This window comes from Paeniglutamicibacter sp. GQ140, assembly GCF_059759235.1.
Genome location: NZ_JCAXDW010000013.1, coordinates 57672 through 140150, shown reverse-complemented (window position 1 = coordinate 140150; position 82479 = coordinate 57672). Strand labels below are relative to the sequence as shown.

The 82479-nt window shown below is 66.9% G+C and carries 73 protein-coding genes and 1 tRNA gene (1 of these 74 cut by a window edge); 50 read left to right on the top strand and 24 right to left on the bottom strand.

The annotated features are described in order from the left end of the window. The first annotated feature begins 432 nt into the window (after nucleotides 1-432). Complete coding sequence (locus AC6CHY_RS16730) at nucleotides 433-789, top strand: VOC family protein (RefSeq protein ID WP_498227438.1); 357 nt, start codon at nucleotides 433-435, stop codon at nucleotides 787-789. Nucleotides 790-1279: 490 nt separating this feature from the next. Further along, nucleotides 1280-2317 (top strand): NYN domain-containing protein, encoded by a 1038-nt coding sequence (locus AC6CHY_RS16725; RefSeq protein WP_498227437.1) that lies wholly within the window; start codon nucleotides 1280-1282, stop codon nucleotides 2315-2317. Nucleotides 2318-2673: 356 nt separating this feature from the next. Here AC6CHY_RS16725 and AC6CHY_RS16720 read toward each other — a convergent pair whose 3' ends face one another. Beyond that, a complete protein-coding gene (locus tag AC6CHY_RS16720; protein WP_498227436.1) occupies nucleotides 2674-3036 on the bottom strand; it encodes a hypothetical protein in 363 nt (120 codons plus the stop codon). A gap of 10 nt (nucleotides 3037-3046) precedes the next feature. Between AC6CHY_RS16720 and AC6CHY_RS16715 the strand changes: the two genes are divergently transcribed. Then, nucleotides 3047-3436 carry a hypothetical protein gene (locus AC6CHY_RS16715; protein WP_498227435.1) on the top strand — a complete coding sequence of 130 codons (390 nt, stop codon included), beginning with the start codon at nucleotides 3047-3049 and terminating at the stop codon, nucleotides 3434-3436. Nucleotides 3437-3440: 4 nt separating this feature from the next. After that, on the top strand, nucleotides 3441-4457 hold the full coding sequence (locus AC6CHY_RS16710; RefSeq protein ID WP_498227434.1) for a TolB-like translocation protein: 1017 nt from the start codon (nucleotides 3441-3443) through the stop codon (nucleotides 4455-4457). A 459-nt stretch (nucleotides 4458-4916) separates the two neighbouring features. Here the strand turns inward: AC6CHY_RS16710 and AC6CHY_RS16705 are convergent, their stop codons facing one another. Further along, on the bottom strand, nucleotides 4917-9596 hold the full coding sequence (locus tag AC6CHY_RS16705; protein WP_498227433.1) for a DUF4082 domain-containing protein: 4680 nt from the start codon (nucleotides 9594-9596) through the stop codon (nucleotides 4917-4919). Between the two features lie 154 nt (nucleotides 9597-9750). Here AC6CHY_RS16705 and AC6CHY_RS16700 point away from each other — a divergent pair, with 154 nt between their 5' ends. The 5 genes from AC6CHY_RS16700 (at nucleotide 9751) to AC6CHY_RS16680 (ending at nucleotide 13952) form a co-directional block, all read left to right on the top strand. Further along, nucleotides 9751-10275, top strand: coding sequence for a hypothetical protein (locus AC6CHY_RS16700; RefSeq protein ID WP_217388608.1), 525 nt, complete (start codon nucleotides 9751-9753; stop codon nucleotides 10273-10275). Nucleotides 10276-10357: 82 nt separating this feature from the next. Further along, nucleotides 10358-11203, top strand: coding sequence for an exodeoxyribonuclease III (locus AC6CHY_RS16695; RefSeq protein ID WP_217388609.1), 846 nt, complete (start codon nucleotides 10358-10360; stop codon nucleotides 11201-11203). Between the two features lie 16 nt (nucleotides 11204-11219). Further along, on the top strand, nucleotides 11220-12257 hold the full coding sequence (gene trpS / locus AC6CHY_RS16690; protein WP_498227432.1) for a tryptophan--tRNA ligase: 1038 nt from the start codon (nucleotides 11220-11222) through the stop codon (nucleotides 12255-12257). Between the two features lie 2 nt (nucleotides 12258-12259). After that, a complete protein-coding gene (locus tag AC6CHY_RS16685) occupies nucleotides 12260-12817 on the top strand; it encodes a 2'-5' RNA ligase family protein (protein ID WP_217388611.1) in 558 nt (185 codons plus the stop codon). Further along, nucleotides 12798-13952 (top strand): YhjD/YihY/BrkB family envelope integrity protein, encoded by a 1155-nt coding sequence (locus AC6CHY_RS16680; RefSeq protein WP_498227431.1) that lies wholly within the window; start codon nucleotides 12798-12800, stop codon nucleotides 13950-13952. The genes AC6CHY_RS16685 and AC6CHY_RS16680 overlap by 20 nt, the downstream gene beginning before the upstream one ends. 98 nt (nucleotides 13953-14050) lie before the next feature. On the opposite strand, the gene AC6CHY_RS16675 is transcribed toward AC6CHY_RS16680, so the two are convergent. The 4 genes from AC6CHY_RS16675 to sdhC are packed head-to-tail and all read right to left on the bottom strand — an operon-like array spanning nucleotide 14051 to nucleotide 17524. Further along, nucleotides 14051-14833 (bottom strand): succinate dehydrogenase iron-sulfur subunit, encoded by a 783-nt coding sequence (locus tag AC6CHY_RS16675; RefSeq protein ID WP_132362053.1) that lies wholly within the window; start codon nucleotides 14831-14833, stop codon nucleotides 14051-14053. After that, on the bottom strand, nucleotides 14833-16620 hold the full coding sequence (gene sdhA, locus AC6CHY_RS16670; protein WP_217388613.1) for a succinate dehydrogenase flavoprotein subunit: 1788 nt from the start codon (nucleotides 16618-16620) through the stop codon (nucleotides 14833-14835). The genes AC6CHY_RS16675 and sdhA overlap by 1 nt, the downstream gene beginning before the upstream one ends. A 58-nt stretch (nucleotides 16621-16678) precedes the next feature. Next, nucleotides 16679-17125 (bottom strand): succinate dehydrogenase hydrophobic membrane anchor subunit, encoded by a 447-nt coding sequence (locus tag AC6CHY_RS16665; RefSeq protein WP_217388614.1) that lies wholly within the window; start codon nucleotides 17123-17125, stop codon nucleotides 16679-16681. A 3-nt stretch (nucleotides 17126-17128) separates the two neighbouring features. Further along, nucleotides 17129-17524 carry a succinate dehydrogenase, cytochrome b556 subunit gene (gene sdhC / locus AC6CHY_RS16660; protein ID WP_217388615.1) on the bottom strand — a complete coding sequence of 132 codons (396 nt, stop codon included), beginning with the start codon at nucleotides 17522-17524 and terminating at the stop codon, nucleotides 17129-17131. 251 nt (nucleotides 17525-17775) lie between these two features. Here sdhC and AC6CHY_RS16655 point away from each other — a divergent pair, with 251 nt between their 5' ends. The 23 genes from AC6CHY_RS16655 (at nucleotide 17776) to ilvA (ending at nucleotide 43502) form a co-directional block, all read left to right on the top strand. After that, the gene (locus tag AC6CHY_RS16655) at nucleotides 17776-18888 is read left to right on the top strand and encodes a mannose-1-phosphate guanylyltransferase (protein ID WP_498227430.1); all 1113 of its coding nucleotides are present in this window, start codon (nucleotides 17776-17778) and stop codon (nucleotides 18886-18888) included. Nucleotides 18889-19082: 194 nt separating this feature from the next. Beyond that, nucleotides 19083-20288: an amidohydrolase gene (locus AC6CHY_RS16650; protein ID WP_498227429.1), complete on the top strand. Its 1206-nt coding sequence runs from the start codon at nucleotides 19083-19085 to the stop codon at nucleotides 20286-20288. Nucleotides 20289-20565: 277 nt separating this feature from the next. Beyond that, nucleotides 20566-21657 (top strand): BMP family lipoprotein, encoded by a 1092-nt coding sequence (locus tag AC6CHY_RS16645; protein WP_217388618.1) that lies wholly within the window; start codon nucleotides 20566-20568, stop codon nucleotides 21655-21657. A 204-nt stretch (nucleotides 21658-21861) separates the two neighbouring features. Further along, nucleotides 21862-23418 carry an ABC transporter ATP-binding protein gene (locus AC6CHY_RS16640; RefSeq protein ID WP_498227428.1) on the top strand — a complete coding sequence of 519 codons (1557 nt, stop codon included), beginning with the start codon at nucleotides 21862-21864 and terminating at the stop codon, nucleotides 23416-23418. A 35-nt stretch (nucleotides 23419-23453) separates the two neighbouring features. Beyond that, nucleotides 23454-24677 (top strand): ABC transporter permease, encoded by a 1224-nt coding sequence (locus tag AC6CHY_RS16635; protein WP_336245073.1) that lies wholly within the window; start codon nucleotides 23454-23456, stop codon nucleotides 24675-24677. A gap of 68 nt (nucleotides 24678-24745) precedes the next feature. Beyond that, a complete protein-coding gene (locus AC6CHY_RS16630) occupies nucleotides 24746-25957 on the top strand; it encodes an ABC transporter permease (protein ID WP_217388732.1) in 1212 nt (403 codons plus the stop codon). Nucleotides 25958-25967: 10 nt separating this feature from the next. Then, on the top strand, nucleotides 25968-26384 hold the full coding sequence (locus tag AC6CHY_RS16625) for a cytidine deaminase (RefSeq protein WP_217388621.1): 417 nt from the start codon (nucleotides 25968-25970) through the stop codon (nucleotides 26382-26384). A 44-nt stretch (nucleotides 26385-26428) separates the two neighbouring features. Next, complete coding sequence (locus AC6CHY_RS16620; RefSeq protein WP_498227427.1) at nucleotides 26429-27745, top strand: thymidine phosphorylase; 1317 nt, start codon at nucleotides 26429-26431, stop codon at nucleotides 27743-27745. Nucleotides 27746-27945: 200 nt separating this feature from the next. Then, nucleotides 27946-28668: a DedA family protein gene (locus tag AC6CHY_RS16615; protein WP_217388623.1), complete on the top strand. Its 723-nt coding sequence runs from the start codon at nucleotides 27946-27948 to the stop codon at nucleotides 28666-28668. 99 nt (nucleotides 28669-28767) lie between these two features. Beyond that, nucleotides 28768-29961 (top strand): adenosine deaminase, encoded by a 1194-nt coding sequence (locus AC6CHY_RS16610; RefSeq protein ID WP_217388733.1) that lies wholly within the window; start codon nucleotides 28768-28770, stop codon nucleotides 29959-29961. 299 nt (nucleotides 29962-30260) lie between these two features. Next, nucleotides 30261-30623, top strand: coding sequence for a hypothetical protein (locus tag AC6CHY_RS16605; protein WP_498227426.1), 363 nt, complete (start codon nucleotides 30261-30263; stop codon nucleotides 30621-30623). Nucleotide 30624: 1 nt separating this feature from the next. After that, complete coding sequence (locus tag AC6CHY_RS16600; protein WP_498227425.1) at nucleotides 30625-31455, top strand: hypothetical protein; 831 nt, start codon at nucleotides 30625-30627, stop codon at nucleotides 31453-31455. Further along, on the top strand, nucleotides 31448-32167 hold the full coding sequence (locus tag AC6CHY_RS16595; protein WP_498227424.1) for a MazG nucleotide pyrophosphohydrolase domain-containing protein: 720 nt from the start codon (nucleotides 31448-31450) through the stop codon (nucleotides 32165-32167). Before AC6CHY_RS16600 ends, AC6CHY_RS16595 begins: the two co-directional genes overlap by 8 nt. 100 nt (nucleotides 32168-32267) lie before the next feature. Continuing rightward, nucleotides 32268-33548: a phosphopyruvate hydratase gene (eno, locus tag AC6CHY_RS16590; protein WP_498227423.1), complete on the top strand. Its 1281-nt coding sequence runs from the start codon at nucleotides 32268-32270 to the stop codon at nucleotides 33546-33548. Between the two features lie 142 nt (nucleotides 33549-33690). Further along, complete coding sequence (locus tag AC6CHY_RS16585; RefSeq protein WP_498227422.1) at nucleotides 33691-34599, top strand: FtsB family cell division protein; 909 nt, start codon at nucleotides 33691-33693, stop codon at nucleotides 34597-34599. A gap of 41 nt (nucleotides 34600-34640) precedes the next feature. Then, complete coding sequence (locus AC6CHY_RS16580; protein ID WP_217388627.1) at nucleotides 34641-35357, top strand: DUF501 domain-containing protein; 717 nt, start codon at nucleotides 34641-34643, stop codon at nucleotides 35355-35357. Next, nucleotides 35354-36310, top strand: a complete 957-nt coding sequence (locus AC6CHY_RS16575) for a Ppx/GppA phosphatase family protein (RefSeq protein WP_217388628.1) — start codon at nucleotides 35354-35356, stop codon at nucleotides 36308-36310. Before AC6CHY_RS16580 ends, AC6CHY_RS16575 begins: the two co-directional genes overlap by 4 nt. A 31-nt stretch (nucleotides 36311-36341) precedes the next feature. After that, on the top strand, nucleotides 36342-37850 hold the full coding sequence (locus tag AC6CHY_RS16570; RefSeq protein WP_498227440.1) for a S8 family serine peptidase: 1509 nt from the start codon (nucleotides 36342-36344) through the stop codon (nucleotides 37848-37850). 89 nt (nucleotides 37851-37939) lie between these two features. Beyond that, nucleotides 37940-39313, top strand: a complete 1374-nt coding sequence (locus tag AC6CHY_RS16565; RefSeq protein WP_217388630.1) for an NAD(P)/FAD-dependent oxidoreductase — start codon at nucleotides 37940-37942, stop codon at nucleotides 39311-39313. 168 nt (nucleotides 39314-39481) lie between these two features. Continuing rightward, nucleotides 39482-39563: transfer RNA gene (locus AC6CHY_RS16560), tRNA-Leu, on the top strand. A 250-nt stretch (nucleotides 39564-39813) separates the two neighbouring features. Beyond that, complete coding sequence (locus AC6CHY_RS16555) at nucleotides 39814-40626, top strand: Bax inhibitor-1/YccA family protein (RefSeq protein ID WP_217388631.1); 813 nt, start codon at nucleotides 39814-39816, stop codon at nucleotides 40624-40626. 204 nt (nucleotides 40627-40830) lie between these two features. Next, nucleotides 40831-42147 carry an AI-2E family transporter gene (locus AC6CHY_RS16550; protein ID WP_498227421.1) on the top strand — a complete coding sequence of 439 codons (1317 nt, stop codon included), beginning with the start codon at nucleotides 40831-40833 and terminating at the stop codon, nucleotides 42145-42147. Nucleotides 42148-42251: 104 nt separating this feature from the next. Further along, nucleotides 42252-43502: a threonine ammonia-lyase gene (ilvA, locus tag AC6CHY_RS16545; RefSeq protein WP_498227420.1), complete on the top strand. Its 1251-nt coding sequence runs from the start codon at nucleotides 42252-42254 to the stop codon at nucleotides 43500-43502. 220 nt (nucleotides 43503-43722) lie between these two features. On the opposite strand, the gene greA is transcribed toward ilvA, so the two are convergent. Next, nucleotides 43723-44217 (bottom strand): transcription elongation factor GreA, encoded by a 495-nt coding sequence (gene greA / locus AC6CHY_RS16540; RefSeq protein WP_217388634.1) that lies wholly within the window; start codon nucleotides 44215-44217, stop codon nucleotides 43723-43725. A 266-nt stretch (nucleotides 44218-44483) separates the two neighbouring features. Next, the gene (locus AC6CHY_RS16535; RefSeq protein ID WP_498227439.1) at nucleotides 44484-44822 is read right to left on the bottom strand and encodes a DUF4307 domain-containing protein; all 339 of its coding nucleotides are present in this window, start codon (nucleotides 44820-44822) and stop codon (nucleotides 44484-44486) included. A gap of 195 nt (nucleotides 44823-45017) precedes the next feature. Here AC6CHY_RS16535 and mca point away from each other — a divergent pair, with 195 nt between their 5' ends. Both mca and AC6CHY_RS16525 read left to right on the top strand, forming a co-directional pair. After that, on the top strand, nucleotides 45018-45911 hold the full coding sequence (gene mca / locus AC6CHY_RS16530) for a mycothiol conjugate amidase Mca (RefSeq protein ID WP_217388734.1): 894 nt from the start codon (nucleotides 45018-45020) through the stop codon (nucleotides 45909-45911). A 52-nt stretch (nucleotides 45912-45963) separates the two neighbouring features. Next, nucleotides 45964-46236: a hypothetical protein gene (locus AC6CHY_RS16525; RefSeq protein ID WP_217388636.1), complete on the top strand. Its 273-nt coding sequence runs from the start codon at nucleotides 45964-45966 to the stop codon at nucleotides 46234-46236. Between the two features lie 72 nt (nucleotides 46237-46308). Here the strand turns inward: AC6CHY_RS16525 and AC6CHY_RS16520 are convergent, their stop codons facing one another. Both AC6CHY_RS16520 and AC6CHY_RS16515 read right to left on the bottom strand, forming a co-directional pair. After that, nucleotides 46309-47016: a response regulator gene (locus AC6CHY_RS16520; RefSeq protein ID WP_498227419.1), complete on the bottom strand. Its 708-nt coding sequence runs from the start codon at nucleotides 47014-47016 to the stop codon at nucleotides 46309-46311. A 5-nt stretch (nucleotides 47017-47021) separates the two neighbouring features. Next, nucleotides 47022-48458, bottom strand: coding sequence for a sensor histidine kinase (locus tag AC6CHY_RS16515; protein ID WP_498227418.1), 1437 nt, complete (start codon nucleotides 48456-48458; stop codon nucleotides 47022-47024). A gap of 154 nt (nucleotides 48459-48612) precedes the next feature. Here AC6CHY_RS16515 and AC6CHY_RS16510 point away from each other — a divergent pair, with 154 nt between their 5' ends. The 3 genes from AC6CHY_RS16510 (at nucleotide 48613) to AC6CHY_RS16500 (ending at nucleotide 52688) form a co-directional block, all read left to right on the top strand. Next, nucleotides 48613-49536 (top strand): ATP-binding cassette domain-containing protein, encoded by a 924-nt coding sequence (locus AC6CHY_RS16510; RefSeq protein ID WP_498227417.1) that lies wholly within the window; start codon nucleotides 48613-48615, stop codon nucleotides 49534-49536. Beyond that, the gene (locus AC6CHY_RS16505; RefSeq protein ID WP_217388640.1) at nucleotides 49533-50330 is read left to right on the top strand and encodes an ABC-2 transporter permease; all 798 of its coding nucleotides are present in this window, start codon (nucleotides 49533-49535) and stop codon (nucleotides 50328-50330) included. Before AC6CHY_RS16510 ends, AC6CHY_RS16505 begins: the two co-directional genes overlap by 4 nt. A 123-nt stretch (nucleotides 50331-50453) precedes the next feature. Next, complete coding sequence (locus AC6CHY_RS16500) at nucleotides 50454-52688, top strand: thioredoxin domain-containing protein (protein WP_217388641.1); 2235 nt, start codon at nucleotides 50454-50456, stop codon at nucleotides 52686-52688. Here AC6CHY_RS16500 and trhA read toward each other — a convergent pair. Then, nucleotides 52685-53365, bottom strand: coding sequence for a PAQR family membrane homeostasis protein TrhA (trhA, locus tag AC6CHY_RS16495; protein WP_217388642.1), 681 nt, complete (start codon nucleotides 53363-53365; stop codon nucleotides 52685-52687). The genes AC6CHY_RS16500 and trhA overlap by 4 nt on opposite strands. 216 nt (nucleotides 53366-53581) lie before the next feature. Here trhA and AC6CHY_RS16490 point away from each other — a divergent pair, with 216 nt between their 5' ends. Both AC6CHY_RS16490 and phoH2 read left to right on the top strand, forming a co-directional pair. Next, nucleotides 53582-54343, top strand: coding sequence for an isoprenyl transferase (locus AC6CHY_RS16490; RefSeq protein ID WP_217388643.1), 762 nt, complete (start codon nucleotides 53582-53584; stop codon nucleotides 54341-54343). Nucleotides 54344-54589: 246 nt separating this feature from the next. Continuing rightward, the gene (phoH2, locus tag AC6CHY_RS16485; protein WP_254456026.1) at nucleotides 54590-55894 is read left to right on the top strand and encodes an RNA 5'-3' helicase PhoH2; all 1305 of its coding nucleotides are present in this window, start codon (nucleotides 54590-54592) and stop codon (nucleotides 55892-55894) included. Nucleotides 55895-55925: 31 nt separating this feature from the next. Here phoH2 and AC6CHY_RS16480 read toward each other — a convergent pair whose 3' ends face one another. Then, a complete protein-coding gene (locus AC6CHY_RS16480) occupies nucleotides 55926-56801 on the bottom strand; it encodes a hypothetical protein (protein WP_217388645.1) in 876 nt (291 codons plus the stop codon). Between the two features lie 97 nt (nucleotides 56802-56898). Here AC6CHY_RS16480 and AC6CHY_RS16475 point away from each other — a divergent pair, with 97 nt between their 5' ends. Both AC6CHY_RS16475 and AC6CHY_RS16470 read left to right on the top strand, forming a co-directional pair. Continuing rightward, nucleotides 56899-57417, top strand: a complete 519-nt coding sequence (locus AC6CHY_RS16475; RefSeq protein WP_217388646.1) for a prepilin peptidase — start codon at nucleotides 56899-56901, stop codon at nucleotides 57415-57417. A gap of 5 nt (nucleotides 57418-57422) precedes the next feature. Continuing rightward, nucleotides 57423-57908: an NUDIX hydrolase gene (locus AC6CHY_RS16470; RefSeq protein WP_498227416.1), complete on the top strand. Its 486-nt coding sequence runs from the start codon at nucleotides 57423-57425 to the stop codon at nucleotides 57906-57908. A gap of 102 nt (nucleotides 57909-58010) precedes the next feature. Here the strand turns inward: AC6CHY_RS16470 and AC6CHY_RS16465 are convergent, their stop codons facing one another. The 5 genes from AC6CHY_RS16465 to AC6CHY_RS16445 form a co-directional block, all read right to left on the bottom strand. Continuing rightward, the gene (locus AC6CHY_RS16465) at nucleotides 58011-59684 is read right to left on the bottom strand and encodes an MDR family MFS transporter (protein WP_498227415.1); all 1674 of its coding nucleotides are present in this window, start codon (nucleotides 59682-59684) and stop codon (nucleotides 58011-58013) included. A 53-nt stretch (nucleotides 59685-59737) separates the two neighbouring features. After that, nucleotides 59738-60352, bottom strand: coding sequence for a TetR/AcrR family transcriptional regulator (locus tag AC6CHY_RS16460; RefSeq protein ID WP_498227414.1), 615 nt, complete (start codon nucleotides 60350-60352; stop codon nucleotides 59738-59740). A 221-nt stretch (nucleotides 60353-60573) separates the two neighbouring features. Next, on the bottom strand, nucleotides 60574-61986 hold the full coding sequence (locus AC6CHY_RS16455; protein ID WP_498227413.1) for a class II fumarate hydratase: 1413 nt from the start codon (nucleotides 61984-61986) through the stop codon (nucleotides 60574-60576). 136 nt (nucleotides 61987-62122) lie between these two features. Continuing rightward, nucleotides 62123-62761: a carbonic anhydrase gene (locus AC6CHY_RS16450; RefSeq protein WP_217388650.1), complete on the bottom strand. Its 639-nt coding sequence runs from the start codon at nucleotides 62759-62761 to the stop codon at nucleotides 62123-62125. 141 nt (nucleotides 62762-62902) lie between these two features. Further along, complete coding sequence (locus tag AC6CHY_RS16445) at nucleotides 62903-63586, bottom strand: DUF4245 domain-containing protein (protein ID WP_217388651.1); 684 nt, start codon at nucleotides 63584-63586, stop codon at nucleotides 62903-62905. Nucleotides 63587-63757: 171 nt separating this feature from the next. Here AC6CHY_RS16445 and glpX point away from each other — a divergent pair, with 171 nt between their 5' ends. Beyond that, complete coding sequence (glpX, locus tag AC6CHY_RS16440) at nucleotides 63758-64780, top strand: class II fructose-bisphosphatase (RefSeq protein ID WP_217388652.1); 1023 nt, start codon at nucleotides 63758-63760, stop codon at nucleotides 64778-64780. Between the two features lie 87 nt (nucleotides 64781-64867). Here glpX and manA read toward each other — a convergent pair whose 3' ends face one another. From manA to AC6CHY_RS16420, 4 genes are read right to left on the bottom strand one after another with little or no spacing between them, the layout of a single operon-like run. Next, nucleotides 64868-66124, bottom strand: coding sequence for a mannose-6-phosphate isomerase, class I (gene manA / locus AC6CHY_RS16435; protein WP_217388653.1), 1257 nt, complete (start codon nucleotides 66122-66124; stop codon nucleotides 64868-64870). 37 nt (nucleotides 66125-66161) lie between these two features. Beyond that, nucleotides 66162-67784, bottom strand: a complete 1623-nt coding sequence (locus AC6CHY_RS16430; RefSeq protein ID WP_254455973.1) for an LCP family protein — start codon at nucleotides 67782-67784, stop codon at nucleotides 66162-66164. Between the two features lie 8 nt (nucleotides 67785-67792). Beyond that, nucleotides 67793-68293, bottom strand: coding sequence for a 5-(carboxyamino)imidazole ribonucleotide mutase (purE, locus tag AC6CHY_RS16425; protein WP_217388737.1), 501 nt, complete (start codon nucleotides 68291-68293; stop codon nucleotides 67793-67795). A 29-nt stretch (nucleotides 68294-68322) separates the two neighbouring features. Beyond that, entirely contained in the window at nucleotides 68323-69477 is a 1155-nt protein-coding gene (locus tag AC6CHY_RS16420; RefSeq protein WP_254456029.1) for a 5-(carboxyamino)imidazole ribonucleotide synthase, read from the bottom strand. Nucleotides 69478-69722: 245 nt separating this feature from the next. Here AC6CHY_RS16420 and AC6CHY_RS16415 point away from each other — a divergent pair, with 245 nt between their 5' ends. Beyond that, the gene (locus AC6CHY_RS16415) at nucleotides 69723-70292 is read left to right on the top strand and encodes a GtrA family protein (protein WP_217388655.1); all 570 of its coding nucleotides are present in this window, start codon (nucleotides 69723-69725) and stop codon (nucleotides 70290-70292) included. Between the two features lie 140 nt (nucleotides 70293-70432). On the opposite strand, the gene AC6CHY_RS16410 is transcribed toward AC6CHY_RS16415, so the two are convergent. Beyond that, on the bottom strand, nucleotides 70433-71167 hold the full coding sequence (locus AC6CHY_RS16410; protein ID WP_217388656.1) for a TIGR03089 family protein: 735 nt from the start codon (nucleotides 71165-71167) through the stop codon (nucleotides 70433-70435). Nucleotides 71168-71457: 290 nt separating this feature from the next. On the opposite strand from AC6CHY_RS16410, the gene AC6CHY_RS16405 reads away from it, so the two are divergent. The 3 genes from AC6CHY_RS16405 to AC6CHY_RS16395 are packed head-to-tail and all read left to right on the top strand — an operon-like array spanning nucleotide 71458 to nucleotide 77248. Next, complete coding sequence (locus AC6CHY_RS16405) at nucleotides 71458-71988, top strand: WhiB family transcriptional regulator (protein WP_254455974.1); 531 nt, start codon at nucleotides 71458-71460, stop codon at nucleotides 71986-71988. 29 nt (nucleotides 71989-72017) lie between these two features. After that, nucleotides 72018-75389 (top strand): glycosyltransferase, encoded by a 3372-nt coding sequence (locus AC6CHY_RS16400; RefSeq protein ID WP_498227412.1) that lies wholly within the window; start codon nucleotides 72018-72020, stop codon nucleotides 75387-75389. Next, the gene (locus AC6CHY_RS16395; RefSeq protein ID WP_498227411.1) at nucleotides 75386-77248 is read left to right on the top strand and encodes a DUF5719 family protein; all 1863 of its coding nucleotides are present in this window, start codon (nucleotides 75386-75388) and stop codon (nucleotides 77246-77248) included. Before AC6CHY_RS16400 ends, AC6CHY_RS16395 begins: the two co-directional genes overlap by 4 nt. Here AC6CHY_RS16395 and AC6CHY_RS16390 read toward each other — a convergent pair. Beyond that, nucleotides 77245-77760 (bottom strand): metallopeptidase family protein, encoded by a 516-nt coding sequence (locus tag AC6CHY_RS16390; RefSeq protein WP_217388659.1) that lies wholly within the window; start codon nucleotides 77758-77760, stop codon nucleotides 77245-77247. The two genes, AC6CHY_RS16395 and AC6CHY_RS16390, sit on opposite strands and share 4 nt — an antisense overlap. Before the next feature lie 96 nt (nucleotides 77761-77856). Between AC6CHY_RS16390 and AC6CHY_RS16385 the strand changes: the two genes are divergently transcribed. From AC6CHY_RS16385 to AC6CHY_RS16370, 4 genes are all read left to right on the top strand, one after another. Then, nucleotides 77857-78255, top strand: coding sequence for a DUF3499 domain-containing protein (locus AC6CHY_RS16385; RefSeq protein WP_336245068.1), 399 nt, complete (start codon nucleotides 77857-77859; stop codon nucleotides 78253-78255). Between the two features lie 10 nt (nucleotides 78256-78265). Further along, the gene (locus AC6CHY_RS16380) at nucleotides 78266-78463 is read left to right on the top strand and encodes a Trm112 family protein (RefSeq protein WP_217388661.1); all 198 of its coding nucleotides are present in this window, start codon (nucleotides 78266-78268) and stop codon (nucleotides 78461-78463) included. 11 nt (nucleotides 78464-78474) lie between these two features. Beyond that, the gene (gene ahcY / locus AC6CHY_RS16375) at nucleotides 78475-79941 is read left to right on the top strand and encodes an adenosylhomocysteinase (RefSeq protein WP_498227410.1); all 1467 of its coding nucleotides are present in this window, start codon (nucleotides 78475-78477) and stop codon (nucleotides 79939-79941) included. A 222-nt stretch (nucleotides 79942-80163) separates the two neighbouring features. Further along, nucleotides 80164-81564, top strand: a complete 1401-nt coding sequence (locus AC6CHY_RS16370; protein ID WP_498227409.1) for a TIGR01906 family membrane protein — start codon at nucleotides 80164-80166, stop codon at nucleotides 81562-81564. A gap of 85 nt (nucleotides 81565-81649) precedes the next feature. On the opposite strand, the gene AC6CHY_RS16365 is transcribed toward AC6CHY_RS16370, so the two are convergent. Next, nucleotides 81650-82479, bottom strand: the 3' end of a protein-coding gene (locus AC6CHY_RS16365; protein WP_498227408.1) for an AMP-dependent synthetase/ligase. The gene runs 1048 nt beyond the window's last position; 830 of the gene's 1878 nt are visible here — the last part of the coding sequence; the start codon falls outside the window, past its right edge; the stop codon is at nucleotides 81650-81652.

The following is an 82479-nucleotide window of genomic DNA, read 5'->3' as shown; positions in this document are numbered from 1 at the left end:
CGATCGTGCTCCTGCGCTTGAAACGGAGCGATCAGCGGAGAAGACACAGGTGGCCTCGTCATTTGGAGACCAGGTTTGAGTGGATGAACACTGCGTGACCCCATTTTCATGTCGGCAGTACCAATCTCTGCTGCTGTTCGGGGTGATTCATTATCCCATCGCACTTGGGGGTACATAGGCGGCCCAACGACCGCTGCCTGCAGACGCTACCTCTACCCAAAGCAGCAGAGAATCACGGGTTCAACTCAATGCTCAGCAAAGTGCGCAGTCTGCGAATCGATTCAAACAGGGGTTTTGGATCTTTGAAGCCGAATCCGTTCTTCTCGATCATCAAACTTTCGCTGAACTGACTCTGGCCGCGAATGTACCAACGGCGCATACTGATGGGGCAGGAAAACCTACACACACCAGACCTTGGAAGGGCGTGCGGACATGGTTGGCTCATGGCAAGCATTGGTTATTGACTGCGAAGACCCCGATGCACTGGCAAGTTTCTACGAGGAACTGTTGGGTATGGTGCGCGTGGAAAACGATGATGATTGGGTAGGGATTGGCGATGCCCCGGATCGCCCGGCCATAGCCTTTCAGCGCGTGGAGCCTTACGTCGCCCCTGAATGGCCAGGGCACGTTCATCCGCAGCAGGCCCACATCGATGTCAAGGTCAAAGACCTCGATCTGGCCGAAGCCGAAGTCCTGTCCATGGGTGCAACTGCAATGGGTGCAGGTTCTAAGACTTACCGTGTCTATCTCGATCCGCAGAAGCATCCGTTCTGCTTGGTGAGCTGGTAACAACTGGTGTCGCGCAGCATTTCCTGAATGAAGGGTGTAGCGGCGTCCAACCGAACGCCAATTGAGTCATCGACGCTGTCTTGACCCTTGAAGGCACCAAGAGCTTAGGACAGCTATTCCCGCGATCTATCTAGCCATGACGTCCTCCGGCGGTGGCGAGGTCCGGCAGTGAGCTGCCAGCACGTATGTGGGACCAACCGGCACAAGGTGAGCAGTTTGGTGGTCAACCTGCGGCTCGTGAACCTGACCCAGCGCTAGGCAGTTGAGTGAGTCCGACAACGATTGTGCGAATACTGCCGGCCAGGCAGTCGCGACAGCTCGGGCCCGACCGGTTGTGTTGAACCGTGGTGTCGGACCTCAATGTCCCCACGGTGGACAGCATGTGGAGGTGAAGACAAGGGCGCTCGTATCAACCATCTCTGCGAGCGAAGCGGCTCCGATTCAAAATCCATGCACTGTGCACGGCGATTTTGTCGAAATCTCTGTCAAGATGAAGGAAATGAAGGACCGCACATCCTGGACCTTGGGGACGCTGATCAATGTGCGAATGAATTGGGGGATTGGAATCATGGGCATGGGGGATGCCAGATCGATGCGGCGCAATGTCGCTGTATTCCTGGACATGGAAAACCTTGTGGGAGGAAAAACGGCGGAAGCTACCGGGTTGCGCCTGGGTGAGCTGGTCACCGCAATTGAAACAATTGTGCAGAAATCGGGCGTGGGTTCAAGAGCAGCCGTGATCCGTGCCTATGCGCATTGGGGCAGTAAGGTGATGGCCGGGTTCCAGCGAGAGATGCTTGGGCTCGGCGTTGAACCTGTACAGATCTTTTCCTTCGAAAAGCAGGTCAAGAACGCTGCTGACATCGAATTGTGCGTGGACGTCCTGGCAGTGGTCCACGAGTCGCCCTGGATCGACGTGTTCGTGATCGCCACGGGCGATGGAGGTTTCGTTCCCCTGGTCCGACGGCTTCACGCCCTGGAAAAATATGTTGTTGTGGTGTCCACCAACGATCCGGAATCCGGTGTGGTCAATGCCCTGCTGAAGGCCGTGGCCGACGAATATCACCAAGTTCAGATGTCGCAAGTGGACGCAGCGATCCAATTGCAGTCGGTGCGTGTCCCCGAACCCTTGATTGCTTCGCCGGCCAATCTGCATCGGAATGTTCCCACGGCGGTGTCGCCGAAGAACCCGAAACCCAAACAGGCACCAAACAAGGCGAAGCCCAAACAGGCTTCCGAGAAGGCTCCAAAACCAACGGCCGAGGAACAGGCCAAGGCCGCAGACATCAAAGTCTTACGCCGCGCGATTCTGTCGATAATCAGGGAGAACCCGGATCTCGTGATCTCGAATCGAGTCAATGCTGGTGCTCTGGGTCAACATCTTCGCAGCGAGCACCCGCAGCTCAGTTACAAGGGCTGTGGATCCAAGACACTGGGCGCCTTCTTGAGACTCCACTGCGACTTGGCTGTGGTCACCCCTCGCGCGTTACACATCTCTGGCCCAACAGCCGCCATGCATAGCGCCTGAAAATTCACCCGACCAGCAAAGACCGTCGGTGGTGTCGATGCCTGTTCCAGAATTCTAAGTGGACGCGGTATTCAAGCAATTCACGGACGGGGCTCTGGGCCCCGACGGCAGGGCCACCGGATCGGCAGGGCTGACGCTGAGCTTGGTGGGCTCCAAAATGCGGAGCATTCGGCGGTTACTGGAGTCGCCATCGCCAGATGGATCAGCAGGGAGATTCGACCATTACTCGGTACATTGCCGCATTGCGATAGCACCAATCGTTTCGTATAGCCATGGCGTAGTCCAGCGTCTGGTTGTACCCTGACACCAGGGAACAATTGGCTTGGGGCCACGGCAGCCCGGACTGCCGATCGCATTTAGTGGGGACAGATGCAGAACAAGAAATGGCTTGCATGGGCGCTCGCCGTCATCGTGGTGCTCGTCGGCGCAACTATTGCTTTTAACGCCGCTGCGCGGACGCCGGCTGCCGGCGGAGCAAGCAGTGGTCCAAGTCCGAGTGCCACGGAACCGGCCATCGCTCCGACGAGTTCCGCCAGCTCAAGCGCGAACGAGCCAAGCAAGAATAGCTCCGCTGCCGCGTCCACCGCAAAACGTCCATCCTCCATGCCGCCGGCATCCAGTGCAACGGGAACGAAGGAAGCTGGATCGCCGCCCGCTTCGGCTCCTGCCACGGAAGTTGAATCACCCAAGCTGGAGGTTCCGGCCACCAGCGTGCCCAAGGCAACGACCTTGCCCAAATCGGTGAAAAAGGCCCCGGTGCTCTCGGGGACCGTGCCGAGGGAAGGAACCGCCAAGGGGGAACTCACCTCTGGATTCCCAACCAAGGCTCTGCCCATCCCGCAAGGTGCACGCATCATCGATTCCTCGGTCAGCACCCAAAAGCGAAACGTCCAGGTCGCAGTCAACTACCGCACTTCCATGAGCGTTGAGGCGGTGCTGAAGTTCTACGAATCCGAGGCAGCCAAGCGCGGTTGGGTCGCCACCCGGGGAACGGCCGCCGACGGTGCCAAGAGCATCACGCTGGGGTTCGGCGATGACACGATGGCTGCCACGGTGCGGACAGCTCCCACGGGGGCCACCACCGTTGCCGCCTTTGGCACCTACGAAGTTGGAAGTTAGTTCGGTGAAACCCAAGCGACAGTTCATTGTTGCCGCCATGGTGCTGGTTGCAGTCCTTGCTGCCGCCGGATTCGCGGTGAACTCGTTCATGGGGTTCAGGGAAAGAACGCAAACCCCTGCCATCGCTGCCCAGGAAAACCCCGAAGGCATTGCGCAGATCCCGTTGGGGAACACGGTGGTATTCCGCGACACCCGTGACGGCAACGACTATGGCAGGGTCGCGTGGCTTCCCTTAGACGCGCCGGATGGCGAACGGACGACCACGTCGCTGTCCTGCGACCGGGTGTACCGCACCGGCGGGATGCTTTCCTGCCTGAGCGCCCAACGCGGCATGAACACCAGCTACAACTCGAGTGTCTACAGCATCGGGGGGCACCTGCTTGCCCAACGCCCCCTGCCCGGAGAACCAAGCCGCACTCGGGTCTCCGCGACCGGCACGGTGGGTACCACGGCGTTCATCACCGGGGAGTCCTATGAATTTGTCGGATTCTCCACGCAGACGACCATTGCCGCACCCGGTGGAACCGACTACGGGAACCTGCAGGATTTCGAGATCTTGGTCGGTGACAAGAAGTTGATTGCCGAAGACCGGAATGTCTGGGGCGTGACCTTCGCCAAGGATGCCAAGACGTTCTACGCGACGGCGGCGTCGGGGAAGCAGACGTGGCTGATGCGTGGATCCCTCACGGAAAGAACCATGCGTGCGGTGGTCGAGAATGCGGAATGCCCGTCGATCTCCCCGGATGGCAAGTTCATTGCCTACAAGAAGCGACGCGTGGATTCGGTGCTGGCCCATTGGGACATTGCCGTGTATGACATTGCCAAACGGACCGAGCAGCTCTACTCCCTGGAATCCGGCTTTGACGACCAGCTCGAGTGGCTGGATCCGGACACCCTGCTCTTTGGCCAGCCCCGCGAGGAGACCCCGGGGGATGCTGACATCTTCTCCCTGGACCTGGTGCCCGGTGCTTCCCCGAAGCTGTTCATTGAACATGCGTGGTCGCCCTCCATCCAGCGTTGAAGCGACGGGCAACGGGCGGCCAAGGTGTCGGGAACGGCTGCAGTCCCCAGCGCCTACGCCAAGGCGAAATCCAGGTCCCGGAAGTGGCCGTTGTGAAATGCCTCGGTGGATGATCTCATGACTCCACCGTGGTGGCAGCCGCGACCGCACGTGCCCCGCTGAGGGTCGTGGGGCCCGGCAGCGACCTCACGGGCGGAGACGCCTGCCGGGGTGGAGGCAGGGCCCCTTAGAAGCCGTGAAGGGCCGGTGTACGCTCCGGCCGGAAGTGCCATCGTTGATGCGACGGTGGCGCTGTGCCATCCGCGGGTGCTTGTCCAAAAGGACGTCGCCGTGGCCACCGCGCTTCCCGGGTCGGCACCGGGGATCTTGGTGATTGAACGTGCGTGGTCGCCCCCGATCCAGCGTTGAGGAGATGGATCGAGGGCGACCACGGGTGGGAAACGGCTGCGGGCGCAGTGCCTACGGCCGTGAGTAGATCAGGTCCACGAAGTAGTTATTGCGCAATGTCGTGGTGGAAGCCGGCATGACACCACCTGTTCCATAGCGGTGTCGGCCGTTACTGGTGGCCGCCGTGATGGTCCCGTCGGTGAACTTCTTGGCGAAGTACAGAGACGTGGTAGAGACGTGGCCCCTGGGTGCAAGATACGAGACCGTGTAGGTTCCGGCTGGCAGTGCCACCGGCGTGGCGAAGGTGGCGCTTTGCCAGCCCCGGGTGCTTTCCCCGGTGAACGTCACCGTGGCCAGCCGCTGCCCGGAGTTGTTCCAGATGCTTCCGGTGTGCGTTCCGGTGTTGGTGCTCTCCTTGTAGAACCTCACCCCGTGGGCGGTGATCGGAACGGTGGTGCTGAACCGCAGCCCGACTTCAATCGAACGGGAGTCCATGGAATCCGAAAGCAACGGAAGCGTGGACCCGAACAGGTTCACCGTTGTCGGCGTCGGCGTCGGCGTGGGCGTGGGCGTGGGCGTCGGTGTTGGAGTCGGTGTTGGTGTTGGCGTGGGCGTTGGAGTCGGCGTTGGTGTTGGCGTGGGCGTTGGAGTCGGCGTTGGAGTGGGCGTCGGTGTCAATGTTGGAGTCGGAGTCACCGTCTGTGTGGGAGTCGGGCTTGGCGTCGGTGTCGGCGAAGGCGCCGGGGCGGTCACCGTGCTGTAGACAAGATCCACGAAGTAGTTCGTGTCATTCCAGGAGTTGCTCGGGACGGTGCCTCCTGCCCCGTAGACGAAGAGTCCGTTGCTTCCCATGGTGCTCAGGGCACCGACGGTGCGCGGCTGCGCAAAATCACCCGAAGTGTAGGCATAGCCGCCATTGGGGGCATGATAGGAAATGATAAACGTTTGGTTTGCCGCAATGCGCACAGGGTTGCTGAGCTGCACCGTTTGCCATCCCGAGGCGGTTTCGTTCGAGAACGTCGCGGTGGCCAGACGAGTCCCGGCCTCGCTCCACACCGAACCGGTATGGACACCCGTGTTCGGGGTTCCCTTGTAGAACCGGATCGCCGAAACATCGATGTCCTTTGTGGTCTGCAGTCGCACGCCCAACTCAACGGAACCGTTGTCTTGCGGGTCCAGGTTGGCAGGTACCTGCGTGCCCAGGAACGTCGCCGGCGTACCGCCTGCGTTCTCCGTGGAGAACGACCAGGCTTGGTCGGTTAGCACCGCACCGGAGGTGCTGGTGACATTCTTCAAAGCCACGGAATATGTCTGGCCATTGGCCAGGGCCTGGGTGGGCGTAAACGTCAGGGTCCTGCCGTCACTTGACTTGGACGCTGCGCCGGGAACCGAACCCGCCGGACCGCTGAGTGTGTACTGGAAGCCGGAAGCAATTTCCTGGTTCAGGACGGTGACCACCTTGGCTGCGACGGGAACTTCGGTGGCCCCCGGTGCCGGGGATTGCGAGACCACGTTGATGGCCTGTGCTCCGTCGGGAACGAACGCCACGTCGACCAGGTAATCGGTGCTGGTGGCATTGTTCGGGTATCCCAGCGAGTACGTGAAGACGCCGGCCGTGTTGTTGGTGCGCAGCGGGCCATAGCTCTTGGCATCCATCAGGCCGTTGGGCGTCACCGAGTAGGTACCCTCCGTCGTGTAGGCAACCACATATTCGGTATTGGCGCTCACTGCCACCGGAGTGGAGAAGGCTGCATACTGCCAGCCTGAGGCGCTGTTGTTGGCGAAGCTGACGCTTGCCAGCAGTGCGCCGCTTGCGGAGAACAACTTGCCGGTGTGGGCGCCGATGTTGCCCGCGTCCTTGTAGAACTGGACTCCCGAGACCTTGCCGCTCTCGGTCGGCGTGAAGCGCATGCCCAGGGTCAGCGAGGTACGGTCGTCAATCAGGCCGGTGGTTGGAACCGCCGAGTCTTGGTACAGCCCGCACGGGCAATCCCCGGCGGCGGTGTCGGCCAGCACGGTAGTGAAACTCCAGCTCGAGCCGCTGCTGACGGCATTGCCCAGTGCGTCCTGCGCGGACACCGTGGCCGTGTAGCTGGTTCCCCTGGCCAAGGCGTTTGTCGGGGTGAACGTCGCCCGGCGCGCAGTGGAGTCATAACTGGTGGATCCGGCCACGGATGCGCCGGCCGCGGTCTTCAGGGACACGTTTACGGTTCCCGGCTGCACGGCGCGAGAGAACGTCACGGCAATCGGCGTGCCCAGGGGCACGCTCCTGGCGGTGTCGAGGGGGCTGGGGTTGAAGGCCCGCAAGGGGGAGGAATCCTGGGACTCGAAGATCGCGTCGACGTAGTAGTTGCTTTGCTGGTAGGTGCTGGTGGGCATTGACCCGTTGGTGTCGTAGACGCCGGCGGGGTTGGCCCCGAAGCCTCCGGCCACGTTGAGTGGATCGAGGGTGATTCCCGCATAGGCCAGCAGGTAGTTCTTGACCGCATAGTGCCCGGTCGTCGTCGAGTAGGAAACGACATACTCGGTTCCCGCCGTGACCGAAATTGGGGAAGCAAACCTGGCTTCCTGCCAGCCACTGGCGGTTTCGCCCGAGAACGACACCGTGGCCAGGCGTTGGCCGTCCATGGACCACACGGAGCCGGTGTGCGGTCCGGTATTGGCCGCGCTCTTGTAGTAGCGGACACCCGCGATGATGCCGTCACTGGTCGGGGTGAAACGCAGCCCCAACTCCACGCCATACGGATCTTCCGAATCGGGCTGGTCGGGAGCCGTCTCGCCAAACACGCTGTACGGGCCGGTGACGGTGAGCGGAACGACCGTGGCGGTTGCCGGATAGTTTCCACTGTCGTCGATGCCACGCACCCACAGTGCCTCGCCGTCGATGCCGTGCTGGACGTAGTTAAAGGACCAACTGGTGGTTCCGGTGGCCGGGTGCCAGTGGGCCCCGGCATCGGTGGAGTATTCCACACCGGCCACCACGCCGCCGCCGGCATCCGCCGCGGTTCCGGTGACCGTGTACTTCTTCCCGTTCTTGGCCGCAGCCGGTGGCGGAGTCGTGATGCTGATGCTCGGTGCGGTCGTATCGGTGGACTTGGTGGCCGGCACGAGCCCCGTCATCAAGGTAGAGGGTTGGGCCCCCATGTCTGCCAGAAGGTTGACCTGCGCCTGCTGCATGATCGGATCCGCGGGGGCGCCCTCACCGTCGTGTTCCGCATCCAGGCCCCAAGCCCATTGAATCGACCCTGCAGAGAACACGAGTGCACCGCTGGGAGCCTTATAGAGGGTCAGGTGGTGAGTGGTAGTGCCCGGAGCCACGGTGTTGCCGAAGTCCTGCAGGTACTGCGGGACGTTTCCGGTGGTGGTGGACAGGAAAACCTGCCCGGCCGGCCTGAAGCCATTGTCCGGGGCCTCGTTGGACTCGTACCCGATGGTGTGCGGCGCAAGTGCCCTTTTGGTTCCTCCGGCCAAGGATGTCAGTGGCGTGTTGCGCCATAGTCTGTTTTTGCCCTCTTGCGAACTGACAGTTACTGGCAGATCGCCGTCGTTGACCATGTAGAGCGTGCCAGTCAGGTTGTTCTCCGGTGCGCCGGCGCCTTGGGACGCCGGCGCGAACCGTGGATCACGATATGTTCCGGTCCATTCGCTGCTCGGGTCGATCTTGGCGTTGCTCCAGGTCTCCTTGTAGGTCACGAGGGTTCTATAGGCCTTCCCGTCAACGGTGGAGGCCTCGTACCGGGTGCGCCAGTAGCCTTCGTTTCCGGTCAGGAACTGAAGATTGACTCCGGCATCCCTGGCGGCCTCGATATTTTCCCGTTGTTTCCCGGACCAATATTCATCGTGCCCGACCGAAAGCATGACGTTGTGGTTGGTCAGAAGATTTCCTCGTCGATCCGTATCCACCCCGCTGATATAGCTGACGTCGTAGCCGTTGCGTTCCAGGAACCTGACCGTGGGGTACTCATTGGCAAAGTAGAAGTCCCTCTGATGGTTTGAACCTCGGGTGGCAAATGGTCGGTTGTAGCTCAGCTTGTAGGCGCGGCCATTCGCGGCGCCTTGATAGAAGCTTGAACCGCCGTAGGTGTTGTAGGCGTGCCACGTAGGATCGGAGGTCTGGAATACGACATCGGATTGGCTCGAGTCATCGCGCACTATGAAGGTGATGTGGCTGGCGGCATTGATGTCAGGGCGGTAGATGTTCGCGATGTAGATGCCTGACACGGCATCGGCAGGAACGTTCCAGCTGGCCGAAACCCCCCAGTTGCCGCAGTCCACCAATTCCGTGGCCACGTCGTTGAGGCACGAAGGCTGGTTTTGGGGTAATGGTGCAGATGGCGTCACCGTTGCCACCTGGCGCGCGCCTTTTCCTTGATACCAGCCGGTGCGGAAGATATCGACCGTGTATTCCCGTGCATCCGTGTCGATCTTGAAGTCGATCCTTTGGCCGACGTTGACACTGATCTCGGTCGCGAATCCCTGAATCGAATCAGACCCAGCTCCATTGATGTCCCAGTTTTCCGGATCTGTTCCGGGCTTCGAGTTTTCGCAGACAATCTTGTTGGCCCCGGGCGCGCAGGGATCTGCCGCCACCGAGCTGGGGGCCGTCAAGGTGACTGCGACCATGGCCAGTGCACTGGCCAACGCCAGGAATCGCCGGGATTTCCTGGTCGGGGGAGGCGGTGTGCCCTTGGAGTGGTTCCGGTGCGCGTACTTGCGCCGATTGGGCCCAAATAATCCAAACGACAATGCCATGACTTTTCCCCACGAATCCGCGCGTGCGGCCTAGCCGCGCCACGTCCCCAGTCCCACGTATCTGGCTTGAGTGTAGGATTTTGGCAATTAAGCTAACAAGCGTAATTCATACTCGGATTCGGTCCTGCCGCCACGTGTTTGAGAGAATATGAACATGGAACCCCTCGGTAGTAACCAGGCCCCCGCGCAGGGCAAAAAGATCACCATTAACGCCTCCACCCTCTCCTTGGCCGTCATGGTCACGGTGTTCCTGGTGGCCGTCGTCTTTGCCGCCAACCAGAACGACGTCATTGGCTGGCTCGTCGTGGTCATTTCGCTGGGTTGGCTGCTGCTTTCGGCGTTCCTGGTCTTCGGGCTCAGGCGCGGCGCGGCGAAGATGACCAGCCAGCTCAAGGCCGCCACTGCTGCCGCCGCCACGCGCGGACAGGGTGCGCCAAGCGCCGGCACCGTCGTCATGGACGAGGCAACGCGCAACCGCGACCTGAAGCTTGACCACTCCTTCAAGATCATCCAGGTGCAGACGCAGGTTGTGAATGAATACCGGGTCCAGGACGGCGAAGAGGCCGCGGGGATGGTCGACCGTGCCCTGGAAACCATCGAGATCACCGCATCCAACGCGCGCGACATGATGAAGCCCTCGGGCCGCGGCGAGCCCATGACGGGCGAGGTCATCGACTAGCTTTTCCCTGGCGCCGCGGCACGGCGACACCCCCGGCGGTGCCGGGGAGAACCCTTGAACAAATATCGATAAGGTGGATGGCGTGATACCTACCTCAGAAGAGATCCTGGCCAAGTCCGAGAACGCGCTGCGCGTCGCCTCGGTGAACGTCAACGGCATCCGTGCCGCCTACAAGCGCAACATGGCCGACTGGATCGACGCCCGCGACACTGACATCCTCTGCCTGCAGGAGGTGCGCGCGCCGGATGCGATCGTGCGCGAGCTGGTCGGCGAGGGCTGGCACATTCTGCATGCCGAGGCCAAGGACAAGGGTCGCGCCGGGGTCGCGGTGCTGTCGCGCGCCGAGCCGACCGCTGTGCGCGGGCACATCGGCGAGGAATACTTCGCCGAGTCCGGGCGCTGGGTGGAAGCGGACTTCACCATGCAGGACGGCAGCACGCTGTGCGTGGTCTCCGCCTACGTGCATTCCGGCGAGCTGGGCACCCAGAAGCAGGAAGACAAATACCGTTTCCTCGAACGCATGAATGTGCGCCTGGTCGAGCTGAAAAGCGAGAAGGACCATGTGCTGGTGGTGGGCGACCTGAACGTCGTGCACACCGAGAAGGACATCAAGAACTGGAAGCCGAACCACAACAAGCGCGCCGGTGTCATGGACGAGGAGATCGCCTACTTCGACGGCTTCTTTGGCGCCGAGATCGGCTATAAGGACGTGGCCCGGGAGCTGGCCGGCCCCGACGCACAGGGCCCCTACACCTGGTGGTCCTTCCGCGGGCAGGCATTCGACAACGACGCCGGGTGGCGCATCGACTACCACATGGCCACCGCGGACCTCACGGCGAAGGCCATCAAGTCCCACGTGGACCGAGCCTCGGCCTACGATTTGCGCTTCTCCGACCACGCACCGCTGGTCGTCGACTACCAGTTCTAAAGGACCAACCCCACGCATGAGCGAAACACTCGCCACCCCCGCACGTCCCCGCGTTCTCTCCGGAATGCAGCCTTCCGGAGACTCGCTGCACCTGGGCAACTACCTGGGTGCCCTGGTCAACTGGGTCAAGTCCCAGGACGACTACGACGCGTTCTTCTTCATCCCGGACATGCACGCCATCACGGTGCCGCAGGATCCCGCGGAGCTGCGCAACCGCACCCGGATCACCGCAGCCCAGTTCATTGCCGGCGGCATCGACCTGGAGAAGTCAACGCTCTTCGTCCAGTCGCAGGTGCCCGAGCACGCGCAGCTGGCCTGGGTGCTCAACTGCCTGACCGGCTTCGGCGAGGCCAGCCGCATGACCCAGTTCAAGGACAAGAGCGCCAAGGGCGGTGCCGACGTATCCAGCGTGGGCCTGTTCACCTACCCGGTGCTCATGGCCGCCGACATCCTGCTCTACCAGCCCCAGGCCGTTCCGGTGGGAGACGACCAGCGCCAGCACGTGGAGCTGGCCCGCGACCTTGCCAACCGCTTCAACCACCGCTATGGCGAGACCTTTGTGGTGCCGGAGGCCTTCATCAAGAAGGAAGGGGCCCGCATCTACGACCTGCAGAACCCGACCTCCAAGATGTCGAAGTCGGCCTCCAGCCCCAACGGGCTGATCAACGTCCTGGACGAGCCCAAGACGGTCGCCAAGCGCATCAAGTCGGCAGTCACCGACGCCGACACCGTCGTGGCCCACGACCGGGCCAACAAGCCCGGGGTGACGAACCTGCTGGAGATCCTCTCGGCCGTGTCCGGAACCCCGATCCCGGCCCTGGTCAACGAGTTCGAGGGCAAGATGTACGGCCACCTCAAGGTGGCGGTGGCCGACGCCGTCGTCGAGGCGCTGACCCCGGTCCGCACCCGCACGCTGGAACTGCTCCAGGACCCTGCCGAGCTGGACTCGATCCTGGCCGCCGGCGCCCTCAAGGCCCGCGAGGTCGCCTCCAGGACGCTCGCGGATGTCTACGAGCGCGTTGGCTTCATGGCTCCCCTGGGAGGGATCCGCTAGCGATGGGCACCACGGCGGGGGAGACGACCGGCAGCGACGTCGCGGAGGCGACGGCGCTGGGGGTTGTCATTGAGATCCCGTCCCCCCTTGAAGGCCCGCTGCGGGCCTGGCGCCAGCGCTACGGCGGGGACCGGTCCGCGAACATAGCACCGCACATCACCCTGGTCTCCGGCTCCACCACCGACTGGGATGCTGCGGTGCGGCACGTGCACCGGGTCGCGGCCCGCGCATCCTCCTTCACGGTGCGCCTGCACGGCACCGGGACCTTCCGGCCCATCACCCCGGTGGTGTACCTGAACGTCGAGGAGGGGGCCGAGGCCTGCGGGAAGCTGCACGACGAGCTGCTGGCGGGCCCGATGAAGCACGAGGTGAGCTATGGCTACCACCCGCACCTGACGATCGCCCACGAGGCCGACGACGCCGCGATGGACCTGGCCCAGGAAGAACTCAAGGACGAATCCATGAGCTTCACGGTGGATTCCATCGGCCTCTTCGGCCTTGACGGCACCGGTGCCTGGTCGCTTCGTGAGGAGCTGGGCCTTGGCGGGCCGGCGCACTAGGGACGCCAAGGCCCCGGCGTGGGACGCGACCGGGGACGTTGAACCCGCAGATTCCCCGGCCGCCTCCTTTGACCCCGTGGCCGAGGAATCCGGAACCCGGGCACCGGGCGTCGTGGCGCGCCGCTTTGTCGGCGCCCCTCCCGTGGCTCCTCCCTCGCCCCTTGACCCGCGGGCCCTTCGCGCCTTTGCCCGGCTCAAGACCCAGGAACTGTATGCGGTGCGGGCCACCGGAACGCCCTGGCTGCGTTTCAGGGCCCACTGCATCCTGTTGGCCGCCAGGCTGTACGAGTTCTATCCCATGCGCGTGTGGAACCTGTATGTCCGCCGCCGGGGACCGCTGCTTGCAGCCGGCAGCGCCTACCGGATGTTCTTCTCCATCGCCGCGATGCTCGTGGCGGGATTTGCGATGCTGGGCCTGTTTGCCAGCGACAATCCGGTGCTGCGCGGCGGCGTGATCGACATGGTCGCCGCCAGCACCCCCGGGCTGATCGACACGGGCCACGGAGGACTGGCCAAGCCCGAGCAGCTGCTGGGGCTGCGCAGCTTCGGGATCACCCTGGTGGTTTCCCTGGTTGCCCTGGTCCTGACATCGCTGGGGTGGCTCTCGGGCTTGCGCGAGGGAATCCGCACCATCTTCGGCCTGAACCGGGACAGATCCAACCCGGTGGTCTCCCGGCTGCGCGATGCCCTGTTGCTGGTGGCCCTGGCCGTGGCCCTGATCGCCTCCAGCATTCTGGCGCTTGCCAGTTCGTCGCTGCTCGACTCCCTTGCCCACCTGCTGCACCTCAACGGCTGGTGGAGCAGCGCGCTGACCCGGGTGGCCTTCCTCGTGGCCATGTTCGCGCTCGATTGCGCCACGGCCTGGATCCTGTTGCGGGTGGCCTCGCGGGCCAAGGTGATCAACGGGGGACTGGGGGCCGGGGTGCTGCTGGCCGGCTCGGTGGCGGCGATCCTGCGCTTCCTTTCGGCCATGCTGCTGGCCTCGCTGACCAGCAACGTGCTGCTGGCACCCTTCGCGGTGATCCTCGGGCTGTTTGTCTGGTTCAACCTGCTCAGCCAGGTGTACCTGCTCGCGGCGGCGGTGGTCGCGGTGCGCGCGGCCGACCTGGCGCGGGCCCGGGCCGCGCTGCCCTAGGAGGCCGGTCCCGCCGCGGAAAGTCAGCCACCGCTTAAAGCGGTGTGGCCCGGCTTCCCCCGAGGGGAAACCGGACCACACCGGGGGTCTGGCCGAACCTAGATGGAACGGGCCAGGATTGCCTGCTTGACCTCGGCGATGGCCTGGGTCACCTGGATGCCGCGCGGGCATGCTTCGGTGCAGTTGAAGGTGGTGCGGCAGCGCCACACGCCTTCCTTGTCGTTCAGGATCTCCAAGCGCATGTCGCCTGCATCATCGCGCGAGTCGAAGATGAAGCGGTGTGCGTTGACGATTGCCGCCGGGCCGAAGTACTGGCCATCGGTCCAGAAGACCGGGCAGGAAGAGGTGCACGCGGCGCAGAGGATGCACTTGGTGGTGTCCTCGAACTTGGCGTGGTCCTCTGCCGACTGGTAGCGCTCCGCCGAGGGCTCGTGGCCCTTGTTGATGAGGAACGGCATGATCTCGCGGTAGGACTGGAAGAACGGCTCCATGTCGACGATGAGGTCCTTTTCAAGGGGCAGGCCCTTGATGGCTTCAACGGTGATCGGCTTGGAGTGGTCCAGGTCCTTGAGCAGGGTCTTGCAGGCCAGGCGGTTGCGGCCGTTGATGCGCATGGCATCGGAGCCGCAGACGCCGTGGGCGCAGGATCGGCGGAAGGACAGTGAACCGTCGTGGTCCCACTTGACCTTGTGCAGGGCGTCCAGCACGCGGTCGGTGCCGTACATGGTCAGCTCAAAGTCTTCCCAGTAGGCGTCTGCGGTGGTCTCCGGCAGGTACCGGCGGACGCGCAAGGTGATGTTGAACTGCGGGATTTCTCCGCCGCCGCCAACACCTGGCTTCAGCTCAATCTTCGATGCTGGTTCCGGAAGTTCCGTGCTCATTAGTACTTACGCTCCATCGGCTGGTAACGGGTGAAGATAACGGGCTTGGTTTCCATGCGGATGCCGGAAATGCCCTCGGTGGTGGCCGTTGCATCGCGGTAGGACATCGAGTGCTTCATGAAGTTCTCGTCGTCGCGGTTCGGGAAGTCCTCGCGGTAGTGACCGCCGCGGGATTCCTTGCGGTACATGGCGGCCGCGGTCATGACCTCGGCCATGTCCAGCAGGAAGCCAAGCTCGATGGCCTCAAGCAGGTCGAGGTTGAAGCGCTTGCCCTTGTCCTGGACCGCCACGTTCTTGTAGCGCTCGCGCAGTTCCTCGATGACCACCAGTGCCCGGTCCAGCGAGTCCTTGTCGCGGAACACCTGGACGTTGGCGTCCATGATGTCCTGCAGTTCCTTGCGCAACACTGCCACGCGCTCGGTTCCGGTGGAGTTGATCATGGCATCGATCTGGTCCGTGGTGAACTTCTCCGGATCCTCGGGAAGCTCCACGTACTCGGCGCCCAGGGCGTACTTGGCCGCGGAGATGCCGGCGCGCTTGCCGAACACGTTGATGTCCAGCAGCGAGTTGGTGCCCAGGCGGTTGGAGCCGTGCACCGAAACGCAGGCGACCTCGCCGGCGGCGAAGAGGCCCGGGATGACGGTGTCGTTGTCCTGGAGGACCTCGGCGTCGATGTTGGTCGGGATGCCGCCCATGACGTAGTGCGCGGTCGGGAAGACCGGCACCGGATCGGTGTACGGCTCCACACCCAGGTAGGTGCGGGCGAACTCGGTGATGTCCGGGAGCTTGGCGTCGATGTGCGCCGGCTCCAGGTGGGTCAAGTCGAGCAGGACGTAGTCCTTGTTCGGGCCGCAGCCGCGGCCCTCGCGCACCTCGTTGGCCATCGACCGGGCGACGATGTCACGCGGTGCGAGGTCCTTGATGGTGGGGGCGTAGCGCTCCATGAAGCGCTCGCCCTCGGAGTTGCGCAGGATGGCGCCTTCGCCACGTGCCGCCTCGGAGAGCAGGATGCCCAGGCCGGCCAGGCCGGTCGGGTGGAACTGCACGAATTCCATGTCCTCGAGCGGGATGCCCTTGCGGAAGGCGATGCCCATGCCGTCACCGGTGAGGGTGTGGGCGTTGGAGGTGGTCTTGAAGACCTTGCCGGCGCCGCCGGTGGCGAAGATGACGGACTTGGCCTGGAAGACGTGGAGTTCGCCGGTGGCCAGGTCGTAGGAAACCACGCCTGCAACGCGCTTCTGCTTGTAGGCGGTGCCGTCCTCGCGGAAGGCATCCTCCTCAACCATGAGCATGTCCAGGACGTAGAACTCGTTGTAGAACTCGACGTTGTGCTTGACGCAGTTTTGGTACAGCGTCTGCAGGATCATGTGGCCGGTGCGGTCCGCTGCGTAGCACGCGCGGCGCACGGCGGCCTTGCCGTGGTCGCGGGTGTGGCCGCCGAAGCGGCGCTGGTCGATCTTGCCCTCGGGGGTGCGGTTGAACGGGAGGCCCATCTTTTCCAGGTCGAGCACCGCGTCGATGGCTTCCTTGGCCATGACCTCGGCGGCGTCCTGGTCAACCAGGTAGTCCCCGCCCTTGACGGTGTCAAAGGTGTGCCATTCCCAGTTGTCTTCTTCTACGTTGGCCAAGGCCGCACACATGCCACCCTGCGCCGCACCGGTGTGCGAGCGGGTTGGGTAAAGCTTGGTGAGAACGGCCGTACGTGCGCGCTGGCCGGATTCGATGGCCGCGCGCATGCCTGCGCCGCCTGCTCCGACGATCACGACGTCGTACTTGTGTACCTGCATACCTGATGCTCTCTTTTCTTGAATTCTCTGCTTCGGCGAACGAACGGGGAGCCGAAGATTACTGGCAAGCCGGGATGGAGTTACCGGCGATGCAAGGATCGAAGGTGAAGATCACCAGGGTGCCCAGGACGACGATGACGATGGTCGCGACGTAGAGGATGCCCTTGAGCCACACGCGGGTGGCAGGCTTCTCGGCGTAGTCGTTGATGATGGTGCGCACGCCGTTGGTGCCGTGCAGCATGGCCAGCCAGAGCATGGCCAGGTCCCAGAACTGCCAGACCGGGTCGGCCCACTTGCCGGCCACGAAGCCGAAGTCGATGGCGTTGATGCCGTCGCCGACCATGAGGTTGGCGAAGAGGTGCCCGAAGATCAGGACGACCAGTGCGACGCCGGAGAGGCGCATGAAGAGCCATGCGACCATTTCGAAGCTGCCGCGCGACTTGCGTGCACGGTTGTACTTCGGATCAATGCGCTGGCTGCGGGGTGCAGCGATATCTGCCGACATGGGTTAGTGACCTCCAAAGGCGAGTGACAGGTGGCGGATGGAGAATGCCACCATGGTGATGACCCAGAGGGCCAAAACGCCCCAGAGCATCTGGCGGTGGTACTTGGTTCCCGACTTCCAGAAGTCGACCAGGATCAGGCGCAAGCCGTTGAACGCGTGGAAGACGATGGCGGCGACGAGGGCGGTTTCGCCCAATGCCATCAGCGGGTTCTTGTAGGTGGACATGACCGCGTCGTAGGCGCCGGGGGAAACCCGGACCAGGGACGTATCGAGCACGTGAACCAAAAGGAATAAGAATATTACGACACCTGTTACGCGGTGCCCCACCCAAGACCACATGCCTTCATGGCCGCGGTAGAGGGTGCCTGACGAAGCCTTCGACACTGAATTAACCTCCATGACTCGCAAGGGCGCATGTGTATCTTCCACACAATAAATTGACGCCTTGGTGCGAGCGTTCCTTGCCCGATCTTAGACCACCTTGGACGGGGGTGCCCATTCTTTCCGTGTGGCGTGTGAGTAGGCTCACCGGATGAAAGGGCGGATCGGCTAAACATCCGGGAAATGCGCGAAATACAATAGATTCCAATGCCCTATTTCGTTGGCGGCCAACACCGCATTCTTCGGGTTCATCCACTAGCCTTAGTCGGATGAACGCTGAACTCTTGGCACGATTCCACGGGGTCATCCCTGCCGGTGGTGTCGGCACCCGCCTGTGGCCGCTCTCGCGCGCCGCTGCCCCGAAATTCCTCCACGACCTGACCGGCTCGGGCTCTACGCTGATCCGTGCCACCTACGAGCGGCTGATCCCGCTGGCCGGTGACAACATCATGGTGGTCACGGGGCGCGCTCACCGCACCGCGGTGCTGGCGCAATTGCCCGAGATCGAGGACCTGAACCTGGTTCTTGAGCCGGACCCGAAGGACTCCGCGGCCGCCATCGGCCTTGCCGCGGCGATCCTCTACCTGCGCAACCCCGAGACCATCATGGGCTCCTTCGCGGCGGACCAGGTGATTGTTCCGGTCGAGGTATTCCAGGAAGCCGTGCGCGAGGCCATCCATACCGCGGCAACCGGCAAGATCGTCACCATCGGGATTCGCCCCACCCTGCCGTCCACCGGTTTCGGCTACATCCGGGCAGGGGAGCGCATGGACATTTCCGGCGCGCCCACCGCACGCGACGTGGTCGAGTTCGTGGAGAAGCCCGACGAGGACACGGCCCGCCGCTACCTGGCCGACGGCGGCTACCTGTGGAACGCCGGCATGTTCGTCGCCCCGGTGTCGTTGATGCTCGAGCACCTGGAGCGCAGCCAGCCCGAACTGCACGCGGGCCTGATGGAAATCGCCGCGGCCTGGGAAACCGGCGACCGCGTGGCAACCATCGACCGCATCTGGCCGACGCTGCCCAAGATCGCCATAGACTACGCCGTGGCCGAGCCCGCCGCCGCCGCCGGCGACGTGGCGGTGATCCCCGGGGTGTTCAACTGGGACGACGTGGGGGACTTCGCCGCCATCGGCCGGCTGAACCCCGCCAGCGAGAAGACCGGCGTCACCGTGGTCGGAGCCAATGCCCGCGTGTATTCGGACAACGCCACCGGCGTGGTGGTCACCGACTCCAAGCGCGTGATCGCCCTGATCGGAATCCACGACGTGGTCGTCGTCGACACCCCCGATGCGCTGCTTGTCACCACCAAGGAGCATGCCCAGTCGGTCAAGGGCACGGTGGAAAAGCTCAAGGAGGAAGGCGTCGTCGACGTCCTGTAGGCCTGGGGCCGGAATTTTCCGCCCTCTCCTTCCGATGCCCCGCCGGCAGCGCCGGTCCCGCGTTCGCCGCGGGGCATTTTGTTCCGGCGCGAACGGGCGCGCATTAAAGAGGTGCACGTGAGCGGGGCAACAATTCGAAGCGGACTGCACAAGCTCAGGTCCCAGCGCGTATTGTCGGTTAGGTGCGCACGAGTATGAATGAAGACCTGAAACTGCCCTCCGTCAAGCCCTGGGTCAAGCCCCTGGTTGACGAGCTGGTGGCATTCCGTCGAGAGGTCCATGCGAACCCGGAGCTCTCGTTCGCCGAATACAAGACGACCGAACGCATCCTCACTCGGCTGCGCGACGTGGGCCTGCACCCCGTGGCCCTGGAGGACACCGGCGCCTACGTGGACATCGGGTCGGGGCCCATCGCCCTGGGGTTGCGCGCCGACATCGATGCGCTGCCGATCCTGGAGGAAACCGGGCTGGACTACGCCTCGGTGGTGGACGGGGTCGCGCACTCCTGCGGACACGACATCCACACCACCGTGATGCTCGGGGTGGCCAAGGTGCTCAAGTCCATCGACGACGAGACGCCCCTGGGCGCACGGATCCGCGTGATCTTCCAGCCCGCCGAGGAGAAGATGCCCGGCGGCGCCCTGACGGTCATCGCCGCCGGGGTGCTGGACGAGGTCCCGCGCATCCTGGCCCTGCACTGCGAGCCGCGCATCGACGCCGGGAAGATCGGCACCCGCATCGGCGCCATCACCAGCGCGAGCGACACCATCAAGATCGAGCTGACGGGCAGGGGCGGGCACACCTCCCGCCCGCACCTGACCGAGGACCTGGTCTTCGCCATGAGCCAGATCGCCACCAACGTGCCCGCGGTGCTGGGCCGGCGCATCGATGTGCGCAGCGCCGTCTCGGTGGTCTGGGGCCAGATCCACGCCGGAAGCGCACCCAATGCCATCCCCGCCACCGGCTACCTGGCCGGCACCATGCGCTGCCTGGACGGCGAGGCGTGGAAGGGTGCCGGGGACCTGCTCGACGAGGTGGTGCGCCAGGTGGCAAGCCCCTACGGCGTCGAGGTCAAGCTCGAGCACATCCGCGGCGTGCCCCCGGTGATCAACACCGAGGAGGAGACGGACCTTATCGAGGATTCGGCGCGCGCCGAGATCGGCTCGTCGGCCATTGTGCTCACCCCGCAGTCCATGGGCGGCGAGGATTTTGCCTGGATGACCAGCATGGTGCCCGGCGCCATGATGCGCCTGGGCACGCGCACCCCGGGCGGGGAGGACTACGACCTGCACCGCGGGGACTACATTCCCGACGAATCGGCCATCGAGGTGGGCGTGACGGTCATGGCCGCGGCGGCGGTCCGGGCGATTGCCCAGCTGAAACTGGCTACCGAGGGGTAGCCCCGGGTCGTAGAGTTATCTGGTTGTAACATTTTTCGTCATTACGTTAAGCGTTTTACCGGTTAGGCTATGTGGTTGTGAAGCCGTTCTTTCCGAACGTGCCCTGTCCCACATACCTGGTTCCGGGCGCGCATGCGGGGGAGTTGCTGATTCATGCCGGCACCACATGTGGCCGGCGGCAGTGCACCACCGATCGTGGGCATGGATTCCGGCCAGGGAGCCCCTGGGAGTCCGGGCCACGGTACTTGTAGCTCGTAACTATATGGAGGAAATCCCTATGCGCAACATCAAGCGCAAGACCGGTATGGCTGCTGCCGTGCTCGGCATTTCTGCACTCGTCCTGACCGCCTGCGGCGCCGCACCCGAGGAAGGCGAGGGGCCGAACGCCTCCTCGGACTACCTGGGCTGCATCGTCTCCGACTCCGGCGGATTCGACGACCAGTCGTTCAACGAATCCTCCTTCCGCGGCCTGACCCAGGCAGGCAAGGACCTCGGATTCACGCCCAAGAGCGCCGAGTCCAAGGCCAACTCCGACTTCGCCACCAACCTCAATGGCATGATGGTCGCGGACTGCAACCTGACCCTCACCATCGGCTTCCTGCTGGGCGACGCCACCAAGGCCGCGGCCGAGGCGAACCCGGAAAAGCACTTCGCGATCGTCGACTTCAACTACGACAAGCCGATTGCGAACGTCAAGCCGATCGTCTACGACACGGCCCAGGCCGCCTACCTGGCCGGCTACGCCGCCGCCGCGCAGTCCAAGACCGGCAAGGTCGCGACCTTCGGCGGCATCAAGATCCCGACTGTCACCATCTTCATGGACGGCTTCGCCGACGGCGTGGACAAGTTCAACGCCGACAAGAACAAGAACGTGAAGCTGCTGGGCTGGGACAAGGACAAGCAGGACGGCACCTTCACCGGGGACTTCGAGAAGCAGGACAAGGGCAAGCAGGTCACCAACAACTTCCTGGACCAGGGCGCGGACGTCATCATGCCCGTCGCCGGTCCGGTCGGCAAGGGTGCCGGCGCCGCCGTGAAGGCCGCCAACGCCGCGGGCAAGTCCGCCGCACTGGTGTGGGTCGACTCCGACGGCTTCCTGACCGCCCCCGACTACAAGGACGTCATGCTGACCTCGGTCATCAAGACCATGGACAAGGCCGTCGAAGACGTCGTCACCGCGGACAAGAACGGCCAGTTCGACAACACCGCCTACGTCGGCACGCTGGAGAACACCGGTGTCGCCCTGGCCCCGTTCCACGACTTCGATTCCGAGGTCTCCGCGGAGACCAAGGCCGAGCTCGAGGCCCTGAAGGCAGGCATCATCGACGGCTCGATCAAGGTCGAATCGAAGGCCAGCCCCAAGTCCTAGCACCGGCACACCCGGCGGGTTGAAGGCAAGCATCACCACACGGCGCGCTGCCGGCCCCCTGCTCCCCACCCCTGGTGGGAACGGGCGGGGGCTGGCGGTGCGCCGTTGGCCTGCATAGTCTTGGAACCAGCCGGCACGGGCAATGCGGCGGAAGCCCCCCCAGGGGAGTTCCGCCGGTATCTGACAACCAAGAATGGTGGTGTCGTGAAACTCGAACTCCAAGGAATCTCCAAGGCGTTTGGATCGTTCTACGCCAACGAGGACATTGACCTCGTCGTCGAAGAGGGGCAGATCCACTGCCTGCTCGGCGAGAACGGTGCCGGCAAATCAACGCTGATGAACGTCCTCTACGGACTCTACGAGCCGACGGCCGGACGCATCCTCGTCGACGGCAGGCCCGTCGCCTTCCGCGGACCGGGCGACGCCATGGCCGCCGGCATCGGCATGGTGCACCAGCACTTCATGCTGGTCCCCGTCTTCACCGTGGCCGAGAACGTCGCCCTGGGCGCCGAATCCACCAAGGCCGGCGGCTTCCTTGACCTGGAGGTCACTCGGCGGAAGATCCGCGAGATTTCCGACAAGTACGGCTTCGACGTCGATCCCGACGCCCTGGTCGAGGACCTGCCGGTGGGCGTGCAGCAGCGCGTGGAGATCATCAAGGCACTGGTGCGCAACGCCGAGGTGCTGATCCTCGACGAGCCCACCGCCGTGCTGACGCCGCAGGAAACCGACGAGCTGCTGGACATCATGCGCCAGCTCAAGGCCAACGGCACCTCCATCGTCTTCATCTCGCACAAGCTGCGCGAGGTCAAGGCAGTCTCCGACGTCATCACCGTGATTCGCCGCGGCCGCGTCGTGGGCGATGCCGCGCCCGATGCGGAGACCACCGAGCTGGCCTCCATGATGGTGGGCCGCGCGGTCAAACTCACCATGGACAAGGACCCGGCCAACCCCGGGGAGGCGACCTTCAAGGTCAAGAACCTCACCGTCACCTCCGCCACCGGCCAGCGCGTGGTCGATGACCTGAGCTTCGAGATCCGCCGTGGCGAGATCCTGGCCATCGCCGGGGTCCAGGGCAACGGGCAGACCGAGCTCACCGAGGCGATCCTGGGCATCCAGGACCGCGTCGCCGGGTCCATCACGCTGGAGGGCAGGGAACTGCTGGGCCGGAGCGTCAAGCAGATCCTGGGCGCCGGCATCGGCTTCGTGCCCGAGGACCGCACCGTCGACGGGCTGGTCTCCGACTTCAGCATTGCCGAGAACCTGGTCCTTGACCTCTACGACAAGGCACCCTTCGCGAAGGGCATCTCCATGCGCCCGGCCGAGGTGGCGAAGAACGCCGCCGCGCGGGTCGCCGAATTCGACGTGCGCACCCCCTCGGCCGACAACCTGGCCTCCTCCCTCTCGGGCGGCAACCAGCAGAAGGTCGTCATGGCCCGCGAGCTCTCCCGCCCGCTGCGCCTGTTCATCGCCTCCCAGCCCACCCGCGGCGTCGACGTGGGCTCCATCGAGTTCCTGCACCGCCGCATCCTGGCCGAACGCGACGGCGGCACCCCGGTGATGATCGTGTCCACCGAGCTCGACGAGGTGCTCCAGCTTGCGGACCGCATCGCGGTGCTCTACAAGGGACGGCTCATCGGCATCGTGGACGCCGGCACCCCGCGCGACGTGCTGGGCCTGATGATGGCGGGCGTCGCGCCGACCGAGGCCGAAAAGGCACACCAGGACACCCCCGACGACTTGGAAGGAGAGATCGCGTGAGCCAGAGCGAACTATCCCCGGGCAGCCCGCCCCCGATACACGCCAACACCATCGACGAGAAGCCGCACGGCACCTGGGAACGGATCACCCGGGGTCCGGGCCTCGTCTCGGTCCTGGCCGTGTTCGTGGCCCTGGTGCTCGGCGGCCTGCTGATCGCCGCTACCGACCCCAAGGTCGCCACGACCGCCGGCTACCTCTTCTCTCGACCCTCGGACTTCTTCCAGGCCCTGTGGGCGGCGGGGACCGACTCCTATGTTTCGCTTTTCCAGGGCTCGATCTACAACTCGCGCCAGGGCTTCGAGCCGTTCCTGGAGACCCTCACGGTCTCCACGCCGCTGATCTGCGCCGGCCTCGGCGTCGCGCTGGCCTTCCGCGCCGGGCTGTTCAACATCGGTGCCCAGGGCCAGATCATCATTGGCGCCGTCATGGCCTCCTACGCGGGGTTCGCCTGGCACCTGCCCATTGGCCTGCACCTGCTGCTGGTCATCCTCATGGGAGTGGTGGGCGGCGCCGTCTGGGGTGGGCTGGTGGGCCTGCTCAAGGCCCGCACCGGTGCCCACGAAGTGATCCTCACGATCATGTTCAACTACGTGGCGCTGTACTTCCTCGACTTCCTGCTGAACACCGAGGCCTTCCAGCGCCCGGGCGAGAGCAACCCGATCTCTCCGGTCATGGACCCCAGCGCCGTCTTCCCGGCGCTGCCCGGATCCCGCCTGCACCTGGGATTCGTCATGGCCATCGCGCTGACCCTGCTGGTTTCCTGGATCCTGAAGCGTTCCACCATCGGCTTTGAGTTCCGCGCCGTGGGCGCCAACCCCGCCGCGGCCCGCACCGCCGGGGTCAATGTCGCCCGCTCCACCATCCTGGTCATGGCCCTGGCCGGTGCCCTGGCCGGCGCCGCGGGCGTGGCCCAGGTGGCGGGCACGGAAAAGGTGCTAACCGCTGGCATCGCCGCCTCGCTTGGCTTCGACGCGATCACCGTGGCGCTGCTGGGCCGCTCCACCCCGTGGGGTACCTTCCTCGCCGGCCTGCTCTTCGGCGCCTTCCGCGCCGGCGCGGTGACCATGCAGATTTCCACCGGCACCCCCATCGACATCGTCCTGGTCGTCCAGTCGCTGATTGTGCTCTTCATCGCCGCGCCGCCCCTGGTGCGTGCCATGTTCGGGCTGAACCGCAAGGCGAAGTCCAGGCCGCCGACGAAACCCAAGCACGCGGCGCCTGCGCCCGCTGCACCCGCAAGCCAAGGAGGTGGCGCGTGAGCGCTCCGGCCCCCACTCTGTCCGCCACGTCGCCGGTGCTCGCGCCGGTGGCCTGGAAGACCCCCATCATGCTCTCGGCCATCGGGCTGCTCTCGCTGGTGTTCTTCGGCTTCAACGGCTCGGACCAGAGCGCGACCTTCGGCATCTCCACCGGTGGCGACGTGTTCACGTTGCCGGACCTGGTGGTCCCGGGCATCGCCACCGGAATCGTGCTGGGCCTGGGGATGTGCGTGCTGGCCGGGTACTCGATCTTCCTGGCCCGCGAACACCGCCCGACACCCGGCTGGGTGCCGGTGGTCTTCGCCGCACTGTTCATCTTCGCGTTCCTCGTCTGGGTCGTCTCCGGCGCCCGCACCCCGCAGATTTCCCTGGCCGGCTTGATCGCCGGGTCGGTGACCCTGGCCGTGCCGCTGGTCTTCGGCTCGCTCTCCGGGGTGTTGTGCGAGCGCGCCGGCGTGGTCAACATCGCCATCGAGGGCCAGCTGCTCGGCGGCGCCTTCAGCGCCGCGATCATCGCCTCGGTGACAGGCAGCCCGATGCTCGGCCTGCTCGCCGCCGCCGTGGCCGGCGCGCTGGTCTCGGTGGTGCTGGCGATCTTCTCCATCAAGTACGTCGTCAACCAGATCATCGTCGGTGTGGTGCTCAACGTGCTGGTCTCGGGCATCACCGGATTCCTGTTCACCACCGTGATGCAGTCGGACCCGGAGCTCTACAATTCCCCTGGCCGCCTGAGCGTCATCGAGATCCCGGTGCTCTCGGCCATCCCGGTCATCGGGCCGATCCTCTTCCGCCAGTCCATCGTGGGCTACCTGATGTACATCGCCGTAGCGGCAGTGTGGATCGGGCTGTTCAAGACACGCTGGGGCCTGCGCGTGCGCGCCGTGGGCGAGCACCCCAAGGCCGCCGACACCCTGGGCATCAAGGTCAACACCACCCGCTTCGTCAACGTGGTCCTGGGCGGGGCGATCGCCGGCATCGGCGGCTCCTTCTTCACCCTGGTGGCCATCGACTCCTTCACCAAGGAAATCTCCGGCGGACGCGGCTTCATCGCCCTGGCCGCGGTGATCTTCGGGCGCTGGAACCCGATCGGCGCGTTCTTCGCCGCGCTGCTCTTCGGCTTTGCCGACAACCTGCAGTCGATCCTGACCATCATCGGCACCCCGGTGCCCAGCCAGTTCATGGCGATGCTGCCCTACGTGGTCACCGTCTTCGCCGTGGCCGGGCTGGTCGGCAAGTCCCGGGCCCCGGCCGCCGACGGCGAACCCTACGTGAAGGGCTAGGGGGAAATCCATGGATGATTCGCACCCGGCCCTGCCGCACGTGGGCGAGGCCCAATGGGAGGCCCTGCGCCTGGCTGCCGTCGCGGCCATGGAGCGGGCCTACGCGCCGTACTCGAACTACCGGGTCGGCGCCGCGGCGCTGACCGAGGACGGGCGCATCGTCTCTGGCTGCAACGTGGAAAACGCCGCCTACGGGGTCACCCTGTGCGCCGAATGCAACATGGTCGGCGAGCTCTTTGCCACCGGCGGCGGCAAGCTGCACGCCTTCTACTGCGTGGACGCCGCCGGCGCCCCGCTGATGCCCTGCGGGCGTTGCCGGCAGCTGCTCTTCGAACACCGCGGGCAGCAGATGCAGCTGATGACCCCGCGCGGCATCCAAACCATGGACCAGGTGCTGCCCGACGCGTTCGGGCAGCACAACCTCTAGGCCGCAGCCCCGCGCCAGCGGGCAGGCGTCCGGATCAAGGAAGAATGATGAGCACCGAGAACTTTGACGCCGTTGACATCATCCGCACCAAGCGCGACCGCGGCACCCTCACCGCCGCGCAGATCGACTGGACCATCGACGCCTACACCCGCGGGGTGATCGCCGAGGAGCAGATGGCGGCGCTGAACATGGCGATCCTGCTCAACGGGATGGACCGGGCCGAAATCTCCCGCTGGACCACCGCCATGATCGACTCGGGGCAGCGCATGGACTTCTCCACGCTGCGGACCCCCGCCGGTATCGCGATGCGCACCACCGACAAGCACTCGACCGGCGGGGTGGGGGACAAGATCACCCTGCCGCTGGCGCCGCTGGTCGCCGTCTTCGGCGTTGCCGTCCCGCAGCTCTCGGGCCGCGGCCTGGGGCACACCGGCGGCACGCTGGACAAGCTCGAGGCCATCCCCGGCTGGCGGGCGGAGCTGACCCACGCGGAAATGATGAAGCAGCTTTCCTCGGTCGGCGCCGTCATCTGCGCCGCCGGCGCCTCCCTGGCCCCGGCGGACAAAAAGCTCTACGCGCTGCGCGATGTCACCGGCACCGTGGAATCGATCCCGCTGATCGCCTCCTCGATCATGAGCAAGAAAATCGCCGAGGGCACCGGCGCACTGGTGCTGGACGTGAAGGTCGGCTCCGGCGCCTTCATGAAGAACCTTGCCGACGCCCGCGAGCTGGCGCGCACCATGGTGAACCTGGGCACCGACGCCGGGGTGAACACCGTGGCGCTGCTGACCAACATGGACACCCCGCTGGGGTTCACCGCCGGCAACGCCATCGAGGTCACCGAATCCATCGACGTGCTCGCCGGCGGAGGCCCGGCCGACGTGGTGGAACTGACCATCGCGCTGGCCACCGAGATGCTCGCCGGCGCCGGGATCACCGACGTGGACGTCGCGGCCGCGCTGAAGGACGGCAGGGCCATGGACAAGTGGCGCGCCATGATCGCCGCTCAGGGCGGGGACAACGGCGCGCCGCTGCCGGTGGCCAGGGAATCGGACATCGTCTACGCGCAGGCCGACGGGGTCATCACCTCCCTGGACGCCATGGACGTGGGCGTTGCCGCCTGGCGCCTGGGTGCCGGACGCGCCCGCCGGCAGGACCCGGTGCAGGCCGGGGCCGGGGTGCGCCTGCATGCCAAGCCCGGGGACGTGGTGCGTCGCGGTGCGCCGCTGGCCACCATGCTCACCGACACCCCCGAACGCTTCGAGCGGGCGCGGGAACTGCTCGAAGGGGCGGCGACCATCGCACCGGCCGGGAGCCGGCCGGACATGGCCCTTGTCATCGACAGGATCACCGCTTCCTGACCCTTCCCCGGCCCCGGGCGCCCGGGGCCGGAACATGGTCCGAAAGGACGAGGCGCGGCCCGCGGGATTCAACCCGCGGAATGATGCACGATGCGGGGGAAATGCGGGAGAATAAGAGCCAAGTGGCTCTTGGACTTATTTACATGCCGCGCCTTGGGGCTTCCAGCGGTGCGCGCCAAAGCAATGGAAAGCCGGTTTAAGTGGACCTGATCAATGAGGCCATCGTTCACGCGGCCAACGCGTGGTGGATCCTGCCGATCGTTTGCCTCTTTTGCTTCATCGACGGGTTTCTCCCCATCCTGCCCTCGGAGACGCTGCTCGTCGCCCTCGGGGTCGTCGCGGCCGGGACCGGGATCCCCAACGTCTATCTGCTGATCCTTGCCGGTGCCGTCGGGGCGATCACCGGGGACCAGATGGCGTACCTGCTGGGCAGGCGCATCGGCACCGAGCGCTTCGGCTGGATGAGGCGCCCGCGCATGCAGAAGCTCTTCGCCTTTGCCCGCCGCGAGCTGAACATGCGCGGCGCCATGCTGATCTTCACCGCCCGCTACGTTCCCATCGGGCGGGTGGTGGTGAACCTCAGCTCCGGGGCCACCGGCTTCTCGCACCGGCGCTTCACCGTGCTGGACGTCGCGGGGTGCCTGACCTGGTCCAGCTATTCGGTGGCCATCGGCGTGGTGGCGGGCGCCTGGTTCCACGACAACCAGCTGCTGGGGATCGTCCTCTCGGTCGCCCTGGCCATCGTCATGGGCTACCTGATCGACAAGCTTTCCCACGCCGTCCTGGTGCGGACCGGACGCCGCATTTCCGAGCGGGAAGACCGCCTCGCCGCCGGGGCCGCACACGCCGTCCAGTCGCCGCGCCCGGTGCGCGTTCCGGGAGAGGACCCCGAGCCCGAGCCAATGGTGTCGGACGGCAACTGAAACACCGCGGAAGCGTTGGATGAACATTTGCCCCAACACCACTTGGGCCCACTGTTGGAACCCGTCGCGCCCCGCTAGGCTGGGCGGGTGACTGACGAGATGATCCACATTGCATATGACCCTTCCTTCGACTTCCGGGCCCTGCCCAAGGTATCCCTGCACGACCACCTCGACGGGGGATTGCGCCCGCAAACCATCATCGAGCTGGCCGCCGCGGCGGGCCACGAGCTTCCCTCCACCAATGCCGAGGAACTCGGTGCCTGGTTCCGGGCCTCGGCGGACTCCGGTTCGCTGGAGAGCTACCTGGAAACCTTTGACCACACCATTGCCGTGATGCAGACCAAGGACGCGCTCCGCCGCGTTGCCGGCGAATTCGTCGAGGACCTCGTCGCCGACGGCGTGGTCTACGGCGAGGTTCGCTGGGCGCCCGAGCAGCACCAGCGCGAGGGCCTGTCCCTGGACGACGTCGTCGAGGCGGTGCAGGCCGGGCTCGAGGAGGCCAGCACCCGGATGACGGAGGCCGGCACCCCGATCCAGGTCGGCCAGGTGCTCACCGCCATGCGCCACGCCGACCGCGGCGTCGAGATCGCCGAACTCGCGCTGCGCCACCGCTCCCGCGGCGTCGTCGGCTTCGACATCGCCGGTGCCGAGGAGGGCTTCCCGCCCTCGCGGATGAAGAAGGCCTTCGACCTGCTGGCGGAGAACTTCTTCCCGACCACGGTGCACGCCGGGGAGGCAGCCGGCCTCGAATCCATCCGCGACGCGCTGATCACCGGCCGCGCCCAGCGCCTGGGACACGGCGTGCGCATTGCCGAGGACATCGAAATCCAGTACGGCGGAGTCGACGACGACGGCGATGAGGTCGGGGAGGACACCGGCCTGGTCAACCTGGGCCCGGTGGCCAACTGGGTGCGCGACCGCGGCATCGCCCTGGAAATCTGCCCGTCCTCCAACCTGCAGACCGGCGCCACCGCCGCGTTCGGCGAGGGCATCGAGTCCCACCCGGTGGACCTGCTGATCCAGACCGGCTTCAACGTCACCATCTCCCCGGACAACCGGCTGATGAGCGGCACCACCATCTCTGACGAGTTCGAACTGCTCGTCGAGGCCTTCGACTACGACCTAGAGGACCTGATGGACCTCACGCTGAACGCCGCCGAGGCAGCGTTCCTTCCCCTGGAGGAGCGCGAGGCCCTGGTCGACTTCATCAACGAGGCCTACGACGCACTCAACGACGAAGACGACGACGATGACCTCGAGTACGAGGACATCGACGACGAGGACGAAGACTAGGGAATAACCCAAGCGGGAGCCGGCAGCAGCCGGTCCGTGCCACCGATCGCCGGTGCATCGATGCTCGTCTTGGAGCGTGGGTGCACCGGCCTTGGTTTTTTGCTTCGGTCCGATAAATCGGAATGACGGGAACTCATGGATGCTTGCTGACACATATCCGTGCGGGGCGGAGGGCCCTTCGGATTCCGAAGGTCATGCCATGCTGAGCACCACTTGCTCTTGACTACAGTGTGGGCTGACGCTAGAGGGCTATGATGGTGGCACGAGAATCAATAATCGGACCGAAAGGAGGAACTGCGATGGCTACCGCCCGTCCAATGAAGTTCCAATTTGAGACTGAGGTCTTAGCCGCCGGTGTTGAGGACATAGACAGTCTTACTAGTGATATATCGACCGCGTTCAACGACACGATCTTCGGAAACCAAGTGATTGAAAAGGCTGGAGTCCATCTAGCGAATGACCATTTGATTCGTATTTCGTTTCACATCGAAGCGGGATCTTGGGGTGAAGCCCAGGCTCGCTGCGAAGAGGTGATTCGAAGGACTTTTGCTGATGCCGGGGTTGTCGTTGAGGATGATGAACAGCTCGTGCCAACAAGATTGCCGTCACCGCGGGGTAACCGTCATCTTGAAAAATACGGCACGGAATTGGCGCTTGCATAGTTTGAGCACGGGCGAACTGAGAGCGGCCGCAGTATGGCGGATCATCAAACAGTTCGGACCGACGACCGTGCAAGTAGCCGGAACTATTTGGCTCAGCGTCCTTCTGGCCAGGAACACGAATTCAGAGTATTGGTGGCTACCAGCGCTGGTAGTCCTGGGTGGAACTATTTGGGCAATAGTTTGGGCAAGCACCAGCCGCAAGGCGGAGCAGCAGGTTTTGCAATTGCGTGCCGAACTTGAACTCTTGACTGGTCCACGAAACGAACGCGTGCAATTTCTCCTACGTGGATTGCTTCAGGATCTCGGCATCGACACCGTCGAGTTCAGGGCATCTATCTTTGCTCCGTGTTTGAGTGGCCAGTTTATTCAAATCGGACGGTACTCAGACAACGCTACTTTTGCGACCACTGTCCGTACGCACCACGAGCAAGGTGAAGGCATCGTTGCCGAGACCTGGCAGGCCCGGCAGTTTATTAAGACTGACTTACCTAGGGGCCGCGACTTGTGGGATCAGAAGATCGCGGGGGAATACAACTTGCCGTTGGCGGTAGTACAAAATCTGCGCATGCAGTCACGCAGCTACCTGTGTAGGCGGATTGATAGAGTGGTGGGCGGCATGGTCGTTCCAGTAGGTGTGCTCGTTATCGAATCGGTGGCAGCCAAGGGTGTGACGGCCGATCTTCATGACATCGTGTCTAGTGCCTATCAGTTGGAATTGCTTTGTACCGAATGTTCGGCCGCGATTCGATTAGATGAATTGCGGGCGAGCAGGAAAGCCCGCGCGCAATTGAAGAATCGCAACGGTGGCGAGTTAGAGGTAACCAGTGAGTGAGCAGGTCGACCGCCTCGTTGACATCATTTCCCAACTGCGCGAGCACTGCGCCTGGACCGCGGCGCTGACCCACGAGTCGCTTGTCCAGTACCTGCTCGAGGAATCCTACGAACTCACCGAGGCCATCGAGACCCACGCCCCGGACGGGGAACTGGAAGCCGAGCTCGGCGACATCCTGCTCCAGGTCGTCCTGCATGCTGCCATCGGGTCCGAACGGCGGGCCTTCGACCTGGAGTCGATCGCGGCCTACCTGGGCGCCAAGATGATTCGCCGCAACACCCACGTCTTCCACGCCGACGGCAGCCTCAGGGACAGCTTCCCCGACTCGATCGCCGAGATCATCGAGTCCTGGGACCGGGCCAAGCGAGCCGAAAAAACGCAAAACGAATCGGCCGCAGCGGGCCTGCCCTCCAACCTGCCGGCCCTGCTGTACGCCCAGACATTTCTCTCCCGCACCGCCCGCCACGCGGCAATCACCGAAACCCGGGATGAACCCGGCGCCGCGGAGAAGCGGGACATCCAGGATTCTGTCCGCCGGGGGGAGCCGCCGCAAGGCGGCATCCCGGAAAGCGAACAGGAATTGGGCGAGCACCTGCTCGCCCTGTGCGCCATGGCCCAGGCCCAGGGGCTCGACGCCGAACGGGCCCTGCGCAACGTCGTGCAACAGCGCATCGCGCAGGCCGGGGCCGAAACACACGAAACCCTTTCGTGAACTGAGTCTCACCCAAGCTAGGCTTGGGGCAGGCAACGGCGCCTGCATCATGCAGTTCACGTTTGACTAACATCCACACCCCTTGAAGGAGTACCTTCCCATGGCATTGATTGAAGCCATTCACGCCCGCGAGATCCTCGATTCGCGCGGCAACCCAACCGTTGAGGTTGAGGTTTTGCTGTCCGACGGCTCGATGGGCCGCGCAGCAGTTCCTTCCGGTGCATCCACCGGTGCCTTTGAGGCAGCAGAGCGCCGCGACGAGGATCCCAAGCGTTACCAGGGCAAGGGTGTTCTCGGCGCCGTCGCAGCGGTCATCGAGGACATCGGTGAGGCCATCGAGGGCATGGACGCCACCGACCAGCGCGCCATCGACCTCACGATGATCGACCTGGACGGCACGTCCAACAAGTCCAAGCTGGGCGCCAACGCCATCCTGGGCGTCTCGCTGGCAGTGGCCAACGCCGCCGCCGAGTCCGCGAACCTGCCGCTGTACAAGTACCTGGGCGGCCCGAACGCCCACGTGCTGCCGGTTCCGCTGATGAACATCCTCAACGGCGGCTCGCACGCCGACTCGGATGTCGACATCCAGGAATTCATGATCGCCCCGATCGGCGCCTCGACCTTCTCCGAGGGCCTGCGCTGGGGTGTTGAGGTCTACCACAACCTCAAGTCGGTGCTCAAGGAAAAGGGCCTGTCCACCGGCCTGGGCGACGAGGGCGGCTTCGCGCCGAACCTGCCGTCCAACCGCGCTGCCCTGGAACTGATCACCGAGGCCATCACCCGCGCCGGGTACACCCCGGGGCAGGACATCGCCCTGGCCCTGGACGTTGCCTCCTCCGAGTTCTTCGAGAACGGCACCTACCAGTTCGAGGGCAAGTCGATCTCCGCGCAGGAAATGAGCGACTACTACGCCCAGCTGGTTGCCGACTTCCCGCTGGTCTCCATCGAGGACCCGCTGGACGAGGACGACTGGGAAGGCTGGAAGACCCTCACCGACGCCATCGGCGACAAGGTCCAGCTGGTGGGCGACGACCTGTTCGTCACCAACCCGGAGCGCCTGGCCCGCGGCATCGAGACGGCCACGGCCAACTCGCTGCTGGTGAAGGTCAACCAGATCGGCTCGCTGACCGAGACCTTGGATGCAGTGTCCATGGCGCAGCGCGCCGGCTACACCACCATCACCTCGCACCGCTCGGGTGAGACCGAAGACACCACGATCGCCGACATCTGCGTTGCCACCAACGCCGGCCAGATCAAGACCGGTGCCCCGGCCCGCTCGGAGCGCGTTGCCAAGTACAACCAGCTGCTGCGCATCGAGGAAGAGCTCGGCGACGCGGCGGTTTACGCCGGTGCCGGGGCCTTCCCGCGTTTCGGTGCCTAGCACGGCGTAATTACACGTAGGCTCGTGGGGGAACTATTCTTGGTTCCCCCACGAGTTTTTGTGTTAACCCCCGAAAGCTCGCCACCACGAACCAACCGGGGCCATGCGAAACGGGCTCCGGCATTACCGGGCAAGGAGTCAGATGGCCGCGCGACGTCCCCCCAGGCCACGCTCCGGGGCCTCGGCCCACAACCCCGCACGCGAGGCCGAAACCGGTCCCGGCCAGGGTGCAGGTTCCCAGGCCAACGACCCGGGTGCCGCGCCCAAGCGGCCGCGGCCCTACCGCGAGACGCAGCCGGGCTCCGCTGCCGCGGCGCCCCGGAACGCCACCCCGGGCCCGGCGGCCAATGCCCCCCGCGCCAAGGTCATTCCGCTAGGCCCGGTGGCCCCCTCCGGCAAGGCAACGCCCGGCACCCCCAGGTCCGCCAAGGCCCAGCCGGCTGCTGCCAAGGCCTCGCCCGCGAAATCCCCGTCCAGGCCGACAGGTCCCAAGGCCGCTTCCAAACCCAAGACGGGCGCCAAGGGCGGCGGGTCGCCGCGCTCCAGGGCCACCGCCTCGCAGCGACGCATCGAAGACCGGAACCTGCTTTCCGGGGCGGTGCGCAAGGACGAAAAGGCGGCCCAAAAGACCGAGCGCAAGGGCCCCGACGGTCCCAAGAAGCCCATTCCGGCACGCAGCTTTTCCGGTCGCCTGCTGGCACTGAGCATCGCGCTGTCGGTCTTCGCCGTCCTGCTGGTCCCCAGCATCGGGACCTATGCGCGCCAGCGCGACGAAATCGCGGCGCTGCGCACCTCGATTGCCGCCATGCAGGCGGAACAGGAAGCCCTCAAGGACCAGATCGCGCGCTGGGACGATCCGCTGTACATCAAGCAGCAGGCCCGCGACCGGATAAACTTGGTCATGCCGGGCGAGCGCAACTACATGGTCGTCGGCTCCCGGCCGGCAGACGACGTGCCGGGCGAGGCGAACCAAAGCCCCGAGGAAGTCCGCACCGACCTTCCCTGGGTCGATGCGCTCTTTGACTCGGTGCAGCGCGCCGCCACCGACTGAGCCTGCACCAACCCCCTGACCTGACCCACCGACGCGAGGAGATGCTCCCAACCGTGGACGCCGCGAACCAAAACCACGAAGCACTTGATGCTGCAGCACGAGTGCCCAGCGCCGCAGACCTGGAGACGCTTTCCCGCCAACTGAACCGCCCGGTGCGCGATGTAGTGGAAATCGGCGCCCGGTGCGTCTGCGGGAACCCGCTGGTGGCCACCACCGCGCCCCGGCTGTCCTCCGGGATCCCGTTCCCCACCACGTACTACCTGACGCACCCGGTCATCACCGCCGCGGTCTCGCGTCTGGAGGCCGGCGGCCTGATGAACGAGATGAACGCGGAACTCGAGCAGGACCCGGCGCTGGCCGAGGCCTACGCCCAGGCCCACGAGCAGTACCTGGCCGTGCGCGACGCCATTGGCGAACGCTCCGGCACCGGTGCCGTCCCGGAAATCGCCGGCGTCTCCGCCGGCGGCATGCCCACCCGCGTCAAGTGCCTGCATGTGCTGGTCGGCCACTCGCTGGCCGCCGGCCCCGGCGTGAACCCGCTGGGGGACAGGGCGCTGGAGGCCATCGCCGAATGGTGGACCAAGGACGTTTGCCGATGCGCCGGCGCCTGGGACACGCAGGCCCCGGCCCCGAGCCAGGACCGCTCGCGCCACGTGAAGACGCAGGCCGTTGACCCGGCCGTGAAGAAGGCCGAGCGCGCCGCCGCGCGGGCCGCCCGCGAGGCCGCCGCCGACACGAAGGAAACCCCCGGAGCATGACACGCGTCGCCGCCATCGACTGCGGCACCAACTCCATCCGCCTGCTCATTGCGGACACGCACGACACACCCAACGGCCCGGCGCTCACCGACGTGCTGCGCCAGATGCGGGTGGTGCGCCTGGGCCAGGACGTGGATGCCACCGGCGAATTCGCGCCGGAGGCACTGGAGCGCACCTTTGCCGCCATCGACGAATACGCGCAATTGATCCGCGAACACGGCGCCACCTCGATCCGCTTCGTGGCCACCTCCGCCACGAGAGACGCGAGGAACCGCGACGAGTTCGTCGCCGGGGTGCGCGAGCGCCTGGGCGTCGACCCGGAGGTCGTGCCCGGCGAGACCGAGGCCGCGCTGTCCTATGCCGGGGCCGCCTCCGTGGCGCCGGCCGCCCCCGGAACCCACATCCTGGTCATCGACCTCGGCGGGGGATCGACCGAGTTCGTGCTGGGCAACGGCCACGGCCCGGTGGCATCGCGCAGCATGGACATGGGCTGCGTCAGGCTGACCGAGCGCTTCTGGCGCCTGGAAAACCCCACGCCCGAATTGATCGCCGCTGCCCGCGCCCAGGTCAACGCGGTGCTCGACGAAGTCCAGCGGGATGTCGACTTCTCCCTGGTGGACCGGATCGTGGGCGTTGCGGGGACCATCACCACGCTTACCGCCGCCGCGCTCGGCCTTGAGAAGTATGACTCGACCCTCATTCACGGTGCCGAGGTCGGCTTCGACAAGCTCGAATCAGCCGTCGCTTTCATGCTCGAGGCCGAACGCGAAACCCGCGCTTCACTAGGGTTCATGCATCCCGGTCGGGTGGATGTCATTGCCGCGGGCGCGCTGATCTACGGGTGCATCCTGGAACGGGTGGGGCAGGCGAGCTCCGGGCGGATCACCACCGCCACGGCCTCGGAGCACGATATTCTGGACGGAATTGCCCTGGGACTTGGCACAAGCAACTGAGAACCGCCGCCGCAATCCCCGTCCACGCACCATGCTAGGAGAACCCTTGAGCCACAGACTGCGCCGCGCCGCCGCCACGGTCCTGACCCTGGCGCTCTGCATGTCTGCCGCGCTCACCGCGGCTCCGGCCGCGCAAGCCGATGCGGCCCGCGACGGGCAGTGGTGGCTTCAGGCCTCGGGCATCTCCAAGGCGTGGGGTGTCTCCAAGGGGGCGGGTGTCAAGGTCGCCGTCATTGACACCGGAATCGACAAGACCCACCCTGACCTGCGCGGGGTGGTGAGTGGCGGCACCGACGTCTCGGGGGCCGGAAACGCCGACGGCTCGAAGCCGCTGGGCACCCTTCCGGAACACGGGACGCTCGTGGCAACGCTGCTGGCCGGCCGCGGCAACAACAAGGCGGCGATCGCAGCGGCCAAGGCCGATGCCGAAGCGCAAAAAATCGCCTACGAGAAGGCGGTGAAATCCGCCAAGGAAGCCAAGGAAGATCCGCCCCCGGCACCGGAGGAAATCAAGATCCCGAAGCCGGGCCCGGGTCCCGACGGGATGCTGGGGGTGGCCCCGGAGGCCGAGGTGCTCTCCGTCTCGCTGTGGATGGGCACCGAAAACCCCGCGGGGATCTCCGTGGAGAACCAGGTTCCCGCGGCAGTGAAATGGGCCGTGGACAGCGGCGCCAAGGTCATCAACATCTCCCTGGGTTCCACCCAGCCTGACTGGCCGGTTAGCTGGGACACCGCGTTCAAGTACGCCGAGGACAGGGACGTGGTCATCGTCGCGGCGGCGGGCAACCGCGCCGGCGGCATGAAGCAGGTCGGGGCGCCGGCGACGATTCCCGGCGTGCTCACCGTGGCGGGCATCGACCGCAAGGGCAAGGCCAGCGTCGATTCCTCCACCGAGGGCATCAGCATCGGCGTGGCGGCTCCCGCCGACCCGCTGGTCGGAGGGCTGCCCGGCGGCCGCTACGCCGACTGGTCGGGCACCTCCGGCGCGGCCCCGCTGGTTGCCGGTGTGGCGGCCATGATCCGCTCCAAGTATCCCGAGATGAAGGCCCCGCAGGTCATCAACCGGATCCTGTCCACCGCGCGCGATGCGGGGGCACCGGGCGTCGACAACCTGTACGGCCACGGCATCCTCGACGCCTACGCGGCACTCACCGCGCCCGTCGCCGAGGTCAAGGCCAATCCCATGAACACCATCACCGAATGGATCCGGGTGCACCGCCGCGGCCCGCAGGTCAATACCGCGCCCACCGGGGACCCGGGCATCTCCACGGAGAAATCCAGCGTCAAGCCGATTGCCGCGCCCGCCCCGCAGGCGCCGGGGGACGACGTCGGCTTCCTGCCGCCGCTGCTGGTGCTGGGCTTTGGCGGGCTGCTGGGGCTCACCGTCCTGGCCGGGACCCTGCATTTCGCCCGCTCCCGGCACCGGGCCGCCGTTGCCGAATCGGCCAAGAGCGCGCCGGTTGCCGCGCTGAAGCTCGGCGACCGACCCGGGACCAAGGACATTTTCGACGAGCTTCCGGAGTCCGGCCCGGACGCCTGAAGGCCGCCTGGAAATAGTGGTGCTTGCCACGCCATGGGCCGCTAGTGAAGACTTTCACAAACGGTGTTTTTGGGGATAGGATGGGCTACATGCCTATCACTACACAATTTTCCGACCGCCCGCGCATTCTTGTCGTTGGCGGCGGCTACGTTGGACTTTACGTAGCCATGAAGCTGCAGAAGAAGGTCAAGGACCACGGCGGCATCGTCACCGTTGTCGACCCGCTTCCCTACATGACCTACCAGCCCTTCCTGCCCGAGGTCGCCGGCGGACAGATCGAACCTCGCCACGCGGTGGTCTCCCACCGCCAGCACCTCAAGCACGCAGAACTGATCACCGGCCGCGTCTCGGCCGTCGACCACAAGAACAACAAGGCCGTCATCGTGCCGGTTGTCGGCGAGCCCTTTGAGCTTGAATACCGCGACGTCGTGATGGCCGCCGGCGCCGTCACCCGCACCTTCCCGATCCCCGGCCTTGCCGACACCGGCATCGGCCTGAAGTCGATCGAGGAAGCCGTTGCCCTGCGCAACAAGATCCTCGAGCGCATCGAATCCGCCTCGCTGATGACCAATGCCACGGAGCGCAAGCGCGCCCTGACCTTCGTCGTGGTCGGCGGCGGCTTTGCCGGCATCGAGACCATCGCCGAGATCGAGGACATGGCCCGCCACGCCGCCGCCCTGAACGGCCGCATCGGCAAGGACGAGCTGCGCTTCGTGCTGGTCGAGGCCATGGGCCGAATCATGCCCGAGGTCACCGAGGACCAGGCGCTGTGGGTTGTCGACCACCTGCGCAGCCGCGGCATCGAGGTGCTGCTGAACACCTCCCTGGCCAACGCCGAGGAAGGTGTCCTGGCCCTGATCAACATGCCTGACAAGTCCGACGCGGAGACCTTCGAGTCCGACACCCTGATCTGGACCGCCGGCGTCATGGCCAACCCGATGGTGCGCTCCACCGACTTCCCGATCGAGGCCCGCGGCCGCGTCATGACCGGCACCGACCTGCGCATCACCGGCGAAGACGGAATCGCCATCGAGGGCGCCTGGGCAGCCGGCGACGTCTCGGCCGTGCCCGACGTGACCGGCGGACTGCCCGACGGCACCTGCGTGCCCAACGCACAGCACGCCGTGCGCCAGGCCAAGCTGCTGGCACACAACCTGTACGCCACCCGCTACGGCGTGGGCCAGGTCAAGAACTACAAGCACAAGAACCTCGGCGCGGTAGCCGGATTCGGTGCCAACAAGGGCGTCGCCAAGGTCATGGGCCTCAAGCTCAAGGGCTGGCCCGCCTGGATGGCCCACCGCGGCTACCACGGCATGGCCATGCCGACCTTCGAGCGCAAGTTCCGCGTCCTGGGCGACTGGATGGTTGCGCTGTTCTTCCAGCGCGACACCCTGCAGCTGAACAACCTCGAAACCCCGCGCGCCACCTTCGTGGAGGCGGCAACGCCGAAGCCGCGCGCCTAGCAGCGACGGATTGAGGGCGGCGGCAACACGCCATGGATCCCGGGCACCAAAGTGATAGGCCCACGGCCCGGGAACCCAGGATGACTTTGCCGCCGCCCTTTCCCATGTATTGCGGGCAACCGGTCGTTTCTCAACCGAGGGGACGATCTTGTACGCTTGGTGCAGTAGGCCCCCATGGTGGAATTGGCATACACGGCTGACTTAAAATCAGCTGCCGAAAGGCTTGTGGGTTCGAGTCCCACTGGGGGTACAAAACGAAAGGCTCCTGTTGTCCCGAATTTGCGGGAGAGCAGGAGCCTTTGTTTTCCCGGCTGCAATCCGGGCCTCATTTTCGGATGCCGCGACAGCCGAAAATGACGGGGATGCCGCCCATGTTGCCCTAAAAGCCACAAGCTACACGCTAAAACCCAAAAAGGTGGTGATTTGGGGATTTATTGGTCTGCATCGAGCGTTCTACCAACGTAGGCTATTTACTAACAACCCTACGGAGGAGAATCACCATGGCCCTGGGCGGAAACCCGGTCTTCAATTCCAAGAACTACCGCGAGCAGACCCGTGCGGCCGGCGCAACGGGTGCCGCGTCCACGACCTATGCTCAGCCGATGAGCGCGCAAGCGCTGCAGGACCTGTACACGCAGCCGTCCGCATCGCCGCAGGAAACCGGCCGCATGACCTATGCGGATGTCATCAACAAGACCATGCTGACACTTGGCCTGGTCGTCATCGGTGCCGCCATTGGCTGGCAGTTCCCGGGGCTGATGATCGTCGGCGCACTGGTCGGCCTGGTTCTCGGCCTGGTCAACGCTTTCAAGCGCCAGCCCTCGCCGATCCTGATCATGCTCTACGCGGGCTTCGAGGGCATCTTCCTGGGCGGGCTGTCGGGCGTCTTCGAGAACATGTACCCGGGCATCGCCGTCCAGGCCGTGCTCGCGACCCTGTCGGTCTTCGCCGTGACGCTGATGCTTTACCGCTCGGGCAAGTACCGCGCGACCCCGAAGATGACCCGCATGTTCATGATCGCGATGATCGGCTACGGCCTGTTCTCGCTGCTGAACTTCGGCCTGATGATGTTCGGTGTCATCGACGGCATGTTCGGCATGCGCAGCGGCCTGCTTGGCCTGGGCATCGGCGTTCTCGCCGTCCTGCTGGCCACCTACGCGCTGGTGCTGGACTTCACCAACATCTCCGAGGGCGTGCGCCAGGGGGCTCCTGCCAAGATGGCCTGGGCAGCCGCGTTCGGCCTGACCGTGACACTCATCTGGCTCTACGTTGAGATTCTGCGCATTCTGGCCATCTTGCGTGGCGACGACTAGTCAATCTGCCGTGTGACCGCGGGGCAGTACCCATGATTTGGGTACTGCCCCGCGGTTTTTCTGCAATATGTGCGTCATCAATGCCGCACAGTCAACTTCCAGGGGATAACGTATGTTCATGGCATTTACAGGCAGCTTGGATGCGACCGGGAGGCATGGACGCCCGGTCGCTGCGCCCCGGTTCGGTTCCCTCGGGGCAGCGGCATGAAGCTGCCGCGCGCCTTCAAGCGCCTGGCCGCCGCCACCGAAGCCGTGCAGCAGGGGGCCCAGGCAACCAAGCAGCGCCTGGCCACCTATCCCGAAGCCGAGACGGTCGAAGTGCCGTCCTACGCAGATCACGCCACGGCCGAAGACCTGCCCTACGGCGTTCGCATTGCTGCCTCCTGGTCCTGGCGGCTGATTGTCATCGTGATTGCACTGGGCATCGCCGTGTGGCTGCTGTCCCACGTGTCGCTGCTGGTGATCCCGCTGATGATCGCTGCCCTGTTGGCGGGGCTGCTGAGCCCCGTGGTGAAATTCCTGAACCGTGCGCTTCGCTTCCCCAGGGGGCTTTCCGTCGGGGTGACCATGATCGGATTCCTGGCGCTGATCGTCGGGGGCCTGTCGATCGTCGGGCAGCGGCTGGCCACCGGATTCGCCTCGCTGTGGTCCCAGGCCCTGACCGGCATCGGCCAGATCCAGCATTGGCTCTCCACCGGCCCCCTTGCCTTGAGCAACCAGGACGTGGACCAGCTGCTCCAGGACGCCCTGAACCAGCTCAGGAACAATTCCTCCTCGATTCTTTCCGGCGCGCTGTCCTGGGGCACCACGCTGGGGCACCTGATCACCGGGTTGCTGCTGGTGCTCTTCTCGCTGATCTTCCTGCTGCTTGACGGTGCGCGGATCGGGCGCTTCTTCGTCAACATCCTGCCGCGCCGCGCGCGGGCCGCAGCCCACGGCGCCGGACGCCGGGGCTGGGCCTCGATGGTCGTCTACGTGCGCGTCCAGCTCTTCGTCGCCTTCATCGACGCGGTGGGCATCGGCGTCGGCGCACTGATCCTCGGGGTGCCGCTGGCGCTGCCGCTGGGCGTGCTCGTCTTCATCGGTTCCTTCATCCCGGTCGTGGGCGCATTGGTCACCGGCGCTGTTGCAGTGCTGCTGGCCCTGGTCGCCAACGGCCCGGTGAACGCGCTCATCATGCTCCTGGTCGTGCTGTTTGTGCAGCAGGCCGAATCACACATCCTGCAGCCGCTGATCATGGGCAAGGCGGTGAGCCTGCACCCGCTGGCCGTCGTCATGGCCGTGGCCGGAGGCTCCATCGTCGCCGGCATCGCCGGCGCCCTGTTTGCCGTTCCGGTGCTGGCCGTGGCCAACACCGTGGTCAAGTACATCGCCGACCGGGGCTGGGAACACGAGACCCCGTTCGGTCCCCAGACAGCGGCCATGGCCGCGGTGGGCGAATCCCGAATTACCAAGCCGGTCCGCACCACGGAACCGGCTCCCGCAGACCTTGACGGAGAAGAACCAGACCCCGGTTCCTGATCCCGCACGCCGCCCAAACTGCCCGGCACAAGGTCCTGGCCCGAAAGACTTCCCGACCCGATTGCATTCGCGTGTCCGCACACGCCCAGAAGAAAGCCGCTCCCATGATCCAGAAGACCACACTCCCGGTGAGCCTGTCCGACATCGAAGAGGCCCGGACCCTGCTTGAGGGCGTCAGCGTCCAGACCCCGATGGAGCACTCGCGCGCGCTGTCCCTGGACATTGGCTCGGAAGTCTACCTGAAGTGCGAGAACCTGCAGCGTGCCGGATCGTTCAAGGTCCGCGGCGCATACGTGCGCATGGCCAAGCTCTCCGCGGAGGAGCGCGCCCGCGGTGTCGTCGCCGCCTCGGCCGGAAACCACGCCCAGGGCGTGGCCCAGGCGGCACGCCGGCTCGGCATCAAGGCCCGCATCTACATGCCGCTGGGCGTGGCCCTGCCCAAGCTCACCGCCACCCGCGACCATGGCGCCGAGGTCATCCTGCACGGCCACAACGTCGACGAGGCGCTGGCGGAGGCCGAGCGCTACGCCACCGCCACGGGCGCCGTGTTCGTGCACCCCTTCGACAACCCCGACATCATTGCCGGGCAGGGCACGATCGGCCTGGAGATCCTCGATCAGCTGCCCGACGTCGACACCGTGTTGATGGGCGTGGGCGGCGGCGGACTGCTGGCCGGGGTCGCGGTGGCGATCAAGTCCCGTGCCCGGGAACTGGGACGCGACATCAAGATCATCGGGGTGCAGGCCGAGAACGCCGCGGCCTATCCTCCCTCGCTGGCCGCCGATGCGCTGGTCCCCCTGGACACCGTGCGCACCATTGCCGACGGCATCGCCGTGGGCCGGCCCGGGCAGCTGCCCTTCCAGATCATCCGCGAGCTTGTCGACGAGGTTGTCACGGTTTCCGAGGACGCGCTGGCGCGCGCGCTGGTGTTCCTCATGGAACGCTCCAAGCTGGTGGTGGAGCCGGCCGGCGCGGTGGGCGTGGCGGCGCTGCTGGAAGGCAAGCTGGAGGAACTCGGGCTGAAGCCCACCAAGACGGCGGTGATCCTCTCCGGCGGCAACATCGATCCGCTGCTGATGCTCAAGGTCATCCAACGGGGCCTCTCCGCGGCGGGGCGCTACCTCACCGTGCGCATGATGCTCGATGACCGCCCCGGCGAGCTCGCAACGATCTCCCGGGTCATCGCAGAATCCGACGCCAACGTCACCCGGCTTGACCACACCCGCGTCGGCGGTTCGCTGTCCATGGGGGACGTGGCGATCACCATCGACATGGAAACCAAGGGCCATGTGCATTCCGAGGCCGTGCTGAACAACCTGCGGGCCGAGGGCTTCCAGCCCATGATCATGGGCTAGGCAGCTCCCGCCAACCCGCGACAACGCCCCCTGGAATCCAGCTTGGATTCCAGGGGGCGTTGCACGTGGTGGCACGAATGCGGCCAGCGGGCCAAAAAACCGAAGGCCGCCAATGCGACGGCCCTCCGGGTGATCGCCCTAAGCGGGGCAAGACATCCAAGTGGGTGAAGCACTGGCGGCCACCGGGCCACCGCTCACGCCGAGGCGCGGGTGAAAAGAACTATGCGCTGTATGGCTTGCAGGAAACGATCTCGACGGTGATTTCCTTGCCATTCGGTGCGGTGTAGGTGAGCGTGTCACCGGACTTGGCACCGTGGACCGCGGCGCCAATCGGGGAGCGCTCCGAATAGACCTCCAGGTCGGTGTCCCCGGCGACCTCGCGGCTGCCAAAGAGGAAGGTGGTCTTGTCGCCGGCGATGATCGCCTGAACCAGCATGCCCGGCTCAACGACTCCGTCGTCGGCAGGGGCTTCGCCCACGTGGGCGCGGCGCAGCAGGTCCTTGAGGTACGCGATGCGAGCCTCGGCCTTGCCCTGCTCTTCCTTGGCCGCGTGGTAGCCGCCGTTTTCCTTGAGGTCGCCCTCGGAACGTGCCTGCTCAATGCGGTCCACGATTTCCGCGCGGCCCGGGCCGGAGAGGTGCTCGAGCTCGACGGTCAGACGGTCAAAGGCTTCCTGGGTCAGCCAAATAACTGGTTCGTGATTGGTCGTGGTCACGTGGTACTCCTTGTGTAATCAGGGCCGCTACTCCCTGGGGGAACAACATGCCGAGACGGTCCCGCCCGATGATGCGACGAACATCTTGCAAGCAAAGACCCCGCACAGTGGGTGAAGAACTTTGTCCGTCACGGTCTGTAGCGGGGCATTAACGTATTAGAAAGATATTAGCCGTCATTTGGCTAATTGCCCAAGGTTTGAGCTTTTGGCGTATCGGCGCGTCTCGGCCACTTCATAATGTCCGGGAAGCGGGGATCGTGTGGGAACTATGCGTCCTTGATGACCCGGCATTCCTCGACGCCTGCGGTGGTTGCCAGTGATTCGGTGCGCAGCTCGACCTTGAAGCGGGTATTTGTCATGCCCTTGCCCTCGGTGGGCCCAACGGTCAGCGTCTTCCACCCGACAATGGCGTAGGACTCGCTCAGTGCCCGCACCTCGCATTGCACGGTTGCGCTCGCGTCCTTGGCGATGTCCACGGTCGCGGTGGCCAAGGTGGGGGAGAGGACCTCGAAGGAGTTGTCCTTGAACTGCACGCCGGAAGTGGTTGTGGTGGTCAAATAGAGCGCACCGAGCACTCCGGCGCCGACGCCGCCGATGATGAGCATCACACGGGTTCTTTTGGCCAAACCCCGCTTGGGGGAACCGTACCTATTAGTTAAGCTGGACATTGGCGCCCCTTTCCATTCGTGGGCGTCGCGGCCGGGAAATCATCCCTACCAGTCTAAGCCTTGGCAAGGGGAACCCTTCACCGAGCATGAGAAGTTGGAGCTACCTAGGTGGAAGAACGAAACGTGGAGCACATCGCTGATTCAACTGGCCTGCGTTTGTTGGCAGTCCACGCACACCCCGACGACGAATCGTCGAAGGGATCGGCCACGATGGCCGCATACATTGCGGCCGGCGCTTCCGTGATGGTGGCAACCTGCACCGGCGGGGAACGCGGGGACATCCTCAACGCCGCAGTCGGCGAGCTTGCGCACGCGCACCGCGACCTGGCCGGGGTGCGGCGCACTGAAATGGCAGAGGCCGCCGCGGTGCTGGGCATCGAACACCGCTGGCTGGGATTCGTTGATTCGGGACTGCCCGAGGGTGACCCGCTGCCGGAGCTGCCCTTCGGCGCCTTCGCCCTGCAGCCCCTGGACCGCGCAGCCGCACCGCTGATCAAGTTGATCCGCGAGTTCAAGCCGCACGTGATCATTGCGTACGACGAAAACGGCGGCTACCCGCACCCGGACCACATCCAGGCGCACAAGATCGCCGTGCACGCCTTTGAAGAGGCAGCCAAGGCCGACAGCTCCCCGGAACTCGGGGAGCCCTGGGAAACCTCCAAGCTCTATTACGACCGCGCCTTCGCCCCCGAGCGTTTCAAGACACTGCACTACGCCATGGTCGATGCAGGTATCGAGTCGCCGTATGCCGAGCGAATCGCCGCCTGGGAGGCGCACCCGGACGAGCAGCTTTTCGGCTGGGTCTCGCCCCACGAGACCACCACGCAGATCCACTGCGCCGACTTCTTCAAGCACCGCGACCGGGCGCTGCTTGCCCACCGGACCCAGATTGATCCAACCGGATTCTTCTTTGCTGTGCCCGAGGCGATCTACGCCAAGTCCTGGCCGTGGGAGGACTTCACCCTCATCGAATCGGCCGTTCCCACCACACTCCCAGAGACCGACCTGTTTGCCGGTCTAAGATAGGTAACGTGCCGGTGAATCCGGCCCGCCAACTTTTTCGGAAAGAGCTTCGCGCGTGTATTCGTTCCTGCTGTATGCAGCTTCAGTTAGTCCTTCCCCGGCCCCCGGCGCGCCCGTCGGCGACGCGGCCCAGAGCATTGGCCCGGGATTCGTGGGCTTTGTGGCCACCGCTGCCCTGGTGATCGTGACCATCTTCCTGATCCGTGACATGACCCGCCGCATCCGCCGCGTCCGTTACCAGGGCGAGGCCGAGGCCCGCCAGCAGGAACTGGTGGAAAAAGGCAAGGACATCCAGCCCGACGAGCCGGGAGACACTCCGGCGCGTTAGCCGGCCCGTATCAAGCACGCCCCCACGGAGACCTTTCCCTGGGGGCTGTTGCCGTGACCGCAGGCGTTTGGCTTACGGGCCTTGCGGGACCAGCCCTGCCTGGTGGGCCAGCACGGCGGCCTGCACACGGTTCCCCGCCCCCAGCTTGAGCAGGATTGCCGAGACATGCCCCTTGACGGTGCCCTCGGTCAGGTGCAGCCGTGCACCGATCTCTGCATTTGAGCAGCCGGCCCCCACAAGGACGAAAACATCGGTTTCCCGGGCGCTCAGCTTCTGCACGGCCACGCGTGCCGCCTGCGGGGCGCCGACGTCGAGGGCTCGCAGCCGGTCCACGACCCGCCTAGCCACGCGCGGTGAAAGGTAGGCGGCGCCGGTGGCCACGGCCTTGACCCCGGCGATGAGCTCCTGCGGAGCCGAGGCCTTGAGCAGGAATCCGCTGGCGCCCAACTTCAGCGCAGCATCGATGTATTCGTCCTCGCCGAAGACCGTGAGCATCGCCACCGCGGTCCCGGGGAGGCGCACCGCCAGTTCGCGGGCCGCGGCGAGCCCGTCCAGCACAGGCATGCGGATATCCAGCAGTGCCACCTGCGGCCGGAACCGGAAGGCAAGTTCAAGCGCCTGGCGCCCGTCGCCCGCCTCGGCCACGACCTCGATGTCGGAATCCGAGGACAGGATCGCCCGGACCCCGGCGCGCACCAGCGCCTCGTCATCGGCCAGCAGCACCGTGATGGGCCCGGCCCCGCGGTCGACGACGGGTTGTGAAACATCCGGCGGTGGCATGGGCTTCATCCTTCCTCGCGCGGCAACAAATGGTCCTTTGACACGAGTACTCCGTGGCCGAAACACAACCTGTACATGTCGCTGCTCAAATCCATGAAGCCGCTGCGGGCCAGGAAGTAGCGGCAGGTGGTGTCCTCGGGAACCGGAGGTTCGGCAAGCAGCGGGGTGGGCCCGTCCAGGCCGCCGGCGGGGAGCCGCGAAGCGACTGCCACACGGTCCTGGCCCACCGACAGCTGCGCGTATGCGGCAGGCGCCAGGGCGTTTTCCACCACAGTGAGCACCTGCACCGTCACCAGGATGCCGGCCAACAGCACCGCCAGCCCCAGCGGCAGCAATGCGCTGGCCCATTGCCGCGAGCGCGTGTTGCGCCGAAGGTCCGCAAGCGCCCCTGCCACCGGGGCGTCCGTCGGCGGCAGGGGGCCGATCCCCGGGGCCGGAGCGGGTTCGCGGGGCGCAGCGGACCGCGGGATGCGGGCCACCAGGCGGAAATCCTGGCCGTGCGTTCCGGCCTCCAGGGTGCCGCCGAGCATGCGCAGCCGTTCGGCGACTCCGGCGAGCCCGGAGCCTCCGGTTGGAACGGCGGGGGCCGGCGAGGTGCGGCGGTTCTCGACCGTGATGGTCACCGGGTCCCCGCCTTCGTCGATCCCGATGCGCACCGCGGCGCCCGGGGCATGTTTGGCCGCGTTGGTCAGGCCTTCCTGGACCACCCGGTACATGGCGGCCTGGAGCGCCCGCGAAGGCTCCGGGGTTCCGGGCGGGGCCGGCACCTGTTCGAGGTCTGTCCGAAGCCCCGCGGTGCGCACCCTCTCCATCAGGGCCCGGATCGATTCGCCGGCTGGGAGCATCGGTGCCGCGCCGTTGGAATCGTCCTGGCGCAGCATCGCCACGATCCCATGCAGCGAATCAATCGCCTGGGATGCCCGCTCGCGGATCTCGGCCGCCGCACGGCGCCCCTGCTCGGTGCTGGAGGCGTGGACCTCGAGGGCCCCGGCACCCAAGGCAATGAGCGCCAGTTCGTGCCCCAGTTCGTCGTGCATGTCCTGGGCTATGCGGGAGCGCTCGAGCAGGCGGGCGTTGGCGGCAACGACCTCGTGTTCGCGCTGGCGCTGGGCGCGGCGCAGCATCCGGTAGCGGCCCCACCACCAGGGCATCACCACCGCCGCAAAGACCACCAGCGCGTCCAGCAGCCACCTCGACGCGGCCCCCGAAGGATCGGCCGCCAGCCGCAGCGCGCCCGCGGCCAGGATCCCCGCCCCCAGCATGGAGACCGACAAGCGGAGGGATGCAAGCCGATGCCCGGATAGATAGGCGGCAACCACGGACAGGACCGCGGCCGGGGCATTGCCCTGGCCCACGGCGGGCACCAAGAACGTGGCCAGCAACAGCACGATGGCCCAGCCGGCCTGCTGCGACCGGGAGCCGGCTTCGAAGCGGGTCCTCATTCACCCATGCTACCGAGCCGCCGAGCGCCCCGACACCGACGAAAGTCAGGGGTTCCAGCGGCCAAGACCCGGCCAACGCCGGTGGCCGCGGACCCGGGACGGAACCTAGCGTTGAAGGCAACGAGGAAACACCAACCGGGCAAGGAGCGGGACCATGATCGTGCTTGAGGAACTCACCAAGGACTTCGGAGGCAAAAGGGCGGTGGACAAGCTCTCGCTGGCCATTGAACCCGGGAAAGTCACCGGTTTCCTGGGTCCCAACGGGGCCGGGAAGACCACAACGATGCGCCTGCTCCTGGGGCTGGACGCACCCACCGCGGGGGCGGCACTGATTGGCGGGGTCCCCTATGCGCGGCTCCACACCCCGCTGCGCACCGTGGGGGCCATGGTCGACTCGCGGATCGGGCACCCCGGGCAGCGGGCCGCTTCGCACCTGCTGGGCCTGGCCCGCAGCAATTCCATCCCCGCCTGCCGGGTGGGGACGGTGCTGGCGGAAGTCGGGCTCGCGGACGCGGGGCACAAGCGCATCGGCACGTTTTCTCTGGGCATGCGCCAACGCCTGGGCATCGCTGGCGCGCTGCTGGGCGACCCGCAGGTGCTCATCTTCGACGAACCGGTCAACGGGCTGGACGCCGACGGGGTGGTGTGGATCCGACGGCTCATGCGCGCCAAGGCGGCCGCCGGGGCAACGGTGTTCGTCTCCAGCCATCTGATGAGTGAGATGCAGTCCACGGCCGACCACCTGGTGGTCATCGGTCGGGGCAGGCTGATCGCGGACGACACCATCGACAACGTCATCGCGGAAAGCGCGCTGAACTCCATCACCGTTGCCACCCCCGATGCGGCCGCGCTCGCCGAGGCACTGTCCCGCGCCGGGTATTCGGTCACCCGTACTGACTCCGGCGCCCTGCGGATCACCGGCGCTTCGCTGGAGGATGTCGGGGGCATGGCCCACGGCTTGGGGCTGAGGATCAACGAACTGACCCTGCACAAGGCCTCGCTGGAACAGGCCTACACCGAATTGACCTCCTCCAGCCTCGACTACGTGCCAACCGAAAGTGAAAGGGCAGCATCATGAGCACCATCCAAGAAACCACACCGGCAAGTATTCGCCCCGCGCGCACCCGCTGGGCCGGGGCCGTGGCGTTTGAGGCCACCAAGCTGGCCTCGCTGCGGTCCACCCGGATCATCCTGCCACTGGCCCTCCTCGGCCAGGCCGCCCTGGCCTGGCTGCTGGGTTCCTCGGCCCAGGCCAGCGGGGAGAACGGCTACGACACGGCGATGCCGGCACCCTTCATTGCCTTTGTGTCCCTGCAGCTGTCCCAGCTGTTCATTGCCGTATTCGCCGCACTGTCGATCACCTCCGAATACGGTTCCGGCACCATCACCACCTCGCTGCAGGCAATCCCCGTGCGCTTTAGGTTCCTGGGGGCCAAGGCCGCGGTGCTCGGTTCCATCGGCTTCGTTGCCGGGGCCGTCCTGGTGGGGGCCGGCACGTTGGTGGCGGCACCCGCCGCGGGAAGCTACGGCCAGTTCACGCCCGGCCAGCTGGCCACGGCCATGCTGGGTGCGGGTACCTATCTGGGGCTGCTGGCCATGATGATGCTGGGCCTCGGGGCCCTGCTGCGCAGCAGCGCCGGGGCCGTGACCGCGGCGTTCGTGCTGCTCTTCGGGCTGCCACAGGTCCTGCCGCTGTTCACCGTGGACGCGGTGCAGGAAGCGGCCGGCTACTTGCCGACCAATGCCGCTGCGGTGCTTGGCACCGCAGCGGAGCAGCCCTACGGCCCTGACACAGCGCTTGCCGTGCTGGCGGCCTGGACGGTGGTGTTTCTCGGTGCCGGGTATGCGGCATTGCGGGGCAGGGACAGCTGAATCCGGCACACTTCTGCCGCGGGAGGGAGCGCGGATCGCTTCGGCGGCCACCTCCTGTCCCCGGGGCGCTCAACCTCTGGCGGCGGTCAGGGGATGCCGAGGTCCTTGGAGTAGGGTGCCAGCATGGGACAACGAATCGCCTCGAGCGCCTCGGCATACTTAAGACAGCATGCTCACCAGCCGGTGGACTGGTGGCCGTACGGGGACGAGGCCTTTGCCTTGGCAGCGTCCCGCGACGTCCCGGTGTTCCTGTCCATCGGATACGCAGCCTGCCACTGGTGCCATGTGATGGCCCGCGAATCCTTTGACGACCCGGGGATCGCCGCCTACCTCAACGAACACTTCGTGCCCATCAAGGTCGACCGCGAGGAGCATCCGGCCGTCGACGGCGCCTACATGGCGGCAACCCAAACGCTCACCGGTGCCGGCGGCTGGCCCATGAGCGTGTTCACGCTCCCCGATGGCCGCGCCATCCATGCCGGAACCTATTTCCCACCGGTTCCCCGGCCGGGCATGCCCTCCTTCATGCAGGTGCTCGAGGCCGTCGCCGATGCCTGGGACAACCGCCGCGACGCCCTGGAACTACAGGCTGCCACGCTGGCCGACCATCTGGGCTCCGTCGCCGGCGGGCAGGCCAAGATGTTTTCCCTTGAGCTCCCGCTGCCCACCGCCGGTGCCGGATCGGTCCTGGCCCCGGTGCTGGGCACTGCCGTGCGGCGGCTGGCCGCGCTGGAGGATCCAACCGGCGGCTTCGGCCCGGCTCCCAAGTTCCCGCCGAGTGCCGTGCTGGACTTCCTGCTGCGGGCGTCACTGGGGCAGGGATCCGAGGCGGCGCAGGCCACCGGGCTGGCATCGCGGACACTGCAAACCATGGCCCGCAGCGCGTTGGCAGACCACGTGGGCGGCGGGTTTGCCCGCTATTGCGTGGATCCGCAGTGGAAGATCCCGCACTTTGAAAAGATGCTCTACGACAACGCGCAGCTGCTGGGTTTGTACGCCAGGGCGGCGGCGCAGCTGCCCGACGCCGAGGCCGCCGAACTCTGCCGCGTCTCGGCACGCGGCATCCACCGCTGGCTGGAGGAAGAAATGCGGCTTCCGGGCGGGGGATTCGCCTCCTCGCTTGACGCCGACACCGTCATGCCCGACGGCAGCCACCACGAGGGTGCCACCTACACCTTCAGCCGGGGCGAGGTCGCACGAATCCTCGGGGAGCCCGATGCCAGTGACTCGGGCCCAAGCGGTCAGCGCCCCGGGGCGCTTCCGGGTGCCGGAAACGTCTTCTGGCAGCTGTGGGAGGGCGCGCCGCTCCCGGCCGAGAACGCGCAGCAGGCAAGTGATCCCGCGCAAGACGTGCCGATGACCATTGCGCTGTCCCGCACCCCGACGCTTGCCGAATGGCCCGGGCTGGAGGCGGCCTTCAAGATGCTCGGCGCCGAGCGTGCGACACGGGTGCAACCGGGCCGCGACGAAAAGGTCGTTGCGGGGTGGAACGGCCTGGCCATCGCCTCGCTGGCCGAGGCAGCGGTGCTGCTGCGCGAACCGCGCATGCTCGCCACCGCCACCCGGGCGGCCGAATACCTGCACCGCGTGCACTGGGTTCCGGCGCGCGGCGAAACCGGGGCCGTGCTCCACCGCATCAGCCACCAGGGGCGGGCGGGCACCGCCATAGCCGCGGTCCTCGAGGACTACGCGGCGGTGGCGCTGGGATTCCAGCAGCTGGCTGTCGCCTCGGGGGACCGGATCTGGTTTGCCCGTGCGGACGATGTCCTCAGCGCCGCGCTGGAGATTTTCCTGGAAGGCGGTAAGCCGCAGGACAGTGCCGGGAACGATCCCCGGGTCCGGGCCATGCGCGGGGGCGCCGCCAGTGCGGAGGCCCTGGATGACGCGGTGCCGGCTGCCACCTCGCTGCTGGCAGCCGCCCTGCTGAACAGGGCGGGCCGCAGGCAGCTGGAGACCGGCGGCAACGCAGCGGAATCGGGGTCAGGCCCCGGCGAGGCCGACCTCGCGCTGGTTCGGATGCTGCTGGGCTTCGTCCCGGCGATTGCCGACCGGGCGCCCCACGGTGCCGGAAGCGCACTGGGCGTGGCGGCCCGTTTCGTCCACGGCTCAAGCACCGAGCTTGTGGTGGCCGGCGGCACCGATTCCGAGCGCCGGGCCGCGGTGCGCCTGGGGGTGCTGGCCGGCGTGGCCCAACTCGCCGGTGCAGGCGCGGAAAACGCGGCCTACCCGGCCGGGCCCAAGGGCCAGTTGCGGCTCTACGTGTGCCGCGGCGGCATCTGCCATGCGCCTGTCAGTGACCTGCCCGCATTGGCGGCCCTGTTCGTCCCGGGTCTCTCGCGACCCGCGCCGGGGCCCTAGGCGGTGCCGAGAACCGCGATGGCAATGGCGGTGAAGTGGCAGGCGAAGCCGATGAGCGTGAACGCATGGAAGAGTTCGTGGAACCCCAGGATTTCCGGGATGGGGTTCGGTGCCTTCATGGCATAGAACACCGCCCCTGCAATGTAGAAGGCGCCCCCGACGCAAATGAGGATCGCCGCGGACGGGCTGGCGGAAAAGAAGTCCCCGATGAACAGCAACGCCGCCAGGCCGAGCAACACGTACACCGGGGTGTAAAGCCACCGCGGTGCATCGGTGTAGAAGACCCGGAAACCGACCCCTGCCAACGCCCCGATCCAGATCGCGACCAGCAGGATGGTTGCGGACCTGGCCGGAAGCAGGGCCCAAGCGAGCGGGGTGTAGGAACCGGCGATCAGCAACATGATGTTCGTGTGGTCGATCCGCTTGAGCACGCGGGTGGTCTCCGGCGACCAATTTCCGCGGTGATAGAACGCCGACACGGTGAAGAGCAGCACCCCGGTGAGCGCGAAGACGGCACTGGTGATCTTCGCGGCGCCCGCCGGTGCCAGAACGACAAGCACGATGCCGGCGACCAAGGCCAGGGGTGCGGTGACCGCATGGATCCAGCCGCGCAGCAAGGGCTTGGACGGCTGCGCCGGAACCGGTGGCTGGGAGGGTCTGCCGGATGGTTGGGTCATGGACCCAGCCTAAACTACCAATCGGTAGCCTTGGTGGCCGCGGGCACCTGAAAGCCGCGGAACGTTCCGGCCGGAGGTCTTGCTCGGAGTATTCCCAGACGCAATGCCCGCGTCTTGGCGCACCGACGGGGAGGGAACCCGGTAGCGTTAAGTTGAACATGCAGCCCGTTGGCGGTTGCATGCCGCCCCGCCCCAAGCACAAGCAGGAGTATCGCCGTGGAACTACCGGGATTCGTCTACCGGCTCTATGAGCGGCGGTTGCGGGGAATGCTGACCCCGGAAAAGCTGCCCGCGCATATCGGCGTGCTCGTGGACGGGAACCGTCGCTGGGCCAAGCTGTCGGGACAGACCACGGCCAGCGGACACCAGGCCGGTGCCGACAAGATCCTGGAATTCCTGGGCTGGTGCCAGGAACTGGACATCAACCTGGTCACGCTCTACATGCTGTCGACCGACAACATGAGCCGTTCCAGCGAGGAACTCGACGCCCTGATGGGGATCATCGCCAACACCCTGGACCGTTTGGGTGAAACCAAGACCGTTCGCGTGAAACCCGTCGGCAACCTTGAACTGCTGCCCGACTACCTGGCCAACAAGCTGCGCGAGCTGGAGGCCTCCACCGCGCACGTCACCGGCATCCACGTCAACGTCGCGGTCGGCTACGGCGGCCGGCAGGAAATCGTCGATGCGGTCAAGGCGTTGCTGCTCCAGGGCCACGCCGATGGGCTGAATGCGGCGCAGATCGCCGAGGACCTCGATCCCGACCAGCTGGCCACCCACCTCTACACCAAGGGCCAGCCGGACCCGGACCTGGTCATTCGCACCTCGGGCGAACAACGCCTCTCCGGTTTCCTCACCTGGCAAAGCGCCTATTCGGAGTTCTACTTCTGCGAGGCGCTGTGGCCGGATTTCAGGCGCGTCGACTTCCTGCGCGCGCTGCGGGACTTCGCCGACAGGCAACGCCGCTTCGGCTCCTGACCCATGGTTCGGCCGGTGCGCTCCGCTGCGACATCCGGGCGTCGGCCAAGCTTCACCTTTTCTTAACCACGGCGCGGGCCGAACTCTAGGTTTGCCCGATGCATTCGGCGTATGTTGAGCGTAACGGGTGATGAAGCCGTCATTGCCCGCTGAACGGGGCAGCACTCCCCGCGAGGAGCCACAGTGGTAGCGAAACAGGAAAACCCATCAACCGCACCCGCCGACTCGGCAGCGACTGCCACCCAGATGGCATCGGCGGTAGGTACCCGGACCTTCGTCCTGGACACCTCGGTGTTGATCGCAGACCCCCACGCCATGTTGCGCTTTGCCGAACACCATGTGGTCCTGCCGCTGACAGTGATCACCGAACTCGAGCACAAGCGCAACGACCCCACGCTGGGCTATTTTGCCCGCGAGGCACTGCGGACCCTTGAGGACCTGGGCCGCAAGCACGGCGGGCTGGCCAACGACATGGAGGTCGGCAAGCAGGGCGGCACCCTGCGCGTGGAACTGAACCACATCGCGCCCGACGTCTTGCCGGTGGGGTTCCGCAACGCGGACAACGACACCCGCATCCTCGCCGTCGCAAAGGCCATGCTCGATGGGGGCCTGGATGTCACGTTGGTGTCCAAGGACATGCCCATGCGCATCAAGGCCTCGGCCATGGGCCTGACCGCCGAGGAATACCGCAACGAGCTGATCGCCGACTCCGGGTGGACCGGCGTGCACGAGATGGACGTGAGCCAGGAAGACATGTCGGCGCTCTACGCCGACGAGTCCCTGGAGCTCGAGGAGGCAGCCGAGCAGCCGGTGAACACCGGGCTGATCCTGCACTCCCCGCGCGGCTCGGCGCTGGGCAGGGTGGACCGCAACCACCTGGTGCGCCTGGTGCGCGGGGACCGCGAGGCCTTCGGGCTGCGCGGCCGCTCCGCCGAACAGCGCCTGGCCCTGGACCTGCTGCTCGACAAGGAAATCGGCATCGTTTCCCTCGGCGGCCGCGCCGGCACCGGCAAGTCGGCGCTCGCGCTGTGTGCCGGGCTCGAAGCGGTGATGGAACGCCGCGAGCACCGCAAGATCATGGTCTTCCGCCCGCTCTACGCGGTCGGCGGGCAGGAGCTGGGCTACCTGCCCGGCGCCGAGGCGGAAAAGATGAACCCCTGGGCGCAGGCCGTGTTCGACACCCTGGGCTCGGTGGTCTCCAAGAACGCCATCGACGAGGTCATGAGCCGGGGCATGCTCGAGGTGCTGCCGCTGACCCACATCCGCGGACGCTCGCTGCACGACGCGTTCGTGATCGTCGACGAGGCGCAGTCGCTGGAGCGCAACGTGCTGCTCACGGTGCTCTCGCGCATCGGGCAGAACTCCAAGGTGATCCTCACCCACGACGTGGCCCAGCGCGACAACCTGCGGGTGGGGCGGCACGACGGCGTCGCGGCGGTGGTCGAACAGCTCAAGGGCCACCACCTCTTCGGGCACGTGACCCTGACCCGCTCCGAGCGCTCCGAGATCGCCGCGCTGGTCACCGAGCTGCTCGAGGACCGCATCCACTAGCCGGGTGCAACCCCGGGGCGGTCCCGCGGTCCTAGGCCGCGGGCCCGCCACGGTGCCGTGCGTTGTCGCGATCCGCGGGTCCGGGGTGGTCCGCCAGCCCCGGGATCGGCCACAGCGGCGCCTGCCGCACATCGCTGAGCGAGGCCCGCGGCTGGGTGAACAACCCGTCGATCATGTACTCGTCCACGGCGATGACGGACACCCGGTGCTCGAGCCCCGCATCCGGCCCGTCAAGCACCTGGTGCAGCACGCAGATGCCGGTGGCCCGGTCGAGCCGCACCCGCGTGCGGCCCGGGCCCAGCAGCGGCGCCTCCGCATTGACCGGGGCATATGAATGGCCCCGGGAAAGTTCCGCCTCCAGGCATTCGCGGCCCGATTCGTCCGTGAGCCTGCGCAGCGCATGGATGGTGCTGGGGTGGGGGAAGGACATGTCGGCCGGGCCCGGGGCGAAACCGGCGACCTCGACCGGATCCAGGAACGCGCCCCACAAACCCACCGGCATCAGCTCGTTGCCATAGGCTGCCTCCGGTCGCCGGGAGACCAGGCCGTCGTCCCCGTAGACCGGGGCCAGCAGCTGCGGCGGCAACAGCCAGCTCTTGCGGGTCGCGGCCACGAAGCCGGCGTCGCGGGAGTCGTTGATGTGCTCGGTGCGGAAGAGCACCGTGCCGTCCTCCTCCTCGACGCGGATGGCGTCCGGGCGCCTGATGAGCACCGTGAGGTGCCGGGGGCGGCCGGGGGCGGCAAAGGCCAGCCCGCGGCGTTCCTTGTCGGTGACGCCGATCCGGATCTGGATGGTGTTCCACAGCCAGGGGGAGGAGCGGGCAAGCCGACGGAAGTGCCCCATGAGTTCCTTGCTCGGTGCCCGGTCGGGGTCGGGAAAAACTGCCGCACCATTGAGCTGATCCATGCCTTCAGTGTAGCGAGGAGCCACATCGCGTGCCTTTGCCCTGCAGGTGGCGTGCCGCCGCTGACAGCGGGGCCGCACACCGCGTAGGGTTTGGCCCATGCCGCAACAAATCCTGCACTGGTTTGCCGCCGACCCCGCCCTGGCCACTGTGGCCGGAATCCTGGCCGCGCTGGCCCTGGCGCTGTACCTCTTCAACGCCGTGCGACTGACCATTATCGACTTCAAGTCGCACCTGCTGCCCAACCGGATCCTGGGCCCGTGGTTCATTGCGGCGCTGGTGCTGCTGGGCGCGGCCGCCCTGCTGGCGGGGGAACCGATGGTGCTGTTGCGCATGGTCCTGGGAGCCGTCATCCTGTTCGCCGGCTACCTGGTGCTGCACCTGATTGCGCCCGCCGGCATGGGGCTGGGGGACGTGAAACTGGCCGCCGTGCTGGGGCTCTACCTCGGCTTCCTCTCCTACACCCACCTGCTGTGGGCCACCGCGTTCGCATTCATCATCGGGGCCCTCTGGTCGGTGGTGTTGCTGCTCGCCCGGAAGGTCACCCTGCGCTCCTCGGTCGCCTTCGGCCCGTTCATGCTGGCGGGAGCCGCCCTGGCCCTTGCCGTGGCGGGATAGCCGCCATGCCCACACCGGAATTCATTCTCCGGATGCGCCGGAAGATCGGCAACGACCCGTTGTGGCTGCCCGGGGTCAAGGCCGTGGTGATTCACGGGGGCCGCGTGCTGCTGGTGCGCCGGGCCGACAACGGGCGCTGGACGCTTCCGGCCGGCATCCTGGAGCCGGGCGAGGAACCGGCAGTCGCGGCGGTGCGCGAGGTGTTCGAGGAAACCGCGGTGCACTGCGCCATCACCCGCCTCGTCGGGGTGGCAACGACCGACGAGGCGGTCTACCCCAACGGGGACCGCGCGCAGTACCTGGACATCATCCTGGCCGGGGAATACCTGGGCGGGGAGGCGAGGGTCAACGACGACGAGAACCTCGAGGTGGCGTGGTTCGAGCTGGGGCAGCTGCCGGCACTGCCGCCCAAGCACCAACGCGCCATCGACTGGACCCTCGAGCCCGCCGAATCGGGCCACTTCATCACCGGCGGCCCCGAACCTGGCTGACACCTGACGCGAAAGGCGCCCCGCAGGTCCGCCCCTCCGGTCCCCGGGCGGGAATCGGCTGGTCTCCTGTGGGGCGCCAACGTGCGGCGACGGCGAAGGAACCTAGCCCTTCGGCTCCGAACCCGCTGTTTCCTCGGCGGAGGCGCCGGCGGAGACCTTCGCACCCGAGCGTGCCGCATCCTCCAGGGACTGTGCCTCCTCGCCGCCGATGGCCTCGCCGCGGGCCACCATGCCGGCGGTGTCCGAGAGCTTGACCTGTTTGAGGAAGAGCGCCAGCACGAAGGCGATGAGGATGAACGGGATCAGGTACCAGAACACCGGTGCCAGGGAATCGGCGTAGGCGTTGACAATGCCCTCGCGCACGGCCTCCGGAAGCTGTGACATGGTCTGCGGATCCAGGGTCGCGGTGGCGTTGCCGGCATCCGCGGCGTTGGCCCCGGCGCCGGTGAAGACCTCGGTCAGCTTCTCGGAGAGCCGGTTGGTGAACATGGCCCCGAAGATCGCCACGCCCAGGGACGCACCGACCTCGCGGAAGTAGTTGTTCGTGGAGGTCGCGGTGCCGACCATGGCGGGGTCCACGGCGTTCTGCACCACCAGCACGACGACCTGCATGATCAGTCCCAGGCCGGCACCGAACACGAAGAGGTACACGCAGATCAGCCACAGCGGGGTGGCTGCCGAAAGCGAGGTGAAGGCCAGCATGGCCACGGCGGTGACCAGGGCGCCGGCGATCGGGTAGCCCTTGTACTTGCCCGTCTTGGTGATCGCGATTCCCGAGAAGATGCTGGTGCCCATCAGGCCGACCATCATCGGGACCATGAGCAGCCCCGAAACGGCGGCGGAGGTGCCCGAGGACATCTGCAGGAAGGTGGGGACGAACGCGATGGCAGCGAACATGCCCAGGCCCAGGGTGAAGCCGATGGCCGTGGCGTTGACGAAGACAGGGTTCCTGAACAGCGACAGCGGGATGATCGGGTCCTCGGCGCGGGCCTCGGCGATCACAAAGAGCACGATGGCCGCGAGCATTCCCACGCCCCAGGCCCAGGTCTCGGGCGCTGCCCAGCCGTGGTTCCTGGATCCGCCGAAGTCGGTGAAGAAAATCAGGCAGGTGGTGGCGATCGAGAGCAGCAGCACGCCGGGCACATCGATCTTCTTGGTGGACTTCTTGCTCGGGATCGTCAGCGCGAACCAGGCGATCAGGAAGGCGCCGATGCCGATGGGGATGTTGATGTAGAACGCCCACTGCCAGGTCAGGTGGTCCACGAAGAAACCGCCCAGCAGCGGACCGGCCACGGCCGAGAGGCCGAAGATTGCACCCAGCGGGCCCATGAACTTCCCGCGCTCGGAGGCCGGGACGATGTCGGCGATGATGGCCTGCGAGAGGATCATCAGCCCGCCGCCGCCCAGGCCCTGCATGGCACGGAAGAACACAAACATCCAGAAGGTCCCGGCGAACGCGGCCCCCACGGAGGCAAGGGTGAACAGCGCGATGGCGATCAGGAACAGGTTGCGCCGTCCCATCACGTCGCCGAACTTGCCGTAGATCGGCATCACGATGGTGGTGGCCAGCAGGTAGGCGGTGGTGATCCACGCCTGGTGCTCGACCCCGCCGAGCTGCCCCACGATGGTGGGCATGGCGGTGGAGACGATGGTCTGGTCGAGGGAGGAGAGCATCATGCCGGCGATCAGCGCGGAGAAGATGATCCAGATGCGCCGTTGCGTCAGCAGCAACGGCGCCGGGCCCGGGGTGGGCCGGGACGCGGTGGTGGTGGACATGGTGGTTCCTTGCGTGTGGAGGGAAAGATGCGTGGCGGGGAGCTGCCGGCGGGTCAGGGTGCTGGATGCCGTTCGTCGGACGGGAGGTGCTGGTGGAAGAGTTCCCGGGTCTGGTGCAGGACGGAGAGGAATTCTTCCTCCAGCGATGGGCCGTCGGGAGCGGCCAAATAGCGCTCGATCGCCCGGTGGGTGGCAAATTGCAGGCAATGCAACAGCATGCCGATGCCGCTGTGGTCGGCCGCCACGCCTTCGCGCCTGGCCACCAGGGCGGTGAATTCGGCCTGGCGTTCCGGGCCGACCTTCATCATGCGTGCCAGCAGTTCCGGTTCGCGGTGCAGGATCGTGAAGAAGCCGTGGACACCGCGGATCTCGGACTCGTCCCGGCGCAGCTGTTCCAGCACGAGGGCAACCAGGTCGGCCAGCAGGGTGGGGGAGATGCCCACGGTGTCGGCGGGCCGGGCGTCCATGAACCGCTGAAGTGCCTCGGCGGATAGGCCGTCCTCCGAGTGCCCGAACACTGCATCGAGCTTGGTCGCGAAGTAGTTGAAGAAGGTGCGTCGGGAGATCCCGACCCGGGCGCAGAGTTCCTCGATGGTGAACCCGGCAAAGCCGTTTTCGGCCGTCAGCTCTCGGGCGTTCCGCGAGATGGACAGGCGGGTTTTCAGCATGCGGGCGCTGAGGCTAGGCGGGGTGGCCGGCTCGGCCGAAGCCTTTGTTGCACTATTCTTCACAGAGTGCAGTTTTGCACTAATCAAACCTCAGTGCAAATGTTGTGCCCGCGCCCACACCGAGGCGCGGCGCGGCGGCGCAGACACGCCGGGGGGCGGTGCACTGGGGACCAAACCCCGGTGCACCGCCCCCGCCAAGAAGAGCCCGTTCGTCCGACCGGTCAGTGCTTGCCGGTCATGGTGGTGACATCGAGCAGCTCGTCGAGCTGCGCCTCGGTGAGTTCGCCGCGCTCGACGAAGCCGAGGGCCACGGTCGCCTCGCGCACCGTGAGCCCGTCGGCGACCGCCTTCTTGGCGATCTTCGCCGCGTTCTCGTAGCCGATCAACTTGTTCAGCGGGGTGACGATCGAGGGGGAGGCCTCGGCCAGGAAGCGGGCGCGCTCCACATTGGCGGTGATCCCGTCGACCATCTTTTCCGCCATCACCCGGGTGGTGTTGCCCAGCAGGCGGATGGACTCGAGCAGGTTCGAGGCCATCACCGGGATGCCGACGTTCAGCTCGAACGCCCCGTTGGTCCCGGACCACGCGATCGCGGTGTCGTTGCCGATCACCTGGGCGGCGACCATGATCGCGGCCTCCGAGATCACCGGGTTGACCTTGCCGGGCATGATCGAGGATCCGGGCTGCAGGTCCGGGATGGCGATCTCGCCCAGCCCGGTGTTGGGGCCCGAGCCCATCCAGCGCAGGTCGTTGTTGACCTTCATCAGCGAGATCGCGATGTTGCGCAGCTGGGCGGAGGCCTCGATGAGCCCGTCGCGGTTGGCCTGGGCCTCGAAGTGGTTGCGGGCCTCGGTCAGCGGCAGCCCGGTGTCCTGCGCCAGCAGCTCGATGACGCGCTCGGGGAAGCCGTCGGGGGTGTTGATGCCGGTGCCCACCGCGGTGCCGCCCAGCGGCACCTCGGCCACGCGCGGGAGGGATGCCATGATGCGTTCGGCGCCGTAGCGCATCTGGGCGGCGTAGCCGCCGAACTCCTGGCCCAGGGTCACCGGGGTCGCGTCCATCAGGTGGGTGCGTCCGGACTTCACCACGTCCCTGAACTCGACGGCCTTGGCCTCCAGGGAGGCGGCCAGGACCTCGAGGCCGGGGATCACGTCGCCGAGCAGCCCGGCGGTCGCAGCGACGTGGACCGAGGTGGGGAACACGTCGTTGGAGGACTGTGACGCGTTGACATGGTCGTTGGGGTGCACCACGGTGTCGGAGCCGGCCGCCGTGAGCGCGCGGGTCGCCAGCTCGGCGAGCACCTCGTTCATGTTCATGTTGCTCGAGGTTCCCGAGCCGGTCTGGAACACGTCGATGGGGAAATGCGCGTCGTACTTGTTCGCGGCGACCTCGTCGGCCGCTGCCACGATGGCATGCGCGCGCTCGGCATCCAGCACCCCGAGCTCCAGGTTCGCCAGGGCGGCTGCCTTCTTCACCTGGGCCAGGGCCCGGATGTGCGCGGGTTCGAGTTTCTTTCCGGAGATCGGGAAGTTCTGGACCGCGCGCTGGGTCTGCGCCCGGTAGAGGGCGGCGGCCGGCACGCGGACCTCGCCCATGGTGTCGTGTTCGATGCGGAAATCTGCAGAAGTGTCCATGCCAGACACGCTACGCCGCATGCACGGCCTTCGGCAGTGGCCGGGCGCACAGTTCAGCCCAATGGCGAACGCGGGAATAAAAAGGCGCCCACCTGCAGCCCGTGGCACGGGCTGCAGGTGGGCGCAGCGGTTGCGGCTAGAGCACGCCGAAACCGGAGACCATTTCCGCCTTGCCCTCGGCCAGGCGGTAGGTCACCCCGATCACCGCGGTGCGGCCCTCCTCCACGGCCGAGGAAATGATGCGCGACTGTTCCACCAGGCGGTGGGTGGTCTGCTGCACGTGCTCCACCACGGTGGTGTTGACGTCGCGGATGCCGTTGCGCCTGGCGGTGATCACCGACGGGGTGATGTGCTCGACGAGATCGCGGATGAAGCCCGGGGGCATGGTTCCGCTTTCCACCGAATCGATGGTGGCCGTCACCGCGCCGCAGGAGTCGTGGCCCAGGACCACGATCAGCGGGACGTTCAACATGGCCACCGAGTACTCCAGGGAGCCCAGTGCCGCCGAGTCGATGACGTGGCCGGCGGTGCGCACCACGAACACGTCGCCCAGGCCCAGGTCGAAGATGATTTCGGCGGCGAGACGGGAGTCCGAGCAACCGAAGATCACGGCGAAGGGGTGCTGCTTGTCCACCAGGAACTGCCGGCGCAGCGCATCCTGGTTGGGGTGGTCGGTGTGACCGGCCACGAAGCGGGAATTGCCTTCGCGCAATTTCCGCCATGCCTGTGCGGGAGTCAGGTCAAGGTGGTCGACGGGGACGTCGGATTCATTCATGTTTTTTAGCTTAGACGCCCCGACTGCCCGGGTTGGCACGCCCTACGTTTCGTGAAGCCCGCAATCGGGGCGCGCCGAGGGGGTGCGCTGTGGCAATTCTCACACTTCCGTGCCGTATTCGACGTCCCGGCGGCGGACCCGCTACTTTGCGGGGATCTCCTGCTGGGCCAGGCGGGCCAGCGACTCAAGGGTGCCAAGGCCGCTGTCGCTGGTCAGCACGATGGTCGACTTGCCGAGCGTTCCGATCAGGATCTCGGATTTTCCCTTGGTGCGCAGCTCCCAGTCGGTCCCGTCCACCGCGTGGGTGCCGGCGAGGGCGGCATTCTCGGTCACCGCGGCCAGCCAGGACGGGTTGGCCCCGGCGGTCTGCCTGACCCAGACGAACTCGTCGTCCTTGGTGACCACCCCGAATTCCCAGAACTTGATCCCGTCGACGTTCCCGGTGATCCAGCGCGCGAAGTTCACGTAGTCGCCCTCGGGAAGGTTCGGTGCCCAGGGCGTGAAGTCGGCATCCGCGGCGGCCTGCGAGGCGACATCGGCAACGTCGACCGGGGCGCGGAAGTTCTCGGCCTTGTCGGGCGGGTTGATCAGGATGACGGGGATCGCCACGGCGACGGTGAGCAACACCGAGATGATCATGCCCTTGAGCGTCTGGTTGGCGCGCTTGGCCTGGGAGGGGGTCAGGACGGGCTTGACGGGCTGTTGCGCATCCTCCGGCGCCGAAGCGGAAACGTGCGTTGGCGCGTCGGCGTCCACGGGCGCCGGGGTGGTGGCGCTTGCGGGGGATGCTGCGGGTACGGCGGGGCCTTCGGGGTGTTCACTCACCCCTCCATTCTCGCCCATCCGCCGCGCAGAATCTAAACGGGCGGGCACCGGCCCCGGATGCGGCCGGGCGCGTAATGCAAGTCGGGCCGAAAGGGACTAGTTGGCCCCGGGAGATATGATGGGGGCTGTTGGCCCCCGGCAAACGAACAGATCTCAACGACGAGGAAGACCGTGACTGAAGCCACGAATTTTGCCCACCTGTCCCCACGACTGTCTGTCAGCGACGCGTCACCCGACCGCAACCTGGCCCTTGAGCTGGTGCGTGCCACCGAGGCGGCGGCGATCGCCTCGAGCCCCTGGGTCGGTTTCGGCGACAAGAACGCCGCCGACGGCGCGGCCGTCGACGCCATGCGCTCGCTGCTGTCCACCGTGTCCTTCAATGGCGTGGTCGTCATCGGCGAAGGCGAAAAGGACGAAGCCCCGATGCTGTTCAATGGCGAACGCGTGGGCGACGGAACCGGCGCCGAATGCGACGTCGCCGTCGACCCGATCGACGGAACCCGCCTGACCGCCCTGGGCATCAACAACGCGCTTTCGGTCCTGGCCGTTGCCGACCGCGGTTCCATGTTCGACCCGTCCGCGGTCTTCTACATGGAAAAGCTTGTCACCGGTCCCGAGGCCGCCGAGCTGGTCGACCTGCGCCTGCCGGTCAAGCAGAACCTGCACCTGATCGCCAAGGCCAAGGGCAAGAAGATCAACCAGATCACCGTGTGCATCCTTGACCGTCCGCGCCACGCGGGCCTGGTCGAGGAGATCCGAGCCGCCGGTGCGCGCACCAAGTTCATCATGGACGGCGACGTCGCCGGCGCCATTGCCGCCACCCGCGAGGGCACCGGCGTGGATGCGCTGATGGGCATCGGCGGCACCCCCGAGGGCATCGTCACCGCCTGCGCCATCAAGTCGCTCGGCGGCATCATCCAGGGCCGCCTGTGGCCCACGGACGACGATGAGAAGCAGAAGGCCATCGACGCAGGCCACGACCTGGACCGCGTGCTGACCACCAACGACCTGGTCACCAGCGACAACTGCTACTTCGCCGCCACCGGCATCACCGACGGCGACCTGCTGCGCGGGGTGCGCTACAAGAACAACCGCATCCACACCCAGTCGATCGTGATGCGCTCGAAGTCGGGCACCATCCGCTTCGTCGAGGGCGAGCACCAGTCCGACAAGTGGGAAGCGTACACCCGCTAGAACGCCTTGCGGCCCTGCCGCAAAACGCAGCGGTGCCCGGCGGGAATCACTTCCCGCCGGGCACCGCTGCTTTTTGTCAGTCGGGGCCTATTGCACCGGCTGCGGGGTCACGGCGAAGGCGCGGCCGGCCGCGTTCGCGCTGCGCCGCGCGATGGCCGGGGCCTCGTTGGCGCCGATGAACAGCGAGTCGCCGCGGCGCAAGAGCTCGTCCCCGCGCGGGGTGTCGATGAGCACCTCGCCCTCGACGCACAGCACGATCACCGGGCCGTTGGCCGCCACCGGCACGTCCCCGCCGCCCATGTCGGCCGCATCGGCGACGGCGTCCAGCTCGATGTGCTGGAGCTGGAACTCGGCAAACGGCGGAGTGAAGACCTGCTGGCCGTACATGGTCTCGACAGGTTCCAGGCGCGGGACGCCCAGGACCTCGAAGCGGCTGACGCGCAGCAGCTCGGGCACGTCGATGTGCTTGGGCGTCAGCCCGCCGCGCAGCACGTTGTCCGAGTTGGCCATGACCTCCACGCCGAGCCCGCGGAGGTAGGCGTGCACGTTACCGGCACCCAGATAGATGGCCTGGCCGGGTTCCAGCACCACCAGGTTCAGCAGCAGCGAGACCAGCACGCCGATGTCCTCCGGGTAGTGTTCGTTGATCCGCGGCAGCTCAGCCAGCGAGGGATGTTCGGCCAGGGCCGGGTTCGCCTCGACGGCGCGCAGCGCGGCGGCACCCAGCCGACCAAGTTCCGGGGACCCGCCGAGCAGGTATTCGCAGGTCGAACGCAGCGCCTCGGCCTCGTCGGGGTTCGTGAGCAGCGAGACGATCCTGTCGCAGGTCGCGGCGGCATCTGCTTCCAGTGCGGTTCCCAGCGTGCCAAAGAGCTCGGCCGTCGCAGCGGGGGAGCGGAAGCCGCTCAGGGCAGCGAAATCGGTGAGCGCGTAGATCATTTCCGGCTTGTGCGAACCGTCCCGGTAGTTCCGGTGCGGCGCGTCGGCCGGCAGGCCGGCGGCGTTTTCCGCCGCGAACCCGGCCGCTGCCTGTTCGGCGGAGGGATGGACCTGGATGGACAGCGGCTTGCCCGCTGCCAGCAGCTTCATCAAGAACGGCAGCCGGCCGTAGGCCCCGGCCACCTCGGGGCCCAGCAGCCCCTGCGGGTCGGCGGCGATCAAACGGTCCAGGCCGATGGCCTCGCCGCCTTCCTGGCCGTCAATGGCACGCGACGGGGCGGAGGGGTGGGCGCCGAGCCACATTTCGGCCTCCGGCTTGCCGCTGGGCGTGCTTCCCAGCAACCCCGAAATGGCGCCGGTGGATCCCCAGGCATAATCACGGATGGTGTTTGTCAGGCGATACATCATTGTCCTTAGGGCTATGGGTGGCCGTGCGGCCGGGTTAGGGCACCGAGCATTCGTTGTTGTTTGCGGCGATCTTTTCCAGCAGGTCGGTGCGGCCGATCTGCTCGAGGGTGACCAGGTAGCGCTCGTCCAGCTCCGCGCCGTCGGGCTGGGCCGTGGGTGCGTCGGAGGGAGCCACGTTGATCTTGCCGGGCTCGGAATTGCGCTTGGTCCCCGAGTCGCCCGACGATTTGGACGGCGCGGAGGATTCCTTGGCCTTGGCCGATTCACTGGTCGCGGCAGGGGTCTTCTTGGGCGAGGACCCGGACTGCGCGGAGATGAGTTCCTGGATGCGCTCGTGGATCACGTCGAAGTCGGGGTAGGTGGAGAACTTGTCGCCGGCGGACCCGAAGTCGGGGGCGCCCAGGGTCAGGCGCTTGAAGGGGGTCTGGCGGGCCTTGTCGGCCAGGTTCAGGAAGGAGCCAAGCTGCTGCTGCGGGATGTCGGTCTCCACCAGCTGTTCGCCGGCATCCATGATCGAGGTGAAGCGCGTGAGCATGGTCTTGGGGCTGAACTGGGAAATCATGGCCTGCTGCAGGCATTGCTGGCGGGCGATGCGGTGGTAGTCCGTGGTGAAGTCGCGCGAGCGGGCAAACCACAGGGCCTGCTTGCCGGTGAACTTCTGCTCGCCGGGGGCGAACCAGTGGGTGTTGACCGAGGAGTTGGGCCAGTACTTGCCGTTGTAGGGAACCCAGCCGCCCGAATCCACTGTCACCCCGCCCATGGCGTTGATGAACCCGGCGAACCCGGCCATGTCGATCATCACGTAGGCCTGGACCTTCAGGCCCGTGGTGCCCTCGATGGCCTCCATAGTGGCCTGGGCCCCTGGGTTTTCGACCCCGGGGTACAGGTTGGCGTGGTTGTCGGTGGCGTTGCGGTAGATCGCGTTGAAGAGGCACTCGTCCCCGCAGTCGTACCCATTGGGGTACACCTTGCGCATGGGGGAGTCGGCGGAGAACTGGGCGTTCTGCAGGTTGCGGGGGATCGAGATCAGCAGCGACTTGCCGGTCTTGGCATCGACGGAAAGCAGCGACATCGAGTCGGTGCGCACCCCCTCGCGGTTCCCGGCCGAGTCGGCGCCGAACACCGCGATGTTGTAGCGCCCGTCGACGGGCTTGAAGGCCGGTCCGGCGGAGAAGACGCTGGAAATGGTCTCCCGGCCCTTGTTCAGCACGAAGGCGCCGTAGCCCAGGGACCCGCTGATCGCCAGGGCGAGCACCAGCAGAGTGGCGGTGAGCCCGATCCGCGCCCCGGGGGCCAGGTACCTGGGTCGGATGATCGCCAGGGTGTTCAGGAACATCAGCAGCCAGCCGGCCGCCAGGACGACCAGGAGCAGTGCTGCGCCCAGCTGCACCCAACCCTGCGCGAAGAAGCCCAGCAGCCAGTCGCGCTTGAGCAGCGCGAGGGCAAGCACCACCAGGAGCAGTGCCCAACAGGTGATGGTGACGCGCATGACGAACCCGCCCAGGGCGCGGTTCCCGGAAACCCATTGGGCGCTGCCGGGGAAGAACGTGGTCAGCAGCAGCAGGAACAGTGCGCGCTTGGAGCGCACCGGTGCGGGAGCCGAGACGGGATCCGGGAGCAGGTCGGGGTTGCGGGACGAACGGCGGGTCGGTGTCATAGGAGTCCTTAGGTGCCGGGGGTTTCGGAGGCCGCGGCGGCCCGCAGTGCGGCGCCCTTCCCGGCCGCGACCTGGCGCAGCTCGGCTGCGAAGGCAATGAGCTTTTCCTGGAGTTCGGCGGCGAGCCCGTCCGTGCCGGTGGCGAGCATGCGCACCGCCAGCAGGCCGGCGTTGCGCGCCCCGCCGATGGAGACGGTGGCGACCGGGACGCCCGCGGGCATCTGGACGATGGAGAGCAGCGAGTCCATGCCGTCGAGCGTCTTCAGCGGCACCGGAACGCCGATGACCGGCAGCGGGGTGACCGAGGCGAGCATGCCCGGCAGGTGGGCTGCGCCGCCGGCGCCGGCGATGATCACGCGGATGCCGCGGGTGTGGGCTTCCTTGCCGTAGGCGATCATGTCCTCGGGCATGCGGTGCGCGGAGACGACGTCGGCCTCGAAGGGGATGCCGAACTCGCGCAGGGCCTCGGCCGCCAGCTTCATGACGGGCCAGTCAGAGTCGGAGCCCATGACCAGGGAAACCAGGGGTGCGGGGGTGCTCACGATGTTTGTCCTTCGGTGGTGGAGGTGGTGGATGCGGGTGCCGCGGAGGGCACGCCGTCACGGATCATCGAGGCCACGGTGTTGGCGCGGGCACGCAGCGAGTCAACCGATTCGCCGGGCTCGGAGACCACGTTCACGTGCCCGATCTTGCGTCCCGGACGCACCGACTTGCCGTAGGCATGGACCTTCACCCGGGGCTCGGCGGCGAGTGCCGCGGCGAAGGCGCTGTACAGGTCCTGGTTGGCTCCGCCGAGGAAGTTCTTCATCACGGTGGTCTCGGCCAGCGCGTCGGTGGCGCCCAGCGGCAGGTCAAGGACCGCACGCAGGTGCTGTTCGAACTGGCTGGTGATTGAGCCGTTCATGGTCCAGTGCCCGGTGTTGTGCGGGCGCATGGCAAGTTCGTTGATCACGAATCCGGCGCCGGAGCCCGGGGTTTCGAAGAGCTCGGCCGCCATCACGCCGGTGACCCCGAAGGCCTCGGCGATGCGCAGGGCCGCCTCCTCGGCGGCTGCCTCGACCACCGGGTCCAGGCCGGGTGCCGGTGCAAGGACCTCGTCGCAGACGCCGTCGACCTGGATGGTGTGCACCACCGGCCAGGCCTTGGCCTCGCCTCCGGGATTGCGTGCGACCAAGGCGGAGAGCTCGCGGGTGAAGGCCACCTTGTCCTCGGCCAGCAGGGCGCCGTTGCCGAACCAATCGGCGGCGGCGCGTGCCTGGGCGGCGTCGTCGATCATGCGCACGCCCTTGCCGTCATAGCCGCCGCGCGGGGTCTTGAGGACGACGGGCCAGCCGATCCGCTCGCCGAAGGCCAGCAGTTCCTCGACGGTTTCGACGGCTGCCCATTCAGGGTTGGGAAGGCCGAGGGCCGCGATGGCCTCGCGCATCACCAGCTTGTCCTGGGCGTGGATGAGCGCCTCCGGTCGCGGCTGGACGTTCACGCCCTCCGCGATCAGCGCCCGCAGGTGCTCGTTGGGCACGTGCTCGTGGTCGAAGGTCAGCACGTCCACTCCGCGGGCAAATTCACGCAGGGCCGCCAAATCCGTATAGTCACCTACCGGGGCGGATGCAACGCTGCGCGCGGCAGAGACATCCGGGCCCTCGGCCAGGATGCGTAGTTCGATGCCGAGATTCAGGGCCTCGGGAGCCATCATTCGGGCAAGCTGGCCTCCGCCAACAACGCCAATCACTGGAAACATCACCCGCCTAGCCTACCGAACGCGCGACCTAACCTAGGGTGTCCATGGCGAGTTTGGACACCGTTGGCGGTGAACATCCAGTGAACCGCATTAGAATAGTTTGGTTGGCCGTCTGAGCAAATGACGGTTCAGCCGCACCGACTGCACCGCTAGCCCGCCATGTGGCGGTGTGGTGCATAGATACGAATCCATGGAGGATCATGCTGCAACAGATCTGGCGCAAACTCATGGGCCTGGCGTCCATGCTGTGGCGCGAAGTCGCGAAATTCGGCGTGGTCGGGGGTGTCGCGTTCATCATTGACTCCGGCATCTACCTGTGGCTGCTCGAAGGGCCCATGCATGATTCCGAGGTCAAGGCGAAGATCGTGGCCGGCGTCGTGGCGACGATGTTCTCGTGGGTGGCCAACCGCTACTGGACCTTCCGCCACCGCCGCCAGGCGAACGTGGTCCGCGAGCTCGTGATGTTCCTCATTATGAACGCCATCGGGCTGGGAATCGCCGCGGCCTGCGTGTTTGTCACCAAGTACTGGATCGGCCTGACCGACACCACCAGCGTGTTCATCGCAGGCTCCGTGGTCGGACTGGTGCTGGGCACCATCTTCCGGTTCTTCGCCTACCGCTTCTGGGTCTTTGGCGCGGAAATGGACGCCGAAGAGGAATTCGCGCACGACCGCGAACTGCTGCGCGTCGGCCCCGAGCCCGTTGCGGCCGAGCGCAGGGCCGCAGGTCCGGAGCAGATGGCCGACCCGGCCCCGGACGGCCCGGCCTAAGGGCCCTAGGCGCTGGCTGTTGAATGCTTGTCGCCCCGGCATGTGCCCCCGTTTCCCGCTTCACCCACGGGTGAAAGGAACCCAGGGAACGTGTCGGGGCTTTTTCGTGCCCGCGGGGCGGGCGGAAGGGGAGGCGCCGCCTAGGACTCCTGGTCCAGGCGCGTCACCACGCGTTCACCCTCGAGCAGGGACTTGCTGATCTCCAGGCCCTCCTCCACCAGTACCACCGGGTACCCGCCGCTCCACAGCGACACCAGTGCCGGAAGAATGCGTTCGAGCGGCCACGCGGTGCTCAGAAGCGTGGTTCCGGCGGCCTCGGGCAGTGCGCCCGGGGCAAAGAGCTGGGTGTAGCCAAGCGTGGCGGCAGCGGAGTGCAGTGCGGTGGCAGCGGTGTCGATGGGGGAGCAGTTGAACGAGTCGGCGTAGGAGCGGACCTCGGAAGCGTAGTCGGTGGCACCCACCGGCAGGGGGCCGCCGAAGGCCATGGCCAGTGCCGGCAGGGGGACGGCGATGACCTCGACCGAGCCGTTGACTGCTAAGGTTTGCGGGTCGGCGGTAATGAATACGTCGACATCCCCGGGGTCCGTTCCGGGGGCCACACAGCGCACCTCGGCACCCAGGTGCCAGCAGGCCAGTGCCAGTGCCGCGGACTTCCAATGGCCGGGCATGTCGGTGGCGACAACGCTGCCCGGGGCTAAATCAAATTCTTCGTGCAAAAGATTTGCGCTCTTGGCGACCCAGTTGTCAAACACCCGACCACTGAGTTCCACGCGCTCCCCGCTTTTGGCATACCAGGTCAAATATGGGTGGGTGGAGTGGCGCACCGGAGCCAGTAGGGATTCGACGGGAGATAACGAGTTGGTATCAATGGTCATGTGAAGCTCCTTGTCAAGCCTGTGAATTCCCCGGGAATCCGCGGGCGGGCATATTTCTGTACGATCACGGCGAAGTCTCGGGCGTGGCGTGACTCTAAATCTACGACATGTGTGGCTAAAATCGACGACCGCACTTGACGCGACCGGAGTTACACCAGTGTAATTAGATAGTGCACCGTCACGGAGAGGGAAATTGTCTCGCGACGGCTTTTTATTGAGAGGCCGCCGACGTCGCTCTTTTAGGGTCATTTATAGGTATCTAGTTCGTAACGGCGGAAGGTTAGTAAACCATGGGGAACGTGGATCGAAGCTTCAACGAAGCCGCAACGACGGCACCTACGCCAAATTACAGCGGGTCCCGGGATGTGCCGGCCGACTGGTTTGTGGACCCGGCCGAGACCGGCCGGGAGCAGGACGCCGATCGCTCGCAGGTTCTGACCCCGGCGGAGGAGACAGCGGCATTCCTGTTGGCGCACGACGCCGCCAACGACCTGGCCGCGGACCCGACTCCTTCATGGGCACCGAGCATGGACGCCATGCTGGACGGCAAGAGTCCCGCACAGGCCATCTGGATCGGCCTGGGGGCCGAGGACGAGGACGGCGAGCTGGGCTGGCAGTCCGAGGCACTGTGCGCGCAGACCGACCCCGAGGCGTTCTTCCCCGAAAAGGGCGGTTCCACCCGGGACGCCAAGCGCGTGTGCGGTGCGTGCAATGTGCGCTCCGAATGCCTCGAATATGCACTGACCAATGACGAGCGGTTCGGAATTTGGGGCGGACTGTCCGAGCGCGAACGCCGTCGCTTGCGGAAAAGAGCAGTCTAATTCTCCCCACGATCCACGTCACCGCCATTGTGGCTGCCCACAATGGCGCCGCTTTTTTACCCCGGACGCTGGCCGCGCTGCGCGACCAAACGCGACTGATCGACCGCTTTGTCGGCGTCGACGCGTCGTCCACCGACGGTTCCGCGGACCTCTTGCGCAAGCACCTGCCCTCCGACTCCACGCTTCTGGAGGTTCCCGAGCACAGCTTCGGGCAATCGGTGATGGCCGCCGTGCAATCCCTCGGGAAGCCCCGACCAGGCCGCACCGAATGGCTCTGGCTCATCCACGACGATTCGGTTCCCGAACTCAACGCCCTGGAAAAGCTGCTCACCGTGGTCGAGGCCACCGAATCGGTGACCATTGCCGGGTGCAAGCAACTTGACCTTGACTCCCCGCGCCGCCTGCTGGACGTGGGCCTGGGGGTGAACAAGTACGCCGAACGGCTGACGCTGATCGAGATCGACGAGGTCGACCAGGGCCAGTACGACGCCCGCACCGACTCCTTCGCCGTGACCAGCGCCGGCATGTTGATCCGCCGCGACGTCTTTGAGGCCCTGGAGGGTTTCGACCCGGCGCTGCCGGGGCTGGGCGACGACATGGACCTGTGCTGGCGCAACCGCCTCATGGGCAACCGCGTGGTCATTGTGCCCGCGGCCAAGATCCACCACAAGGCCGCGGTGGTGCGCGCCGTGGCCGGACCGGCGGAAACCCGCCGCGCCGAGGTGTTCATGCGCCTCAAGCATGCCCCTGCCTGGGCCATCCCCTTCCTGGTGGTCGGGGCGGTGCTGGGCGGGATCTACCGCTTCCTCCTCTCGGTGCTGGCCAAGGACCCGGCCTACGCCTTTGGCCAGCTGGGCGCCACCTTCAGGGCCGTGGGCAAGCCCGTGAAACTTTCCAGGTCCCGTGCCACGGCCGCAGCCACCCGCCGGGTCCCGCGCAAATCGATCTCCCGGCTGCTCACCGACCAGGACCTGGTGCGCGAACACCGCAAGAACATGCTCGACTCGCTCGACGGCGAAAGCGTCTACGGGGACGGCACCGGAGCCACCGCCACCCAGGACCCCAGCGGGGATGCCCGCAACGACTTCGCCGCGCTGGCGGCACCCAACCGGACCTCGGCCTTCGTCAGCGCCATCATCGCCGTGCTGGCCACCCTGGCCGTATCGCTGGTGGGGCTGCGCGCCTTGTTCGGCGCCGGCGCCGTGGCCGGCGGGGCGATGCTCCCGATCTCCGCCAAACCCTCCGAGATCTTCGCCAACGCCACCTCGTGGTGGGCCAACCTCGGGGCGGGCAGCCCGGCAGGCGGGGATCCCATCGACTACCTGTATTGGCTGGCGTCGCTGGCCGGCGGCGGAAACGCCAACGCCGTGGCCGTGGTGCTGACCCTGCTGGCGATGCCGCTGGCCGCGCTGGGGGCCTGGCTGGGCCTGGCCGCAGTCACCCGCTCGCGCGCCGCACGCATGCTCGGCGCCCTGCTCTGGGGACTGGCCCCGTCGCTGCAGGACTCCCTGGCTTCCGGGCGTACCGGCAGCGTGCTGGTGCACGTGCTGGCACCGCTCTTCCTGCTGGCCCTGCTGCGCTCGGTCGGCGCCGGCGTCGACTTCCGGGCCGGCCGCGGGCGGGCCTCGCGCCCGGGCGTCGGGGCCGTTCCGTCCTGGACGGCCGCTGCAGCCGCGGCCCTGCTGTTGGTCCCCATCTCCGCGGGGTCCCCGGCCGCCGGGCTGGTCCTGGTCCTGCTGATCCTCCTCGCGGCGATCGTGCTGCGTTCGCGGGCCAAGACGCTGTGGTGGGTGCCGCTGCCGATGCTGGTCTTCCACCTGCCCCTGGTCGTTGCCTCGCTGGGCAACCCGCGCGTGCTGCTCACCGATCCGGGACTTGCCCTGCCCTTTGCCCCGGCTCCGCTGTGGGCCCAGGGACTTGGCTTCCCCACCGCCTTTGACCCGCTGGGCACCCCCGCCGGATTCGGATTCCTGCCCGCCGGGCCCTGGGCTCTGGTGCTGGTGCTGCTGGTCGGGGCCCCGCTGCTTGGCTTCGCGCTCACCGGCCTCTTTGCCGGGGCGCGGAGCGGCTCGACCCCGCTGGCCCGCACGCTCTGGCTGGGCGGGGTGCTGATGCTCGCCGCCGGGTACGGCGCCTCGCTGGTGCCCTCCGCCGTGGCCGGGGACAGCTTCGTTGCCGCGTTCAACGGCCCCTTCGTTTCCTTCTTTGTCCTGGCGCTGCTCTTCGCCGCGGGCCTGGGGATCTCCGTGTTCCGCGGCGAGCGGGAGCCGCTGGCCCCCGGCGTGCCGGGTGCACGCCGCGTTGCCACCGGCACGCTGGCCTGGGCCTCGGCACTGCTGGGCGTTTCGGTCCTGGTGGCGGGCGGCAGCTGGATCGCCGCGCAGGTCCCGGCACCTGCCGGGGCGGCCGCGCAAACCGACCTGGGCGCGACCAGCGCCCTGCGGCCCGTGTCCGCCCGGACCCTGCCGGCCACTGCGGCTGACCGCGGGCTGGGTGCCTATGAGGACCGCACGCTGGTGCTGGCCCAGAACGGCGACGGGGCGGTGAGCGCGGCACTGATGAACGGTGCCGGCACCACCGCCGACTCCCTGTCCCAGACGGCGTCGGCAAACCGGGTCGTCGGCAACCTGCTGGCCCCGGCGCTGCGCGAATCCGATGACGCCGAGCGGCTCATCGAACAGACCGTGGCCACCCTCGTCTCCGACTCCGCGCTGGACCCGCGCGAGGAACTCGCGGCGCTCGGCACCGGTTTCGTGGTGCTGCAGGATTCCCGGGCGACGGCCTCGGCACTGGTCGCGCGCCTGGACGCGGTGCCGGGCCTGGTTTCCGTGGGACAGACCGAGTCCGGGTGGCTGTGGCGCGTGGAACCGCGGGCCGCGATCCCGGGCGTGGACAACGCCACCGACTCCACCTCCCGCGTGCGCATCGTGGCGGGGGACAAGACCGTGGCATTGCTGCCCTCGCACCGGGGGGAGGTCTCCGGGGCGCGCATCGAGCCCGGCGAGGCCGGCCGCGTGCTGGCCATGGCCGAGCGCGCCGATGCCGGCTGGAGCGCAACCCTTGACGGGGTGCCGCTCAAGAGCCTGGCCGTGGGCGCCGATGCCGGACAGGCCGAAGACGCCACCGGCACCGGTGTCGAGACAGCGCAATGGGCGCAGGGCTTTGAACTGGGTGCCGCCGGCGGCACCCTGGAACTGCACTACCACAGCCCCTACAAGGTGCCCGTGGCCATCGCCCAGCTGGTGGTGCTGCTGCTGGCCCTGCTGCTGGTCATTCCCATCCCGCGCAGCCGCCGCTTTGCCGCGCGCCGCCTGGACGAATACCGCACCCGCGGCAACGCCGAAAGCATCGACGAGCTCGACCGCGGAAACCGTCTCGCGGACGCCAAGGAGAAGAAGTGAAAAACGATTCCCGCAAGGCACGACGAGAATCTGAACGCGTAGCCCAGGCCGCCCGCGAAGCCGCGGGACTGGCCCCGGGGACGGCACTTCCCCCGGCGGGGGAGCAGGTCCCCGGCCCTGTGTCCGCCGCGCCACAGGCCGTGGCACCCGGTCCGACGGACCCCTCCGCCGGGTCTGCCGCCCCGTCCGCGCCCGCAGACCCGGCGGAACCCGCCGCGGCCGCAGGGGCGGAGAACGAAGCAAAGGCCGAACCCGCGGCCCGCGCCGGAAGCCGACGCACCAAGGGACGCGGCAGGGCGCTGGGCGTGCTGGGCTCGGTCGGGGTGCTGTGCCTGGGCGCCGCGGCCATCGCCGCCGGATCGGTGTTCCCGCCGGCCACCGCCGCCACCGGTACCGACATCGCCGTCACGTCGCTGCCCGCGGGAGACGCGCTGGCAAGCTGCCCGTCGACCATGAAGCTGTTCACCGGCGCCGGATCCGGGGTCGACCCGGAATTCGCCCCGGCATCCAAGAACGCCAGGACCGCGGTGCGCGCCGCGGTGCTCTCCGATTCCGCCGGCCGCATCCCCGGGACCGAAATGCTCAGGAACGATGCGGGCGTCGAAAAGACCATCGCCCCGCGCCTGCCCGCCGCCGAGGCCGAGCGGGCCACCGGTGCCGGCGCGGACGGAACCTCCGAGCGCAAGGGCGCCCCGGGGCCGGTGACCAACTACGCCGAGTCGCTCACGGTGCACTCCCAGCCGCTGGGCGGGGTCCAGTCCCTGGTCTCCGCCGTGCGGACCTACTCCGCCGCGGACGGCGACCTGGCCGGGCTCGCGGCCGCCGGCTGCACCCCGCCGACCTCCGAATCCTGGCTCACCGGGGCGGTGACCACGCCCGGCTCCACCGCGGTGCTGAACCTGGTGAACCCCTCGGCCTCCGTCGCCCAGGTGCGCGTTGACCTGCGCGGTGCCGACGGCATGGTCTCCGCACCCAGCCTCTCCGCGCTCGCGGTGGCCCCTGGGGAGTCGAAATCCGTCATCCTGGCCGGCTACGCCCCCAACGAAAAGGCGCTCTCGGCCAAGGTCACCTCCTCCGGCGGGCGCATCAACGCCACCATCCAGCAAAGCACGCTGCGCGGGCTGGTCCCGGGCGGCCTTGACTACCTGGGGGCGGCAGCCACCGCCAACAACACCCAGGTGATTCCCGGGGTCGCGATCCTGGACCCGAAGCTCGCCGGGGCGCTGGGCAAGCCCGCCGCCAACGCCGATGCCGCCGCCGAGGTGGTGCTGGCGGCCACCTCCGCCGAGGGGGCCACCGTCAAGGTGCGCGCGCTGGGGCCGGCCGGCGAGGTCCCGATCCCCGGCGGCGGGGAAGTGGTGGTGGCCTCCAACGCCACCGCACGCATGCCGCTGGGCGGGCTTCCGGCCGGGAACTACACCATCGTCGTCGAGGGCGACTCGGCGGTGAGCGCAAGCGTGAAAATGGTGCGCGGCACCAAGGCCAACGAGCCCATCGACCTGGCCTGGGCCGGTGCCGCCAACCGGCTGGGCAGCGAGCACCTGCTGGTGCTTCCGGCCCAGGGCCGGGCCACGGTGGTGCTCAATGCCCCGGAGGACACCGCCAAGGTTTCGGTGCGTTCGATGGGCGCCAACGGCAGGCTTTCGGCGGCGCGCACGGTCGAGTTGGCCGGCGGCAAGTCGGTCGCGCTGACAGCCTCCGACTTCGGCGCCGGGGCCACCGCCCTGGTGCTCTCGGCCACCGGCGCCCCCAGCTACGCCGCAGCAGTGCTCCATGACGGCGCCTTTGGCGTCGCCGCGGTAAAGGTCAGCGACGCGGCCCTGGGACGCGAGGGCGTCCAGGTCGTGCTGCGCGACTAGTCGTTCGGGCCGGTGCCCCAGACCCCGTATTCGGGGTCAATTGACTGCGGGTCCATGGCCCACAGGTCCGCCAATTGCTCCACGATCGACATGTGCACCAGCTCCGGCAGCAGGTCGGGGCCGCGGACGCACGCCTCCTCGATGGGGCGGCGGTAGAGCGTGATGCGGTCGGGGCGCCCGGGGCGCGCCGAGCGGTTGGTCGCCCATGGCACCCGGGTCCCGGCGGCCTGCGCCCGGGCCAGCACCTTCGCATTGGGGACCAGCATGATGCGGAAGTCGATGGCCGTCACACGGTCGCCCCAGCGGTCGGCCAGGCGTTCGGCGGACTCCACCAGGAGGTCCTCGAAGCGCTCTGCGCGGGTCCGCGCCCCGGGCAGCGGCGCCATGATCATCGGGCCGCGCCGGCCGCGTCCGTGCCGGTTGCGCTTGCGGGCCGCGAAGCCCCGGGTTTCCCCGCTCTGCAGCGAGGCCGGATCGCGCCCGTCCAAATCGATCGACAGTTTTCCGGACATAGTATCTAGCCTATGCCACCTTGGGCCCGTGGGATCCGCCTGCCGCTCGGCGGTGCGCCGCCGTGCCGCCGCCTGGCTGCGGTAGTCTGTGTAACCGTGGGATCATCCAGACTTTGTTCACGTTCGGCGTGCCGCCAGCCGGCCATCGCCACCCTGACCTATGTGTACGCCGACTCGACGGCGGTGCTCGGTCCCTTGGCGACCTTCGCGGAACCGCATTGCTACGATCTGTGCACCCTCCACGCCCAACGCCTGACGGTGCCGCTGGGCTGGGAAGTCATGCGCCTGGCGCTGCCGGAACAGGGGCGGTTGCGCAACGACGACCTGTACGCGCTGGCCAATGCGGTGCGTGAAAACGACGCCCAGCCCGCGCCCGCGCCGGCCCCCGAGGTCCCGGCGCCCCGCACCTCCCCGCCGGCCATCGAACCGGGCCCCGGGCAGGGCATGACGCGGCGGCACCTGCGGGTGCTGCGCGAAGGGAACCAAGAGCCCTAAACTGGGTTCCATGTCGAATCTTTCAACCCAACTCACTGCCCAGCTCCGCTGCCCCGTCACCGGCTCCGCCCTCGTCCAGCACGGGGACACGCTGGTGTCCACCGGCACCGGGGCCAACGGGGAAACCTACAGCTACGACATCGTCGAGGGAATCCCGGTCATGCTGGCCCCCGAGGCCACCGTGATCCCCGCCAGGGCCCAAGGCTAGGCACAGCCGCGATGGGCATCGACCACCGGGTCGCGGACCTGTCCCTGCACGAGGCCGGCCGCCACCAGATCCGGCTTGCCGAGCACGAGATGCCGGGATTGATGTCGCTGCGCGCGCAGTACGCCGCGGCGCGGCCGCTGGCCGGTGCCCGCATCGCCGGTTCCCTGCACATGACGGTGCAGACCGCGGTGCTCATCGAAACGCTGGTGGCCCTGGGCGCGCAGGTGCGCTGGGCCTCCTGCAACATCTTTTCCACCCAGGACGAGGCCGCCGCGGCCGTGGTCGTGGGCGCCGGCACCCCGGAAAACCCCGCAGGGGTCCCGGTGTTCGCCTGGAAGAACGAGTCGCTGGCGGACTACTGGTGGACCGCCGAACAGATCCTTTCGTGGCCGGGGGCCGGGCAGGACCCGGGGCTTGGTCCGAACATGATCCTGGACGACGGCGGGGACGCCACCATGCTGGTGCACCTGGGCGTGCAGTTCGAGGCCGCCGGGGCAGTGCCCGGCCCCGAGGCCGCGACAAGCCACGAGCACTCCATCGTGCTGGAGACCCTGCGCGCCTCCCTGGCCCGGGACCCGGAAAAGTTCACCCGCATCGCCGCGAGGATCAAGGGCGTCAGCGAGGAAACCACCACCGGGGTGATGCGGCTGAACCAGATGGCTACCGCGGGCACCCTGCTCTTCCCGGCGATCAACGTCAACGACTCGGTGACCAAGTCCAAGTTCGACAACAGGTACGGCATCCGCCACTCGCTGCCCGACGGGATCATGCGCGCCACCGATGTGCTCATCGGCGGCAAGGTCGTGGTGGTGTGCGGCTACGGGGATGTGGGCAAGGGCGCCGCCGAGGCCATGCGCGGCCAGGGCGCCCGGGTCATCGTCACCGAGATCGACCCGATCTGCGCGCTGCAGGCGGCCATGGACGGCTACCAGGTAGCCCGCCTGGAAACCGTCCTGGAACAAGGCGACATCTTCGTGACCACCACCGGCGGCAGGGACATCATCACCGCCGCACACATGCAGGGTATGAAGAACAAGGCTATCGTGGGCAACGTCGGGCACTTCGACAACGAGATCGACATGGCCGGGCTCGCGAAGGTCCCCGGCGTTCGAAAGGTCGAGATCAAGGCGCAGGTGCACGAGTGGACCTTCGAGGCCGGAACCGCGGGGGAGCGCTCCGTCATCGTGCTCTCCGAGGGCCGGCTGCTGAACCTGGGCAACGCCACCGGCCACCCCTCCTTCGTGATGTCCAGTTCCTTCACCAACCAGGTGATCGCGCAGATCGAGCTGTTCACCAAGGCCGGCACCGGCGAATACGCCACCTCGGTCCACGTGCTGCCCAAGATCCTTGACGAGAAGGTCGCGCGGCTGCACCTGGACGCGCTGGGCGTGGAATTGACCGAGCTGTCGGAGGAGCAGGCCCGCTACCTGGGCCTTGACGCTGCGGGCCCGTACAAGCCGGAAATGTACCGCTACTAGCCTCCCCCGGGGGCCGGCGCCGAGGCGCCGCCGGCACCCCGCCCCAGGGGCCGGAGCCCGCCCGCGCGTCTCGGGACCGACACGCGGAGCGAAAACGCGCTGGTGGGCCCCGGGTGAACCCTCGGCTCGATAGGCTGGGGACTGTGTTTGGCAGTGGGCGCTGGCGGCCCGCCGTGCCCCGCACCGCAAGCGCACCGCATGTCAGAGTTTTGAGGGAGAAGCATGGCTGAGCAGGACGAACCGCAGACCGGCAAGCCGGGAACTCCGGCCACCGCACCGGCGGTGCCCGGTGCCGGGGCCAAGACGGATTCGGCTCCCGGCCCATTGAGCGCTGCCGCCGCGTCGGCCGCCGCCAAGATCGAGGCCTCGCTGATTGCCTCCCGGGCGGCCGCTGCGCAGAAGGCAGCCGAGGCGAAGGCCGTGAAGCCTGCCGCGACGACCGGGCCCGCACCGGCGGGAGCACCGGCCAAGCCGGCACAGGCCCCGGCCGCAACCACAACGACGGCCCCGGCCAAGGCCGACCCCGCGCCGCCGAAGCCCGCCGACACGGCGAAGACAGCCCCGGCGCCTGCTTCGTCCGCCGAGGCGGGCGGCGCGAAGGACGTCCCGGCCAAGCCCGCGGCGCAGCCCAAGGCGGAGGAACCCGAGGAGGTCGAGGACATCATCGCCAAGATCCCGGTGGAACCACATGCCGAAACCACCAAGCTCGACAAGCCGGCGGCACCGGCCGGGTCCGACGCCTCGGCCGCGCAGGACAAGACCCGTGCCATGCCGCGGCCGGTGGCCCCGGCCACGCCGCAAACCGCCTCCGCGATTGCCGAGGCGCGCAGCAGGGTCTTCGGCGCCTACACCCCGGTTCCCGAGCCGACCCCCGCGGCCCGCGAACGCCGGGCGGCCCGCGAGGCGGCCCTGGAGGCCAAGCCGCCGCTGGCCCGCACCCTGCAGGTGCTGCTGGCCATCGCCTACCCGTTCGTGCTGCTGATCCTGGCGATCCGCCTGGTCGCCAGCCCCGTCTTCCTCTGGATCGCCTACCAGCGCCCCGGCTTCCCGGCCGACGGCTTCGGGTTCACCACCGCCGACAGGCTGACCTACGGGTCCTACGGCGTGGACTTTCTGAACAACGTCGCCGACAACCGGTACCTGGGCGAGCTGCGCGATCCCAACGGCAACCCGCTCTTCCTGGGCACCGAGGTCCAGCACATGGCCGACGTCAAGCTCGTGATGTCATTCACCTACCTGGGCGGGGTCGTCCTGGGCGTCATCGCGCTCATTGCCCTGGCCTACCTGGGCAAGCGCTATGCCGGCGGCATCCGCCGCGGGCTCTTTGCCGGATCCGTGGCCACCCTGGTGTTGTTGGCCGGGCTCACGACCCTGGCGATCCTGGGCTGGGAAAGCTTCTTCACCACCTTCCACCGGATCTTCTTCGCCAACGGCACCTGGACGTTCAACTACTCCGACACGCTGATCCGCCTCTACCCGCCGCAGTTCTGGATCGACGCCGCCATCGGCATCGCCGGCCTGGTGGTCATCACCGCCCTGGTGACCCTGTTCGCCACCTGGCCCACGGCCAAGCGCCGCGAGGGCTCGCGCCTGCGCCAGGAAAAGCGGGTCTTCGGGCTGTAGCCTTCCGGTGCACCTGGTTCCCGGGTGTTTCCCGCCCCGTTCCGGGGCCGGGAAACGCCCGGGAATCGCTGTTTATGCGGCGTTTTCAGCGGGAGTAGAGTTCGTCGATCCGGGCGCGGAAGTCGTGGGCGACGCTGGCCCGCTTCACCTTCAGCGACGGGGTCAGGTGCCCGGATTCCTCGGTGAACTCAGAGTCCAGGACGGCGAACTTCCGGATGCCCTCGGCCCGGGACACCGTGGCGTTGGCCGCGTCCACCGCCGCCTGGAGCCCGGCGAGCACGGCCGGGTGGACCGCCGCCTCGGCGACCGAGAGCGCCGGCAGCGAGTTGGCCCGGCACCACGGGGCAATTTCGTCGGGGTCCAGGGTCAGCAGCGCGGCGATGAACGGGCGGTTCTCGCCCACCAGGACCACCTGGGAGACCAGGGGCGAGGAGCGGATGATTTCCTCCAGCGGCCCGGGTGCCACGTTCTTGCCGCCGGCGGTCACCAGGATGTCCTTCTTGCGCCCGGTGATGCGCAGGAACCCCGCCTCGTCCAGCGTCCCGGTGTCGCCGGTCCGGAAGAAGCCCTCCCCGTCAAAGGCCGCGGCGGTGGCCCGCGCATTGCGGTGGTACCCGGCAAAGACGCCGATGCCCCGCACCAGCACCTCGCCGTCCGGCGCGATCCGGATGGTGGTTCCCGGGATGGGGACGCCCACGGAACCCACGCGCGGGTTTGCGGCCATGTTCACGGTGGCGGGGGCGGTGGTCTCGGTGAGCCCGTAGCCCTCCAGCAGGCCCACGCCGGCGCCGCGGAAGAAGTGGGCCAGGTCGGCGCTCAGCGCGCTGGCGCCGCAGATCGCGTAGCGCACCCGGCCGCCCAGCACCGCCCGCAGCCTCGGGTAGAGCACCTTGTTGAACAGGGCATGCCTGGCCA

Bases quoted from the DNA above. Each gene is read 5' to 3' on its own strand.
- AC6CHY_RS16570 (WP_498227440.1), top strand. From the start codon at position 36,342: ATGCTAGGAGAACCCTTGAGCCACAGACTGCGCCGCGCCGCCGCCACG.
- sdhC (WP_217388615.1), bottom strand. From the start codon at position 17,524: ATGGAGGTTAATTCAGTGTCGAAGGCTTCGTCAGGCACCCTCTACCGC.
- ilvA (WP_498227420.1), top strand. From the start codon at position 42,252: ATGATCCAGAAGACCACACTCCCGGTGAGCCTGTCCGACATCGAAGAG.
- AC6CHY_RS16650 (WP_498227429.1), top strand. From the start codon at position 19,083: ATGAATGAAGACCTGAAACTGCCCTCCGTCAAGCCCTGGGTCAAGCCC.
- AC6CHY_RS16405 (WP_254455974.1), top strand. From the start codon at position 71,458: ATGGGGAACGTGGATCGAAGCTTCAACGAAGCCGCAACGACGGCACCT.
- AC6CHY_RS16510 (WP_498227417.1), top strand. From the start codon at position 48,613: ATGATCGTGCTTGAGGAACTCACCAAGGACTTCGGAGGCAAAAGGGCG.
- AC6CHY_RS16610 (WP_217388733.1), top strand. From the start codon at position 28,768: ATGATCCACATTGCATATGACCCTTCCTTCGACTTCCGGGCCCTGCCC.
- AC6CHY_RS16730 (WP_498227438.1), top strand. From the start codon at position 433: ATGGTTGGCTCATGGCAAGCATTGGTTATTGACTGCGAAGACCCCGAT.
- AC6CHY_RS16605 (WP_498227426.1), top strand. From the start codon at position 30,261: ATGGCTACCGCCCGTCCAATGAAGTTCCAATTTGAGACTGAGGTCTTA.
- phoH2 (WP_254456026.1), top strand. From the start codon at position 54,590: ATGGCATCGGCGGTAGGTACCCGGACCTTCGTCCTGGACACCTCGGTG.
- AC6CHY_RS16655 (WP_498227430.1), top strand. From the start codon at position 17,776: ATGAACGCTGAACTCTTGGCACGATTCCACGGGGTCATCCCTGCCGGT.
- AC6CHY_RS16480 (WP_217388645.1), bottom strand. From the start codon at position 56,801: ATGGATCAGCTCAATGGTGCGGCAGTTTTTCCCGACCCCGACCGGGCA.
- AC6CHY_RS16370 (WP_498227409.1), top strand. From the start codon at position 80,164: ATGGCTGAGCAGGACGAACCGCAGACCGGCAAGCCGGGAACTCCGGCC.
- trhA (WP_217388642.1), bottom strand. From the start codon at position 53,365: ATGACCCAACCATCCGGCAGACCCTCCCAGCCACCGGTTCCGGCGCAG.
- AC6CHY_RS16415 (WP_217388655.1), top strand. From the start codon at position 69,723: ATGCTGCAACAGATCTGGCGCAAACTCATGGGCCTGGCGTCCATGCTG.
- AC6CHY_RS16380 (WP_217388661.1), top strand. From the start codon at position 78,266: ATGTCGAATCTTTCAACCCAACTCACTGCCCAGCTCCGCTGCCCCGTC.
- AC6CHY_RS16520 (WP_498227419.1), bottom strand. From the start codon at position 47,016: ATGCCACCGCCGGATGTTTCACAACCCGTCGTCGACCGCGGGGCCGGG.
- AC6CHY_RS16625 (WP_217388621.1), top strand. From the start codon at position 25,968: ATGGATGATTCGCACCCGGCCCTGCCGCACGTGGGCGAGGCCCAATGG.
- AC6CHY_RS16585 (WP_498227422.1), top strand. From the start codon at position 33,691: ATGGCCGCGCGACGTCCCCCCAGGCCACGCTCCGGGGCCTCGGCCCAC.
- AC6CHY_RS16685 (WP_217388611.1), top strand. From the start codon at position 12,260: ATGGGCACCACGGCGGGGGAGACGACCGGCAGCGACGTCGCGGAGGCG.
- AC6CHY_RS16705 (WP_498227433.1), bottom strand. From the start codon at position 9,596: ATGGCATTGTCGTTTGGATTATTTGGGCCCAATCGGCGCAAGTACGCG.
- AC6CHY_RS16700 (WP_217388608.1), top strand. From the start codon at position 9,751: ATGGAACCCCTCGGTAGTAACCAGGCCCCCGCGCAGGGCAAAAAGATC.
- AC6CHY_RS16460 (WP_498227414.1), bottom strand. From the start codon at position 60,352: ATGCTGAAAACCCGCCTGTCCATCTCGCGGAACGCCCGAGAGCTGACG.
- AC6CHY_RS16620 (WP_498227427.1), top strand. From the start codon at position 26,429: ATGATGAGCACCGAGAACTTTGACGCCGTTGACATCATCCGCACCAAG.
- purE (WP_217388737.1), bottom strand. From the start codon at position 68,293: ATGGGCTCCGACTCTGACTGGCCCGTCATGAAGCTGGCGGCCGAGGCC.
- AC6CHY_RS16725 (WP_498227437.1), top strand. From the start codon at position 1,280: ATGAAGGAAATGAAGGACCGCACATCCTGGACCTTGGGGACGCTGATC.
- AC6CHY_RS16475 (WP_217388646.1), top strand. From the start codon at position 56,899: ATGCCGCAACAAATCCTGCACTGGTTTGCCGCCGACCCCGCCCTGGCC.
- AC6CHY_RS16555 (WP_217388631.1), top strand. From the start codon at position 39,814: ATGGCCCTGGGCGGAAACCCGGTCTTCAATTCCAAGAACTACCGCGAG.
- AC6CHY_RS16580 (WP_217388627.1), top strand. From the start codon at position 34,641: ATGCTCCCAACCGTGGACGCCGCGAACCAAAACCACGAAGCACTTGAT.
- AC6CHY_RS16500 (WP_217388641.1), top strand. From the start codon at position 50,454: ATGGGACAACGAATCGCCTCGAGCGCCTCGGCATACTTAAGACAGCAT.
- AC6CHY_RS16675 (WP_132362053.1), bottom strand. From the start codon at position 14,833: ATGAGCACGGAACTTCCGGAACCAGCATCGAAGATTGAGCTGAAGCCA.
- AC6CHY_RS16390 (WP_217388659.1), bottom strand. From the start codon at position 77,760: ATGTCCGGAAAACTGTCGATCGATTTGGACGGGCGCGATCCGGCCTCG.
- AC6CHY_RS16575 (WP_217388628.1), top strand. From the start codon at position 35,354: ATGACACGCGTCGCCGCCATCGACTGCGGCACCAACTCCATCCGCCTG.
- AC6CHY_RS16455 (WP_498227413.1), bottom strand. From the start codon at position 61,986: ATGGACACTTCTGCAGATTTCCGCATCGAACACGACACCATGGGCGAG.
- AC6CHY_RS16515 (WP_498227418.1), bottom strand. From the start codon at position 48,458: ATGAGGACCCGCTTCGAAGCCGGCTCCCGGTCGCAGCAGGCCGGCTGG.
- AC6CHY_RS16420 (WP_254456029.1), bottom strand. From the start codon at position 69,477: ATGATGGCTCCCGAGGCCCTGAATCTCGGCATCGAACTACGCATCCTG.
- AC6CHY_RS16535 (WP_498227439.1), bottom strand. From the start codon at position 44,822: ATGCTCATCATCGGCGGCGTCGGCGCCGGAGTGCTCGGTGCGCTCTAT.
- AC6CHY_RS16505 (WP_217388640.1), top strand. From the start codon at position 49,533: ATGAGCACCATCCAAGAAACCACACCGGCAAGTATTCGCCCCGCGCGC.
- AC6CHY_RS16550 (WP_498227421.1), top strand. From the start codon at position 40,831: ATGAAGCTGCCGCGCGCCTTCAAGCGCCTGGCCGCCGCCACCGAAGCC.
- eno (WP_498227423.1), top strand. From the start codon at position 32,268: ATGGCATTGATTGAAGCCATTCACGCCCGCGAGATCCTCGATTCGCGC.
- sdhA (WP_217388613.1), bottom strand. From the start codon at position 16,620: ATGCAGGTACACAAGTACGACGTCGTGATCGTCGGAGCAGGCGGCGCA.
- manA (WP_217388653.1), bottom strand. From the start codon at position 66,124: ATGTATCGCCTGACAAACACCATCCGTGATTATGCCTGGGGATCCACC.
- AC6CHY_RS16410 (WP_217388656.1), bottom strand. From the start codon at position 71,167: ATGACCATTGATACCAACTCGTTATCTCCCGTCGAATCCCTACTGGCT.
- AC6CHY_RS16645 (WP_217388618.1), top strand. From the start codon at position 20,566: ATGCGCAACATCAAGCGCAAGACCGGTATGGCTGCTGCCGTGCTCGGC.
- AC6CHY_RS16565 (WP_217388630.1), top strand. From the start codon at position 37,940: ATGCCTATCACTACACAATTTTCCGACCGCCCGCGCATTCTTGTCGTT.
- AC6CHY_RS16470 (WP_498227416.1), top strand. From the start codon at position 57,423: ATGCCCACACCGGAATTCATTCTCCGGATGCGCCGGAAGATCGGCAAC.
- AC6CHY_RS16665 (WP_217388614.1), bottom strand. From the start codon at position 17,125: ATGTCGGCAGATATCGCTGCACCCCGCAGCCAGCGCATTGATCCGAAG.
- ahcY (WP_498227410.1), top strand. From the start codon at position 78,475: ATGGGCATCGACCACCGGGTCGCGGACCTGTCCCTGCACGAGGCCGGC.
- AC6CHY_RS16450 (WP_217388650.1), bottom strand. From the start codon at position 62,761: ATGAATGAATCCGACGTCCCCGTCGACCACCTTGACCTGACTCCCGCA.
- trpS (WP_498227432.1), top strand. From the start codon at position 11,220: ATGAGCGAAACACTCGCCACCCCCGCACGTCCCCGCGTTCTCTCCGGA.
- AC6CHY_RS16465 (WP_498227415.1), bottom strand. From the start codon at position 59,684: ATGTCCACCACCACCGCGTCCCGGCCCACCCCGGGCCCGGCGCCGTTG.
- AC6CHY_RS16430 (WP_254455973.1), bottom strand. From the start codon at position 67,784: ATGACACCGACCCGCCGTTCGTCCCGCAACCCCGACCTGCTCCCGGAT.
- AC6CHY_RS16630 (WP_217388732.1), top strand. From the start codon at position 24,746: ATGCTCTCGGCCATCGGGCTGCTCTCGCTGGTGTTCTTCGGCTTCAAC.